This window comes from Streptomyces eurocidicus, assembly GCF_002891295.1.
GTDB classification, from domain to species: Bacteria; Actinomycetota; Actinomycetes; order Streptomycetales; family Streptomycetaceae; genus Streptomyces; species Streptomyces eurocidicus.
In genome coordinates this window covers 226,721-339,367 of record NZ_LGUI01000011.1, presented here as the reverse complement: position 1 = coordinate 339,367, position 112,647 = coordinate 226,721, and the positions used below count along the sequence as shown (strand labels likewise).

The 112,647-nt window shown below is 73.6% G+C and carries 105 protein-coding genes, 1 tRNA gene and 1 pseudogene (2 of these 107 only partly in view); 56 read left to right on the top strand and 51 right to left on the bottom strand.

Features of this window, described 5'->3' with window-relative positions; all coding sequences use genetic code 11:
• A protein-coding gene (locus AF335_RS29375) for a helicase C-terminal domain-containing protein (RefSeq protein ID WP_102921456.1) crosses the window boundary here: on the bottom strand, window positions 1-188 show its 5' portion. It extends 2,395 nt beyond the left edge of the window; the window shows 188 of its 2,583 coding nt (coding positions 1-188); it begins with the start codon at window positions 186-188; its stop codon lies beyond the left edge, outside the window.
• 316 nt (window positions 189-504) lie between these two features.
• On the opposite strand from AF335_RS29375, the gene AF335_RS29370 reads away from it, so the two are divergent.
• Window positions 505-1,404, top strand: coding sequence for a hypothetical protein (locus AF335_RS29370; RefSeq protein WP_102921455.1), 900 nt, complete (start codon window positions 505-507; stop codon window positions 1,402-1,404).
• A 501-nt stretch (window positions 1,405-1,905) separates the two neighbouring features.
• Here the strand turns inward: AF335_RS29370 and AF335_RS29365 are convergent.
• The 3 genes from AF335_RS29365 to AF335_RS29355 are packed head-to-tail and all read right to left on the bottom strand — an operon-like array spanning window position 1,906 to window position 4,846.
• Entirely contained in the window at window positions 1,906-2,751 is an 846-nt protein-coding gene (locus AF335_RS29365; protein ID WP_102921454.1) for an ABC transporter ATP-binding protein, read from the bottom strand.
• Entirely contained in the window at window positions 2,748-3,815 is a 1,068-nt protein-coding gene (locus tag AF335_RS29360) for a FecCD family ABC transporter permease (RefSeq protein ID WP_244927200.1), read from the bottom strand. The genes AF335_RS29365 and AF335_RS29360 overlap by 4 nt, the downstream gene beginning before the upstream one ends.
• Window positions 3,812-4,846: a FecCD family ABC transporter permease gene (locus AF335_RS29355; protein WP_102921453.1), complete on the bottom strand. Its 1,035-nt coding sequence runs from the start codon at window positions 4,844-4,846 to the stop codon at window positions 3,812-3,814. Before AF335_RS29355 ends, AF335_RS29360 begins: the two co-directional genes overlap by 4 nt.
• Window positions 4,847-4,943: 97 nt before the next feature.
• Between AF335_RS29355 and AF335_RS29350 the strand changes: the two genes are divergently transcribed.
• Window positions 4,944-5,603 (top strand): HAD family hydrolase, encoded by a 660-nt coding sequence (locus tag AF335_RS29350; RefSeq protein ID WP_102921452.1) that lies wholly within the window; start codon window positions 4,944-4,946, stop codon window positions 5,601-5,603.
• Here AF335_RS29350 and AF335_RS29345 read toward each other — a convergent pair.
• The gene (locus AF335_RS29345; protein ID WP_244927199.1) at window positions 5,558-5,818 is read right to left on the bottom strand and encodes a hypothetical protein; all 261 of its coding nucleotides are present in this window, start codon (window positions 5,816-5,818) and stop codon (window positions 5,558-5,560) included. The genes AF335_RS29350 and AF335_RS29345 overlap by 46 nt on opposite strands.
• A 198-nt stretch (window positions 5,819-6,016) precedes the next feature.
• On the opposite strand from AF335_RS29345, the gene AF335_RS36325 reads away from it, so the two are divergent.
• A complete protein-coding gene (locus AF335_RS36325) occupies window positions 6,017-6,400 on the top strand; it encodes a cold-shock protein (protein WP_087926757.1) in 384 nt (127 codons plus the stop codon).
• 48 nt (window positions 6,401-6,448) lie between these two features.
• Here the strand turns inward: AF335_RS36325 and AF335_RS29335 are convergent, their stop codons facing one another.
• Genes AF335_RS29335 through AF335_RS29320 form a run of 4 tightly spaced genes read right to left on the bottom strand, consistent with a single transcriptional unit; the run spans window position 6,449 to window position 10,071 of the window.
• Entirely contained in the window at window positions 6,449-7,300 is an 852-nt protein-coding gene (locus AF335_RS29335) for a 1,4-dihydroxy-6-naphtoate synthase (RefSeq protein WP_102921450.1), read from the bottom strand.
• Window positions 7,297-8,082 (bottom strand): futalosine hydrolase, encoded by a 786-nt coding sequence (locus AF335_RS29330; protein WP_102921449.1) that lies wholly within the window; start codon window positions 8,080-8,082, stop codon window positions 7,297-7,299. Before AF335_RS29330 ends, AF335_RS29335 begins: the two co-directional genes overlap by 4 nt.
• 31 nt (window positions 8,083-8,113) lie before the next feature.
• Window positions 8,114-8,593 carry a DUF2771 domain-containing protein gene (locus AF335_RS29325; RefSeq protein WP_146045633.1) on the bottom strand — a complete coding sequence of 160 codons (480 nt, stop codon included), beginning with the start codon at window positions 8,591-8,593 and terminating at the stop codon, window positions 8,114-8,116.
• Between the two features lie 26 nt (window positions 8,594-8,619).
• Complete coding sequence (locus AF335_RS29320) at window positions 8,620-10,071, bottom strand: MFS transporter (RefSeq protein ID WP_102921489.1); 1,452 nt, start codon at window positions 10,069-10,071, stop codon at window positions 8,620-8,622.
• A 408-nt stretch (window positions 10,072-10,479) separates the two neighbouring features.
• On the opposite strand from AF335_RS29320, the gene AF335_RS29315 reads away from it, so the two are divergent.
• The 3 genes from AF335_RS29315 (at window position 10,480) to AF335_RS29305 (ending at window position 15,818) form a co-directional block, all read left to right on the top strand.
• A complete protein-coding gene (locus AF335_RS29315; protein WP_102921447.1) occupies window positions 10,480-11,397 on the top strand; it encodes a DUF3027 domain-containing protein in 918 nt (305 codons plus the stop codon).
• Between the two features lie 342 nt (window positions 11,398-11,739).
• Entirely contained in the window at window positions 11,740-15,279 is a 3,540-nt protein-coding gene (locus tag AF335_RS29310; protein WP_102921446.1) for a sacsin N-terminal ATP-binding-like domain-containing protein, read from the top strand.
• A 347-nt stretch (window positions 15,280-15,626) separates the two neighbouring features.
• Entirely contained in the window at window positions 15,627-15,818 is a 192-nt protein-coding gene (locus AF335_RS29305; protein ID WP_102921445.1) for a DUF1059 domain-containing protein, read from the top strand.
• 80 nt (window positions 15,819-15,898) lie between these two features.
• On the opposite strand, the gene AF335_RS29300 is transcribed toward AF335_RS29305, so the two are convergent.
• Both AF335_RS29300 and AF335_RS29295 read right to left on the bottom strand, forming a co-directional pair.
• Window positions 15,899-18,292: an HAD-IC family P-type ATPase gene (locus AF335_RS29300; RefSeq protein ID WP_102921444.1), complete on the bottom strand. Its 2,394-nt coding sequence runs from the start codon at window positions 18,290-18,292 to the stop codon at window positions 15,899-15,901.
• A gap of 320 nt (window positions 18,293-18,612) precedes the next feature.
• Entirely contained in the window at window positions 18,613-18,885 is a 273-nt protein-coding gene (locus AF335_RS29295; RefSeq protein WP_102921443.1) for a DUF2530 domain-containing protein, read from the bottom strand.
• 228 nt (window positions 18,886-19,113) lie between these two features.
• Between AF335_RS29295 and AF335_RS29290 the strand changes: the two genes are divergently transcribed.
• From AF335_RS29290 to thpR, 4 genes are all read left to right on the top strand, one after another.
• A complete protein-coding gene (locus AF335_RS29290; RefSeq protein WP_102921442.1) occupies window positions 19,114-20,583 on the top strand; it encodes an NCS2 family permease in 1,470 nt (489 codons plus the stop codon).
• Between the two features lie 245 nt (window positions 20,584-20,828).
• A complete protein-coding gene (locus tag AF335_RS29285; RefSeq protein ID WP_095580694.1) occupies window positions 20,829-21,266 on the top strand; it encodes a MarR family winged helix-turn-helix transcriptional regulator in 438 nt (145 codons plus the stop codon).
• A gap of 29 nt (window positions 21,267-21,295) precedes the next feature.
• Complete coding sequence (locus tag AF335_RS29280; protein WP_102921441.1) at window positions 21,296-22,684, top strand: MFS transporter; 1,389 nt, start codon at window positions 21,296-21,298, stop codon at window positions 22,682-22,684.
• Between the two features lie 232 nt (window positions 22,685-22,916).
• The gene (gene thpR, locus AF335_RS29275; RefSeq protein WP_102921440.1) at window positions 22,917-23,480 is read left to right on the top strand and encodes an RNA 2',3'-cyclic phosphodiesterase; all 564 of its coding nucleotides are present in this window, start codon (window positions 22,917-22,919) and stop codon (window positions 23,478-23,480) included.
• A 486-nt stretch (window positions 23,481-23,966) separates the two neighbouring features.
• On the opposite strand, the gene AF335_RS29270 is transcribed toward thpR, so the two are convergent.
• From AF335_RS29270 to AF335_RS29260, 3 genes are all read right to left on the bottom strand, one after another.
• Window positions 23,967-24,962, bottom strand: coding sequence for an aldo/keto reductase (locus AF335_RS29270; protein ID WP_102921439.1), 996 nt, complete (start codon window positions 24,960-24,962; stop codon window positions 23,967-23,969).
• 256 nt (window positions 24,963-25,218) lie between these two features.
• The gene (locus tag AF335_RS29265) at window positions 25,219-25,908 is read right to left on the bottom strand and encodes a GDSL-type esterase/lipase family protein (RefSeq protein ID WP_102921438.1); all 690 of its coding nucleotides are present in this window, start codon (window positions 25,906-25,908) and stop codon (window positions 25,219-25,221) included.
• An 18-nt stretch (window positions 25,909-25,926) separates the two neighbouring features.
• A complete protein-coding gene (locus AF335_RS29260; RefSeq protein WP_102921437.1) occupies window positions 25,927-26,316 on the bottom strand; it encodes a VOC family protein in 390 nt (129 codons plus the stop codon).
• 390 nt (window positions 26,317-26,706) lie between these two features.
• Here AF335_RS29260 and AF335_RS29255 point away from each other — a divergent pair, with 390 nt between their 5' ends.
• A complete protein-coding gene (locus AF335_RS29255; protein ID WP_102921436.1) occupies window positions 26,707-27,315 on the top strand; it encodes a hypothetical protein in 609 nt (202 codons plus the stop codon).
• A 91-nt stretch (window positions 27,316-27,406) separates the two neighbouring features.
• On the opposite strand, the gene AF335_RS29250 is transcribed toward AF335_RS29255, so the two are convergent.
• The 4 genes from AF335_RS29250 to AF335_RS29240 form a co-directional block, all read right to left on the bottom strand.
• Window positions 27,407-27,838: a lasso peptide biosynthesis B2 protein gene (locus AF335_RS29250; RefSeq protein WP_102921435.1), complete on the bottom strand. Its 432-nt coding sequence runs from the start codon at window positions 27,836-27,838 to the stop codon at window positions 27,407-27,409.
• Entirely contained in the window at window positions 27,835-28,101 is a 267-nt protein-coding gene (locus AF335_RS29245; protein WP_102921434.1) for a lasso peptide biosynthesis PqqD family chaperone, read from the bottom strand. The genes AF335_RS29250 and AF335_RS29245 overlap by 4 nt, the downstream gene beginning before the upstream one ends.
• A 22-nt stretch (window positions 28,102-28,123) precedes the next feature.
• The gene (locus AF335_RS33865; RefSeq protein WP_107503500.1) at window positions 28,124-28,300 is read right to left on the bottom strand and encodes a lasso RiPP family leader peptide-containing protein; all 177 of its coding nucleotides are present in this window, start codon (window positions 28,298-28,300) and stop codon (window positions 28,124-28,126) included.
• 271 nt (window positions 28,301-28,571) lie between these two features.
• Window positions 28,572-29,714 (bottom strand): serine hydrolase domain-containing protein, encoded by a 1,143-nt coding sequence (locus tag AF335_RS29240; RefSeq protein ID WP_102921433.1) that lies wholly within the window; start codon window positions 29,712-29,714, stop codon window positions 28,572-28,574.
• 149 nt (window positions 29,715-29,863) lie between these two features.
• Between AF335_RS29240 and AF335_RS29235 the strand changes: the two genes are divergently transcribed.
• The 4 genes from AF335_RS29235 (at window position 29,864) to AF335_RS29220 (ending at window position 34,151) form a co-directional block, all read left to right on the top strand.
• Window positions 29,864-30,955: a TolB-like translocation protein gene (locus AF335_RS29235; protein ID WP_228773350.1), complete on the top strand. Its 1,092-nt coding sequence runs from the start codon at window positions 29,864-29,866 to the stop codon at window positions 30,953-30,955.
• Between the two features lie 117 nt (window positions 30,956-31,072).
• On the top strand, window positions 31,073-31,633 hold the full coding sequence (locus AF335_RS29230; RefSeq protein ID WP_102921432.1) for an RNA polymerase sigma factor: 561 nt from the start codon (window positions 31,073-31,075) through the stop codon (window positions 31,631-31,633).
• Entirely contained in the window at window positions 31,630-32,622 is a 993-nt protein-coding gene (locus AF335_RS29225; RefSeq protein WP_102921431.1) for a hypothetical protein, read from the top strand. Before AF335_RS29230 ends, AF335_RS29225 begins: the two co-directional genes overlap by 4 nt.
• 305 nt (window positions 32,623-32,927) lie before the next feature.
• Window positions 32,928-34,151 carry a beta-ketoacyl-[acyl-carrier-protein] synthase family protein gene (locus AF335_RS29220; protein WP_102921430.1) on the top strand — a complete coding sequence of 408 codons (1,224 nt, stop codon included), beginning with the start codon at window positions 32,928-32,930 and terminating at the stop codon, window positions 34,149-34,151.
• Window positions 34,152-34,200: 49 nt separating this feature from the next.
• Here the strand turns inward: AF335_RS29220 and AF335_RS29215 are convergent, their stop codons facing one another.
• The 3 genes from AF335_RS29215 to AF335_RS29205 are packed head-to-tail and all read right to left on the bottom strand — an operon-like array spanning window position 34,201 to window position 36,901.
• Window positions 34,201-34,653 carry an NUDIX hydrolase gene (locus AF335_RS29215; protein WP_102921429.1) on the bottom strand — a complete coding sequence of 151 codons (453 nt, stop codon included), beginning with the start codon at window positions 34,651-34,653 and terminating at the stop codon, window positions 34,201-34,203.
• The gene (locus AF335_RS29210; protein ID WP_102921428.1) at window positions 34,650-35,903 is read right to left on the bottom strand and encodes a DegT/DnrJ/EryC1/StrS family aminotransferase; all 1,254 of its coding nucleotides are present in this window, start codon (window positions 35,901-35,903) and stop codon (window positions 34,650-34,652) included. Before AF335_RS29210 ends, AF335_RS29215 begins: the two co-directional genes overlap by 4 nt.
• Window positions 35,900-36,901: a Gfo/Idh/MocA family protein gene (locus AF335_RS29205; RefSeq protein ID WP_102921427.1), complete on the bottom strand. Its 1,002-nt coding sequence runs from the start codon at window positions 36,899-36,901 to the stop codon at window positions 35,900-35,902. The genes AF335_RS29210 and AF335_RS29205 overlap by 4 nt, the downstream gene beginning before the upstream one ends.
• Window positions 36,902-37,108: 207 nt before the next feature.
• Here AF335_RS29205 and AF335_RS29200 point away from each other — a divergent pair, with 207 nt between their 5' ends.
• Entirely contained in the window at window positions 37,109-38,476 is a 1,368-nt protein-coding gene (locus AF335_RS29200; protein ID WP_102921426.1) for a helix-turn-helix domain-containing protein, read from the top strand.
• Window positions 38,477-38,493: 17 nt separating this feature from the next.
• Here AF335_RS29200 and AF335_RS29195 read toward each other — a convergent pair whose 3' ends face one another.
• Window positions 38,494-39,237 carry a TetR/AcrR family transcriptional regulator gene (locus tag AF335_RS29195; protein ID WP_102921425.1) on the bottom strand — a complete coding sequence of 248 codons (744 nt, stop codon included), beginning with the start codon at window positions 39,235-39,237 and terminating at the stop codon, window positions 38,494-38,496.
• Window positions 39,238-39,336: 99 nt separating this feature from the next.
• A complete protein-coding gene (locus AF335_RS29190; RefSeq protein ID WP_376697809.1) occupies window positions 39,337-39,618 on the bottom strand; it encodes a GntR family transcriptional regulator in 282 nt (93 codons plus the stop codon).
• Between the two features lie 149 nt (window positions 39,619-39,767).
• Between AF335_RS29190 and AF335_RS29185 the strand changes: the two genes are divergently transcribed.
• The 5 genes from AF335_RS29185 (at window position 39,768) to AF335_RS29165 (ending at window position 44,998) form a co-directional block, all read left to right on the top strand.
• Window positions 39,768-40,160 carry a hypothetical protein gene (locus tag AF335_RS29185; protein WP_102921423.1) on the top strand — a complete coding sequence of 131 codons (393 nt, stop codon included), beginning with the start codon at window positions 39,768-39,770 and terminating at the stop codon, window positions 40,158-40,160.
• A gap of 336 nt (window positions 40,161-40,496) precedes the next feature.
• Window positions 40,497-41,525 carry an FkbO/Hyg5 family chorismatase gene (locus tag AF335_RS29180; RefSeq protein ID WP_102921422.1) on the top strand — a complete coding sequence of 343 codons (1,029 nt, stop codon included), beginning with the start codon at window positions 40,497-40,499 and terminating at the stop codon, window positions 41,523-41,525.
• On the top strand, window positions 41,522-42,709 hold the full coding sequence (locus AF335_RS29175) for a 3-deoxy-7-phosphoheptulonate synthase (protein WP_244927198.1): 1,188 nt from the start codon (window positions 41,522-41,524) through the stop codon (window positions 42,707-42,709). Before AF335_RS29180 ends, AF335_RS29175 begins: the two co-directional genes overlap by 4 nt.
• Window positions 42,710-42,812: 103 nt before the next feature.
• Window positions 42,813-43,799 (top strand): LLM class flavin-dependent oxidoreductase, encoded by a 987-nt coding sequence (locus tag AF335_RS29170; RefSeq protein WP_170127830.1) that lies wholly within the window; start codon window positions 42,813-42,815, stop codon window positions 43,797-43,799.
• On the top strand, window positions 43,796-44,998 hold the full coding sequence (locus AF335_RS29165) for an MFS transporter (protein ID WP_102921420.1): 1,203 nt from the start codon (window positions 43,796-43,798) through the stop codon (window positions 44,996-44,998). The genes AF335_RS29170 and AF335_RS29165 overlap by 4 nt, the downstream gene beginning before the upstream one ends.
• Before the next feature lie 171 nt (window positions 44,999-45,169).
• Here the strand turns inward: AF335_RS29165 and serC are convergent, their stop codons facing one another.
• A complete protein-coding gene (gene serC / locus AF335_RS29160; RefSeq protein ID WP_102921419.1) occupies window positions 45,170-46,288 on the bottom strand; it encodes a phosphoserine transaminase in 1,119 nt (372 codons plus the stop codon).
• A 299-nt stretch (window positions 46,289-46,587) separates the two neighbouring features.
• On the opposite strand from serC, the gene AF335_RS29155 reads away from it, so the two are divergent.
• From AF335_RS29155 to AF335_RS29115, 9 genes are all read left to right on the top strand, one after another.
• Window positions 46,588-49,629, top strand: a complete 3,042-nt coding sequence (locus AF335_RS29155; RefSeq protein ID WP_102921418.1) for an FAD-binding and (Fe-S)-binding domain-containing protein — start codon at window positions 46,588-46,590, stop codon at window positions 49,627-49,629.
• Window positions 49,630-49,787: 158 nt separating this feature from the next.
• On the top strand, window positions 49,788-50,702 hold the full coding sequence (locus AF335_RS29150) for a TIGR03084 family metal-binding protein (RefSeq protein ID WP_102921417.1): 915 nt from the start codon (window positions 49,788-49,790) through the stop codon (window positions 50,700-50,702).
• An 87-nt stretch (window positions 50,703-50,789) separates the two neighbouring features.
• Window positions 50,790-52,523 carry an acyclic terpene utilization AtuA family protein gene (locus AF335_RS29145; protein WP_102921416.1) on the top strand — a complete coding sequence of 578 codons (1,734 nt, stop codon included), beginning with the start codon at window positions 50,790-50,792 and terminating at the stop codon, window positions 52,521-52,523.
• A complete protein-coding gene (locus AF335_RS29140; protein WP_102921415.1) occupies window positions 52,520-54,118 on the top strand; it encodes an acyl-CoA carboxylase subunit beta in 1,599 nt (532 codons plus the stop codon). Before AF335_RS29145 ends, AF335_RS29140 begins: the two co-directional genes overlap by 4 nt.
• 27 nt (window positions 54,119-54,145) lie before the next feature.
• Window positions 54,146-56,239 (top strand): ATP-binding protein, encoded by a 2,094-nt coding sequence (locus AF335_RS29135; protein ID WP_102921414.1) that lies wholly within the window; start codon window positions 54,146-54,148, stop codon window positions 56,237-56,239.
• Complete coding sequence (locus AF335_RS29130; protein ID WP_102921413.1) at window positions 56,236-57,399, top strand: acyl-CoA dehydrogenase family protein; 1,164 nt, start codon at window positions 56,236-56,238, stop codon at window positions 57,397-57,399. The genes AF335_RS29135 and AF335_RS29130 overlap by 4 nt, the downstream gene beginning before the upstream one ends.
• A 14-nt stretch (window positions 57,400-57,413) precedes the next feature.
• The gene (locus AF335_RS29125) at window positions 57,414-58,154 is read left to right on the top strand and encodes an enoyl-CoA hydratase family protein (protein ID WP_102921412.1); all 741 of its coding nucleotides are present in this window, start codon (window positions 57,414-57,416) and stop codon (window positions 58,152-58,154) included.
• Entirely contained in the window at window positions 58,142-58,750 is a 609-nt protein-coding gene (locus AF335_RS29120) for a TetR/AcrR family transcriptional regulator (RefSeq protein ID WP_102921411.1), read from the top strand. The genes AF335_RS29125 and AF335_RS29120 overlap by 13 nt, the downstream gene beginning before the upstream one ends.
• Window positions 58,751-58,865: 115 nt before the next feature.
• Window positions 58,866-60,683 (top strand): phosphocholine-specific phospholipase C, encoded by a 1,818-nt coding sequence (locus AF335_RS29115; protein WP_102921410.1) that lies wholly within the window; start codon window positions 58,866-58,868, stop codon window positions 60,681-60,683.
• A 68-nt stretch (window positions 60,684-60,751) separates the two neighbouring features.
• On the opposite strand, the gene AF335_RS29110 is transcribed toward AF335_RS29115, so the two are convergent.
• Window positions 60,752-61,855, bottom strand: coding sequence for a citrate synthase 2 (locus tag AF335_RS29110; RefSeq protein ID WP_102921409.1), 1,104 nt, complete (start codon window positions 61,853-61,855; stop codon window positions 60,752-60,754).
• A gap of 468 nt (window positions 61,856-62,323) precedes the next feature.
• On the opposite strand from AF335_RS29110, the gene pdxH reads away from it, so the two are divergent.
• Both pdxH and AF335_RS29100 read left to right on the top strand, forming a co-directional pair.
• Entirely contained in the window at window positions 62,324-62,947 is a 624-nt protein-coding gene (pdxH, locus tag AF335_RS29105; RefSeq protein WP_102921486.1) for a pyridoxamine 5'-phosphate oxidase, read from the top strand.
• Between the two features lie 517 nt (window positions 62,948-63,464).
• On the top strand, window positions 63,465-64,859 hold the full coding sequence (locus tag AF335_RS29100; protein WP_244927197.1) for a PAS domain-containing protein: 1,395 nt from the start codon (window positions 63,465-63,467) through the stop codon (window positions 64,857-64,859).
• A gap of 213 nt (window positions 64,860-65,072) precedes the next feature.
• Here AF335_RS29100 and AF335_RS29095 read toward each other — a convergent pair whose 3' ends face one another.
• On the bottom strand, window positions 65,073-65,828 hold the full coding sequence (locus tag AF335_RS29095; protein WP_102921407.1) for an SIS domain-containing protein: 756 nt from the start codon (window positions 65,826-65,828) through the stop codon (window positions 65,073-65,075).
• A 197-nt stretch (window positions 65,829-66,025) separates the two neighbouring features.
• Between AF335_RS29095 and AF335_RS29090 the strand changes: the two genes are divergently transcribed.
• The 3 genes from AF335_RS29090 (at window position 66,026) to AF335_RS29075 (ending at window position 69,934) form a co-directional block, all read left to right on the top strand.
• On the top strand, window positions 66,026-66,718 hold the full coding sequence (locus AF335_RS29090; protein ID WP_087926717.1) for an iron-dependent transcriptional repressor DtxR: 693 nt from the start codon (window positions 66,026-66,028) through the stop codon (window positions 66,716-66,718).
• 756 nt (window positions 66,719-67,474) lie between these two features.
• Complete coding sequence (locus AF335_RS29080) at window positions 67,475-68,380, top strand: alpha/beta fold hydrolase (protein WP_102921406.1); 906 nt, start codon at window positions 67,475-67,477, stop codon at window positions 68,378-68,380.
• Between the two features lie 129 nt (window positions 68,381-68,509).
• Complete coding sequence (locus tag AF335_RS29075) at window positions 68,510-69,934, top strand: FAD-dependent monooxygenase (RefSeq protein WP_102921405.1); 1,425 nt, start codon at window positions 68,510-68,512, stop codon at window positions 69,932-69,934.
• A 72-nt stretch (window positions 69,935-70,006) separates the two neighbouring features.
• On the opposite strand, the gene AF335_RS29070 is transcribed toward AF335_RS29075, so the two are convergent.
• Entirely contained in the window at window positions 70,007-70,684 is a 678-nt protein-coding gene (locus tag AF335_RS29070) for a bifunctional DNA primase/polymerase (RefSeq protein WP_102921404.1), read from the bottom strand.
• A 320-nt stretch (window positions 70,685-71,004) separates the two neighbouring features.
• Between AF335_RS29070 and AF335_RS29065 the strand changes: the two genes are divergently transcribed.
• The 4 genes from AF335_RS29065 (at window position 71,005) to purU (ending at window position 76,836) form a co-directional block, all read left to right on the top strand.
• Window positions 71,005-72,393: an NsdA family TPR-like regulatory protein gene (locus AF335_RS29065; protein WP_102921403.1), complete on the top strand. Its 1,389-nt coding sequence runs from the start codon at window positions 71,005-71,007 to the stop codon at window positions 72,391-72,393.
• A gap of 1,124 nt (window positions 72,394-73,517) precedes the next feature.
• The gene (locus tag AF335_RS29060; protein ID WP_102921402.1) at window positions 73,518-75,341 is read left to right on the top strand and encodes a hypothetical protein; all 1,824 of its coding nucleotides are present in this window, start codon (window positions 73,518-73,520) and stop codon (window positions 75,339-75,341) included.
• 124 nt (window positions 75,342-75,465) lie between these two features.
• The gene (locus AF335_RS29055) at window positions 75,466-75,912 is read left to right on the top strand and encodes an SCO4402 family protein (RefSeq protein ID WP_221505319.1); all 447 of its coding nucleotides are present in this window, start codon (window positions 75,466-75,468) and stop codon (window positions 75,910-75,912) included.
• A 57-nt stretch (window positions 75,913-75,969) separates the two neighbouring features.
• Window positions 75,970-76,836 carry a formyltetrahydrofolate deformylase gene (gene purU / locus AF335_RS29050; protein WP_102921400.1) on the top strand — a complete coding sequence of 289 codons (867 nt, stop codon included), beginning with the start codon at window positions 75,970-75,972 and terminating at the stop codon, window positions 76,834-76,836.
• Between the two features lie 54 nt (window positions 76,837-76,890).
• Here purU and AF335_RS29045 read toward each other — a convergent pair whose 3' ends face one another.
• Window positions 76,891-78,108 carry a maleylpyruvate isomerase N-terminal domain-containing protein gene (locus tag AF335_RS29045; RefSeq protein WP_102921399.1) on the bottom strand — a complete coding sequence of 406 codons (1,218 nt, stop codon included), beginning with the start codon at window positions 78,106-78,108 and terminating at the stop codon, window positions 76,891-76,893.
• Complete coding sequence (locus AF335_RS29040; protein ID WP_102921398.1) at window positions 78,105-78,668, bottom strand: sigma-70 family RNA polymerase sigma factor; 564 nt, start codon at window positions 78,666-78,668, stop codon at window positions 78,105-78,107. Before AF335_RS29040 ends, AF335_RS29045 begins: the two co-directional genes overlap by 4 nt.
• 440 nt (window positions 78,669-79,108) lie before the next feature.
• Between AF335_RS29040 and AF335_RS29035 the strand changes: the two genes are divergently transcribed.
• A complete protein-coding gene (locus AF335_RS29035; RefSeq protein ID WP_102921397.1) occupies window positions 79,109-79,492 on the top strand; it encodes an STAS domain-containing protein in 384 nt (127 codons plus the stop codon).
• 147 nt (window positions 79,493-79,639) lie between these two features.
• Here AF335_RS29035 and AF335_RS29030 read toward each other — a convergent pair whose 3' ends face one another.
• A complete protein-coding gene (locus tag AF335_RS29030; RefSeq protein ID WP_102921396.1) occupies window positions 79,640-80,764 on the bottom strand; it encodes a sensor histidine kinase in 1,125 nt (374 codons plus the stop codon).
• The gene (locus AF335_RS29025; protein WP_102921395.1) at window positions 80,761-81,426 is read right to left on the bottom strand and encodes a response regulator; all 666 of its coding nucleotides are present in this window, start codon (window positions 81,424-81,426) and stop codon (window positions 80,761-80,763) included. The genes AF335_RS29030 and AF335_RS29025 overlap by 4 nt, the downstream gene beginning before the upstream one ends.
• A gap of 212 nt (window positions 81,427-81,638) precedes the next feature.
• Here AF335_RS29025 and AF335_RS29020 point away from each other — a divergent pair, with 212 nt between their 5' ends.
• Complete coding sequence (locus AF335_RS29020; protein WP_102921394.1) at window positions 81,639-82,490, top strand: DUF4344 domain-containing metallopeptidase; 852 nt, start codon at window positions 81,639-81,641, stop codon at window positions 82,488-82,490.
• A 261-nt stretch (window positions 82,491-82,751) separates the two neighbouring features.
• On the opposite strand, the gene AF335_RS29015 is transcribed toward AF335_RS29020, so the two are convergent.
• A complete protein-coding gene (locus tag AF335_RS29015) occupies window positions 82,752-83,945 on the bottom strand; it encodes a tetratricopeptide repeat protein (RefSeq protein ID WP_244927196.1) in 1,194 nt (397 codons plus the stop codon).
• A gap of 86 nt (window positions 83,946-84,031) precedes the next feature.
• On the opposite strand from AF335_RS29015, the pseudogene AF335_RS29010 reads away from it, so the two are divergent.
• Together AF335_RS29010 and AF335_RS29005 are read left to right on the top strand one after the other, a co-directional pair.
• Window positions 84,032-85,366 (top strand): annotated as a pseudogene (locus AF335_RS29010) (alpha/beta fold hydrolase); the annotation flags it as partial.
• Entirely contained in the window at window positions 85,349-86,980 is a 1,632-nt protein-coding gene (locus AF335_RS29005; protein WP_342353978.1) for a M64 family metallopeptidase, read from the top strand. The pseudogene AF335_RS29010 and the gene AF335_RS29005, both read left to right, overlap by 18 nt.
• 169 nt (window positions 86,981-87,149) lie before the next feature.
• Here AF335_RS29005 and AF335_RS29000 read toward each other — a convergent pair whose 3' ends face one another.
• The gene (locus tag AF335_RS29000; RefSeq protein ID WP_102921393.1) at window positions 87,150-87,965 is read right to left on the bottom strand and encodes a TetR/AcrR family transcriptional regulator; all 816 of its coding nucleotides are present in this window, start codon (window positions 87,963-87,965) and stop codon (window positions 87,150-87,152) included.
• 128 nt (window positions 87,966-88,093) lie between these two features.
• On the opposite strand from AF335_RS29000, the gene AF335_RS28995 reads away from it, so the two are divergent.
• Together AF335_RS28995 and AF335_RS28990 are read left to right on the top strand one after the other, a co-directional pair.
• Complete coding sequence (locus tag AF335_RS28995) at window positions 88,094-89,596, top strand: MFS transporter (RefSeq protein WP_102921392.1); 1,503 nt, start codon at window positions 88,094-88,096, stop codon at window positions 89,594-89,596.
• Between the two features lie 50 nt (window positions 89,597-89,646).
• Entirely contained in the window at window positions 89,647-90,084 is a 438-nt protein-coding gene (locus tag AF335_RS28990; RefSeq protein WP_102921391.1) for a VOC family protein, read from the top strand.
• A 266-nt stretch (window positions 90,085-90,350) separates the two neighbouring features.
• Here the strand turns inward: AF335_RS28990 and AF335_RS28985 are convergent, their stop codons facing one another.
• The gene (locus AF335_RS28985; RefSeq protein WP_102921390.1) at window positions 90,351-91,526 is read right to left on the bottom strand and encodes a winged helix DNA-binding domain-containing protein; all 1,176 of its coding nucleotides are present in this window, start codon (window positions 91,524-91,526) and stop codon (window positions 90,351-90,353) included.
• A gap of 126 nt (window positions 91,527-91,652) precedes the next feature.
• Here AF335_RS28985 and AF335_RS28980 point away from each other — a divergent pair, with 126 nt between their 5' ends.
• Window positions 91,653-92,153 (top strand): GNAT family N-acetyltransferase, encoded by a 501-nt coding sequence (locus tag AF335_RS28980; protein ID WP_102921484.1) that lies wholly within the window; start codon window positions 91,653-91,655, stop codon window positions 92,151-92,153.
• A 61-nt stretch (window positions 92,154-92,214) separates the two neighbouring features.
• Here AF335_RS28980 and AF335_RS28975 read toward each other — a convergent pair.
• Window positions 92,215-92,287 (bottom strand) — tRNA-Arg (locus AF335_RS28975).
• 161 nt (window positions 92,288-92,448) lie between these two features.
• A complete protein-coding gene (locus AF335_RS28970) occupies window positions 92,449-92,856 on the bottom strand; it encodes a PPOX class F420-dependent oxidoreductase (protein WP_102921389.1) in 408 nt (135 codons plus the stop codon).
• A 297-nt stretch (window positions 92,857-93,153) separates the two neighbouring features.
• Between AF335_RS28970 and AF335_RS28965 the strand changes: the two genes are divergently transcribed.
• Window positions 93,154-94,089: a DUF4328 domain-containing protein gene (locus AF335_RS28965; RefSeq protein ID WP_102921388.1), complete on the top strand. Its 936-nt coding sequence runs from the start codon at window positions 93,154-93,156 to the stop codon at window positions 94,087-94,089.
• A 63-nt stretch (window positions 94,090-94,152) separates the two neighbouring features.
• On the opposite strand, the gene AF335_RS28960 is transcribed toward AF335_RS28965, so the two are convergent.
• Entirely contained in the window at window positions 94,153-94,551 is a 399-nt protein-coding gene (locus AF335_RS28960; protein ID WP_102921483.1) for a thiol-disulfide oxidoreductase DCC family protein, read from the bottom strand.
• Between the two features lie 315 nt (window positions 94,552-94,866).
• Here AF335_RS28960 and AF335_RS28955 point away from each other — a divergent pair, with 315 nt between their 5' ends.
• Together AF335_RS28955 and AF335_RS28950 are read left to right on the top strand one after the other, a co-directional pair.
• Window positions 94,867-95,199, top strand: coding sequence for a hypothetical protein (locus AF335_RS28955; protein ID WP_102921387.1), 333 nt, complete (start codon window positions 94,867-94,869; stop codon window positions 95,197-95,199).
• Window positions 95,200-95,369: 170 nt separating this feature from the next.
• Window positions 95,370-96,050, top strand: a complete 681-nt coding sequence (locus AF335_RS28950) for a lipoprotein (RefSeq protein ID WP_146045632.1) — start codon at window positions 95,370-95,372, stop codon at window positions 96,048-96,050.
• 61 nt (window positions 96,051-96,111) lie between these two features.
• On the opposite strand, the gene thrS is transcribed toward AF335_RS28950, so the two are convergent.
• The 7 genes from thrS to AF335_RS28915 form a co-directional block, all read right to left on the bottom strand.
• Window positions 96,112-97,401 (bottom strand): threonine--tRNA ligase, encoded by a 1,290-nt coding sequence (thrS, locus tag AF335_RS28945; RefSeq protein ID WP_376697810.1) that lies wholly within the window; start codon window positions 97,399-97,401, stop codon window positions 96,112-96,114.
• A gap of 288 nt (window positions 97,402-97,689) precedes the next feature.
• Complete coding sequence (locus AF335_RS28940) at window positions 97,690-98,604, bottom strand: DUF6734 family protein (RefSeq protein ID WP_102921384.1); 915 nt, start codon at window positions 98,602-98,604, stop codon at window positions 97,690-97,692.
• Between the two features lie 54 nt (window positions 98,605-98,658).
• Complete coding sequence (locus AF335_RS28935; RefSeq protein ID WP_102921383.1) at window positions 98,659-99,561, bottom strand: DUF6734 family protein; 903 nt, start codon at window positions 99,559-99,561, stop codon at window positions 98,659-98,661.
• A gap of 12 nt (window positions 99,562-99,573) precedes the next feature.
• Window positions 99,574-100,080 carry a hypothetical protein gene (locus AF335_RS28930; RefSeq protein ID WP_184743366.1) on the bottom strand — a complete coding sequence of 169 codons (507 nt, stop codon included), beginning with the start codon at window positions 100,078-100,080 and terminating at the stop codon, window positions 99,574-99,576.
• Between the two features lie 98 nt (window positions 100,081-100,178).
• Window positions 100,179-102,074, bottom strand: coding sequence for a twitch domain-containing radical SAM protein (locus AF335_RS28925; RefSeq protein WP_102921381.1), 1,896 nt, complete (start codon window positions 102,072-102,074; stop codon window positions 100,179-100,181).
• Window positions 102,075-102,162: 88 nt separating this feature from the next.
• Complete coding sequence (locus tag AF335_RS28920) at window positions 102,163-102,372, bottom strand: DUF397 domain-containing protein (RefSeq protein WP_102921380.1); 210 nt, start codon at window positions 102,370-102,372, stop codon at window positions 102,163-102,165.
• Window positions 102,369-103,220, bottom strand: a complete 852-nt coding sequence (locus AF335_RS28915) for a helix-turn-helix domain-containing protein (protein WP_102921379.1) — start codon at window positions 103,218-103,220, stop codon at window positions 102,369-102,371. The genes AF335_RS28920 and AF335_RS28915 overlap by 4 nt, the downstream gene beginning before the upstream one ends.
• 163 nt (window positions 103,221-103,383) lie before the next feature.
• On the opposite strand from AF335_RS28915, the gene AF335_RS28910 reads away from it, so the two are divergent.
• The 3 genes from AF335_RS28910 to AF335_RS34905 all read left to right on the top strand — a co-directional run bounded on the left by AF335_RS28910 (window position 103,384) and on the right by AF335_RS34905 (window position 104,576).
• Entirely contained in the window at window positions 103,384-103,728 is a 345-nt protein-coding gene (locus AF335_RS28910; RefSeq protein WP_102921378.1) for a hypothetical protein, read from the top strand.
• Window positions 103,725-103,967 carry a DUF6255 family natural product biosynthesis protein gene (locus tag AF335_RS36755; RefSeq protein ID WP_221505299.1) on the top strand — a complete coding sequence of 81 codons (243 nt, stop codon included), beginning with the start codon at window positions 103,725-103,727 and terminating at the stop codon, window positions 103,965-103,967. Before AF335_RS28910 ends, AF335_RS36755 begins: the two co-directional genes overlap by 4 nt.
• Window positions 103,968-104,438: 471 nt before the next feature.
• The gene (locus AF335_RS34905) at window positions 104,439-104,576 is read left to right on the top strand and encodes a hypothetical protein (RefSeq protein ID WP_170127829.1); all 138 of its coding nucleotides are present in this window, start codon (window positions 104,439-104,441) and stop codon (window positions 104,574-104,576) included.
• Window positions 104,577-104,845: 269 nt separating this feature from the next.
• Here AF335_RS34905 and AF335_RS28905 read toward each other — a convergent pair whose 3' ends face one another.
• The 4 genes from AF335_RS28905 to AF335_RS28890 form a co-directional block, all read right to left on the bottom strand.
• Complete coding sequence (locus AF335_RS28905) at window positions 104,846-105,439, bottom strand: hypothetical protein (RefSeq protein WP_102921377.1); 594 nt, start codon at window positions 105,437-105,439, stop codon at window positions 104,846-104,848.
• A complete protein-coding gene (locus AF335_RS28900) occupies window positions 105,436-105,705 on the bottom strand; it encodes a hypothetical protein (RefSeq protein ID WP_102921376.1) in 270 nt (89 codons plus the stop codon). Before AF335_RS28900 ends, AF335_RS28905 begins: the two co-directional genes overlap by 4 nt.
• Window positions 105,706-105,804: 99 nt before the next feature.
• The gene (gene lepB / locus AF335_RS28895) at window positions 105,805-106,569 is read right to left on the bottom strand and encodes a signal peptidase I (protein ID WP_102921375.1); all 765 of its coding nucleotides are present in this window, start codon (window positions 106,567-106,569) and stop codon (window positions 105,805-105,807) included.
• 123 nt (window positions 106,570-106,692) lie between these two features.
• A complete protein-coding gene (locus tag AF335_RS28890; RefSeq protein WP_102921374.1) occupies window positions 106,693-107,082 on the bottom strand; it encodes a cupin domain-containing protein in 390 nt (129 codons plus the stop codon).
• Between the two features lie 53 nt (window positions 107,083-107,135).
• On the opposite strand from AF335_RS28890, the gene AF335_RS28885 reads away from it, so the two are divergent.
• Together AF335_RS28885 and AF335_RS28880 are read left to right on the top strand one after the other, a co-directional pair.
• On the top strand, window positions 107,136-108,128 hold the full coding sequence (locus tag AF335_RS28885; protein ID WP_102921373.1) for a helix-turn-helix domain-containing protein: 993 nt from the start codon (window positions 107,136-107,138) through the stop codon (window positions 108,126-108,128).
• 175 nt (window positions 108,129-108,303) lie between these two features.
• Window positions 108,304-108,807, top strand: coding sequence for a DinB family protein (locus AF335_RS28880; RefSeq protein ID WP_102921372.1), 504 nt, complete (start codon window positions 108,304-108,306; stop codon window positions 108,805-108,807).
• Between the two features lie 5 nt (window positions 108,808-108,812).
• On the opposite strand, the gene AF335_RS28875 is transcribed toward AF335_RS28880, so the two are convergent.
• Complete coding sequence (locus tag AF335_RS28875; RefSeq protein ID WP_102921371.1) at window positions 108,813-109,211, bottom strand: VOC family protein; 399 nt, start codon at window positions 109,209-109,211, stop codon at window positions 108,813-108,815.
• 170 nt (window positions 109,212-109,381) lie between these two features.
• Between AF335_RS28875 and AF335_RS28870 the strand changes: the two genes are divergently transcribed.
• Complete coding sequence (locus AF335_RS28870) at window positions 109,382-109,678, top strand: cupin domain-containing protein (RefSeq protein ID WP_102921370.1); 297 nt, start codon at window positions 109,382-109,384, stop codon at window positions 109,676-109,678.
• Between the two features lie 55 nt (window positions 109,679-109,733).
• Here AF335_RS28870 and AF335_RS28865 read toward each other — a convergent pair whose 3' ends face one another.
• Together AF335_RS28865 and AF335_RS28860 are read right to left on the bottom strand one after the other, a co-directional pair.
• A complete protein-coding gene (locus AF335_RS28865) occupies window positions 109,734-109,964 on the bottom strand; it encodes a hypothetical protein (RefSeq protein WP_102921369.1) in 231 nt (76 codons plus the stop codon).
• Window positions 109,965-110,233: 269 nt separating this feature from the next.
• Complete coding sequence (locus AF335_RS28860; protein WP_102921368.1) at window positions 110,234-111,001, bottom strand: MerR family transcriptional regulator; 768 nt, start codon at window positions 110,999-111,001, stop codon at window positions 110,234-110,236.
• Window positions 111,002-111,165: 164 nt separating this feature from the next.
• Between AF335_RS28860 and AF335_RS28855 the strand changes: the two genes are divergently transcribed.
• Window positions 111,166-112,647, top strand: the 5' portion of a protein-coding gene (locus AF335_RS28855) for a serine/threonine-protein kinase (protein WP_102921367.1). 75 nt of this gene lie beyond the right edge of the window; only the first 1,482 of its 1,557 coding nucleotides appear in the window; its start codon is at window positions 111,166-111,168; its stop codon lies beyond the right edge, outside the window.

The window sequence follows — 112,647 nt, the reverse complement described above, 5'->3', positions numbered from 1 at the left end:
TGGGTGAGGTCGCCCGGGACGGGATTGAGCAGGTCGGGGCGGGCGCGCAGGAGGGCGGCGAGCGAGTCGTCGGGGCGGCCGCGGAGCTCCTCGGCGAGGGTGCGGGCGGGTGCGGCGGAAGGGGCTCCGGCGGGCGCTCTCTCCGTGCGGGGTCCGCTCGTGTGCTTCTCCGGCCGCGACGTGGTCATTCTGCTTACGGTACCGGGTCGCTGCGCTGTGCTCGGCTGTTGTCCGTGCGGCGCCGTCGTGGTGCTGTTCCTTCGTGCATGCCGCTGCGCGGGGCGTTTTCCCCAGCCCCGCCCCTTCCCGGTAACCGGGGGCTTCGCCCCCGGGCCCCCCTTTTCCGCGCTGACGCGCGGTGTCCTCAATCGCCGGACGGGCTGAATTCAGCCCGTCCGGCGGGGTACCCGCCTCGCGGTGAAGGTCTCCTGATTCCCTCCGTAGGCCCTGCGGCGAAGCGGTACCTTCGGGGCAGGAACGCGGCTGGTGGTCTGAGGGGTTTCGGTGGGGATCGAGAGCGATCAGCTTGTTTACGACTATCTGAGCCGGGTCGGCGACATCGCCCAGCGGCAGTCGCTCACCTCCGGCGACCGGATGCGGCTCGTCTCGCGGCTGCGTACGGAGATCGAACGGCGGCGCTCCTCCGAGGGCGCCGACACGCCGAACGCCGTACAGCGGATTCTCGCCGACCTCGGCAGCCCCGACGAGGCCGTGGCCGGGGCCGGGGCCGCCGGGAACGACAGCGGCAGGGTGCCCGAGCCGCGCCGCGAGGGCGAGGGCGCCCGCGCCGCCGCCCCCGCGCCGCAATACTTTCCCGCGGCGGACGGGACGGGGCCCGCCGCCGAGGCGCCGGACTGGTGGCGGGTCGAGCCCGGACCGTTCCCGGGCGGCGCCTCCGCGCCGATGCACGGGTTCACCGGAGGCATCGAGGTCCCCGAGATACTGAAGCCGCCACCGCACGACGCCCCGCCGGGCGCCCAGGGCGGGCGGGGTGAGGAGGACGAGGTGGCCGAGGAAGCCGAGGAGGACGGGCCGCGCCGGATCAGTCTGCTGCGCCGGCCCGACGGCGCGCCCGTCCCGCCGCTGCTCCTGGTCGTCGCCCTGCTGCTGCTCGTCGGCGCCTTCCTGGGCAACTGGATCGTGCTCGCCGTCGGCTGGGGCCTGGCCTATCTCACCCGCAAGCTCTCCCACACCGAGTCGCAGTGGGCCGTCGTGGTCCTGCCGGGCCTGACCGTCGCGGCCGGGGTGGTCTGGCTGTGGGGCCGCACGGAAGGGCGCTGGGGCGACCCCGTGCCGTCCGGCGGCCTCGGGTCCGCGCTGGCCGACACCTGGCCCTGGGTCATCCGCGTCGCCGCCGTGGCCTCGGCCCTCTATGTGACGTGGCGGGCCCGGCGCCCCGGCTGACCGGGTTCTTCGTACGCGTGCCCGGCTGACCGGGTTCTTTGCGCGCCTGCCCACCCGGCCGGGTTCTTCGTGCGCCTGCCCGCCCGGCCGCCCGCGGCCCTCCCACGACGCCCTCCCACGACGTGGCGGGTGCGACCGTCTCACGGGGCCCGAAGATCACGGCGGCTCGGTCCGTGACGGTCCGCGGCCCGGCGGCACTCGTGGCGGGTGCGATCCCTCATGGGGCCTGAAGGCTGCGGCGGCTCGGCCCCTGACGGTCCGCAGCCCGGCGGCACTCGTGGCGAGTGCGGCCCCTCATGGGGCCTGAAGGCTGCGGTGGCCCGGCCCGCCCCGGTCCGCAGGCCCGGCGGCACCCGTGGCGGGTGCGATCCCTCACCGGGCCCGAAGGTCGCGGCGGCTCGGCCCGCCCCGGTCCGCAGGCCCCCACGACGTGGCGGGTGCGACCTCTCACGGGACCCGAAGGTTTGCGGCGGCCCGGCCCGCAGGCCCGGGGCGGCCCCCTCAGCCCGTGACGCTCTCCGCCACCGGCCCGCTCTCCTCCACCTGCACCGTCCACGGCATCCCCGGCACCACCAGCGGACTCCCCGTCACCGGGTCCGGCACGACCACCGACTCCAGGCCGAAGACCTCCCGCACCAGCTCCGCCGTCACCACCTCCGACGGCGCGCCCTGCGCCACGATGCGGCCTGCCTTCATCGCCACCAGGTGGTCCGCGTAGCGCGCCGCCTGGTTGAGGTCGTGCAGGACCGCCACGACCGTGCGGCCGCGTTCGCGGTTCAGACGGCGGCACAGGTCCAGGACCTCGACCTGGTGGGAGATGTCCAGATACGTCGTCGGCTCGTCCAGGAGCAGCAGGTCCGTCTCCTGCGCCAGGGCCATCGCGATCCACACGCGCTGCCGCTGGCCGCCCGACAGCTCGTCCACGGACCGCTCCGCGAGCGCCGCCGTGTCCGTGCGCTCCATCGCGTCCGTGACCGCGCGCTCGTCCTCGTCCGACCACTGCTGCCACCAGCGCTGGTGGGGCTGCCGGCCACGGGCGACCAGGTCCGCGACCGTGATGGCCTCGGGCGCGACGGGCGTCTGCGGCAGCAGGCCCAGCGACCGGGCGATGTCGCGGGTCGGGATGCGGGACAGCTCGGTGCCGTCCAGGAGGACCGCGCCGCGCCGGGGCTTCAGGAGCCGGCCGAGGGCCCGCAGCAGGGTGGACTTGCCGCACGCGTTGGGGCCGACGACGACGGTGACCTTCCCGTCCGGGATGTCCACGTCGAGGCCGTCCACGACCACGCGCTCCTCGTAGGCGAGCGTCAGGTCGCGGGCGGTGAGCCGGGGGGTCGTCCGCTCGGTCACGCTCTTCCTCCGGTGCGGCCCCTGATGATGAGCCAGATGAGATACGGGGCGCCGACGGCGGCGGTGAGCACGCCGACGGGGAGCTCGGTGGGTTCGAACAGCTTGCGGCCCAGCAGGTCCGCGAGGACGACGATGAGCGCGCCCGTCAGGGCCGAGCTCAGCAGCGGGATCTGCGCGGTGCGCGTCACCCGGCGGGCCAGCTGGGGGGCGAGCAGGGCCACGAAGTCGACCGGGCCGGCGGCGCCCGTGGCGACGGAGGCCAGCAGCACCCCGAGCAGGGCGAGCCCGAGCCGCGACCGGTTCAGCCGTACGCCCAGGGCCGTCGCCGTGTCGTCGTCCATGGACACCGTGCGCTGGGCCCGCGCCGCCCAGCAGACGAAGGGCGCGAGCGCGAGCAGCGTCCAGGCCAGGGGCGTCGCCTCGGCCCAGCCGCGGCCGTTGAGCGAGCCGGTCATCCACACCTGGGCCTGCTGGGCGACCAGGTAGTCGCCCTTGGTCATAAACAGGTGGGACACGGAGCGCAGCGCGACCGCGAAGCCGATGCCGATGAGGACGAAGCGGGTCGCGTGCAGGCCGCCGCGCCACGCGAAGGCGTAGACGAGGACGGCCGCGAGGAGCCCGCCGAGGACGGAGAGGTAGGGGAGGACGGCGTACGAGGTGACGCCGTACGTCAGCGCGCCGACCGTCACGGCGCTCGCGCCCTGGCTCACCCCGATGACGTCGGGGCTGGCCAGCGGGTTGCGGGCGACGGTCTGGATGAGCGCGCCGGCCACCCCGAACGCGGCGCCGGCCAGCAGCCCCACCGTCATCCGGGGCAGCCGCAGGGTGCCGACGACGAACCCGGCGTCCGAGGGCTGCCCGAACAAGGCCTTCAGGGCCTCGTCGGGCGCGACGAACGCCTTGCCCACGCACAGGTACGCCAGGCAGGAGGCCGCGAGCAGCACGGTCAGCACCAACGCGGTGGCCGTGGCCCGCCGGTGCACGAGGAAGGAGCCGCGCCCGGCCCGGACGAGGGCGTAACCGGCGGGGCGGAGGCCCGGCCGGCCGGTCAGGGTGGTGCTCACGCGGCCACCGCCTTGCGGCGGCGGACCAGCGCGATCAGGAAGGGGACGCCGATCAGGGCCGTCATCACGCCGGACGGCACCTCGCCCGGCGGGAAGATCACCCGGCCCGCGGTGTCGGCGAGCAGCAGGACGACCGGGCCGAGCAGCGCCGCCATGGGCAGCAGCCAGCGGTGGTCGCCGCCGACCAGGGCGCGGGCGATGTGCGGCACGGCGAGGCCGAGGAAGGCGATCGGGCCCGCGGCGGCGACGCCGATGCCGGTGAGGACGGTCGCCCCGAGGCCGCCGACGATCCGTACGGCCGCGACGTTCTGCCCGAGGCCCTTGGCGACGTCCTCGCCGAGCGCCAGGGCGTCCAGACCGCGTGCCACGGACGCCACCATCACCGCGCCCACCAGCAGGAAGGGCCACATCTGGGAGACGAGTACGGGCTCGCCGCCGGCCAGCGAGCCGACCTGCCAGAAGCGGAACCGGTCCAGGACCGCGGCGTGGGTGGCGAGCACGGCGTGCACCACGGCGACGATCAGCGCGTTGATCGCCGCACCGGCCAGCGCCAGCTTCACCGGCGAGGCGCCGCCCCGGCCGCGCGAGGCGACCGCGTAGACGGCGACGGACGCCAGCGCCGCGCCCGCGAACGCCCACCACACGAAGCCCGTCAGGCTCTCCACCCCGGCCAGCATGATCGCCGAGACGACGCCCAGCGAGGCGCCCTGGCTGATGCCGAGGATGCCGGGGTCGCCGATGGGGTTGCGGGTGAGGCCCTGGAGGACCGTGCCGGCCAGGGCGAGGGCGGCGCCGACCATCAGGCCGACGAGGGTGCGCGGCAGCCGCATCTCGCGGACGACCAGGGCGTCCTTGCTCCGGCCGTCGTGCAGGAGGGCGTCGAGGACCTGGCCGGGGGCGACCGGCCGGGCCCCGATCGCGAGGCTGAGGACCACCGCGGCCAGCAGGGCGACGGCCGCGGCCACCGTCCAGCCGATGCGGCGCCGGACCAGGGCTGATCCGGGGGTGCTGATCGGGACGGCGGCTGACATCGCTTCCACTTCGGGGCTGGGCAGGGCTGGTCAGGGGGGGGGGCTTGGGTTAGGTGAGGCTAAGTGTACGGGCGGGTCAGCACGGCAGAATGGCGGCATGACCTCGTACGCGCGCGCACCCGGGTTCACGGTCGGCTTCGATCTCGATCTGACCCTGATCGATTCCGTTCCCGGCATCAGGGCCGCGTACGAGTCGCTGGTCGCCGCCACCGGTACGTACATCGACGTCGACCTGGTGTGCGCCCGGCTGGGCCCGCCGCTGGAGCAGGAGCTGGCCAACTGGTTCCCCGAGGACGGCGTCGCCGGGGCCCTGGAGCTCTACCGCTCGGTCTACCCCACGCTCGGCATCCACACCTCGCCCGCCATGCCCGGCGCCCGGGAGGCCCTCGCGGCGGTGCGGGAGCTCGGCGGCCGGTCGGTCGTCGTCACCGCGAAGTACGAGCGCAACGCCCGGCTGCACCTCGACCACCTGGAGCTCGGCGCCGACGCGCTCGTGGGAGACCTGTGGGCGGAGGGCAAGGCGGTGGCGCTGCGCGAGCACGGGGCGGCCGTCTACGTCGGCGACCACACGGGGGACGTGCGCGGTGCGCGTACGGCGGGTGCGCTGTCGGTGGCGGTGGCGACCGGGCCGTGCGACGCGGACGAACTGCGCGCGGCCGGCGCGGACGTGGTCCTCGACGACCTCACGGCCTTCCCCGGCTGGCTGCGCGGCTACCGCGCGGAGGCCGTCGGCGCGGTCACCGACTCGCGCGCCTGACGGCGCTGCGCGGCGATCGACCGCAGCACCCCGGCGCCCGCGATCAGGAAACCCGCCCCCATGAGCATGCAGACGAAGTACGCTGCGGACGGCAGCGGATCGGCGCCCAGGAACAGCGGGGCGACCGTCGCCAGGGTGGCCACCGCGCCGACGAGGAAGACGATGGCGCCGATGCGTACCAGGAGATCCCCGTCGTGGGGAGTTTCGCTACTCACCTGACCAGGGTAGATCCCAAGGCGTCGGCGTGAAGGCCCCATCGCCGCACGGACGAGGACGTCTTGTCAGCGGGCCCGGGACCATTAGCCTTGGGGGGAGCGGGTCTTGCGACCCGCTGTAGTGCTATCAAGAGCTGTTTTTCCGTTGATTGCAGACGTTTTCCGTATTTCCGACGAGACACGAGGACGAGGACAGACGTGCCTACCGGCAAGGTCAAGTGGTTCAACAGTGAGAAGGGCTTCGGCTTTCTCTCCCGCGACGACGGCGGAGACGTCTTCGTGCACTCCTCGGTGCTCCCGGACGGGGTCGACGCCCTCAAGCCCGGCCAGCGGGTCGAGTTCGGGGTCGTGGCCGGCCAGCGCGGTGACCAGGCGCTGACGGTGACGCTGCTCGAACCCGCCCCCTCGGTCGCCGCCGCCCAGCGCCGCAAGCCCGACGAACTGGCGTCGATCGTCCAGGACCTCACCACGCTCCTGGAGAACGTCACCCAGCAACTGGAGCGCGGCCGCTACCCCGACAAGGCCCACGGCTCCAAGATCGCCGGCATGCTGCGCGCGGTCGCCGACCAGCTCGACGTCTGACCGCTCCGCCCGCCGTCCGCCTCTTTCCGGACCGGTCCGGAAAGAGGGTCAGGGAAAGGCGAGCGCGTCCGGGCCGAGGGGCGGTACGAGCCCTTCGGCCGCGGCGCGGGTGAGCAGCCCGCGCACCGCCGCGTAACCGGCCTCGCCCAGACCGGCCGTGAATTCGTTGACGTACAGCCCGATGTGCTGGTCCGCCACCGCCGGATCCATCTCCTGCGCGTGCTCCAGCACATACGGCCGTGACGCCTGGGGGTCGTCCCAGGCCATCCGCACGGAAGTGCGGGCCGCCGCCGCCAGTTCCCGCAGCCGCTCCGCGCCCAGCGAGCGCTTGGCGATGATCGCGCCCAGCGGGATCGGCAGCCCGGTGGTGGACTCCCAGTGCTGCCCCATGTCGGCCAGGCAGTGCAGCCCGTAATTCTGATACGTGAAGCGGGCCTCGTGGATCACCAGGCCGGCGTCCACCTTGCCGTCCCGGACCGCGGGCATGATCTCGTGGAAGGGCAGCACGACCACCTCGCCGACGCCGCCCGGCACCTCCGCCGCCGCCCACAGCCGGAAGAGGAGGTACGCCGTCGAGCGCTCGCTCGGCACGGCCACGGTCCGCCCCGTCAGATCCGCCGCCGCACCGGCCTCCCGGGTGAGCACCAGCGGGCCGCAGCCCCGGCCCAGCGCGCCGCCGCAGGGCAGCAGCGCGTACTCCTCCAGCACCCAGGGCAGCACCGCGTAGGACACCTTGAGCACATCGAGCTCGCCGCGCTCGGCCATCCCGTTGGTGATGTCGATATCGGCGAAGGTGACGTCGAGCGCGGGTGCGCCGGGGACCCGGCCGTGCGCCCACGCGTCGAAGACGAAGGTGTCGTTCGGGCACGGCGAATACGCGATGCGCAGCGGCTCGCTCATGATCCGGCCTCGGCTTTCTCCGCGGCGTACGCGGCGAGTGCGGGGGAGACGGCGCGGAAGGCGCCGGTGAGCGCGGTGAGCGCGTCGCCGATCCGCCAGGCGGCACGGTCGCGGGGGCCGACGGGGTTGGAGACGGCGCGCAGCTCCAGGGCGGGCACCCCGTGCGCCGCGGCGGCCTCGGCCACCCCGAAGCCCTCCATGGCCTCGGCCAGCGCGGCCGGGTGCCGGGCCGCGAGCTCCGCCGCGCGCGTGGCGGAACCGGTCACGGTCGACACGGTCAGCACGGTGCCCCGGCGCGCGCCGGTGGCCTCGGCCACGGCCCGCACCAGCGGCTCCGGCGGGTGGTGCGCCACCGTCCCGAAGCCCAGGTCGGTGACCGGGAGGAAGCCCTCGGGCGTCTCGGCGCCCAGATCCGCCGCGACGATCGCGTCGGACACGACCAGCGAGCCCACCGGGGCGCCCTCGACGCCACGGCCGGCGCCCACGAAGCCGCCGCCGATGCCCGCCGAGACCACCAGGCCGTACGGGCTGCCGGCGAGCTCGGCCGCCACCAGCGCGGTCGCCGCGCCCGCGGCCGCCGCGGCCGGGCCGACACCGGCCGCCAGCACGTCCACGACCGGCGGGAACGCGCCCGGGGCGACCGGGACGGGGCGGAGCAGCGCGAAGCCCGGCAGGGGGATCTCCAGCGGCTCCGCGGCGGTGTCCCCGTAGGCGTCGCCGGCCGCGCCGCGCACGACGGCGTCGCGCTCGGCGGCCACGGCGGTCACGACGAGTACGCGCATCAGCGGGGCATCCTTACGGCCGGACCCGCGGTCAGCCCTTGTCCAGCTCGAGCTTGAAGTTCCACACGCCGTCCTTGGTGAGGATGGTGAGGATGGTGGAGTCCTCGACGCGGCGCATCTGCTGGTTGACGAAGAGCTCGTCGCCGTCGAGCGTGGTGTAGGTCTGCTTGAGCTGGTTGGTGCGCTGGACCGGGCCCATGGCACCGCTGGTCACCGCGACCCAGCCCTTGTCGGCGATGTCGGGCTCGACGCCCACGCGGACCTTGTCGCCGTGCTTGACCTTGACGGTCTTCGGCGTCTTGTCCTTGACGCACTCATTGAGTGCCTTGTCGCCGAGCTCCTTGCCCTTCTCGTAGCAGGCGGCCTCGGTCGTCACCGTGGTGGAGCCCACGGTGACCGTCGCCAGGGGCGTCGGCTTGTCGCAGGCGGAGAGAGCCAGGAGCCCGAAGGTCACGGCCCCGGCGGCGGCAGCGGCACGGCGGCGCTTGCCCCGAAAAAACGCAGCGGTCATGCGGGCAGGCTATCGGGCCCCTCCGCTCAGGCCACGCGCGGGTGCGGCGAGCCGCGCCGGGCCGCCGTCAGCAGCCCCCGTACGGCAGTGGCCACGCCCAGGGCGAGCACCCCGGAGGCGACCGCCATTCCCAGCACTCCGTGGAGCGGCAGCAGGATCCCGATGGCCCCGCCGACCACCCAGGACATCTGGAGCAGTGTCTCCGAGCGGGCGAACGCGGACGTCCGGACCTCCTCCGGGACGTCCCGCTGGATCAGCGAGTCCAGCGACTGCTTGCTCAGGGCCTGCGCGATGCCGGCCGTGGCCGCGACGACGGCCAGCATGAACGCGCTGAACAGCGCCGCGCTGAGCACCGCGACCCCCAGCGTCACCGACAGCACCAGTGCGATCGTCTTCTCCGGGCCGCGCGAGCGCAGCAGCGCCCCGATCGCCGTGCCCAGGGCGTTCCCGCCGCCCGCCGCCACCGCGACCACGCCCAGTGAGGCCGCCGGGCCCAGGCCGCCGAGCGGGTGGACACGCAGCAGGAACGCCAGGAAGAAGGTGAGGAAGCCCGACAGGACGCGGATCGCGCTGTTCGCCTGGAGGGCGTGCAGCACCGAGCTGCCCACGGTGCGCAGGCCGGGCCGGGGCTGCCGCTCCTTGCGGTCCTTACGGCACATGAGGCCCTTACGGCCCTTACGGTCGGCCTTGCCGCGGCGGGCCCGCCGGCCGCTCTCCGGGTCCCGGAGGTGCTGCCGGGGCTCGCCCGAGACCAGCCGGGCCCGCGCCTCGCCCTTCGCCGAGTCCACCTTGTGCGGCAGCGAGAAGGAGAGGAACGTTCCACAGGCGAACACCACAAATGCCCCGTACAGCGGATATTCCGGGCCGAAATGGTGCAGTGCCGCGCCCAGCGGGGCCGCCAGCCCCGTGGCCGCCAGGCCGCCGAGCGTCACCCGGCTGTTCGCCTTCACCAGGGAGATCCGGGGCGGCAGCAGCCGGGGCACCACCGCCGACCGCACCACGCCGTACGCCTTCGACGCGACCAGCACGCCCAGCGCCGCCGGATACAGCTCCAGGCCGCCCGTCGCCACCGCGCCCGACATGGTCAGCGCCAGCAGCGCCCGGGTCAGCATCGAGCCCGCCATCGCCGCCCGCCGGCCGTGCGGGAGCCGGTCCAGCAGCGGCCCGATCACCGGTGCCAGCAGCGCGAAGGGCGCCATCGTCACCGCCAGGTACAGCGCCACCCGGCCGCGCGCCTGGTCCGTCGGCACGGAGAAGAACACGGTGGACGCCAGCGCGATCGTGATCATCATGTCGCCCGCGGAATTCACCGCGTGCAGCTCGATGAGCTTGCCCAGCCCGGACTCGCCCGCGCCGTGCGCGTGCGTGGCCTTGCGGACGCTCCGCGCCACCCACGTGAAAGGGCTGCGCAGGACGCGGCCGGCGCCCCGGGCCGTACGGCGGAGCGGACCGCCTTCGGCTGACCGGATGGCTCCCACCACGCCATATTGCCCCAACTGACACCGCCGGGGGCACCTTCGGCGCAGCAGCGGGGCGCGCGGGTCACCCGCCGGGGCGCCCTGTCATGCTCCTGTCGCGGGCCTGCCGCGCGCCCGTCACGCCCTCGACATGCCCCCGCCACGTCATATGACCGGGGGGCTCGCCGAAGCCCGGGTATCCCCCGGGTGTCCTCGCGGGGTAGCGTGCGTAGCGCGCCACCGGTGGTCGTTCTTGGCCGCGCTCCGAGTCTCGATCCCGCAGAATGGGAGTGACTAGGTGCGCCCGAGGCCGTTCGGGCGCGGACGTCGACGCGGTCCTCCGGTCCGCTCCGTCCGCCGACCCGGCCGTTCGGCTGGCGCACTCGTGAGACGGCGTGGAAGAGAGAATCGATTCTTGTGAGTGCTGCGATGCGAAGCCGTACCCCGGACCGCCTGTGCGCCGAGGCGGTCGAACTCGCCCGGGCGGCGGCCGAGGAGGCCGCGCTGCCGGGCATGGTCGGCGACCACGTGGAGGCCGCCGCCGACGGGGACCGTGTCGTCACCCACTATTTCGCCTGCCTCGACCCCGGCTACCGCGGCTGGCGCTGGGCCGTCACCGTCGCCCGCGCCTCCCGCGCCAAGAACGTCACCCTCGACGAGACGGTCCTGCTGCCCGGCACCGACGCCCTCCTCGCCCCCGAGTGGGTGCCCTGGAGCGAGCGGCTGCGCCCCGGCGACATGGGCCCCGGCGACCTGCTGCCCACCGAGGCCGACGACCTGCGCCTGGAGCCCGGCTGGACGGGTGAGGACGCCCCGCCGCCGAACTCCGCCCTCGCCGAGGAGATGGACCGGCTGGCCGACGCCGAGGACGCCGACGTCACCGTCGGCTCCCCGGCCACCCAGGCCGCCCCGCCCGCCCGCGGCTCGATCGCGGCCGTCGCGGAAGAGCTCGGCATGCGCCGCGCCCGGGTCCTCTCGCGCTACGGCCTCTACACCGCGGCCGACCGCTGGGACGAGTCGTACGGCGCGAAGACCCCGATGGCCCAGGCCGCCCCCGCGTCCTGCGTCAGCTGCGGCTTCCTCGTCCGCATCGGCGGCTCCCTGGGCCAGGCGTTCGGCGTCTGCGCCAACGAATTCGGCCCGGCGGACGGGCACGTGGTCTCCCTGGCGTACGGCTGCGGGGGCCACTCCGAGGCGGCGGTCATGCCGAAGCCGCCGCGGCCGTCCGAGCCGGTGATCGACGAGACGCGGGTGGATCCGATGCCGTTGCGGCCGTCTTCGGGGTCTGTGCCGGCGGATGCGGACGCGGGCGCGGATGCGGTCGGGGCGGAGCTGGGGCATTCCTGAGGGGTGCGGGCGTGGGCGTGGCGGGTGGCCGCTGCGCGGGGCTTTTTCCCCTACCCGCCCCTTCCCGTAACCGGGGCCGGCGCCCCGGGCCCCCCTTTCCGCGCTTCGCGCGGTGTCCTCAAGCGCCGGACGGGCTGAAAATCAGCCCGTCCGGGGGCACCTCCTGGGGGCACCCCCAGCGGTAGCTGGGGGAGGTAGCTGGGGGAGCTTGAGGACAATTCGGGAAGGGGCGGGGTGGGGAAAGGCCCGCCGCAGGCGCACCCCGCCCGCACCCGACCCGCACCCCCACCCCCCGCCGTGGACAATCGACCCGTGATCCCACGGGCGACAGGAGACAACCACGTGAGCGCCGCCGACCCCTTCCGCACGGAACCCCTGCGGCACGCCGTACTCCAGGCATGGGCGGCCAGCCCCACCCGCTTCCGGGAGGACGCCAACGCCGAGGAGGACCTCGCCCTCGGCGGCTACCGCGACCGCCTCGTCGTCGAGCTCGCCCAGAACGCCGCGGACGCGGCGTCCCGCGCGGGCGTCCCCGGCCGGCTCCGGCTGACGCTCCACCACGCCACACCGGACGGCCCGCCCGTCCTGGCCGCCGCCAACACCGGCGCCCCCCTCGACGCCGTGGGCGTCGAGTCGCTGGCCACGCTGCGCGCCTCCGCGAAGCGGGACGACGAGGGCGCGGGCGCCGGGGCCGGGAGCGTCGGCCGCTTCGGCGTCGGCTTCTCCGCCGTCCTCGCCGTCAGCGACGAACCCGCCGTCCTCAGCCGCGCGGGCGGCGTCCGCTGGTCCCTGACCGAGGCCCGGGAGCTCACGGTGGCCGCGGCCGCCGCCTCGCCCGGCCTCGGCGAGGAGCTCCGCCGCCGCGCCGGGCACGTCCCCGTGCTGCGCCTCCCGCTGCCCGCCGAGGGCAGCGCCCCGGAGGGCTACGACACCGTCGTCGTCCTCCCGCTGCGGGACGGCGCCGCCGAGGACCTGACCGCCCGTCTGCTCGCCGGGATCGACGACGCGCTGCTGCTGGCCCTGCCGGGCCTCGCCGAGGTCGTCGTCGAGACCCCGGACGGCACCGTACGCACCCTGACGCGCCGCCAGGAGGGCCCGTACGTCCTCGTCGACGACTCGGCGCGCGCGGTGGGTGCCGTGGGCACCGACGGCGCGGCGCGGGGGGCGACCACCGCTCGCTGGCGCGTCGCCCGCGCGGGCGGCCCGCTGGACGCCGCGCTGCTCGCCGACCGCCCGGTCGAGGAGCGGCTGCGCCCGGCCTGGTCGCTGACCTGGGCCGTACCGGTCGGCGACGACGGCGCGCCCGTACGCCCGGCCACCGCGCCGGTGCTGCACGCGCCGACGCCCACGGACGAGCCCCTCGGCCTTCCCGCCCTCCTCATCGCCACCTTCCCGCTCGAACCCACCCGCCGTCACACCGCCCCCGGCCCGCTCACGGACTTCCTCACCGAACGCGCCGCCGAGTCGTACGCCACGCTGCTGCGCGACTGGCACCCGGTCTCGACCGGCGTCCTCGACCTGGTGCCGCAGCCGCTGGCGCGCGGCGCCGTGGACGCCGAACTGCGCCGCCAGGTCCTGGACCGGCTGCCGCGCGTCGCGTTCCTGCCGAGCGCGGCCCGGGCGGCGGGGGAGGGGGACGGCACGGCGCAGGCCGGTGGGGAGGGCCTCGGGCCCGGTGCCGCCGCGTACCCCCGTTCCGGGGGAGCCGACGCCGGAAGGGGTGAACCCTTCGCCGTCGGCGGTGAGCCTTACGCCGTAGGTTCCCAGGAGTCCGCCGCTCTCGGCGGGCCTTTCGCTCCTGCCGGTTCTCACGTCGTACGTTCCCCCGATGCGGTCTTGGGCGAGCCTTTCGACTCTGCCGGCCTCGCCGGCGGGCCTTCCGCCGTGCGTTCTCCGGAGTCCGCCGCCCTCGACGGGCCTTTCGCTCCTGCCGGTTCTCACGCCGTGCGTTCCCCCGAGCCCGGTGCCCCCGACGTCGCCTGGGACGAGCCCTTCGCCCCCGCCGGCCCCGCCGGTGTCCCCTACGTCCTGCGTCCGCTGGAGGCCGAGGTCGTCGAGGGCGCCGGTGCCGACACCGTCGCCGTACTCGCCGAGCTGTTCCCCAGCCTCCTGCCCGCCGGGCTCGAACGCCGGCCCGAGCTGCGCGCCCTCGGCGTCGCCCGTGTGCCGCTCGGCGAGGTCGTCGACCGCCTCGCCGGAGTCACCCGCGAAGCGGCCTGGTGGCGGCGGCTCTACGACAGCCTCGCCGGTGTCGACCCCGACCGGCTCACCGGGCTGCCCGTCCCGCTCGCCGACGGCCGCACCGCCGTCGGCCCCCGGCAGGTCCTGCTCCCGCTGCCCGGCGCCGTCGACGCCGAACGCCTCACCCGCCTCGGGCTGAAGGTCGCGCACCCCGACGCCGCCCACCCGCTCCTGGAGAAGCTCGGCGCCACCCCGGCCGCGCCCCGCGCCATCCTGACGACGCCTCAGGTGCGGGCCGCCGTCGCCGGATCCCTCGACGCGGACGAGATCTGGGACGAGGACGCGCTCGACGCCGACGAGCTCGCCGACGTCGTCCTCACCCTCGTCCGCGACGCGAACCTCGCCCCCGGCGACGAACCCTGGCTCGGCGCCCTCGCCCTCCCCGACGAGGACGGCGAACCGGCCCCGGCCGGTGAACTCATCCTGCCCGGCAGCCCGTTCGCCCGCGTCGTCCGGCCCGGCGAGCTCGCCGCCTGCGACGCCGGGCTCGCCGAGCGCTGGGGCGAGCAGCCGCTGACCGCCGTCGGCGTGCTGGCCACCTTCGCCCTGGTCCGCGCCACGGACGTCGTCCTCGACCCGGACGAGCTGGAGCCCCGCGACGGCGACTTCGCCGAACCCGACGACGCCGGCCTCCTCGACGCCGTCGACGTGTGGTGCGAGGACGTACTCGACGGGCTGCCCGAGACCCCCGTGCCGCCCGTCGCCACCGAGATCGTGGCCGTACGCGACCTCGACCTGGTCGACGACGACGCCTGGCCCGAGGCCCTCGCGCTGCTGGCCCTGCCGCCGCTGCGGGACGCGCTGACCGCGCCCGTCCGGGTGCTGCTCCCGGACGGCACCACCGAGTCCGTACGCCCGTACACCGCGTGGTGGCTGCGCGGCCACCCCGTCCTCGACGGCCGCCGCCCCGCCGGGCTGCGGGTCGCGGGCGGCGACCCGCTGCTGGCCGGGCTGTACGAGGCGGCCGACGCGGCCGGGCTCGCCGACGACCAGGTGCTGCGGGCGCTGGGCGTCCGCACCTCCGCCGCGGCCCTGCTCGACGAGTCGGGCGGCGCCGCGGAGCTCCTCTCCCGGCTGGCCGACCCGCACCGCCCGGTGGGCGAGGCCCAGCTGCACGCCCTGTACGGGGCGCTGGCCGCCCTCGACCCGGACGAGGTGACCCTCCCCGACGAGCTGCGCGCCGTCGTCGACGGCGAGGTGCGCGTCGTGGACGCGGCCGACGCGCTGGTCGCGGACGCCCCCGACCTGCTGCCGCTGGCCGCCGGGCACCCCCTGCTCCCGGTGGCCCCGGCCCGCGCCGCCGACCTCGCGGAACTGCTCCAGGTGCGCCGGGTCAGCGAGGTCTTCGCGGTACGGGTGCCCGAGGGCGACGGCGAGGTCCGCGAGGTCCCGGAGGCGGTACGGGCCCTGCTGCCGGGCGCCCCCGCGACGTACGTCGAGCACGAGGAACTGATCGTCGGCGGCGTCGAGCTCGACTGGCGCCACGGCTCCGACGGCGTCCTCCACGCGACGACCCTGGAGGGCGTGGCGGCGGGGCTGGCGTGGGCGGCGGGGGCGTGGTCGCGGCGGTTCGAGGCGGGGGTGCTGCTGGAGGATCCGGGGCGGGCGGGGGAGCTGGCTCGGGGGCGGTGGTTCGACTAGGGGCGGGGCGGGTGCGGGTGTGGGTGCGGGTGGCTGGGGGTGCCGCTGCGCGGGGCTTTTTCCCCACCCCGCCCCTTCCCGAACCGGGGCTCCGCCCCGGACCCCGGTCCTCAAGCGCCGGACGGGCTGAGTCGTTGCCCGGAACCGGGCGGAAACTTCAGCTCCGGACAGGGAGCGAAATTCAGCCCGTCCGGCGCTTGAGGACACCGCGCGTCAGCGCGGAAAGGGGGCCTGGGGGCGGAAGCCCCCAGTTCCGGGAAGGGGCGGGTAGGGGAAAAAGCCCCGCGCAGCGGCACCCACCCACCCCGCCCGGACCTACCCTGGAAACACACCCCCAGGAGCCCGTCATGACCAGAAAAGTCGCCGACTGCCGCAGATTCCCCAGCGAAACCAACTGCACCCTCACCATCACCGGTGAAGAAGACGAAGTCCTCCAGGCCGCCACCGAACACGCCGTCTCCGTCCACAGGCACCAGGACAGCCCCGAGCTCCGCGAACAGATCCGCGAGTTCCTGGAGGACGAGAAGGCCCTGGCCTGACAAAGACGAGGGCGAAGGCAAAGACGAGGGCGAGGGCAAAGGCAGCCAAGCCAAAGGCCCCGGCCACGCCGGCCCCCCGGCTACGCCGGAAACCTCCGCCCCACCCACCGCCAGACCCCCTCCAGCACCACCCCCGCCCCCACCGCGATCCCCACCGCCGCCCACGGCAGCGTCGTCCCCACCAGCTTCAGCGCGAAGAACCGCTGGAGCCATGGCGTGCCCAGCACCACCAGGAAGCCCAGCCCCATCGCCGCGACGAGGACGACGCGCCACCATGTGTACGGGCGGGCGATGATCGCGAGGACCCACATCGAGATCAGGAACAGGGTCAGCGTGGCCGCGCTGGTCTCCGCGTCCAGGGCGCCGGGCCCCGTGTAGTGGTGCCGGGCCAGCAGGTACGCCGCGAAGGTGGCCAGGCCCGCGATCACCCCCGCGGGCATGGAGTAGCGCATCACCCGCCGTACGAAGTGCGGCTTGGCGCGCTCCTTGTTCGGGGCCAGGGCGAGGAAGAACGCCGGTACGCCGATCGTGAGCGTCGACAGCAGCGTCAGGTGGCGGGGCAGGAACGGGTACGGCACCCGGGTGCAGACGACGAGGACCGCCAGCAGCACGGAGTAGACCGTCTTGGTGAGGAAGAGCGTGGCGACACGCGTGATGTTGCCGATGACCCGGCGTCCCTCGGCGACCACCGAGGGCAGTGTGGCGAAGCTGTTGTTCAGCAGGACGATCTGGGCGACGGCCCGGGTCGCCTCGGAGCCGGAGCCCATGGAGACGCCGATGTCGGCGTCCTTGAGGGCGAGGACGTCGTTGACGCCGTCGCCGGTCATCGCGACGGTGTGGCCGCGCGACTGGAGGGCCGCGACCATGTCCCGCTTCTGCTGCGGGGTGACGCGCCCGAACACCGCGCCCCGGTCCAGCACGTCGGCCATGCCCTCCCGCTCGGCGGGCAGTTTGCGCGCGTCCACGGGGGCGTCCGCGCCGGGCAGGCCCAGCTTCGCGGCGACGGCGCCGACGGAGACGGCGTTGTCACCGGAGATCACCTTGGCCGAGACGTTCTGCTCCGCGAAGTAGCGCAGCGTGTCCGCGGCGTCGGAGCGCAGCCGCTGCTCCAGGACGACCAGCGCGGTGGGCCGTACGGCCTCGGTGACGCGCGGGTCGTCGAGCTCGTGTTCGGCGCGGGCGAGGAGCAGTACGCGCATCCCCCGGGCGTTGAGCTCCTCGACGGCGGCCAGGGCGCCGTCGCCGGCCGGCAGCAGCACGTCGGGGGCGCCGAGCAGCCAGTTGCTGCTCTCCGCGTCGGGGCCGTTGAGTGCGGCGCCGCTGTACTTGCGGGCGGACGAGAAGGGCAGGGCCTCGGTGCAGCGCCAGCCGGAGCCGTCGGGGTAGGCGTCGATGATGGCCTGGAGGCTGGCGTTGGGGCGGGGGTCGGAGTCGCCGAGGGCGCCGAGCACCTGGCGTACGTACGCCTCGTCGGCCCCGGTGCCCGGCAGTATCCGCAGCTCGGTGACGTCCATGCCGCCCTCGGTGAGGGTGCCGGTCTTGTCGAGGCAGACGGTGTCGACGCGGGCCAGGCCCTCGATCGCGGGCAGCTCCTGCACCAGGCACTGCTTGCGGCCGAGGCGGACGACGCCGATGGCGAAGGCGACGGAGGTCAGCAGCACCAGGCCCTCGGGGACCATGGGCACGATCCCGGCGACCATCCGCCGGACCGCCTCCTTCCAGTCGTGCTCCTGGACGACCAGCTGGCTGATGATCAGGCCGATGGCGGTGGGGACCATCATCCACGTCACGTACTTGAGGATCTGGCTGATGCCGGTGCGCAGCTCGGAGTGGACGAGGGTGAAGCGGGACGCCTCCTCGGCGAGCTGGGCGGCGTACGCCTCGCGGCCGACCTTGGTGGCGGTGAAGGCGCCGCCACCGGCGACGACGAAGGAACCGGACATCACCTTGTCGCCGGGGCGCTTGAGCACGGGGTCGGCCTCACCGGTGAGCAGCGACTCGTCGATCTCCAGGCCGTCCGCCTCCGCGACCTCGCCGTCGACCACGCACTTGTCGCCGGGGCCGAGCTCGATCAGGTCGCCGAGGACGATCTCGCCGGTGGGGACGGCGACGGGGGTGCCGTCCCGGCGGACGGTGGGCCTGGCCTCGCCGATGACGGCGAGGGAGTCGAGGGTCTTCTTGGCCCGCAGCTCCTGGACGATGCCGATCGCCGTGTTGGCGACGATCACAAAGCCGAAGAGGCCGTCCTGGATCGGCCCGACGACCAGGATGATCAGGAAGAGGACGCCGATGATGGCGTTGAAGCGGGTGAAGACGTTCGCCCGGACGATCTCCGAGGTGGAGCGTGAGGAGCGGACGGGGACGTCGTTGACCTCGCCCCGCGCGACCCGCTCGGCGACCTCGGCGGCGGTCAGGCCGCCGTGCGGGGCCGGCGGTACGGATTCGTCGGTCGCGGTCTGCGCCGGATCGCTCATGAGTCCGACGGTAAGGGCGGTTCGGCAGATCTACCCGCCGAACCGTGCCTTTCGGGCCGGGGCCCGCCGGTGGGGATTCCTCGCCCGCCGCCTCCCGGGCCTAGCCCGGCGCCTCCCGGGTCCCGGGCCTCGCCCGGCGTCCGCGCCGCCGTGGGCGTCCTCCGCGTCCGGGTGGCGGGCGGACCCGCTTCGGGGCGCCCGGACGATCGATCGGCGGCGGTGGGCGGGTGCCCACGCCATGTCCGTACGGATCGTCTCCGTACGTACGGACCGTCTCCGCCGGACGCCGGACCGCCTCCGCCTGACGGGGCGGGCTCCGGTCAGTGCGCGGAGGTCTCCGGCACCTGCCGCGCCGCGTGCCGGCGGATCGCCGCGTCGCGCTTGCGGACGTACCAGATGCCGATCAGGCCGAGACCGGCCCCGGCCAGACAGGTCCACAGCCACCACAGGCGGTCGTGGTCCTCGAACCAGCCGTAGAAGGGCAGCTGCGCCAGGAAGAGGACGAACCAGAGGACGGTGCCGCCGGTGATGGTGGCGACGACATTGCCCTCCAGGGGCTCGGGCGCCTCGTGCCTGGGTGTCCACTTCGTCATGCACGCAAGCGTAGTCCGTGGCTTCCGCGAAGCCCCGGCGGGTCGGGGCCGGATCCCTTGCGCCATAGGGGTCTACGCGCGGAGATAGCAATTCACGCCTTGTTTATTCATACTGAATCGAACCGGATCTGACTGGTTGCTTTTGTTTGATCATCCAATCAAGATCCTTTTTATTTCGCCTCGCGATTCCCACCCGCCTTCCCCAGGCCCGTACGACTGAGGTCTCGTATGCCCTCCTCGGCCACCTCTCCGGTCGACGCCCAGCAGCCGGCCCCCGTGCCGCCGCCCGGCAACCCCCTCGACCGGTACTTCCGGATCACCGAGCGGGGCTCCAGCGTCGCCCGCGAGCTGCGCGGTGGCCTGGCCACGTTCTTTGCGATGGCGTACATCATCGTGCTGAATCCGATCATCCTCGGCGCCGGTCAGGACAAGTTCGGGCACCAGCTCGACAACGCCCAGCTGGTGACGGCCACGGCCCTGATGGCCGGTCTCAGCACCGTCCTGATGGGCGCGATCGGCAATGTGCCGATCGCCTGCGCCGCCGGCCTCGGCATCAACGCCGTCGTCTCGCTCCAGCTCGCGCCCAAGATGAGCTGGCCGGACGCGATGGGCATGGTGGTGCTGGCCGGCCTGGTGCTGATGCTGCTGGTCGCCTCCGGTCTGCGGCAGCGCGTGATGGACGCCATCCCGGGCGGTCTGCGGCGCGCGATCGCGATCGGCATCGGCCTGTTCATCTCGCTGATCGGCCTGGTGGACTCCGGTTTCGTCACCCGTAACCCCGACGCCGCGCACACCACCGTGCCGCTCGGCCTCGGCCAGGGCGGGCAGCTGCACGGCTGGCCGGTGCTGATCTTCGCGATCGGCCTCGCGCTCACCTTCATCCTGGTGGTGCGGAAGACCTCCGGCGCCATCCTCATCGGCATCGTCGTGATGACCTTCGTCGCGATCGTCATCAACACCCTGGCCGAGATCCCCGACGCCGGCTGGGGCCTGAGCGTCCCGCGGATGCCGGACAACATCGTCGGCGCGCCCGACTTCGGCCTCGTCGGCGACATCAGCCTCTTCGGCGGCTTCCACGAGGTCGGCCTGCTGACCGGCTGCCTGTTCGTCTTCACCGTGCTGCTGTCCGGCTTCTTCGACGCGATGGGCACGATCATCGGCGTCGGCGAGGAGGCCGGGCTGACCGACGAGAACGGCCAGCTGCCCAACATGGGCAAGATCCTGATGATCGACGGTGTCGCCGTCGCGGCCGGCGGCCTCGGCTCAGCCTCCGCGAACACCTGCTTCGTCGAGTCCACGGCCGGTGTCGGCGAGGGCGCCCGTACGGGCCTGGCCAACCTGATGACCGGCGGCCTCTTCCTGCTGGCCCTGATCTTCACCCCGCTGGCCACCGTCGTCCCCTCGCAGGCGGCCACCCCCGCACTGCTGGTCGTCGGCTTCCTGATCATGGCGGCCAACGTCAAGGAGATCGACTGGAGCGACTTCACGATCGCGGTGCCCGCGTTCCTGACGATCGTCTCCATGCCGTTCACCTACTCGATCACCAACGGCATCGGCCTCGGCGTCCTCGCCTTCATCCTGCTGCGGATCGCGGACAAGCGGGCGCGGGAGATCCCCTGGCTGCTCAACGTGGTCGGGCTCTGCTTCCTCGTCTACTTCCTGCTGAACCCGATCGAGCAGCTGCTCGGCGTGAAGTAGCACGGTGCCGAAGCACGGCACCGTAGCGCGGTACTGAAGTACGGAAGTAGTGGCGTGGAGGCCGTGGAGACGGTGGGGGAGTACGGCCGGTAGTGGCGGTGGCGTGACGCAGCGATGCGGAAGCCACGAGTCCGCGTACAGTGGATGATCTTCTGGACGCCTCGGAAGGCGGTCGGGCACGGGGGCCCGGCCGCCTTCTTTTGTCTCACTTTATTTAGATCAGGTAATGAGTTAACCTAATGAACATGTCGGACCCGGACACCCAAGACAACACCGCCGCAGTGGACTCCCTCCGCTCCGGTGTCATGCGTCTGTCGCGTCGGCTCAAGCACCAGAGGGTCGACGAGTCGCTCAGCCCGACGGAGATGTCGGTGCTGGGCACCCTCGCCCGCTGCGGCACCGCCACCCCCGGCGAGCTCGCCCGCAAGGAGCACGTGCAGCCCCCGTCGATGACCCGCATCGTCGCCCTGCTCGAGGCCAAGGGCCTGGTCCGGCTGGAGCCGCACCCGGAGGACCGCCGCCAGAAGGTGGTCACCCAGACCGAGCGGGCCGAAGCCATGCTCGAGGAGAGCCGGCGCAAGCGAAACGTCTGGCTCACCGAACTGGTCGGGCAGCTCGACGAGGACGAGTGGGCGACGCTCCGCGCCGCCGCGCCCGTGCTCGAGAAGCTCGCGCACCTGTAACACCCACACAAGGAGGAGGCGAACCCACTTTGAGTACGGGACCCGGAGCAGACTCCGCACCCGCACCGAACACCCACGGCGACGACACCCGCACCACCGCCCTCACCGAAAGCCCCACCAAGAACAAGGGCGGCACCTTCAGCTCGCTCCGGATCCGTAACTACCGGCTCTTCGCCACCGGCCAGGTGGTCTCCAACACCGGTACGTGGATGCAGCGCATCGCCCAGGACTGGCTGGTCCTCGGCCTCACCGGCTCCTCCGCGGCCGTGGGCATCACCACGGCCCTGCAGTTCCTGCCCATGCTGCTGCTCGGGCTCTACGGCGGCGTCATCGCCGACCGCTACCCCAAGCGCCTGCTGCTGCTCATCACCCAGGTCGCCATGGGGCTCACCGGCCTGGCGCTCGCGGTGCTCACCCTCTCCGGGCACGTCGAGGTCTGGCACGTCTACCTCACCGCCCTCGTCCTCGGCCTCGTCACGGTCGTCGACAACCCCGCCCGCCAGGCGTTCGTGGTCGAGATGGTCGGCCCGGACGACCTGCGGAACGCCGTCAGCCTCAACTCCGCCAACTTTCAGTCCGCCCGGCTCGTCGGCCCCGCCGTCGCCGGCGTCCTCATCACCGCCGTGGGCAGCGGCTGGGCCTTCCTGCTCAACGGCCTGTCCTTCGTCGCGCCCGTCGTCGGGCTGCTGCTCATGCGGTCCTCCGAACTCCACAAGGTGGACCGGGCGCCCCGGGGCAAGGGACAGCTGCGCGAGGGCCTCCGCTATGTCGCGGGGCGCCCTGACCTGGTCTGGCCCATCGTCCTCGTCGGCTTCATCGGCACCTTCGGCTTCAACTTCCCGATCTGGCTCACGGCCTACGTCAATGACGTCTTCCACGCCGGCGCCGGGACGTACGGCCTGCTCAACACCCTGATGGCGGGCGGCTCGCTGGTCGGCGCCCTGCTCGCCGCCCGGCGCGGCAACTCCCGGCTGCGGCTGCTGGTCGGGGCCGCGGTGCTGTTCGGCGCCCTGGAGATCACCGCCGCGCTGGCGCCCAGCTTCTGGGTCTTCGCGGTGCTGCTGGTGCCGATCGGGATGTTCGGCCTGACGATCAACGTGACCGCCAACTCCAGCCTTCAGATGGCCACGGATCCCGCGATGCGGGGACGGGTGATGAGCCTGTTCATGATGGTGTTCATGGGCGGCACGCCCATCGGGGCCCCGCTCGTCGGCTATGTCACCGACGTCTACGGCGCGCGCGTCGGCTTCCTCGCCGGCGGCGTGGTCTCCCTGCTGGCCGCGGCGGGCGTGGGCATGGCCCTGGCACGGGTGGGCGGCCTGCGCCTGAAGATAGACCTGCGGCGCGGCCATACACACGTGGCGTTCGTTCCCCGCCAGCCTCTGCGGGAGCCGGCGGTGGCGACGACGGTGGCGTGACGCCGGGGCCGGGGCCGGGGCCTCGCCCCGGACCTCGGCCCTCAAGCGCCGGACGGGCTGGAAATCCAGCCCGTCCGGCGTTTGAGGACACCGCGCGGAGCGCGGAAAGGGGGCCTGGGGGCGAAGCCCCCGCCACGCGGCGGAGCCGCACATCGGATGCGGCGGGAAGGGCGGGGAGGGGAAAAAGCCCCGCACCCCCACCCGCACCCACCGGCCCCGCCACACTGACCCCATGCGACTCTTCGCAGCAGTCATCCCGCCCCAGCCCGCCGTCACCGAGCTGGCAGCCGCACTCGCCCCCCTCCACACCCTCCCCGGCGCCGACCGCCTCCGCTGGACCGAGCCCACGACCTGGCACTTCACCCTCGCCTTCCTCGGCGAGGTCGACGAGGCCCTGCTCCCCGGACTCACCGAGCGCCTGGCGCGGGCCGCGCACCGGCACCCGCCGCACACACTGCGCTTCGCCCGGGCCGGCCGGTTCGGCGACAAGATCCTGTGGGTCGGCGCCGAGGGCGAGCTGACCACCCTGCGCGACCTGGCCCGCTCCACCGCCGCGGGCGCCCGCCGGGCCGGTGTCGAGGCGGACGGGAAGCACCCCTTCCGCGCCCACCTCACGCTCGCCCGCGCGGCGGGCCCGGTGCACCTGGGCGCGTACACGGAGCACCTGGCGGACTTCACCGGCGCACCGTGGACCGCCGACCGGCTCGCACTCGTCCGCAGCACCCTCCCGGCCTCGGGCGTACCCGGCGAACGCCCCCGCTATACGACGGTGGCTTCCTGGGGGCTGGGTGGCTGAGCCCGCGGACCCGGCGGTTACGCTCAAGGGGTGGACCCCAAGACCAGGAACCGGATCATGACCGGTGTGCTCGCCGTGATGCTCGTCGTCGTCGCCGTGGTGTCGGCTGTGAAGTGATGTGGTGACGCGGGGGTGGGCGCCTGCGGCGGGCTTTGTCCCCGCCCCGCCCCTTCCCGTAACCGGGGCTGGCGCCCCGGGCCCCCGTTCCGCGCTGACGCGCGGTGGCCTCAAGCTCCCCCAGCTACCTCCCCCAGCTACCGCTGGGGGTGCCCCCAGGAGGTGCCCCCAGCCGGGCTGGATTTTCGCCCGGTCCGAGCTCGGCTTTTCGCCCGGTTCCGGGCAACAACTCAGCCCGTCCGGCGCTTGAGGACCGGGGTCCGGGGCAGAGCCCCGTTCGGGAAGGGGCGGGGTGGGGAAAAGGCCCCGCGCAGCGGCACCCCCCCCAGCCACCCGCACCCGCACCCACCCACCCCCGGCAGGTCACCGCTACCAGGCGAACGCCTCCGGCGAAGGCCCCGGGCCCGGGAAGATCCCGTCCAGCTCGGTCAGCAGCTCCTCCGACAGCTTCAGCTCGACGGCGCGCAGCGCCGAGGACAGCTGGTCGCCGGTACGCGGCCCGACGATCGGCCCGGTGACGCCGGGCCGGGTCAGCAGCCACGCGAGCGCCACCTCGCCGGGCTCCAGACCGTGCTTGTCGAGCAGGTCCTCGTACGCCTGGACCTGCTCACGGACCTTGGTGTTCGCGAGCGCGTCGGCCGACCGGCCGGACGCGGCGCGGCCGCTGCCGCCCTCCCGCTCCTTGCGGATGACGCCGCCGAGCAGCCCGCCGTGCAGGGGCGACCAGGGGATGACCCCGAGCCCGTACGCCTCGGCGGCCGGGACGACCTCCATCTCGGCCCGCCGCTCGGCGAGGTTGTACAGGCACTGCTCGCTGACCAGCCCGTACGAGCCGCGCCGCCGCGCCGCCTCGTTGGCCTGGGCGATGTGCCAGCCGGCGTGGTTGGAGGAGCCCGCGTAGAGGATCTTGCCCTGCTGGACGAGGACGTCGATCGCCTGCCAGATCTCGTCCCACGGCGTGGTCCGGTCGACGTGGTGGAACTGGTAGAGGTCGATGTGGTCGGTCTGCAGCCGCTTGAGGCTCGCGTCGACGGCGCGCCGGATGTTCACGGCGGACAGCCGGTCGTGGTTCGGCCAGTCGGCGCCGTCCGGGCCCATGTTCCCGAACACCTTGGTGCCGAGGACGACCTTCTCGCGCCGCCCGCCACCGCGCGCGAGCCAGCTGCCGATGATCTCCTCGGTGCGGCCCTTGTTCTCGCCCCAGCCGTAGACGTTGGCGGTGTCGAAGAAGTTGACGCCCGCGTCGAGTGCGGCGTCCATGATGGCGTGGCTGTCGGCCTCGTCCGTCTGAGGTCCGAAGTTCATCGTGCCGAGGACGATGCGGCTGACCTTGAGACCTGTGCGTCCGAGCTGCGTGTACTCCATAGTGGCCTAGCCAACGCCTTGGAGTGCGCTTGAGGCAAGGGTGCTTGTGGGTGACGGCGTGGCGGGGTGCGTGCGCCTGCGGCGGGCTTTTTCCCCACCCCGCCCCTTCCCGTAACCGGGTGCTTCGCCCCCGGGCCCCCTTTTCCGCGCTCCGCGCGGTGTCCTCAAACGCCGGACGGGCTGAAATTCAGCCCGTCCGGCGTTTGAGGACATTCGGGAAGGGGCGGGTAGGGGAAAACCCCCGCCGACCGCCAGGTCAGTCCCGCACAGGCTCGTACGGCCCCGCCACCCCCCACGCCTGATGCATCGCCCCCGCGAACGCCCCCGCCAGCCGATGCTCCCCCTCCGCGTTGGGATGCGTCCCGTCATACGTATCGCGGTCGATGTCCCACCCCTCCGGCGCGGACGCCAGCAGCAGCGGCGACGCCGGCGAGTCCAGCTCGGCGACCGCCTTGCCCAGCAGCTCGTTGAAGCGCTCGCACTGGGCGGCGAAGGGCGGGTCGTTGAGCGCCCGCACGTTGTGGATCACGGGCAGCAGTACCGCCCGGACGCGCGGATTGGCCTCGCGGGCGGCGGCGAGGAAGCGGTGGACGTTCTCGGCGGTCTGTTCGGCGTCGGTGTAGAAGCCGAGGTCGATCAGGCCGAGGGAGACCAGCAGGGTGTCGGCCTTGCCCGCCCGGACGGCGTCCCCGATCAGCGGGGCCATGTGCAGCCAGCCCTCGCCCCAGCCGGCCAGGTGCGCCTGGGCGCGGGCCGGGAAGGCGGGGTCGCCGTAGGCGAGCGAACCGGGCGCGTCGACGGAGGGGTCGTACAGCTCGGCGCGCGGCCCGACGATCTTGTAGGGGCCGCCGTAGGAGGCGTTGAGGTGCTGCCACATGCGGTACCGCCATGTGTAGTCACCGACGCTACCGATGGTCATCGAGTCGCCGACGAACATGATCCGCATACGGTCAGGCTATCGGCCTCACGGGGCGGGGTGCGGCCCGGCCGCCTGGAGCACGGACAGGACGTTCCCGGCGGGGTCCGTGAACCAGGCGATGGGCGGTCCTTCCTGCCGGAAGATCCCCTTCTCGTCCTGTTCGAACTGCTCGTACCGCTCGAAGCGGATCCCGCGCGAGGTCAGCTCTTCGACGGCCCGGTCGATGTCGTCGACGGGGAAGTTGAGGATGGTGAAGGTCGCGGGCGTGTGGCCGGGCTTGGGATAGACGAGGACCTCCGTGCCGCCGGTGATGTGCAGCGTCAGGAGCCCGTACTCCTCGGTGACCCGGAGGCCGAGCGTCCGGTGGTAGAAGTCCTTGGCGCGCTCGATGTCGTCCACGGCGAAGCCGCTGAACGCCTTGGTGTTCGTGAACATGGTGTCCGCTTCCTTCCTCGCGTGTGGCGGTGGTACGAGAGTGACCCGGGCGACAGCGAGGGGCAGTGTGAGTCCGGTGTGCCCGGTGGGGCGAAAGTGGCTGGTCCGGGCCGGGTTCCGTCGAGGGAATCGGGTTTGGGCCTTCCGGATGCGTTCACCCGTAAGAGTGACCCCGTATGGGTTTCGATGGGGATGCGGCGGGAGCACGCTCCTGGGCGAGCGATGTGCCCCGTACCCCGCGGGGAGCGGAGGGGGCGTACGCGCCCGTTCCTCTCCCGGAGCGAGCGGTGCGTGTGTGCCCCGGGCGCCCGGATCCCGTCCCATCCGGGCCTCGTCCCATCCGGACCCCGGCGCGACGCGTCGGGAGCCCTCCGATGAGAAGGATTCGCCATGATCTCGAAGTTGTCGGTTCCGAAGGCCCCGAAGGCCCCGAAGGCCCTGAAGGCCCCGCCCACCCCGCGCCGCGCCACCGCCCGCCGGCTGCTGGCCGGGGCGGTCGCGGCCGGTGCGCTCACGCTCACGCTCGCCCCGGCGGGTCCGGGCGCGGCCGCCGCCGACGGGCGGGTGGAGGGCGCCGGGGACGGTAAGGCCGCCGTCGCCCTGCGCTGCCACGGCTCCCTCCGCATGGACGTCAGGCCCGACGGCGCCGCCACCGGCGTCGGCCGGCTGACCTGCGACGCCCCCAGCCGCTCGCGGATCGGGTCCGCGACCCTGACGATGACGGGCCGGGCCACGGGCGGCAGCGGACCGGACGTGCTGACCACGACGGACGATCACCTCGTCTACAACACGGACGAGGTCTCCGACCTCACGTCGGACAGGACGTTCACCCGCGTCGACCCCGGCCGTACCCGGGCGAGGGAGACGGACACGGGCAAGGCCGTCCGCAATCTCTTCTCCCCGGCCCGGCAGGAGGGGAGCGGCAGCGGACGGGTCTTCGTCGGGATCGCGGCCACGTCGTGGTTCATCGACGACGTCTCGTTCACGCTGAACCGGTGACGGTTCCCGGCCGACTCCCGGCCGACTCCCGGCCGACTCCCGGCCGACTCCCGGCCGGCCCCCGGCCCCCGACCTCCGCCCCCGGGCGCCGTCACGGCCGCTCCCGGACCGCTCCGCTCGGCACGACCATGAGCCGGTGGAAGTAGCCCGGCGAGTGCGTCTCCCCGATGGGCAGGCCCGCCACCTCCACCCACGCGTGGGCGCGGAACGGACCCGTACGCACACCCGTGCACCAGTCCGGCCACACCCCGCGCATCCGGCACAGGAGCGCCGTGGCTATGGAGCGCTGGAGACAGCCCTCGCCCGCGCACCGCGTGCTCAGCCCGACGACGGCGCGCCTGGCCGCCAGGGCCTCCTCCGCCGTGGCGGGGGCCGCGCCGCGCCGGGCCAGCGTCAGGGCGCGGCGGATGCGGCGGGGCGGGAACAGGGTGAGCAGCCGGGCGGCGCCGACCGCCAGCAGGGCCGCCGGGCGGCGGCGGAGCGGCACGGGCTCCCGGGGCTCCGGGACCACCGGCCGACTCACGCGGTCACCACCAGGCGGGCTTCGGAGAGGGAGTTGATGAGCGCGGCCACGTCGCTGTTCGTCCGCTCGGTGGTCAGGCCCGGATAGCGCTCGGCGAGCGAGTGCGCCACCTCCCGTGGGGTGGCGCCGTCGAGCAGGGCGCGAAGCACGGTCGCTCCGGTGCCGTTGAGCTGCCAGTAGCGACCGGCGACTTCGTCGAGCAGCACCATTCCGTCCTCGGTGTCGGCGGCGGACACGTCGGGGTGCAGGGTGAGCACACTCATGGGGCTCCTCTCAGGTCGGTCCTCAGGGGGTCCCCGGCGTGGGTGCGGGGCTGCGGTTCGCGGCCGGGGGTCCGGCCAGGGCCCCGGTCCGGGGGACGCGGGCCGTGCCTCCGGCTTCCTCCGGTCCGCCCCGGGTGAGTTCGGCGAAGCGGCCGAGCTCTTCGAGTACGGGTGGCTCGTAGGTCTCGTGCGGCTTCATGGGCGGGGTCCCTTCGTTCGCGGGGGGGCTGGGGGAGGCTGTCCGCGGGGGGTGGGGATTACTCCGCGTGAGGTAGGTGGCCACCCGAAGGAGTGGCGGGTTTTCTTTCCCCAGCCCGCCCCTTCCCGAACTGGGGGCTGCGCCCCCAGCCCCCCTTCCGCGCTGACGCGCGGTGTCCTCAAGCGCCGGACGGGCTGATTTCCAGCCCGTCCGGCGCTTGAGGACATTCGGGAAGGGGCGGGCTGGGGAAAGGCCCGCCGCACCCTCACCCTCACCCCGCCACACACCCCCGCACAGCCGAAACCAGCAACGGCCCCCGAGGATCCTCCCCACCCACCATCCGGTTCGTCACATACGCGAAGCCGACCCCCGCCTCGTCGTCCCCCAGGGCGAAGTGCCCGCCCGCCCCCTCGTTGCTGAAGCTGCGTGGCCCCAGCAGCGGCACGCTCTCCGTCGCGACGTTGAAACCGCTGCCCCAGTGCACGCCCATGTCCGGGAAGCCCGACCACGAGGGCCCGTCGGTCCGTACGCGCAGGGCGTCGGTGAGGGTCTCCCGGCCGAGCAGCCGCGGCGAGCCGTCGACGCCGGTCGCGACCGCCGCGTAGAGCGTGGCCAGGCCGCGGGCGGACGACACCGCGCCCGTGGCGGGGATCTCGGCGGCGAGTACGGCGGGGGAGTTCCGGCCGCGCGGGTGGTCGATGCCGGGGAAGACGAGCGTCCCCTCCATCGTGAGGATCCGCGCGAAGAGGGAGTCGGCCGGGAGCTCCGGGTACGGTTCGGGCCCCTCGGCCAGGCGGGCCAGGCCCGGGAGTTCGGCTTCCGGGACGCCGATCCAGGTGGTCAGCCCCAGTCCGTCGGCGACGGCCGCGCGGAAGTGGGCGCCGGGGGTGCGGCCCGTGATCCGGCGGATCACCTCGCCGATCAGCCAGCCCATGGTGTGCCCGTGGTACTCGTGCGCGGTGCCGGGCTCCCAGTACGGGGCCTGCTCCTCCAGGGCGCGCACCACCGGCGTCCAGGCGAGGACCTCCTCGAAGGTCAGCGGCCGGTCGATGACGGGCAGCCCGGCGCGGTGGGCGAGGACCATGCGCGGGGTGATCCGCTCCTTGCCGTGCCGCGCGAACTCCGGCCAGTGGTCGGCGATCGGCGCGTCGAGGTCCAGTCGGCCCTCCTGCGCGAGGAGGTGGGCGCAGACGGCGACGATGCCCTTGGCGGCGGACAGGACGGGGACCGCGGTGTCCCGCTCCCAGGGCCGGCCGGTGCGCTCGTCGGCCGTGCCGCCCCACAGGTCGACGACCTTGCGGCCGGCCACGAACACGGTGACGGCCGCGCCGAGGTCGCCGTGGTCGGTGAAGTTCCGCCCGAACGCGTCCGCGACGGCGCCGAACCCCTCGTCGGCCCACCCGTTGTACTCCACCGTTCCCAGCCTTTCGTTCCGTTCGGCGCGCCGTGTCCCGTGTGGCGCGCGCGGTCACGATACGTGCGCGAGACAGCTTGTTCGAGCGATATTTCCCGGAGTTCCGGGGCGGGCCGACCGAGGGCCCGGGGGATGGCAGGCTTGGGGCCATGCGCCAGCCCTTCCCCGCCGCCGGAAACGGAACCGGTCGCCGCCCCGCCCGCCGGGCCGCCCTCGGACTCGTCGCGCTGGGCGCCGTCGGCACCCTCGCCGTCCTGCCGGGCCTCTCCGTCCTCTCCACGCCCGCCCGGGCGGCGGACGGGAACGGCGCTCCCAAGGCGTTCACCATCGAGGACCCCCGGATAAAGGAGTCCAGCGGTCTGGCCGCCAGCCGTGTGCACCCGGGCGTGTACTGGACGCACAACGACAGCGACGACGGTCCGTACGTCTACGCCGTGGACAGCCGCACGGGCCGTACGGTCGCGACCGTCACCCTCGACGGCATCGAGCCCCGGGATGTGGAGGCCATCTCCATCGGCCCGGACGGGGACATCTACGTCGGCGACATAGGGGACAACTTCGGCGGCCGGTGGCCGGAGGTGTGGATCTACCGCTTCCCCGAGCCGAAGACGCTGGCCGACGTGACCGTCACCCCCGTCCGCCACACCGTGCGTTACGACGACGGCCCGCGCGACGCCGAGTCGCTGATGGTGCACCCCAGGACGGGCCGGGTGTACCTGGTCAGCAAGAAGCGGTCCGGGAAGGGCGCCCTCTACGCCGGACCGGAGAAGCTCTCCGCGTCCGGGGTGAACACCTTCCGGCGCGTCGCGGACATCGACGTATGGGCCACGGACGGCGCGTTCTCGCCGGACGGCACACGGCTCGTCGTGCGGAGCTACTTCGACGCGCGCGAGTACCGCTGGCGCGACGGCCGCCCCGAGGAGATCGGCCGCCCCGGCGTACCGCTCCAGCGGCAGGGCGAGTCGGTCACCTTCTCCCTCGACGGGCGCACCCTGATGTACGGGTCGGAGGGGAAGCGGAGTTCGGTGCAGCCGATCGGACTGGACGGCGACCTGCTGCCGGACTCGGCCGCCGGGGCGGCGGACGGCGCGAAGAACGGCGGCGGGGCGTCGCCGGACGGGAAGTCCGGGGGCGGTACGGACGAGGGGGACCGCAACCGCAATCTCGCGGTGGGGGCGGGGACGTTCGCGGTGGCGACGTTGCTGGTGGTGTCGCTGCGGAGGCTGTTCCGGAGGAAGTGAGGACCGCGGGCCGCCGCGTCGTACGCGCCCGAATGCCCGGGTGCGAACGCTTTTGCGAGGTGGAGACAAGAAGGGGGTGGGGGCCGCGGAAGGCGTGGCCCGTGGAAGGGGAGGTCCGTGGCGACGGACGAGGAACTGCTGGCGCGCTCGGGAACCGACGCGTCGGCCTTCGAACCGCTCGTGGAGCGTCATTCGAAGGCACTGCACGGCTACTTCGCGCGCCGGGCGCCCGGCGCGGCGGACGATCTGCTGGCCGAGGCGTGGCTGCGGGCCTACGCGGGGCGCGGCAGCTACGACGCGGCCCGCGGGCCGGTCCGGGCGTGGCTGTTCGGTGTGGCCCGCAATGTGCTGGCCGCGCACTGGCGCGGGCAGGAACGGCCCGCGGCCGCCGCCGCGCTCGCCGGCGAGGCGAGCAGCGACCCGTGGCACGCCGTCGACCGGAGGCTGGACGCGGCGGCGGTCGCGCCGCTGATGCGCCGGACCCTGGCCGAGCTGCCGGACGTGGAGCGGGAGCTGCTGCTCCTGATCGCGTGGGAGCAGCTCAGCCCCACCGAGGCCGCGGCCGTCGTCGGCGTTCCCGCGGGCACGGCCAGGTCCCGGCTGCACCGGGCGCGCACCCGGCTGCGCGCGGCGCTCGTCCCCTCCGCCCCGCTTCCCCTGACAGGAGACCTCGCATGACCGGGCAGCAGGACATGAACGACAGGGATCTCCTCGACTTCCCCGGTGCCCGGCGGCTGAAGGCCGCGGGCAAGGTCGCGCCGCCCTCGGCGGACGCCGTCGCGGCTGCCTTGGCCGCGGTGCGTGCGGCGGCGGCCGGACAAACGGAGGAGGCCGGGCCGGCCGTTGAGTGGGAGCTCGAACGGGAGCCGGTGGCCGCGGTCGTCCCGGTACGGACGTGGCGGCGGCGCCTTCCCGTGCTCGTCTCGGCGGCGGCGGTCGCGGCGATCGCGCTGGGCGTCGCGTTCCAGCCCTGGTCGGGCTCCGGGGACGCGCAGGTCTCCCCGGCGGCGGGGCCCGCGGCGGCGTCGGAGCGGACGGGGGCGGCGCCGTACTGGAAGGTACGGATCCACCACTGGGGCCGGAGCACCGAGGGGCGGGACGAGTCGTACGAGACCGTCTGGCTGGGCCGGAGCGGCACCCGCGGGCAGTTCGGCGACGGTCCGGTCCGGGAGTACACCCCGGTGGAGATGGCGGGGACGGCTTACGTCATCAACCGCAATCCGATCATGTGGGACGAGCTCAAGAAGCTGCCCACCGACCCGGCGGCGCTGCGGGCCCGGCTCGTCGGGAAGGCCACCGGGGAGGAGGCCGAGGAGGGGCTCTTCGACGGCGTCGAGGAGCTGCTCGCCCGGTCTCCCGCCGAACCGGAGCTGCGGGCCGCGCTGTTCGAGGTCCTCACCGGGATTCCCGGGGTGCGGGTGACGGAGCGGGTCAAGGACAGCACCGGGCGCGCCGGCACGGCTGTCGACATGGACGCCGGCACCTGGCACCGGCGGCTGATCATCGACACCGGGGCGTTCCACACGCTGGAGTCCGTGGACACCGCGCGGAACGACGGCCTGAAGTGGGGAACGCAGGAGCTCCGGGCCGGGGACCTCCTCCACCGCACCACCTATCTCTCCGTGGGGCCGGTCAGGGAGGCGCCGGGGCTGTCCCCGAAGGGGTAGCGGACCCCTCGCGGACCCCTCGCGGGGACGGGCGGGGGAAACGGGCAGGGGAAACGGGCAAGGGCAAAGGGCAAAGGGCAGAGGGCAGAGGAAAGGGCAGGGGAAACGGGCAAGGGAAAGGCCCCTGCCCACCCCCGCGTCACCCGCCCGGTCCATAGCGGAACCCAACAATCTCCCCACCCCCGACTCCGTTGATCGTCCATCCCCGATCCCCGCCCTCCCCTTGGCACAGTGGACCCGAAGGCAGAAACCCGCACCACCCGCCACCACGGGTGAACTGTGCCGTCACCACAAGGGGGACCCCCATGACCGTCACCAGCGAACCCGTCGTCGTCACCGGCCTCGGCGCCACCACCCCCCTCGGCGGCGACACCGCCACCACCTGGCAGGCGATGCTGCGCGGCGAGAGCGGGATCCGGGTCATCGAGGAGGACTGGGCGGCGGAACTGCCCGTACGCATCGCGGGCCGCCTGCGCCAGGAACCGGGCGAGCTGCTGGACCGGGTGCGGGCCCGGCGGATGGACCGGTGCGAGCAGATCGCGCTGATCGCCGCCCGCGAGGCGTGGGCCGACGCCGGGCGGCCCGAAGTGGAGCCGGAGCGGCTGGCCGTGGTCATCGGCACCGGCACCGGCGGCGTCCTGACGCTGCTCGGCCAGGACGACGTCCTGGAGGCGTCGGGCGTACGGAAGGTCTCCCCGCACACCGTGCCGATGCTGATGGCCAACGGCCCGGCCGCCCACGTCAGCATCGAACTCGGGGCCCGCGGTGGCGCCCACACCCCGGTGAGCGCCTGCGCCTCCGGCGCCGAGGCGCTCGCCATGGGCCTCGACCTCATACGGCTCGGCCGGGCCGACGTCGTGGTCGCGGGCGGCACGGAGGCATGCGTCCACCCGCTGCCCATCGCCGGATTCGCCCAGGCCAAGGCCCACTCCACCCGCAACGACGACCCCGCGGGCGCCTCCCGCCCCTTCGACACCGGCCGCGACGGGCTCGTCATCGGCGAGGGCGCGGGCGTGGTCGTACTGGAACGCGCCGGGTTCGCGGCCGCCCGAGGCGCCCGCCCCCACGCGGTCCTCGCCGGCGCGGGCGTGACCTCGGACGCCCACCACATCACGGCCGCGCACCAGGACGGTCAAGTGCGGGCGATGCGCCTGGCCCTGTCGGCGGCCGGGCTGGCCCCGGCGGACATCGCGCACGTCCACGCCCACGCCACGTCCACGCAGCTGGGCGACCTCGTCGAGGCCCGCTCGGTGGCCGGGGCGATCGGCACCCACCCGTCCGTGACGGCCACCAAGTCGATGACCGGCCACCTCTTCGGCGCGGCGGGCGCGGTCGGCGCGATCGCGGCGGTCCTCGCCGTACGGGACGGGGTGGTCCCGGCGGTCCGCAACCTCGTCGAACTCGACCCGGAGGTCGGGCTGGACGTGGTCGCGGGGACACCGCGCCACGGCCGGGTCCCGGCCGCCCTGGCCAACGCGTTCGGCTTCGGCGGGCACAACGCGTCGCTGGTGTTCACGGCGGCGGGCTGAGCGGCTGGACTCCGGTTCCGCCGGGGCCCGCTTCGGGCTCGGGGGTCGGTCAGGATGCCTGGTCGCGCCAGGTGTCGAGGATGGCCTGAACGGCGGTGGAGACCTTGTTCTGCCGGGTGTGGTCGGCCCACTGGTGCGCGTCGTGCTCGGTGAGTTTGACCGTCTCCCCCGCGACGGTGGCGGTGAAGTTGAACTGGCGGGTGGCGCGGCCGCTGCCGGAGCGGTAGTCGAAGTGGCCGAGGTAGCCGCCGACGGCCGTGACCGTCAGCCCGGTCTCCTCGGCGACCTCCCGGTGCAGGGCCTCGACGAGGGTCTCTCCGTCGTCGACGCCGCCGGAGGGCAGCTCCCATAGTCCGCCGAGGTAGTCGTCGGCCGGCCGGTGCAGCAGCAGAACCTTGCCGTCGTCGTCCGCGATGACGGCACCGACGACGGTCTTGGTGATGCCGTCGCGCTCGGCGGCGCGGGCGAGGACGTCGAGCAGAGCGGTGTCGGGGGAACTCACAGCAGGTCCTTCGCGTGGGAGGCGACTTTGGCGAGGGCCGCGGTGTAGGCGTCGGCGAGGCGGACATCCTCCTCGCAGTGCCAGACCGGCAGCTTGAAGGTGGTGGCGTGTACGTACTCTGCCGACGGGAAGCCGCCGACGGCGGGGTCCTGGCCGTCAGCGTAGCCAGGCAGCAGGGCCCCGGGGGTCTGGAACAGCGGATGAGTGCCCAAAGGGCAGGTAGAGCCCGGCTGGTCCGCCTCGGTGGCGCCTTCGGCGTGGACGGCGTCGAGGAACTTCTGAAGCGGCAGCCCGCCGAGCTCGGTCGGCTCGTAGCGCAGCGGCAGTGCGTACCAGGACGGCCGGGCGGAGACCGGCACGTGCGGCACCCGGATGCCCGGCACGCCGTCGAGGGCCGCGCACATGCGGGCCGCGATGGCCTGTCGCCCGGCCAGGTAACCGTCCAGGCGGGGAAGCTGGGCGTGGGCGAGGGAGGCGGCGAGGGGGTGGATGCGCAGTTTCAGGCCCATGCCGGTGACGGCGAAGCGTGCGAGGGGGTGGCCGGCGGGGATCTCGCGGCGGCACCGCTTGTTGTACTGGCCGTGCAGCAGCACCCGGTAGTACAGCTCGTTGTCGTCGGTGGCCACGAAGCCGCCTTCACCGGCGGATAGCGGCTTGGGCCCGTTGAGGCTGAACGCTGAAGCGGCGCCGAAGGTGCCGGTGCGCCGGCCGCTCCAGGTGGCGCCGTGCGCGTGGGAGCCGTCCTCCAGCAGGATCAACCCGTGCCCGTCGGCGAAGGACACCAGCGCGTCCATGTCCTCGGGCAGCCCCCACAGATGCACGGCGACCACGGCCCTCGTCCGGGCGGTGATGCGGTGGGCGGCGTCGCCGAGGTCGAGCTGCCCGCGGTCGTCGACGTCCGCGAGGACCGGGTGGGCGCCGAGGTGGAAGAGAGGGGTGGCGGTGGCGTGGAAGGTGAGCGCCGGGACGATCACCTCGTCCCCCGGGCCGATCCCGGCTGCCGCGTACATCGAGTGCAGCGCGGCCGTCCCCGTGCAGGTGGTCGCCACGTGCCGCACGCCGAGGTACGAGGCGAGCGCGTCCTCGAAGTCGGCGACGACGCCGGAGCGGTCCGGGATCGAGACGGCCGCCTCCAGTTGGGCGGCCACGGCCTCGCGGTCGGGCTCGGCGATGACCGGCCAGGTGAAGTGCGGGCCCGGGACAGTGATGGCGGGTTCGCCGCCGAGCAGAGCGAGCGGGGAGCCGTTCACGGCAGGAACTCCTTCGGGTCGGCGGGGCGGGCGGTGACCTTGGAGGCGTAGGCGGCGGCGAGGAACGCGGCGTGCGGCAGGTGCGCGGCCGGACCGGATGGGTTGGGGCGGGTGCCGTCCAGGACTCGGCAGAAGTGGTCGATCTGCGTGGCGGCCGCGCACGGCCGGCTCGGCTCGCGCACCAGTGACTCGGCCACCTGCCCGCCCGAATCGAGGCGGCGTACGGTCCCGCGCTCGACGACCACGGCCCCATGGGGGCCGGTGACGGCCAGGCGCTCGGTCCTCGGCCCGGCCGAGCACGAGATCAGCAGCGAACCGTAGAGACCACGGTCGTAGGCGAGGTGGACCAGGGCGGTGTCCTCGGCGTCGTAGTCCGCGCCCGGCGCTGCGGCCGCCGAGGTGTCGGCCAGGACGCGGTCGGGAAGCCCGAGGTACCAGATGAGCAGGTCGATGAGGTGATAGCCCATGTCCGCCAGGCACCCGCCCCCGGCGAGCTTCGCGCTGCCACGCCATCCGGCGGCCGGGTCCGGGCAGTGGAAGGTGTAGCGGCCTTCCACCAGGTAGGGGGCGCCGATCCGCTCCAGCAGTTGGCGGGCGGCGGCGTAGACGGGGTGGAAGCGGCGCTGGACGGTGACCATCAGCTCGATGTCCGTCTTGTCGCACAGCGCGGCCAGTTCGGCGGCCTCATGCGGGGTGGTGGCGAACGGCTTCTCCTTCATCACGTGCACCCCCGCCCCGGCACACGCTTCGACGACCTCCCGGCCGGCGTGGTGCGGCACCGCGGCGATGACGAAGTCCGGCCGCACCGCGTCCAGCATCGCGGGCAGGTCCGTGTAGCCGGGTACCTGCCAGGTTTCGGCCGTGGCGGCGGCTTGGCAGGCATCGACGTCGCAGACCGCGACGAGGTCGGCGAGCCGGCATTCGGCCAGCCCCGGAAGGTGGTCCTTGCGGGCCTGGCCGCCGAGTCCCACTACGGCGGCCTTCTTGATCGCGCTCATCACTTCGCACCTCTTCGAAGGCGAGGCGGTGGCCCGCCTTCTGCGAACCACCTGCCTTTCGAGGACACCGCGGTCATCAGACCGGTGGGAGGGTTGCTCTCGCGGCCTGCAAAGCGGATTGCACGTGGTGCAAAGTCTCTGTCCGGTCCGGACGGGCGAGGCTACGGTGAGGGGCGGCGTGGCTCGTGGCTACGAGCGGGGACGGGTATGGACGCGGGCAGCAGGGCGCAGACGGATCCCGGCGAGCTGGTCCGCCGCACACGCAAGGAACAGCGCCTGACGCTGGCCCAGCTCGGGAAGCTGACCGGTTACTCGCCGGCCCAGGTCTCCCGGTACGAGCGCGGCATCTCACCGCTGACGGACGTGACGGTGCTGCGGGTCTTCGCGAACGCGCTCGGGATCGCGCCTCAGGCGCTTGGCCTGACCCCTCAGCCGGATATCCGGCATGGGCGCGTGATCGGGCCAACCACCGCATACCCACGCCTTCCCGCCTCTAAGGTGGCGGGGACGGCCCGTTGGGAGGACGGTGAGGATCCGGTGCGGCGACGGCAGTTGCTGGCGAACCTGGCGGTCACGGTCGCAGCCACCGCAGGTGCCCCGGTCCTGCACAGTGGCAGGCCGCCAGTGAATGAAGCCGCGCTCGGCAAGATCCTCGTTGCCCGGCTGCGGGACGCGATGCTCGGCCTGCACCACGACATCACCGTCCCCTCGGGCGCCGCACCGAACACCGACCTCTCCCGCGCGCTCACCGACTTCCACACCTGCCGGTACGGCAGCCTTGCCGTTCGCCTGCCCCGGCTCATCCACGCCGGCCACGCGCACAGTGCGAGCGGCGGCGACTGCGCGCTGCTGGCGCAGAGCTATCTGCTGGCCACCCGCATGCTGATCAAGCTCGACGAGCAGCAACTCGGCTGGATGGCTGCCGACCGCGCCCGTCAGACCGCCGAAGCCGCGGGTGACGTCCTGCTGGTCGCGGAGGCTGCCCGCCAGCTCGCGGTCCTGGCTCGGAAGGCGGACTGGCACGAGCAGGCGATGTCCATCGCCCTGACGGCTGCCGACCACCCCGGCCTGCGGGGAGGCGGGCCGGACCACGCGGCCGAGCGGGGCCTGCTGATCCAGTCAGCCGCCTACACCGCCGCCCGGGCCGGTGACGCGGCCGGGATGCGGGAGCTGACCGGCGAAGCCGCCGCCATCGCCGGGGAACTCGGTGGCACCGTCTTGCTGCGGGACCACGGCGGCGGCTTCAGCCCGACCACCGTCCAGCTCCACCTCATCTCCGCCGAGAACTCCGCCGGAGATCCGTCCACCGCACTCGCAGCCGCCCGGGCCGTCGCGCCGCAGAGCCTGCCCAGCACCGAGCGCCGGGCCCGCTACTACACCGACATCGCCGCCGCGTACGGACGGTGGGGCCGCCGCGACGACTGCGTCCGCGCCCTCCTGGCCGCCGAACACCACGCCCCCGAGGAGACCCACGCCCGCCCGGCGGTCAAATCCCTCGTCTCGGGCCTGCTCGTCTCCGGACGCGTCACCACCGAACTCCGCGGACTCGCCGCTCGCACCGGCGTCCTGGTCTGAGACCGCTCCGCGCCCGGTCACCCCGCTGAGGCGCCGCCCCCCAGTCGCGTCCCCAGCCCGTCCAGGATCCGCTCCAGGCCGTACGCGAAGTTCTCGTCGCGGACCCGCTGCGGGTCCCTTCCCCGCTGGGCCGCGAGGCCCTCGCGCAGTTCCGGGTGGTCCTGGACGGCCTCCTCGGTGGACGGGTGCAGGCTCTCCAGGAACTCCCGTTCGCCGCGGCCGCTGCGGGCGAGCATCGAGAGGTACGCGGCCTCGCTGGTCGCCGCCCCGATGACGTACGCGATGACCGCCTTCATGGCCTGGTCGGCCTCGTCCGACGGGAAGCCCGCCGCCTTGAACAGGGCGAGCAGGCGGTCCGACATCCGCATCAGGTTGGGCCCGAGGTAGGACAGGCCGGCCTGGCCCAGCACGGACGTCACCCACGGGTGCCGCAGTGCCATCGCCCGCAGGCCGTGCGCGCTGCCGGCGACCGCCGCCCGCCAGTCCGCCGGGTCACCGGCCTCCGGCACCTCCAGCTCCCCGTAGACCTCGTCCACGACCAGCTCGATCAGCTCGTCCTTGTTGCCCACGTGCCGGTAGAGCGACGTGGCCCCGGCGTCGAGCCGGGTGCCGAGCTTGCGCATGCTCAGGGCCTCGACGCCCTCCGCGTCCAGCAGCCGGACGGCCTCGGCCACGATCTGTTCCCGGCTCAGGGCCGGCTGCTCCCGCGTCCGGCGCGGACGCGTCCACACGGAGGGGATGGGCTGCTCGGCGGCGGGCATGCGGGGTCCTCTCTACGGCCTTATGGGCTTCGAGCCCACAGTAGCGCACGGTGTACGCGCCAGCGTACGGCGTTCTCGCCTGCGTGGAGAAGGTGCGCCTCAGTCGGTGGAGGACTTGACGATTTCGGCGGCCCGTTCGGTGACGAATGAACCCATGCCGTGAGTGGTGACGATCAGCCCCTCTTCGCGCAGCGCCCGGGTGGCCTTGCGGACCGTGACGCGCGCGACCTCGAACTCCTGCTCCAACTGGGTCTCGGAGATCAGGTGGTTCGGCAGGTACTTGCCCGCGGCGATGCGCTGCCGGATGACCTGCGCGATCTGCGTCCACTTCGGGAGCGTGGGGTCGAATTCCATCACGGCGGCGACTGTAGGTATAGACACCTAGTCGAACATAGCAGCTAACGTCGGCATAGGACTGTAGACATCTGCATCACACCCTCTCTATTGTGGCTCGCCAAAAGGCCCCCGCGACCGTCCTAGCGGTCCGGGGGCAACGGTCACCCACCCTGCTGCAATCAGGAGCTGATGACATGCGAAACCCTATCCCCGCCCTCATCGCCCGGGCGAGAGCGCGTTTCACCCGCCGCACCCCCGCAGTACACCCCCACACCACCCCCGCCCCCCTCTACGTCGCCGCCGGTGCCCACGGGTTCAACCTCATCTCCCACGCTCCCTCCCTCCCCGCCCCCTGCAACTGCCCTGAGGCCACCCAGCTGTCCGTGCCCCGCGCCCTGATCGGCGACCTTGTCGTCGACACCGTCGCGGGCGGCTCCGGCAGGGTCGTCGAGGTGGAGCCCAGCGGGCTGGCGCTCGTTCAGCACCCCAACGGGCTCACGTGGCGCAGCTGCACCCTGCGGCCGGCCGGGGCGGTCGAGAGGCTGAACCTCCTGGCAGCGGACGCCGTCCACGCGGGTCGCGAGTAAGCCGCGGAAAAACTGAGCGAAAAACTAAGGGGAGTCCGGCTCCTCTTGTGGTTCAACTCACCCCGCCCGACGGCGAATAAAAGTTGACCGTACACACACGTCCGCGGGTACCGTCGTACCGGCAAACGATCACGGGGGGAGTGAGCCGGGCCGGCAGATTTTCGCTGCGCCGCGCCCAACTGTGCCTTCAACACGCCTTGTCGACGCGCCGGACCGATCCCGCGCGACCGAGGCCGGACCTTAAGCACAGCCCGCCGCAGGGCTCACTCGTCTCACCCCCTGCGGTGTCACTGACGTTCTCGCCGCCCTGGCGACGGCCCATCGAAGGGTTCGCACATGTCCCGACACGCCGCATTACAGGCCCATTTCACGTCGCTCGACGCTATACCGCGGCCCGCTCCCGGGCGCCACGTCCTCGGTACGGTCGCGTTCGGCGAGCGCACCGCCCTCTCCCTCACCGGGCAGGGCCACCCGGAACTCGCCATTCCTATGGCCTCCCCGGGCTTCGACTCCTTCCGCGAGGTGTGGACCACCGGCACCGAGCCCCTCACCGGAGCCCGCGGCAACCTGGCCTTCGCCCACGACGGCGAATACCTCTTCATCTCCGGCGCCATCCCACCGCTCCCGGTGTACCGGAAGACGGTGCGCGAGGTGTACGAGGCGGCCTTCGCCCTCGTGGGCGAGCTCGGCTACCCCCACATCTTCCGGATGTGGAACTTCGTCGGCGACATCATCGGCCCCAACGCCGAAGGCCTGGAGATCTACCAGGACTTCGTCGCCGGCCGCGCCGAGGCATTCGCGTCGTACGGCGACGGCACCGGCCACATGCCCGCCGCCACCGGCATCGGCACCCGCGGCGAGGGCATCTCCTTCACCCTGCTCGCCTGCCGCGAGGGCCGCCCCCGGCACGTCGAGAACCAGCGGCAGACCCCCGCGTACCACTATCCCGAGCAGTACGGCCCGAAGCCGCCGAGCTTCGCCCGCGCCACCCGGCTGCACCCGGCCGGCGCCGACGGGGGCGACGGCGCGCTGTTCGTCTCCGGCACCGCCAGCATCCTCGGCCACGAGACCGTCCACCGCGGCGACGTCGGCGCGCAGACCGACGTCGTGCTGGAGAACATCGCCGAGCTGATCAGCGGCCCCAACCTGGCCGCCGCGGGCCTCGACGGCGGCCACGAGCTCAAGGACCTCCGCCTGGTCAAGGTCTACGTGCGCCACGAGGCGGACCTGCCGGTCGTGCGCGAGCGCTGCCGGTCGGCCTTCGGCCCCGACACCGAGGTCATGTACATGAACGTGGCCGTGTGCCGCGACGACCTGCTGGTGGAGATCGAAGGACTCGTCCCCGGCCCGGAGTGGACCCGGTGAACGAGTCGCTCACCGTCCAGGGGGCCCCGGCCCCCGAGGTGTGGGACCTGCTCCCGGCCGAGCAGCAGCCGCAGTGGGGCGCGCACCCGGACCTCCCCGGGGTCCGCCGCGCCCTCCGTACGGCCCCGGCGCTCACCACCGCCGAGGACGTACGGACCCTGCGGAGGCAGCTCGCCGAAGTCGCGCTCGGCCGGGCCCGGGTGCTCCAGACCGGCGACTGCGCCGAGGACATCCACGAGTGCGGCGCCACCCACACCGCCGCCAAGGCGCGGCTGCTGGCCGAACTCGCCGACCGGGTGGCCCTGCGCACGGGCCACCCCGTCGTCCGCATCGGCCGGATGGGCGGCCAGTTCGCCAAGCCGCGCAGCCGCCCCACCGAGACCGCCGGCGGCGTGGACCTGCCCGTCTTCCGCGGCCACCTCGTCAACTCGCCCGAACCCAACGCCCCGGCGCGCCGTCACGACCCCAACCGGATGCTCCAGGCGTACGAGGCGAGCGCGGCCGTCCTGCGCGCGCTCGACGGCGCGCGCACCGACGCGTACGGGCCCTGGGCCTCCCACGAGGCCCTGGTGATGGACTACGAGAGCCCCCAGATGCGCCGCGACCCGGAGACCGGGGACCCCTACCTGGCCTCGACCCACTTCCCGTGGATCGGGGAGCGCACCCGCCAGCCCGGCCTGGCGCACGTGGAGTTCCTCGCCGCCCTGGCCAACCCGGTCGGCTGCAAGATCGGCTCGTCCGCCACCCCCGAGCAGGTCGTACGCCTCTGCCGGGTCCTCGACCCCGGCCGGCTTCCCGGCCGGCTCACGCTGATCCTGCGGATGGGCGCGGGCACGCCCGCGTCGGCCGTCGCCCCGGTCGTTGAGGCCGTACAGGGCGCGGGCCACCCCGTCGTCTGGCTCAGCGACCCCCTGCACGGCAACACCGTGCAGACCGCGACCGGCGTCAAGACCCGCCGCCTCTCCGACGCCGTCGCCGAGGCCCTGACCTTCCGGAAGGTCCTTGAGGAGCAGGGGCTGCACCCCGGCGGCCTCCACCTGGAGACCGCGGCGGCCGACGTGACCGAGTGCCTCGGCGGTCCCGTCACCGGCGAGCACGCGCTGTCCGAGCGCTACGAGTCGCTCTGCGACCCCCGGCTCAACCCGGCGCAGGCCCGTGAACTGATCGACGCCGTCTTCTCCTGACCCCCCGGCTTTCTCCTGATCCCGGCCTTCTCCTGATCCCCGGCCGGAACCAAGGCCGGAACCCCTGCCGGAACCCCTGCCGGACCTCTCAGATAGGAACACCGTGCCCCAGACGCCGACCGACCTCCGTATCGGTGTCGTCCTCCCCGGACGCGAATCCGTCGTCGAACGCAACGACTATCCCCGTCACCTCGGCGAACTGAGCCGGAAGATCGAACAGCTGGGGTACGACTCGATATGGGCCGGCGAGTCCCCGCTGGCCCGCTCCCGGATGAACCCGGTGCTCGCCCTGACGGCGGCGGCCACCACCACGGAGCGGGTCCGGCTGGGCACGGCGGTGCTGCTGCCGCTGCGCCCGCCGGTCCACCTCGCCCATGAACTCGCCTGCCTGGACCGGATCTCCGGCGGCCGCCTGATCGCGGGCCTCGGCTCCGGCTTCACCTCGCCCGCCACCCAGGCCGAGTTCGCGGCGTACGGGATCCCGTTCGACGAGCGGGTGGGCCGTATGCGCGAGACCCTGGAGATCTGCCGCGCCCTGTGGGGCGCCGAGGGCGAGCCCGTCTCCTTCGACGGGAAGTACTACCGGCTGGACGACGTGGCGCTGCTGCCCGTCACCGAGCGGCCCGCCGGGCCCCCGCTGTGGATGGCGCACTCCGGCCCGAAGATGCTGGAGCGCACCGGGCGGATCTACGACGGCTGGATGCCCACCAGCACCACCGCCGCCCACTACGAGAAGGGCTGGCTCCGGGTGCAGGAGGCCCGTGCGGCCGCCGGGCGCCCCGAGTCCGACGTCACCGGCGCCGTCTACCTCTCGGTCGCCGTCGACCGGAGCGTCGAGAAGGCCGAGGAGACGCTGAGGGCCTACTTCGGCGCCTACTACCGCCTCGACCTGCCCACCATGCGCACCACCCAGGGCATCTTCGGCGGCACCCCCGAGCAGGTCGCCGAGTGGGTCGGCGGCTACGTCGCGGCGGGCGCCCGCCACATCGTGCTGCGCCTGCCCACCCCCGACCTCCACGAGCCGAGCTACAGAGCCGCCCTCGAACACACCGCGGAGGAGCTGCTGCCGCTGCTGCGCGGCCTCGCATGAGCGCCGTCCAGGAGACCGGGACGGCCCGGCACCGGGGCACCGGGCGGCGCAGCGTCTGGCTCGCCGCCTGGCCCCTGACCGCCGTCTTCATGCTCTCGAACGCGCCCACCCCGATGTTCGTGCTGTGGCAGCAGCGGATCGGCTTCGGGACCGGCACCCTGACCGTCGTCTTCGCCTCGTACATCGGCGGGCTGCTGGTGGCCCTGCCGGTCGCCGGAGTGCTCTCGGACCGCTACGGGCGACGGACCGTCCTCGTCCCGGCCGTGCTGTCCGCCCTCCTCGCCTGCCTGCTGTACGCGACGGCCGGGAGCGTGGCCGCCCTGATCGCCGCGCGCCTGCTGACCGGCCTCGCGGTCGGCGGCGCGGTCGCCGCGGGCATGGCGGCGGTGTCGGACGTCGGCGGCCCCGACCGGCGCCGGCAGGCGTCGCTCGCCGGATCGGTGGCCATGGGCACCGGCCTGGCGACGGGCCCGCTGCTGGCCGGCTGCGCGGCCCAGCTGCTGCCCGCCCCGACCGTGACGGTGTTCGTCGCCGAGGCCGTCCTGCTGCTGTCGGCCCTGCTCGTCATCCGGACCCTGCCGCAGGTGCGCCGCGACGGCGGCGGCTCGTGGCTGCGGTTGCCGTCCGTGCCCCGCCCCAACAGGCGGGACCTGCTGGCCGGCCTGGCCGCGTACATGCCCGGCATGACCGGGACCTCGTTCCTGCTGGCCCTCGGCCCGTCCATGCTCGCGGACCTCCTCGGCACGACCAACCGGATCGTGGCGGGCGGCTCGGCGTTCGTCATGTTCGGCGCGTCGACCGCCGTGCAGTTCTTCGTGAGCCGGTGGCGGCCCCACCGCCTCCTCGCCACGGCGACGGGCGCGACCGCCGCGGGCATGCTGCTGGTGATCCTGGCCGTGCGCGCGTCGTCCATATGGCTGCTGCTCGCCGCGGCGGTACTGGCCGGGATCGGCCAGGGAATGGGCCAGCTGGGCGGCTTCTCGCTGCTGAACGGGCGGGTGCCGGGGCCTCGGCTGGCGGAGGCGAACGCGGCGCTGAGCGCGTGGGGTTATCTGTTCGCGGGGATCCTGCCGGTCGGTACGGGGTATCTCAGCGATGCGAAGGGGATCGCTTTCAGTTCATCCCTGCTCGGGGTGGTGGTGGCGGGGGCGGCGTTGGTGGGGATGGGGTTTGTGGTGCGGTTGGGTCGGCGGGGGTAGGGGGGCTTTCCCCTACCCGCCCCTTCCCGAATGTCCTCAAACGCCGGACGGGCTGAAATTCAGCCCGTCCGGCGCTTGAGGACCGGGGTCCGGGGCGGAGCCCCGGTTCGGGAAGGGGCGGGGTGGGGAAAAGGCCCCGCGCAGCGGCACCCCCACCCGCACCCCGACCCACTACAGCCGCTCGATCACGTAATCCACACACGCCGTCAGCGCCTCGACATCCGCAGGATCGATCGCCGGGAACATCGCCACCCGCAACTGATTCCGCCCCAGCTTGCGATAAGGCTCCGTGTCCACGATCCCGTTCGCCCGCAGCACCGCCGCGACCGCCGCCGCGTCCACGTCCTCGGAGAAGTCGATCGTGCCGATGACCGCCGACCGCTTCGCCGGGTCGGCGACGAACGGGGTCGCGTGCTTCGACGCCTCGGCCCAGCCGTACAGCGCCCGCGCGGACGTCGCCGTGCGGCGGACCGCCCAGTCCAGGCCGCCCTGGCCGTTGATCCACTCCAGCTGCTCATTGAGCAGGAAGAGGGTGGAGAGGGCGGGGGTGTTGTAGGTCTGGTTCTTCAGGGAGTTGTCGATCGCCGTCGGCAGCGAGAAGAACTCGGGGACGTGCCGGCCGGAGGCGTGCACACGGGCCGCGCGCTCCAGGGCCGCCGGGGAGAACGCCGCCAGCCACAGACCGCCGTCGGCGGCGAAGGACTTCTGCGGGGCGAAGTAGTAGACGTCGGACTCGGTGATGTCCACCGGCAGCCCGCCCGCGCCCGACGTGGCGTCGACCAGGACCAGCGCCCCGGCGTCCGCGCCCGCGACGCGCCGGACCGGCGCCGCGACACCGGTCGACGTCTCGTTGTGCGTGAGGGCGTAGACGTCCACGCCCGCCTCGGCGACCGGCTCCGGGTGGGTGCCCGGCGCCGAGGAGACGACGCTCGGCTCGGCGAGCCACGGGGCGAGCTTCGCGGCCTTGGCGAACTTGGAGGAGAACTCGCCGAACGACAGGTGCTGCGACTTGTTCTCGATCAGACCGTGGGTCGCGATGTCCCAGAACGCGGTGGAACCACCGTTTCCGAGGATCACCTCATAGCCCTCGGGCAGCGAGAAGAGCTCCCGGATACCGTCGCGCACCTTGCCGACCAGGTTCTTCACCGGGGCCTGGCGGTGTGACGTGCCGAGCAGAGAGGTTCCGGTGGCAGCCAGGGCGCCGAGCGCCTCCGTACGCACCTTGGACGGGCCCGCGCCGAAGCGACCGTCGGCGGGCTTGATGTCAGCGGGGATCTGGATATCAGCCACGGGGGGCAGCCTAATGCGTGGGAGCGCCCTGCGGATCTGCGTCCATCGGGTGAGATGCGGCGCCCGAGTCCGTACGCTCGACTTGCCCGCCGTGTGCCGCTCACGCCCGCCTCCGGCGAGCGCACGGGCCCACCGCGGGGAGGACGACTAGGCCACGTCGCGCGCGAGCTCCTCCCCGAGCCACCAGGAGGTGCCCCCGGTCCCCGAGCCACCAGGAGATGCCCCCGGATGGGCTGATTCCAGCCCATCCGGCGCCTGCGGACATCCGGAAAGGGGTGGGGAAGGGGAAAGGTTGCCCCATGCCCCTCGACGAAGGACCGGCCCCCTCCCTGGCCCCCGCCCTGCGGAAAGCCGTACGCGGCGACGTCGACTTCGGCGCCGCCGCCCGCGCCCTCGTCACCATGGACGCCTCCAACTACCGCCGCGTCCCCCTCGGCGTCGTCGCCCCGCGCGACGCCGACGACGTCGCGGCCGCCCTCGCCGTCTGCCGGGAGCACGGTGTCCCGGTCGTGGCCCGGGGCGGCGGGACGTCGATCGCCGGGCAGGCGACGGGCACCGGCGTCGTGCTGGACTTCACCCGGCACATGGACGCGATCAAGGCCGTCGACCCGGAGGCCCGTACCGCCGTCGTCCAGCCCGGTGTCGTCCTCGACACGCTGCGGGCCGCGGCGGGCGCGTACGGGCTGACGTTCGGGCCCGATCCCTCGACGCACGGGCGGTGCACCCTCGGCGGGATGATCGGGAACAACGCCTGCGGGTCGCACTCCGTGGCCTGGGGGACCACCGCCGACAACGTGCACGGGCTGGACGTCCTCACGTACGGAGGCGAGCGCGCCCGCCTCGGACGGGGCCTCGACGGGCTGCCCGCGCGCCTCGCCGACGGCCTGCGCGCCTTCGTCCAGGGGGACTTGGCGCTGCTGCGCACCGGGTTCCCGGAGCTGCCCCGGCGCATCTCCGGCTACGCCCTGGACGCGCTGCTCCCCGAGCGGCGCACCGACGTGGCGCGGGCCTTCACCGGCAGCGAGGGCACGCTCGGCGTGGTCACGGAGGCCACGGTCCGGCTCGTCGAGGCGCCGCGCGCGCGGGCCCTGGCCGTGCTGGGCTACGCGGACGAGAGCGCGGCGGCCGACGCGGCGCCCCTCCTGCTGCCCTTCGGCCCGCTGACCGTCGAGGGCATGGCCGCCGATCTGGTGGGCGACGCGGCCTGGCTGCCGAGGGGCGCGGCCGGGCTGCCGAGGGGCGCGGCCTGGCTGTTCGTCGAGACCGGCGGCACCGGCCCGGCGGAGGCCCGGGCCCGCGCGGAGGAGATCGTCCGCGCGGCGGCGCCGGGGACGACGGGCCACGAGGTGGTGACCGACCCGGCCGGGCAGCGCGCCCTGTGGCGGGTACGGGACGACGCCGCCGGTACCGCGACCCGGCTCCCCGACGGCGGTGAGGCGTGGCCCGGCTGGGAGGACTGCGCGGTGCCGCCGCGCCGTCTCGGCGCGTATCTGCGGGAGTTCAGGGCGCTGCTCGGCCGGTACGGGCTGCGCGGCGCGCCCTACGGGCACTTCGGCGACGGCTGCGTCCACGTACGGATCGACTTCGACCTGACGGGCCCGGCGGGCGTACGCCGCTTCCGGGACTTCTCGGCCGAGGCCGCCGGGCTCGTCGTCGCCCACGGGGGCTCGCTCTCCGGTGAGCACGGCGACGGGCAGGCGCGCGCCGAACTGCTGCCGGTGATGTACGGGCCGGAGGTCGTCGCGCTCTTCACGCGCTTCAAGGACCTCTGGGACCCGGCGGGCGGCCTCAACCCCGGAATCCTCGCCCGCCCGCACCGCCTCGACGAGAACCTCCGCTTCGAGGTCCTGCCGAAGCGGCCGGTCCCGGTCGGGTTCGCCTATCCGGGTGATGGCGGGGACTTCGCCGGAGCGGTGCGCCGCTGCGTGGGCGTCGCCAAGTGCCGTGAGACGACGGCCGGGGGCGCGGGCGTGATGTGCCCCTCGTACCGGGTGACGCGCGAGGAACGGCACTCCACGCGCGGCCGGGCCCGGCTGCTGCACGAGATGCTGGCGGGCGGCCGCGGCGGGGTGATCACGGACGGGTGGCGTTCGGAGGAGGTCCGGGAGGCGCTCGACCTGTGCCTGTCGTGCAAGGGGTGCCGGAGCGACTGCCCGGTGGGCGTGGACATGGCCACGTACAAGGCGGAGTTCCTCCACCACCACTACGCGGGGCGGGTGCGGCCCGCCGCGCACTACTCGATGGGGTGGCTGCCGGTGTGGCTCCGGGCGGCGGCGCCCGCGGCCCGGGTCCTCGGCCCGCTGGCGCGCGTACGGCCGGTCGCGGCGCTCGTGAAGCGGCTCGGGGGCATCGCTCCCGAACGGGAACTCCCGGAGTTGGCGGGGGAGACGTTCACGCGGTGGTGGGCGCGGCGAGGTGCCGTGCGGCGGCGCAGCGGGTGGGCGGAGCTTTCCGAAACAGGGGGTTCCGGTCATCGAGCGCCGGACGGGCTGAAATCAGCCCGTCCGGCGCTTGAGGACATTCGGGAAGGGGCGGGGAGGGGAGAAGGCCCCGCGCAGCGGCACCCCACTCCGCCGCACCCCGACCCCGCACCCCGCCCCGGCGACCGCCCCACCCTCCTCCTCTGGCCCGACACCTTCACCACCTACCTCTCGCCCGAGGCCGGCCGGGCCGCCGTCGCCGTGCTGGAGGACGCCGGACTGCGCGTCGTCGTGCCGCCGCGGCGGCCCTGCTGCGGCCTCACCTGGATCTCCACCGGGCAGCTCGGCCGCGCCCGTACCGTCCTGCGCCGCACCCTCGACACCCTGGCGCCCGCCCTGGCCGCGGGGCTGCCCGTCGTCGTCCTGGAGCCCAGCTGCGCCGCCGCCCTCCGTACCGACCTGCCGGAGCTGCTCCCCGGCGACCCGCGGGCCCGGGAACTCGCCGCGTCCGTACGGACCTTCGCCCAGGCGGTCGAGGAGTTCGCGCCGGACTGGGAGCCGCCCTGGATCGGCCGCCCGGCGGTCGGCCAGACGCACTGCCACCAGCACGCCGTTCTGGGCGACGCCGCCGAGCGGCGGCTCCGTGAGCGCGCCGGGCTCGACGGCGAGCTGAGCGGCGGCTGCTGCGGTCTGGCGGGCGACTTCGGCTTCGCGCGCGGGCATTACGAGGTGTCCGTGGCGTGCGCGGAGGAGCGGCTGCTGCCGGCCCTGCGGGCGGCGCCGGCCGGGGCGGAGGTGCTGGCCGACGGGTTCTCCTGCCGGACGCAGGTCGCGCAGCTCGGCGGGGGTGGCGGGCCGCGCGCCCGTCACCTGGCCGAGGTGCTCGCGGAAGGGCTAGGCCGGGCAACCACACTCCCGTAGACCCTTGTTGGCCGGGAAACCGGGCCGGAAAAATAGATGCAAGCACGCTTGATTGTTTTTCGCCCGGGTGCCACGCTCTCCCTGCGGCGGGGCCGGGTGACGGCCTTCGCCCATTCCTGACTGTTCGTCAAGGCACGGTTCCCGAGGGGGAGTGCGGCGTGGTCGACCCGGTGGAAGTGTTCGCTGACCTGCGCGCGGAGGGTGAGGACCTGGACCGCGTCGTGTCCGGTCCGGCCGCCGGAGCGCCGGACGTGGCGCGGGGTGCCACGTCCCCCCGTGGCTGGGCCGCACCCACCCCCGCCCCCGGCTGGACCGTCGCCCACCAGATCGCCCATCTGGCCTGGACCGACGAACGCGCCGTGCAGTCCGCGACCGATCCCGGCGGCTTCGCCGAGGAGGTCCGCCGGGCCGTCGTCTCGCCCGGCACCTTCGTGGACGACGGCGCGGCCCGCCTGGCCGCGCTCGCCCCCGCCGACCTGCTGGCCCGCTGGCGGGCGGGCCGCGCCGAGGTGCTGCGGGTGCTCGCGGCCGTACCGCGCGGGGCGAGGCTGCCCTGGTACGGGACGTCGATGAGCGGCGCCTCGATGGCCACCGGACGGCTCATGGAGACCTGGGCGCACGGCCAGGACATCGCGGACGCCCTCGGGGTGCGCCGCCGGCCCACCGCCCGGCTGCGGCACGTGGCCCGCATCGGCGTACGGGCCCGCGACCACGCGTACACGGCCCGTGGGCTCACCCCGCCCGCCGAGGAGTTCCGCGTCGAGCTCCTGGCCCCCGACGGGCGGACGCGGTGGACGTACGGGCCCGAGGGCGCCGCCCAGCGCGTCACCGGCCCGGCGCTCGACTTCTGCCTCCTCGCCACCCGGCGCGCCCACCGCCACGACCTGGCCCTGCGCGCCCACGGCCCGGACGCGGACCGGTGGCTGGACATCGCCCAGGCATTCGCGGGCCCGCCGGGCACGGGCCGGGAGCCGAGCGGGGCCACGCGGCCGGACGGCCCGCCGGACGGCCCACCCGGGTCCCGGGACCGCACCCCGGACCGACCGGAAACCGGACGAGGCCCGGATGCGTAGCGGCCGAACGCCGGGCGCGCCGGCCTCCGACCCGGGCCGGACCGGTGGTGGGCCCCCCGCCGCCCACCCCGCCCCCGGAGCCCCCCGATGACCGAACCCCTTCGTATAGGCAACGCCTCCGGTTTCTACGGCGACCGCTTCGGCGCCCTCCGCGAGATGCTCACCGGCGGGCCCCTCGACGTGCTCACCGGTGACTACCTCGCCGAGCTCACCATGCTCGTCCTCGGCCGCGACCGGCTCGCCGACCCCCGGCGCGGCTACGCCAAGACCTACCTCGCCCAGCTTGAGGAGGGCCTCGGCCTCGCCGTCGAGCGCGGCGTCAAGCTCGTCACCAACGCGGGCGGCCTCAACCCCGCCGGTCTCGCGGGCGGGATCCGGGACCTCGCCCGGCGGCTCGGGCTCGATGTGCGGGTCGCTCATGTCGAGGGCGACGACCTGCTCGCCGCGCGCGACTGGGGCGAGGGCGTGCTCACCGCCAACGCCTACCTGGGCGGCGCCGGGATCACCGCCTGTCTGCGGGCCGGCGCCGATGTCGTCGTGACCGGGCGGGTCACCGACGCCGCCCTCGTCACCGGGCCCGCCGCCGCGCACTTCGGCTGGCTCGCCGAGGACCTGGACCCGCTCGCCGGGGCCGTCGTCGCCGGGCACGTCCTGGAGTGCGGCACCCAGGCCACCGGCGGCAACTACTCCTTCTTCCAGGACCTGCCGGCCGCCGACGGCCTCCCCGGCTTCCCGCTGGCCGAGATCCACGCCGACGGCTCCGCCGTCGTCACCAAGCACCCCGGCACCGGCGGCGCCGTCACCACCGGCACCGTCACCGCCCAGCTCCTGTACGAGACGGCCGGCGCCCGCTACCCGGGGCCGGACGTCACCGCCCGCCTGGACACCGTCGAGCTCACCGACGCGGGCCCCGACCGGGTGCGGATCAGCGGGGTGCGCGGCGAGGCGCCGCCCGCCACGCTCAAGACCGGCCTGACCCGCGTGGGCGGCTGGCGCAACGAGGTCGTCTTCGTCCTCACCGGCCTCGACATCGAGGCCAAGGCCCGCATGGTGCGCGAGCAGCTCGACGCCGCCCTCGCCCGCCGCCGCCCCGCCGAGGTCCGGTGGACCCTGGCCCGTACGGACCGGGCCGACGCGCCCGTACAGGAGGAGGCGAGCGCCCTGCTGCGCCTCGTCGTGCGCGACCCCGACCCGGAGGCCGTCGGCCGCGCCGTCAGCGGCGCCGCGGTCGAGCTGGCCCTCGCGAGCTACCCCGGCTTCCACGTCACCGCCCCGCCCGGCAAGGGCGCCCCCTACGGCGTCTTCGAGGCCGCCTACGTGGACGCGTACAGCGTGCGGCAGGTCGCCGTGCTGCCCGACGGCACCCGGCTGCGCGTACCGCCCGGCCCCGTCGCGGACCCGGGGGAGCCGGACCCGGGGGAGCCGGGCCGCCCCGGAGAACCGGCGCCGGACGAGGCGCCCCCGCTGCCCCCGCCGCTGCCGCCCGGCCCCACCCGCCGCGCCCCCCTCGGCCTCGTCGCCGGGGCCCGCAGCGGCGACAAGGGCGGCTGCGCGAACATCGGCGTCTGGGCGCGCCACGACGACGCCTGGCGCTGGCTCGCCCACGAGCTCACCGCCGACCGGCTGCGCGAACTCCTCCCGGAGACCGCCCGGTTCCCCGTCCGGCGGCACGTCCTCCCCAACCTGCGGGCGCTCAACTTCACCGTCGACGGGCTGCTCGGCGAGGGCGTGGCCTCCCGGGCCCGCTTCGACCCGCAGGCGAAGGCCGTCGGCGAATGGCTGCGCTCGCGCCACCTGGAGATACCGGAGGTGCTGCTGTGACGGTGCTGTCGTCCGCGCTCGACCCCTCGGGCCCGGAGTACGCCGCCGCCCGCGAGACGATGCTCGCCAGGCTCGACGAGGTCGGCGCGGAACACGCCAAGGCGGTCGTCGGCGGCGGCGAGAAGTACGTTGCCCGGCACCGCGCCCGCGGCAAGCTCCTCGCCCGCGAGCGCGTCGAGCTCCTCCTCGACCCCGACACGCCCTTCCTGGAGCTGTCCCCGCTCGCGGGATGGGGCGGCGACCACACCGTCGGCGCGTCCCTCGTCACCGGCATCGGCGTCGTCGAGGGCGTCGAGTGCCTCGTCACCGCCAACGACCCGACGGTCCGCGGCGGCGCCAGCAACCCCTGGACGCTGAAGAAGGCCCTCCGCGCCAACGAGATCGCCCGCGCCAACCGGCTCCCCGTGATCTCCCTCGTCGAGTCCGGCGGCGCGGACCTCCCCAGCCAGAAGGAGATCTTCATCCCCGGCGGCGCGCTCTTCCGCGACCTCACCCGCCTCTCCGCCGCCGGCATCCCCACGGTCGCCGTCGTCTTCGGCAACTCCACCGCGGGCGGCGCGTACGTACCCGGCATGTCCGACCACGTGATCATGGTCAAGGAGCGGGCCAAGGTCTTCCTCGGCGGACCGCCGCTGGTCAAGATGGCCACCGGCGAGGACGCGGACGACGAGTCGCTCGGCGGCGCCGCGATGCACGCGCGCGTCTCGGGCCTCGCCGACCACTTCGCCGCGGACGAGCCCGACGCGATCCGGCAGGCCCGCCGGGTCGTCTCCCGGCTCAACCGACCGGCGTCGTACGGCACTCCGGGACCCGTCGAGCCGCCGCTCTTCGACGAGGACGAGCTCCTCGGCGTCGTCCCCGGCGACCTCAAGGTCCCCTTCGACCCCCGCGAGGTCCTCGCCCGGCTCGTCGACGGCTCCGACTTCGACGAGTTCAAGCCCCTCTACGGGCCCAGCCTCGTCACCGGCTGGGCCCGGATCCACGGCTACCCCGTCGGCGTCCTGGCCAACGCCCAGGGCGTCCTCTTCAGCGCCGAGTCCCAGAAGGCCGCCCAGTTCATCCAGCTGGCCAACCAGCGCGACATCCCACTCCTCTTCCTCCACAACACCACCGGCTACATGGTCGGCCGCGAGTACGAGCAGGGCGGGATCATCAAACACGGCGCCATGATGATCAACGCCGTGTCGAACTCGCGGGTGCCCCACCTGTCCGTCCTCATGGGCGCTTCCTACGGCGCCGGCCACTACGGCATGTGCGGCCGGGCCTACGACCCCCGGTTCCTCTTCTCCTGGCCCAGCGCCAAATCCGCCGTCATGGGCCCCCAGCAGCTCGCCGGGGTCCTCTCCCTCGTCGCCCGCGCCTCCGCCGCCGCCAAGGGGCAGCCCTACGACGAGGAGGCCGACGCCGCGCTGCGCACCATGGTGGAGCGGCAGATCGAGGCCGAGTCGCTGCCGATGTTCCTCTCCGGGCGGCTCTACGACGACGGGGTCATCGACCCGCGCGACACCCGCACCGTGCTCGGTATGTGTCTGTCCGCCGTCCACCGCGCGCCCGTCGAGGGCGTACGGGGCGGCTTCGGTGTCTTCCGCATGTGAGCTGCCGGACTACGTAGTGAGGCTTCCGTGATCCGTTCCGTCCTCGTCGCCAACCGCGGCGAGATCGCCTGCCGCGTCTTCCGCACCTGCCGCGAACTCGGCATCGCCACCGTCGCCGTGCACTCCGACCCCGACGCCTCCGCCCGCCATGTGCGCGAGGCCGACGCGGCGGTCCGGCTGCCGGGCGCCGCGCCCGCCGACACGTATCTGCGCGGCGACCTCGTCGTCGCGGCCGCGCTCGCCGCCGGGGCCGACGCCGTCCATCCCGGCTACGGCTTCCTGTCCGAGAACGCGGACTTCGCTACGGCCGTCCTCGCCGCCGGGCTGGTGTGGATCGGGCCGCCGCCGTCCGTGATCGAGGCGATGGCGTCCAAGACGCGGGCCAAGTCGCTGATGGCCGCCGCTGGTGTGCCGGTCCTGGACGCCCTGGACCCCGGTGCCGTCGGTGCCGGTGAGCTGCCGGTGCTCGTCAAGGCGTCCGCCGGTGGGGGCGGGCGGGGGATGCGTGTCGTGCGGTCGCTCGACGTGCTGTCCGCCGCTGTCGTTTCCGCCCGTGCTGAGGCCGCTGCCGCGTTCGGCGACGGATCCGTGTTCGTCGAGCCGTACGTCGAGGGTGGGCGCCACGTCGAGGTGCAGGTTTTGGCGGACGGGGCCGGTGCGGTGTGGGCGCTCGGGACCCGGGACTGTTCCCTTCAGCGGCGGCACCAGAAGGTGATCGAGGAGGCGCCGGCTCCCGGGCTGTCCGGCGAGGTGCTCTCCGCGCTCAAGGGGTTCGCCGTGGCCGGTGCGCGGGCCGTGGGGTACGTCGGGGCCGGGACCGTCGAGTTCCTGGTCGGGAAGGACGGACGGGCCTTCTTCCTGGAGATGAACACCCGGCTCCAGGTGGAGCATCCGGTGACGGAGCTGGTGTACGGCGTGGACCTGGTGGCGCTCCAGATCCGGGTGGCCGAGGGGGCGGCGCTGGGGTCGGCGCCTTCGCCTTCGGGGCACGCGGTGTCGGCTCGGCTGTACGCGGAGGATCCTTCGCGGGGGTGGCTTCCCTCCTCTGGGCGGGTGTTCGAGCTGTCCGTGGGTGCGGAGCCGGGCGGGGTGCGGCGCCGGGGCCTCCGGGGCAGGGGCCCGGGGCCGTATATTTACGGGCCCGGAACCCCGGAACGCGAGCGAACCCCCTCCTTGGGCCCGCAAATACACGTAAGCGCCCCGGACCCCTGCCCCTCCGACCCCGTCGCCTCCCGCAGTTCCTCGGCCGCCGGTCCGTCCCCCTCGCTGCGTGTCGACTCCGGCTTCGACGCCGGTGATCTGGTCGGGACGCATTACGACTCGCTGCTCGCCAAGGTCATCGCCTGGGCGCCGACGCGGGACGAGGCCGTCCGCCGCCTCTCCCGTGAGCTGGAGCTCGCCCTTGTCCATGGGCCCGTCACCAACCGGGAGTTGCTCGTCCGGTCCCTCCGGCATCCCGATTTCCTCGAAGTGCGCTTCGACACCGGGTTCTACGAGCGGCATCTGGACTCCCTCGTCGCCGCTCCCGATCCCTGTGCCCTGCGGCTCGCCGCTCTTGCCGCGGCCCTCGAATCCGCCGCCCGTTCCCCCTCGCCCTTCGGCGGCTGGCGCAACGTTCCCTCCCAGCCGCAGGTCAAGCGCTTCCGCGCCGAGCCGGGGGGCGAGGAGGTCGAGATCCGGTATCTGCCGGGGCGGGGCGGGCTCTCGGTCGAGGGGTTTCCCGGGGTGCGGCTCGTCCGTCTGGGAGTGGGGGAAGTCGTTCTGGAGGTTCAGGGGGTCCGGCATTCTTTTGGCGTTCATGTGTACGGGGATTCCGTCGTCCATGTCGGGCCTTTCTCCCTGGTCTCCCTGCCCCGCTTTTCCGAGCCCCGGGCCCAGGTCGTCCCCGGCTCCCTGCTCGCCCCCATGCCCGGCACCGTCGTCCGGGTCGCCGACGGGGTCGCCGTGGGCGCGTCCGTGAAGGCGGGGGAGCCGCTGTTGTGGCTGGAGGCCATGAAGATGGAGCACCGCGTCGTCGCCCCCGCCTCCGGCACCCTCACCGCCCTGCACGCCGTCCCCGGCCGCCAGGTCGAGGTCGGCACCCTGCTCGCCGTCGTCGAATCCGAGGAGCACACGCCATGAGCAACGCCCTCATCGAGAGCCAGGAACTCCGTGACCTGCGCGCCGCCGTCGCCGCCTTGGGCAAGCGCTACGGCCGCGAGTACACCACCGCCGTCGTCCGCGACGGCAAGCAGCCCGACGAACTCTGGGCCGAGGCCGGCAAGCTCGGCTATCTGGGCGTGAATCTCCCCGTCGAGTACGGCGGTGGAGGTGGTGGGATCACCGAGCTCGCCCTCGTTCTGGAGGAGCTCGGGGCCGCCGGGTGCCCGCTGCTCATGATGGTCGTCTCGCCCGCCATCTGCGGCACCGTGATCTCCCGCTTCGGCACCGCCGCCCAGAAGGAGCGATGGCTCCCCGGGCTCGCCTCCGGCACCCTCCGGATGGCCTTCGGCATCACCGAGCCCGACGCCGGGTCCAACTCCCACCGCATCACCACGACCGGCCGGAGGGACGGTGACCACTGGGTTCTCAGTGGCCGGAAGGTGTTCGTCTCCGGCGTCGACATCGCCGACGCCACCCTGATCGTGGGGCGTACCGAGGACGCCCGGACGGGCGCCCTGAAGCCCTGTCTGTTCATCGTGGAGCGTGAGGCTCCCGGGTTTCAGTGGAATCGGATATCCATGGAACTCGCCGCTCCTGAGAAGCAGTTCGAGCTGGTCATGGACGAGGTGAGGTTGCCGGGTGAGGCTCTTGTCGGGTCCGAGGACGCCGGGCTGCTTCAGTTGTTCGCCGGGCTCAACCCCGAGCGGATCATGACCGCCGCCTTCGCGACCGGCATGGGCCGTTACGCACTCGGCCGGGCCGTCGACTACGCCCGCACCCGCCAGGTGTGGTCCGAGCCCATCGGCGCCCACCAGGCCCTCGCCCACCCGCTCGCCCGATGCCACATCGAGCTCGAACTGGCCCGGCTGATGACCACCAAGGCCGCCGCGCTCTACGACGCGGGCGACGACGCGGGCGCGGGCGAGGCCGCCAACATGGCCAAGTACGCCGCCGCCGAGGCCGCCGTGCGCGCCGTCGACCAGGCCGTCCACACCCTGGGCGGCAACGGCCTCACCACCGAGTACGGGCTCGCCTCGCTGGTGACCGCGGCGAGGGTGGCGCGGATCGCCCCGGTCAGCCGCGAGATGATCCTCAATTATGTGTCGCACCGGACGCTGGGTCTTCCCAAGTCCTACTGATCGGAGGGTTGTCGATGGTGGTCCGCCGCGTGCGCGAGCACGGCATCACCCGCTTGACGCTCGATTCGCCGCACAACCGCAACGCCCTCTCGGCCCGGCTCGTCCAGGAGCTGTACGAGGCGCTCGCCGCGGCGGCGGACGACCCGGGCACCCGGGCCGTGCTGCTCACCCACACCGGCAACACCTTCTGTGCCGGGGCCGATCTGAGCGAGGCCGGGGCGGGCGGGGCGGCGCCCCTCGGGCTCGTACGGCTGATGCGCGCCGTCGTCGAGCTGCCCAAGCCCGTCGTCGCCGCCGTCACCGGGCACGTCCGGGCCGGTGGCCTGGGGCTGCTCGGGGCCTGTGACATCTCCGTGGCGGGCGAGGGTTCCTCGTTCGCCTTCACCGAGGCGCGGCTGGGGCTGGCCCCCGCCGTGATCTCCATACCGCTGCTGCCCCGGCTCCAGCCGGGCGCCGCCGCCCGCTACTACCTGACCGGGGAGCGCTTCGACGCCGCCGAGGCCGCCCGGATCGGGCTGATCACCGTGGCCGGCGAGCCCGGTGAGGTGCTGCCCGCGGTGCTGGACGGGCTGCGGGCCGCCTCCCCGCAGGGGCTCGCCGAGTCCAAGCGGCTGGTGACCGCCGGAACGCTGCGAGCCTTCGACCGGGACACGGACGCCCTGGCCGCCCTGTCGGCCCGGCTGTTCGCCTCGGACGAGGCGCGCGAGGGCGTGACGGCCTTCCTGGAGCGGCGGGACCCCGTATGGGCGCGGTGACCAAGGGCCCCCAGCAGGACCGCAGCCGCGTCACACGGCTGCGGCTGCTGGAGGCGGCCGTCGCCTGTCTGGCCGAGCACGGGTGGTCGGGGTCCACGGTGTCCCTGGTCGCCACCCGGGCGGGGGTGTCGCGGGGCGCCGCCCAGCACCACTTCCCCACCCGGGAGGACCTCTTCACGGCGGCCGTGGCCTATGTCGCCGAGCAGCGGTCCGCCGCGCTGCGCGAGGCCCTCGGACCCGCGCGCGGCCTCATGGGCCCGGCGCGTACGCGCCTCGTGGTCCGGGAACTGGTCGGGCTCTACACCGGGCCGCTGTTCCGGGCCGCCCTGCACCTGTGGGTGGCCGCCGCCGACGAGGAGCCGCTGCGGGCGGGGGTGACGGACCTGGAGGCGCGCGTCGGCCGGGAGACGCACCGGATGGCCGTGCGGCTGCTCGGCGCGGACGAGCGGCGGCCGGGCGTCCGCGAGACCGTGCAGGGCCTGCTCGACATGGCGCGCGGGCTCGGGCTCGCGAATCTGCTGACGGACGACACCGCCCGGCGGGAGCGGGTGGTCGAGCACTGGGCCGGGCTCCTCGACGAGGTGCTGCGCGGCTGATCCGGCCGTTCGTCCCGCGTGCGCCACCTCGTCATCCTCCGTCCATTCCGTCGCACGCGCTACGCGGCTACCGTGCGGGGCGCCCGTCCAGCCCCCGCACCCGAGGAGCCGTACAGTGCCAGCTTTGACGCGTCGTCAGTTCGTGGGGACCACGGCCGCCGTGGCGGCCGCCGGAGTGCTCGGGGCGGAGGCGGCCGGCCCGGCCGCCGCGGCCGCCCAGGGCCTCGACCAGGTACGGCACATCGTCGTGCTGATGCAGGAGAACCGCAGCTTCGACCACTACCTCGGCACCCTGAGCGGCGTACGGGGCTTCGACGACCGGCAGGGGCTCGTCTTCCCCGACGGCACCGGCGTCCTGCGCCAGCCCGCGCCGGGCCGCAAGGACGGCGGCCGGCTGCTGCCCTACCGGATGGACACCACCCGCTACAACGCCCAGAACGCCGACGGCCTCCCGCACGACTGGCGGACGGGGCACGACGCGATCAACCGCGGTGCCATGAACAAGTGGATATCCGCCAAGGGCGAGCGCTGCATGGGCTACTTCACCCGCGAGGACATCCCGTACCAGTACGCCCTCGCCGACGCCTTCACCGTCGCCGACCACTACTTCTGCTCCATGGCCGGGCCCACCGACCCCAACCGGCTCTACCTCTGGTCGGGCACCGCCGGACCGGGCACCGACGGCACCACCGGCCCCTTCACGGACAACAGCGTCGTCACCGACAACCCCGTCGCCGACTGGACCACCTACGCGGAGCGGCTGGAACGGGCCGGGGTGAGCTGGCGGGTCTACCACAACCCGGGCAAGGACGACCGGTACGGCGACTACGACGACAACGGGCTCTCGTACTTCCGCCAGTTCCACGCCTTCCCGCACGACGACCCCCGCTACGTCAACGCCATGACCAAGTTCGACCTCACCGCCTTCGACCGGCACTGCAAGGACGGCACCCTGCCGGCCGTGTCCTGGCTGGTGGCCCCCTATCTGTTCTCCGAGCACCCGACGGCCGGCCCGGACTACGGCGCCGACTACGTCGACACCGCGCTCCGGTCGCTGTTCGCCAACCCCGAGGTGTGGAAGCACACCGTGTTCCTGGTGATGTACGACGAGAACGACGGCTACTTCGACCACGTCGTCCCGCCCTTCCCGCCGGCCGGCACCCCCGGCGAGTTCGTCGGCGGACTGCCCATCGGGATGGGCAACCGGGTGCCGCTGTGGGTGATCTCTCCCTGGTCGCGCGGCGGATGGGTGAACTCCCAGGTCTTCGACCACACCTCCGTGCTGCGCTTCATGGAGCGGGTGACCGGTGTCCGCGAGCCGAACATCAGCGACTGGCGGCGGGCCGTCAGCGGCGACCTGACGAGCTGCTTCGACTTCGCCCGCCCCGACTACTCGGTGCCCGCCCTGCCCGACACCAAGGAGCTCGTCCGCAAGGCCGACGCCGGAGCCAAGCTGCCGCCCGTCAAGGTCCCCGCCCAGGGCCAGCAGACCGTCCCCGTGCAGGAGCCGGGCGCCCGCCCGTACCGGATGCTGCCCTACGCGCCCGACGCCGCCGTCACCGTGGACCGGGCGGGCGGCCGCGTGGTGTGCACGATGACCAACGCCGGTGACGTGGCCTTCCACTTCACCGTCTTCCCCCACATCCGGCTGCCGTTCGCCGGGACGCCGTTCACCGTCGCGCCGGGCTCCCGCGCGCAGTACGTGTGGGAGACGGCCGGCACCGACGGCGCGTACGACTTCACGGTCTACGGCGCCGACGGCTTCCTCCGCCGCTTCAAGGGCACCGTAAAGGGCGCCGCCGTCGCCGAGCGGACCGCCCGCGAGCTGGCCGGCACGGCGACGGCCGGGCGCTACGACTTGACCGTCACCGGGGCGGACGGCTTCCTGCGGCGGGTGGCCGGCACCTGGTACGGCCCGGCCGCGGCGGTCTGACGGACCGGCCTGACGGACCGTTTCTCCGCGCCCCGCCCGTGTCCGGAGCGGGGCACCACCGGGGGGGCTCAGTCCCGCGCGAGCGCGTCGAACCCCGTGACCTCGCGCGGGTCGCGCGGGCCGGGGCCCACGTACCGCGCCGAGGGGCGCACCAGCCGGCCGGTGCGCTTCTGCTCCAGGATGTGCGCGCTCCAGCCCGCCGTACGGGCGCACGTGAACATCGACGTGAACATGTGCGCCGGGACCTCGGCGAAGTCCAGCACGATCGCCGCCCAGAACTCGACGTTGGTGGCCAGCACCCGGTCCGGGCGGCGGTTGTGGAGCTCCTCCAGGGCCGCCTTCTCCAGCGCCTCGGCGACCTCGAAGCGCGGCGCCGCCAGCTCCTTGGCCGTCCGGCGCAGCACCCGGGCGCGCGGGTCCTCGGCGCGGTACACCCGGTGGCCGAAGCCCATCAGGCGCTCGCCGCGGTCCAGGGCGCCCTTGACGTAGGCGACCGCGTCACCCGTGCGCTCGATCTCCTCGATCATGCCGAGGACGCGGGACGGCGCGCCGCCGTGCAGCGGGCCGGACATCGCGCCCACCGCGCCGGAGAGCGCGGCGGCCACGTCGGCGCCCGTGGAGGCGATGACGCGGGCGGTGAACGTGGAGGCGTTCATGCCGTGCTCGGCGGCCGAGGTCCAGTAGGCGTCGACGGCCCGGACGTGTTTGGGGTCGGGCTCGCCGCGCCAGCGCTTCATAAAGCGCTCGACGACGGTCTCCGCCTTGTCGATCTCCCGCTGCGGGACCATCGGCAGGCCCTGGCCGCGCGCCGACTGGGCGACGTAGGACAGCGCCATGACGGCGGCGCGGGCGAGGTTGTCGCGGGCCGTCGCCTCGTCGATGTCGAGGAGCGGCTTCAGGCCCCACACGGGGGCGAGCATCGCGAGCGCGGACTGCACGTCGACCCGGATGTCGCCCGAGTGCACGGGGATCGGGAACGGCTCGGCGGGCGGCAGGCCCGGGTTGAACGAGCCGTCGACCAGCAGACCCCAGACGTTCCCGAAGGACACCTGGCCCACCAGATCCTCGATGTCCACACCGCGGTAGCGGAGGGAGCCGCCTTCCTTGTCGGGTTCGGCGATCTCCGTCTCGAACGCGACGACTCCTTCGAGTCCGGGTACGAAGTCGGACATCAGGCGGCTCCTCGTGAGGTGTACGACAAGGTGGGCGCCGATCCGGTTCCGCGGCGGCGGTGGCGGCTCGCGGTCCGTTTTCGGTCAATCCGGTAATGCCCCGTGCGGCTGTCCTTCACCCGGTTCCGGGCCCGGTCCTTCGCGGGCTCCGGCTGCCGGACGGTGCCGGACGGTGAGGGCGGACACGATAGTCGGTGAGACGCGGGCGCCATAGCCACCCGCCCTGCGATTTTGGGGGGTCCACCACATGCGGGGAAGGGTGATGTCCGGCACACCGGGGGTTTCGCCCCCCGGAGGGTTACGGACGGCCGGTACCGGGCAAGCTGATCGGCCGCGTCCGTCCGGGGCACGGTGAAGATCCCGTGTCGTTCTGTCCGGACCTGACAGGATGGCCGGGTGACCCAAGCCGACGCGTTCGACGAGTTCTCCGCCGCCGGGTCCCCCGGCGATGTCCTCGACCCCGCCGTCATGCGCGAGCAGTACCGCAGCGGGGCCCTCCAGGAGGAGGACCTCGCCCCGGGCCCGTACGAGCAGTTCGCCCGCTGGTTCGCACAGGCGTGCAGGAGCGGTCTGCCCGAGCCCAACGCGATGATCGTCTCGACGGCCGACGCCACCGGCCGGCCCAGCTCGCGGACGGTCCTGCTCAAGGGCTACGACGAGCGCGGCTTCGTCTTCTACACCAACTACTCCTCGCGCAAGGGCACCGAGCTCACCGCGAACCCGCAGGTCTCGCTGCTCTTCCCGTGGTATCCGCTGGCCCGTCAGGTCATCGCCTGCGGCACGGCCGAGCGGGTCGACCCGGCCGAGACGGCCGCCTACTTCCGGTCCCGGCCCCGGGGCTCGCAGCTCGGGGCCTGGGCCAGCGCCCAGTCGACGGTGGTCTCCTCGCGCGCCGACATCGACGCGGCGTACGACGCGGTGACCGCCCGCTTCCCGGAGGGCACGCCGGTGCCCGTGCCCGAGGACTGGGGAGGCTTCCGGGTGACGGCCGAGACCGTGGAGTTCTGGCAGGGCCGGGAGAACCGGCTGCACGACCGGCTGCGCTACGCCCGGTCCGGCACCGGCTGGCGGGTGGCGCGGCTCTGCCCCTGACCGGGGCGTTGGTGCCCGAGCGCCGTGAGTCGCGGGCGCTGCCGGAACCACGGGAAAGCGGCTGAATTCGCCGTTGCGGCACTTCCGGTGTTTTCCGGCGCTTTCTCATGATTCCGCCGGCACCCGTGGTGCCGGTGAATTCCGGCGGCGCGGAATGCCGGAGAACGCAGACGATCCGTGGGCCGGCTACCGCCGTGCCGCGGAAGCGGCGCGGCGGTGCCGAGCGGACGACTCGGCGGCCCACGGATCGGGTGACTGCTTGGGATTGGCCGGCGGAGCCGGCGCTGCGCTTGGCGCGACGACGGGCGCTAGCCCGCAGTCACCTCACGCGTCCGGAAAGAAATCATGTCCCGAACCACCTCCCTTCTCGTGTGCGCACCACGGTAGGCACGCGCCCCGGCGACGACAACCGAATTTCCTGTGGCATCGATTTCCGCGAAGACCGTGTGGTGCCCAGCACGGTCGAGTTGAATGCGGTCGTGCAGGACATGCAGACGCGGCCGGCAGGGGGTTCCTCGTGACCGCACCACACCAGCCCGGCCCGGCCCGTCCCGACGCGGCGGCCGGGCGGGGGCCCGGAGCGGAGGCCGCTGTCGACAGCGACGACTCGGGCCTCCTCGCGGCCCTCCTGGACGGCATGGACGCCGCGCTGTGCGCCTTCGACGCCGAGGGCACCGTCACCCACTGGAACCGCGAGGCCGAGCGGATACTCGGCTGGACGGCGGCCGAGGCCGTCGGCCGGCCGGGCCTGGCCGGCTGGGCGGTGCGCGCGGCGGACGCCGAGGAGGTCACCGCGCGACTCACCGCCGCGGTGCGCGCCCACGGCCGCCAGGTGCACGAGTTCCCGCTGCTCACCAAGGGCGGCGGCCGGGTCCTGGTGCGCACCCAGCTGTCGGCGGTGCCGGGCGCGGGCGGCCGGGCCGCCGGCGTCTACTGCGCCTTCAGCGAGGTGCACACCCAGATCGACCTGGAGCGCTCGATCGCCCTGAGCGAGGCCCTGTTCGGCGACGCCTCGTGGGGCGTCGTCCTCGTCGACGCGGACCTGCGCCCCGCCCTGGCCAACGCCCACGCGGCGCGCGCGCTCCGCACGGGCCGTACGGCGCTGCTGGGCCGCCCCCTGGGCGAACTCCTGGAGCACGGCGTCGAGGAGGTCGAGGGCGCGCTCCAGTACGTCCTGGCCTCCGGTGCGCCCCCCGCCCCCAGCGACCTGTGGGTGACGCTGCGGGACCAGGGCGGCGCCCCGCCGGAGCGCCGCTGCTGGCGCAGCGGCTTCGTCAAGCTGGCCTCGCCCCTCGCCGAGGAGCCCGTGCCGCTCGGGGTGGCCTGGCTGTTCGTGGACGTCACGGCGGCCCGGCTGGTCGAACAGGAGAGCGCGCGGCTGCGCTTCCGGGGCAGCCAGCTGCACCGGGCGGGCCGGGCGGTCGCCGAGTGCGAGGACCCCGTGGAGGCCGCGTCCCTGTACCTGGACTTCGCCCTGGCCGGCTTCGCCGACCACGCCCTCGTCGACCTGCTGCCCGAGCCCGAGGCGGCCCCGGAGCCGCCGGTCCGGCTGGTCCGCGCGGTGGCCACGCCCACCGGCACCCCGGGCCCGTCCCCGACGACGGCCCCCGGCGGCCTCCCCGTCCCCTACCCCGAGAGCCACCCGGCGCCGCAGGCGGTGGAGCGCTGCGGCTCGGTCCGGGCCGCCTCGGACTGCACGGAGAACTGGGCGACGTCCCGCAAATGGCCCGAGGGCACGATCCACGCCCTCGCCACGCCCCTCCGCAGCAGGGGCCGCACCCTGGGGGCGGTCACCTTCCTGCGGGGCCCGTCGCGCCGCCCGTTCGACAGAGGTGACGCGGCGTACGCGGAGGACGTGGCGACGAGGGTGGCGGCGGCGCTGGACCTGGCGGCGGCGGTGGGAAAAAAATAGCCCGGCCGGCGTTTGAGGCCACCGCGCGGTAGCGCGGAAAAGGGGGGTCTGGGGGCGAAGCCCCCGCCGCGCGGCGGAGCCGCATATCGGATGCGGCGGGAAGGGGGGGGGGGGGGAAAGCCCCGCCGGCAGGCGCCCGATGCCGGAACCTTCGGCAGGCGCCGGATGCCGTACCCGCCGGATGCCGTACCCGCCGACAGGCGGCGCACGCGGCTACTGCCGGAAGAAGATCCGGTCCCCGTAGTCGCTCATCACCCGCCCGTTCCACTCATGCCCACCGTCCACATTCCCCGACCGCAACATCGGCGGCTCGATCCCCCGCTCCGCCAGCGCCCCCACCGCCGACACCACCACCGCCTGCATCAGCGCGCTCGTCACCACCGTCGACGCCGGCCCGAACGGCGCCCCGACGCCCTCCGCCCTGATCTCCGCGTCCCCGATGTCGATCTTGCTGTCGATGACGAGGTCGCAGTGGTCCTTGAGGAAGGTCCCCGACACGTGCCGGGACTTCGTGTGCTCGGCGTAGGCGAGCGAGGTGACGCCGATGACCGTGAGGCCCAGTGCGCGGGCGTTCATCGCCATCTCCACCGGCAGCGAGTTCCGCCCGGACAGCGAGATGACGATCAGCAGGTCGCCCGGCTGCGCCGGACTCGTGTCCAGGACCGCGCCGGCCAGCCCGTTCACCCGCTCCAGCGCGCTGCCGAGGGTGGCGGGCACGATGTCGAGGCCCATCACGCCGGGCACCGCGAGGAGGTTGATCAGGGCGAGCCCGCCCGCGCGGTAGACGACGTCCTGCGCGGGGAGCGAGGAGTGCCCGGCGCCGAAGACGAAGAGCCGTCCGCCGTCCGCCACGGTGTCGGCGATCAGCGAACCGGCCTCGGCGATCCGCCCGGCCTCCTCGTCGCGGACCCGCTGGAGCAGCCCGATCGCGGCGTCGAAGAACTGCCCGGCCAGCTTGTTCTCGCTCATCGCCGAGGGGCTCCTAACCTCAAGATCCGGTGGCGCGTACGGCCTGGCGTACGCTCGTGGCGCGGATCACGTTGCGGTCTGGACCTGGGCGCTGTCAATACGGCGGCGGCCGACAGGGGCGTACGCGGCACCCTTGTCGGTGCTATGCGTCAGAATTGGGTCCAGGGGCCACGCGCACGACATATCAAGGGGCACGCATGTCCGGACTGATCGACACCACGGAGATGTATCTCCGCACCATTCTCGAGCTCGAGGAAGAAGGTGTGGTCCCCATGCGCGCCCGCATCGCCGAGCGGCTCGACCAGAGCGGCCCGACGGTGAGCCAGACCGTGGCGCGCATGGAGCGCGACGGCCTGGTCTCGGTCGCCGGGGACCGTCACCTGGAGCTCACCGAGGAGGGCCGCCGCCTGGCGACCCGGGTGATGCGCAAGCACCGCCTCGCCGAGTGCCTGCTCGTCGACGTGATCGGCCTGGAGTGGGAGCAGGTGCACGCCGAGGCGTGCCGCTGGGAGCACGTGATGAGCGAGGCCGTGGAGCGGCGGGTGCTGGAGCTGCTGCGCCACCCCACCGAGTCGCCTTACGGCAACCCCATCCCGGGCCTGGAGGAGCTGGGCGAGAAGCCCGAGCCCGATCCGTTCCTCAACGACGGCATGGTCAGCCTGATGGACCTGGAGCCGGGCGCGGACGGCAAGACCGTCGTCGTCCGCCGTATCGGGGAGCCCATCCAGACGGACCCTCAGCTGATGTACACGCTGCGCCGGGCCGGTGTGCAGCCGGGCGCGGTCGTGAGCGTCACGGAGTCCGCCGGCGGGGTGCTGGTGGGCAGCAGCGGCGAGGCCGCGGAGCTGGAGGCGGACATCGCGATGCACGTCTTCGTCGCCAAGCGCTGAACGCACCGCCGCCGTAGCGCGGAGCTCGTCACGGGGGTCGCCGGTGGGCGGCCCCCGTTTCGTGTTCCCGGGGCCCGGCCGGGCGGGGGCCGGCAGCCCGCCCGGTGCCCGCCCGGCGCCGAACCGAACCGGAACCGGACCGGATGCGCCCAACTCCCTTGAATCCGGCCGGAGTCGGCGTATTCGGCACGGCGTGTCCCCGGGCGTGTCACCCTGGCGCTGACGCGGACGCGCGGCGTGCCGCCGCGGTTCGGGGAGGGGGCTGGTCGGTGTGGCGGGTGGGGCCGGTGCGGGCGCTCCCTTACGCCGCGGTCGGCCACGTGGGCGGCGGCCCCGGCGGGGCCGGCGACCGTGGCGGGGGTGGTGGGCGCGCGCGGTGGGGAGCAGTGCCCCGGGCGGGGTCGGCGGTCGTGGCGGGGGTGGTGGGCGCGCGCGGTGGGGAGCAGTGCCCCGGGGCGGGGCCGGCGGTCGTGGCGAGGGCCCCGGCGGCTCTCGCGAACCGCCGGGGCCCCGCCTCCCCATATACCCCCGCGGCGACCCGGAGCCCCGAGCTCCCAGGGTGCGCCCCGCGGACCTTTCTTCCCCGAGCGGTCCGCGCCCAGGTCGATTACTCCCCTGGGTGCCGCCGGTCAACCCTTCAGCAAGGTCACTCGAAAGAGGGGTGTTGTGGGGGGTGTTGCGTGCGACAGATGTGTATTCGAATCTATGTTCTACGTGATGTAGCGGCCCGGGGGAGAAGAGGGGGTGCCAGGACTCATGGTGCGGCGTATCGACGTGAGCGGGAGCGGCGGAGTGCGGCTCGCGGCCTGGGAGTTCGCCGATCCGCCGAAGAGCCGCCGCGAGGCCGGCGCGGCCGGCGCGGACAGCGGGGCCGGTCCGGGCGGCGCCGAGGGGCAGGGCTCGGTGCTGCTGCTGCACGGCCTGCTGGGCCGGGCGGCGCACTGGGCGGACACCGCCCGCTGGCTCTCCACGCGCCACCGGGCCATCGCCCTGGACCAGCGGGGCCACGGCCGCAGCGAGCGCCCCGCCGAGGGCCCGTACACCCGCGAGGCGTATGTGGCGGACGCCCTGGCCGCCGTGGAGCTGCTCGGGCTCGCGCCCGTCACGCTGATCGGCCACGCCATGGGCGCGCTCACCGCCTGGCAGCTCGCGGCCCGCCGCCCGGACCTGGTCCGGGCCCTGGTCGTCTGCGAGATGCGGGCCTCCGCGCTGGGCGCGGCGAGCCAGCGCGAGTGGAGCGACTGGTTCAAGTCCTGGCCGGTGCCCTTCGCGACCCTCGCGGACGTCCGCCGCTGGTTCGGCGAGGACGATCCGGCCCTGGAGCGCCCCCGCCCGGCCCGCGGCGACTTCTACGCCGAGGTGATGGCCGAGCGCGCGGACGGCTGGCGCCCGGTCTTCTCCCGCCGCCAGATGCTGCACGCCCGGGGGACGTACGCCCACGACGCCCACTGGGAGGACCTCGCCCTGGTCGAGTGCCCGACCCTCGTCGTCCGCGGCCTCGACGGCGAGCTGGGCCGGGCGGAGGCGCAGGAGATGGTCCGGGTCCTCCCGCGCGGCGCCTATGCGGAGGTCCCCGACGCGGGGCACCTCGTGCACTACGACGAGCCGACGGGGTGGCGGCGGGTGGTGGAGCCGTTCCTGGAGTCGACGGGGAGGCTCTGAGGGGCGGGGGCCGCGGACCCCGCCCCGGGGGCGGCTCCACATTAATTCAACAGTCGTTGACATAACCCCTCTCCCGGGTGTGCACTGGCAGTACGGCCGCACCACACCGTCCGCCCCCGAGGAGACGCCATGTCCTCCGCAAGCAGCACGGAACGCGCGAACACCCCCGAAGTCCTCGTCGTGGGCGCGGGCCCCACCGGCCTCCTCCTCGCGGGGGACCTCGCCGCCGCCGGCATCCGCGTGGCCCTGCTGGAACGGCGGGCCCAGGAGTCCAACCTCACCCGGGCGTTCGCCGTGCACGCCCGCACCCTGGAGGTCCTCGACGCCCGGGGCCGGGCCGAGGAGCTGCTCGGCACCGGCACGTTCGCGGACACCCTGCGCTTCTTCGGCCGGGCCCGCATCGACCTCTCCCGGCTGCCCACCCGCTTCCCCGGCGTCCTGCTGACCCCGCAGTACGAGATCGAGCGGATCCTGGAGAAGCGCGCCGCCGACGCGGGCGCCCGGATCCTGCGCGGCACCGAGGTGACCGGCCTGCGCCAGGACGCCGCCGGCGTCGACGTGGACGTCCGCACCGAGGCGGGGGAGGAGCGGCTGCGCGCCGCGTACGCCGTCGGCGCGGACGGGGTGCGCAGCGCCGTCCGCGAAGCGCTGGGCATGCCGTTCCCGGGCAGGTCCGTCCTGCGCTCCGTGATGCTCGCCGACGTCCTCCTGGACGACCCGCCGACCACGCTGCCGGCCTTCGACGCGGGCCCCGCGGGCTTCGCGTTCGTCGTGCCCTTCGGCGACGGCTGGTACCGCGTCATCGCCTGGCGGCGCGGCTGCGAACTGCCGTCCGACGCCCCGGTGGACCTGGCCGACCTGCGGGACCTCCTCCGCGCGGTCCTCGGTACCGATCACGGGATGCGGGACCCCCGCTGGACCTCGCGCTTCCACAGCGACGAGCGGCAGGTGCCGCACTACCGCGACGGCCGGGTCTTCCTCGCCGGCGACGCCGCGCACGTCCACTCGCCCGCGGGCGGCATGGGCATGAACGCCGGGATCCAGGACGCGGCCAACCTCGGCTGGAAGCTCGCCGCCGTCCTCCGGGACCGGGCGGACGAGACCCTCCTCGACAGCTACCACGACGAGCGGCACCCCGTCGGCAAGCTGGTGCTGCGCCTCAGCGGCGCCATCGTCCGGGCCGCCCTGCTGGGCTCGCCCGCCACCCGCGGCCTGCGGGAGGCGGCCCTCGTGGCCGCCGGGGCCGTGCCCTTCCTCACCCACCGGGGCGGCCTCCTGGTGTCGGGCATCGGCATCGACTACCCGGCGCCGAAGGGCGCCCACCCGTGGACCGGTCGGCGCGTCCCCGACCTGCCGCTGCGGGAGACCCCGGGCGGGCCCTCGCGGCTGTACGAGGCGCTGCGGGCCGGTTCGTACGTGCGGGTCCTCCCGCGCGGTGCGAGCGCGCGGGAGGAGGCGGGTGTGGTCACGGTGACCCGCGCCGACGCCCGCCGGACGACCCTGCTCGTACGGCCCGACGGGCATGTGGGGGAAGCGTCGGACGGGGCGGCCTGAGGGTCTCGGTCAGGGCGGGGGGCGGCAGGGGGCTGGGGCAGGGGGCTGGAGAGGCTCCCTGCCCCGGGTGCGTCACCTGCGCCGGGCGTCCTGGGCGTCGCAGGCGCAGGCGTACGCCAGGGAGCTGACGAGCTCCTCCGCGTCGGGCAGCCAGCGGTTGGCGGCGGTGGGCTGGCGGGCCCACTGCACCGAGCCGCGCGAGCCCATCCGCGTCGGGGGCGCGACCACGTAGTCGCCCTCGCCGCGCGCGACCAGGTCGAGCAGGGAGGGCCGCCAGCCCAGCTTCCGGGCGAGGTCCGGGGCCTTCAGGGCGCCACCGGGCAGTACGAAGAACAGCATCCGGCCGTACGGTGTGGAGGTGACCGGGCCGAGCGCCGTCCCCATGCGCTCCATGCGGGCCAGTGCCAGGCACCCGGCGCTCTCCGGCACCTCCAGCGCGTCGAAGGTCCGGCCGGTCGGCAGCAGGACCGAGGCGGCGGGCCGCTTGTCCCACATCCGGCGGGCGGCGACCGCGCTGCCCGTGGCCTGGGTCGCCCAGTCGGGCCGGGACGGGTGCGCGCCGGGGGCCGGGCAGTCGAGCTCGCCGCACGAGCAGCGCTCCCCGCCCTCCGCGGTCACCAGCCAGGTGCCGGCGAATACGTCCCAGTGCCGCTCCTCCGCATACCGAACAGCGGCGTCGAGCAGCTGCTCGCCGCGTTGTTGGGGGATGTGCGGTGCTCCTACTACTCCGATGGTCTCTTCCACGTCCATCACAACTCCCCTTGTCACGAGGGGTTACGGCTCAGGCTCACGCTTGTGGGCGGCGGTCGGATATGCACATGGGGCGCACGGATGCATGTGCGGGGGCGCAGACGCGGGTTCGCCGCCGAGGGTGGGTAGCCACCTGCGAAGCGGCGAGGGCGATGCAGTCAATGTCTGGCCATTGCCGCCTTTACGTCATTACCGTCAAGTCCGCATTCTCCGGACATCCAGGGGGCAAAGATCACAGGGGAAGGCGCTCTCCGCTGTCTCAGCTTCTCCGCTTGGCGCGGCAACGGCCGCGAACGCTTAGCAGTATCAGGGGGTACAGCATGGCCGCACGGCCACTCGTGGCGCGGCAGCCCAACGAACGGTTGCAAGCGCTCATTCAGGAAGCCGCCTGTTCCAACGCCGGTCTGGCACGGCGCGTCAATATGTGCGGTGCCGAGCACGGCCTCGACCTGCGGTACGACAAAACGTCGGTAGCCCGCTGGCTGCGCGGCCAGCAGCCGCGCGGGCGGGCGCCCGCGATCATCGCCGAGGCGCTCGGCCGCAAGCTGGGCCGCACCGTCACCATCGACGAGATCGGCATGGCCAACGGCAAGAACCTCGCCTCCGGCGTCGGGCTGCAGTTCTCCCCGACCGTGCTCGGCGCGATCGAGCAGGTCTGCGAGCTGTGGCGCAGCGACGTCGGCCGCCGGGACTTCCTCAGCGGCACGTCCGTGGCGTCCTCCGCGCTCGTCGAGCCCAGCCGCGACTGGCTGATCACGGGAGCGGACGCGCAGGTCGCGCGGAACGCGGGCGCGCGGGTCGGCGCCTCCGACGTGGACGCGGTCAAGGCCACGACCGACGCGCTGGTCGAGCTCGACCACCGCTACGGCAGCGGGCACGTGCGCCCCGTCGTGGTCCATTACCTCAACAGCGTCGTCTCCGGACTGCTCGCCGGCTCCTACCGGGAATCCGTCGGGCGCGAACTCTTCGCAGCCGTCGCCCGTTTGACGGAGCTCGCGGGCTACATGGCCGTCGACACGGGCCAGCCCGGACTCGCCCAGCGCTACTACATCCAGGCGCTGCGGCTCGCCCAGGCCGCGGGCGACCGGGGCTACGGGGGGTACGTCCTCGCCGCGAGCATGAGCCACCTCGCGGCCTCCCTGGGCAACCCCCGGGAGATCGCGCAGCTCGCGAAGGCCGCGCAGGAAGGGGCGAGGGGGCAGGTCACGCCGCGCGCCGAGGCGATGTTCTGCGCCGCCGAGGCGCGCGGGCACGCGCTGCTCGGTGACGCCCGGTCCTTCCAGACCGTCGCGGGCCGGGCCCTGACCAAGCTCGAACAGGCCGAGAACGCGAAGGAGTCCGGCGACGACCCCACGTGGATCCGCCACTTCGACCACGCCTACCTCGCGGACGAACTGGCGCACTGCCACCGCGACCTGGGCCAGCCGGAGCAGGCGCGCCGCCACGCGGAGGACGCCATCGCGGGCCACCCCGAAGGCCGCGTCCGCCGCCGCGCGATCGGCCTGCTCCTGCTGGCCACGGCGCAGGTCCAGCAGCGCGACGTCGACGAGGCGTGCTCGACGGGGACGCGGGCGCTGGAACTGCTGGGGACGCTGCGGTCGAACAGGGGGGCGGAGTACCTGGACGACTTCCAGCAGAGGCTGGCGCCTTACCGGGAGGAGCCGGTGGTACGGGAGTTCGGGGCTCGGTTGGAGGTGCAGGCGGCTTAGCAGGCCGCTTAGCAGGCTGCTGCCCCTGCACTTGTCTGTGGGCCCGGTGTGGGCCGGGTGTGGGCCGGTGTGGGCCGGGGCGTGGGCGTCTGCGGGTCGGCGTGGGCCGGGGCGTGGTTTGTCTGCGGGCCGGTACGGGCCGGGGCGTGGTTCGGCTGCGGGTTGTCGGTTGGCCGGGGGCGGGCAGGGGCCCGGGGTGACGTTTCGGGGCGCCGGGCGGGCGGGGTGGGGAAGTCCCCGCCGAAGGCGGCAACGGCGGGTGGGTCGCCGACGGCGGGGAGCTGGGCGGGAGGCCCGGGGTGGCGTTTCGGGGTGCCGGGCGGGCGGGGTGGGGAAGTCCCCGCCGAAGGCGGCAACGGCGGGTGGGCCGCCGACGGCGGGGAGCCGGGCAGGGGCCCGGGGTGGCGTTTCGGGGTGCCGGGCGGGCGGGGTGGGGTAGAACCCGCCGAAGGCGGCAACGGCGGGTCGGCCGCCGACGGCGGGAAGCTGCCAGGGGTGGTGGCAACGGTGGGTGGGCCGGGAACGGCGGCGCCCGCCAGGGGCGGCGGCAACGGCGGGTCGGCCGCCGACGGCGGGAAGCTGCCGGGGGTGGTGGCAACGGCGGGTCGGCCGCCGACGGCGGGAAGCTGCCGGGGGTGGTGGCAACGGCGGGTCGGCCGCCGACGGCGGGAAGCTGCCAGGGGTGGTGGCAACGGTGGGTGGGCCGGGAACGGCGGGCGCCCGCCAGGGGCGGCGGCAACGGCGGGTCGGCCGCCGACGGCGGGAAGCTGCCGGGGGTGGTGGCAACGGCGGGTCGGCCGCCGACGGCGGGAAGCTGCCGGGGGTGGTGGCAACGGCGGGTCGGCCGCCGACGGCGGGAAGCTGCCAGGGGTGGTGGCAACGGTGGGTGGGCCGGGAACGGCGGGCGCCCGCCAGGGGCGGCGGCAACGGCGGGCACCCGGCAGGGGCGGCGGGAACGGTGGGTTGGCCGGAAACGGTCGGCGCTTATCAGAGGCCGCGGGAAACGGCCCGCACCGGTACCGAACTGGTACGGAACCAGGACAGGAGCGCATGGCTCAGCGCCAAAGCGACCCGGTAGCGTGAGCCGACGCTTCCGTAAGTCCCGTACAGCATGAGGAGTCCCGGTGACGCAGCGCGGACAGGGAAACATTCCGCAGCCCCCTGCGGCCCCGGCGCCCGGCCCCGGAACCGGCCCCGGTACCGGCCAGTCGTGGGGCGGGCCGTGGGGTCCCGACGCGCCGCGCGCGCCCCTGCCGCCCGAGACGCCGCCGCGTCCGGCGGACTCCGGTGACACCTCCGATGCCACGCGGTACCTGCCGCCGGTCGGCGCGGGCCCGGTGCCGGGCGCGCCGCCCGCGCAGAGCCCGTACGTGCGGGCCGCGGCGCCGGACGCCGGTGCGGCCACGCAGTACCTCCCGCCCGTGCCCACGGCACCGCCCGCGCCGTACGCCCCGGCCGACGACCCCGCCACGCAGTACCTGCCCCCGGTGAGCGCGGGGCCGGGTGACGAGGGCGGCTCGGAGGGCCCGCAGTACCTGCCGGCACCGGGGGAGAGCTCCGTGCCGGACGGGGGCGCGGCGACCCAGTACTTGCCGCCGGTGGGTAACGGCGGCGGCCCTGTGCCCGACGCGGGCGCGGCCACTCAGTACTTGCCGCCGGTAGGGGACGGTCCCGTTCCTGCGTCGGCAGGTGCGGCGACTCAGTACCTGCCGCCCGTGGGTAACGGCGGTGGTCCCGTGCCGGACGCGGGCGCCGCGACCCAGTACCTGCCGCCCGTGAGCGGCGGCCCTGTGCCCGACGCGGGCGCGGCGACCCAGTACCTCCCGCCGGTGGGCACCGGCAGCGGCCCAGTCCCGGACGCGGGTGCGGCCACCCAGTACCTCCCGCCCGTGAGCAACGGCAACGGCCCCGTGCCGGACGCGGGTGCGGCGACTCAGTACTTGCCGCCGGTAGGCAACGGCAGCGGCCCCGCCCCGGACGCCGGCGCGGCCACCCAGTACCTCCCGCCCGTGAGCAACGGCAACAGCAACGGCAACCCCACCCCACCCCCCATACCCCCGGCCGGCGTCCACGCCGCCGCTCCCTCCGGGGAGCGGACGCCGCCGGCCGAGTTCGACGGGCTGTTCCGGGCCTCCGCCGACGCCGGGCCCCGTACGCAGCAGATGCCGCCTGTCCGGGAGCCGGTCCGGGAGCCCCGTAGAGCGCCCGTGCCTCCGCCGCCCCGGGGGCCCGGTCAGCACGGAGGCGGCCGTTCCGACGGGCCCGCGCCGCGCCGCAAGAAGCTGCCCACCGCCGCGATCGTCGGCATGGTCGTGGCCGGCTGCGCCGTCTGCGGGCTCGCCGCCGGTGCCCTGCTCAGCGGCGGCGACGGCAAGGAGGACAAGGGCGGCAAGCAGAACACCGCCGTGGAGTCCGCCACCCCCGTCGCCCCGGAGGAGGCGCCGAAGGACGGCAAGCAGAAGAAGCCGGAGTCGAGCCCGTCGGCCGCCGATCCGGCCGCCGCCCAGGCGAAGGCGCTGGACGCGCTGCTCAAGGACAGCAACAACAGCCGGGACGCCGTCATCAAGGCCGTCGACTCGATAAAGAGCTGCAAGGACCTCGGCAAGTCCGCCGCCGACCTCCGGGACGCGGCGAAGCAGCGCGACGGCCTGGTCACCCGCCTCCAGCAGACGCCCATCGACAAGCTCCCCGACAGCTCCGAGCTGTCCGCGCAGCTGACGAAGGCGTGGCAGTCGTCGTCCGCGGCGGACACCTCGTACGCGAAGTGGGCCGACCAGACGGGCGACAAGCACGGCTGTTCGAAGGGGCACGCCCGCCCCACCGACGACAGCGCCGCGGGCGACCGGGCGAGCGGTGACGCGACGGCCGCCAAGAAGAAGGCGGCGGACCTCTGGAACCCGACCGCGAAGAAGTACAAGCTGTCGCAGCGCAAGTGGACCCAGTTGTAGTCGTAGGCCGGTCACGGTCGGTGATCTCGAAGGGGGGTCATGACCCCCGCCGGGCGGGAACGTACGATCGATTGCTGTGCAGGGTTCAGAGAAGTCTTCCCGTCGCGGCCGCCGCTCGACCACCATGGACGGTATGCCGCTCAATGACATGCCGTGGTGGCGCTGGCGTGCGAACGTACGCTCCGCGCTGCACATGCTCTCGGACCCGGTCTTCCAGCAGGAGTGCTGGCTCGCGGGCCGTGAGGGCTTCGGGGACGTGACCGACGCCGTGTACCGGCTGGTCGAGGACACCTGGCTGGACAACTGGTCGGCCGAGAAGTACGTCGGCACGATCTTCCGGGACTCGGGCGAGGCCGCGCTGGTCGACGTCGCCGTGCTCCGGGTGCTGCGGATCATGCACCAGGTCGGGGCCGACGCCCCGGTCTCGGCGTATCTGGAGCACCACGGCTGGCCGGAGGCGGTGCGCGCCGCTCGCGAGGCACACGTTCGGCTGGCGGCGGGCGACGGCGACGACCCGGACGTGCCCCCGCGCTCGCTGGGCATACTGGCCGGGCTGACGGCCGTGCGCTGACCCGGCCGGGGCCGCGCGGTCCCGAGGGGCCTTGCGGGTGTGCGACGCTATTGGGCTATGAGCGCCTCGCAAGCCCCCGAACAGTACGTCCTCACCCTCTCCTGCCCGGACAAGCAGGGCATCGTGCACGCGGTGTCCAGCTACCTCTTCATGACCGGGTGCAACATCGAGGACAGCCAGCAGTTCGGCGATCACGACACCGGGCTCTTCTTCATGCGCGTGCACTTCGGCGCGGACGCGCCGGTCACGCTGGAGAAGCTGCGGGCCAGCTTCGCGGCGATCGGCGACTCCTTCCAGATGGACTGGCAGATCCACCGCGCCGACGAGAAGATGCGCGTCATCCTGATGGTGTCCAAGTTCGGGCACTGCCTCAACGACCTGCTGTTCCGCTCGCGGATCGGCGCGCTGCCGGTCGAGATCGCGGCGGTCGTCTCCAACCACACCGACTTCGCCGAGCTCGTCGGCTCGTACGGGGTGCCCTTCCACCACATCCCGGTGACGAAGGAGACCAAGGCGGAGTCGGAGGCGAAGCTCCTGGAGCTGGTCCAGGCCGAGAACGTCGAGCTGGTCGTCCTCGCCCGCTATATGCAGGTGCTCTCCGACGACCTGTGCAAGGTCCTCTCCGGGCGGATCATCAACATCCACCACTCCTTCCTGCCGAGCTTCAAGGGCGCACGCCCCTACCACCAGGCGCACGCGCGCGGTGTGAAGCTGATCGGTGCCACCGCGCACTATGTGACCGCCGACCTCGACGAGGGCCCGATCATCGAGCAGGAGGTCGAGCGCGTCGGCCATGAGGTCACGCCCGACCAGCTGGTCGCCGTGGGCCGGGACGTGGAGTGCCAGGCGCTCGCCCGCGCCGTGAAGTGGCACAGCGAGCACCGGGTGCTCCTCAACGGCCGCCGGACGGTCGTCTTCGCCTGACGGGCGTACGGGGGCGTACGGGGCGCACCGACCGAGGTCCGTGCGCCCCGCCCCTCAGAGCCTCGACAGGGACGCCGTCGCGTACAGCGCGTCGCGGATCGCCTGGCGGTCGCCCGTCTGGCCCGCGGCCGCTTCCTCCGGCGGTATGTGCCCGGCCGCCAGCCGGCAGAACTCGACGGCGTCGAGCGCGACGTGGGCAACCGTTTCCGCCGCGGACGTGGTGGCTCCGGGGGAGTCCAGCGGGATGTACCAGTGGCCGCCTCCGCTGCCCTCCACCTCCAGATGGAGCGTGCGGCCCGGGACGCCCACCGGCAGCAGGGCGTACGGCGGCGGGGCGAGGCCGGCCCGGCGGCGGTCCGCGATCGCGGCCGGCAGCAGCCGGGCCCCGAGGTCGACCATCCGGTGCAGATGGCCCGCGGACGGCGGGGCGTACGGATAGTCGATGGCGTCGGCGATGTCCACGGCGTGCACCCAGCACTCGAAGGCGCGGTCGACGAAGGAATCGGCGAGCGGCAGGCTGACCGGGCCGTACGGAACGGACCGGTCCGCCGCCTCGGCGCCGGCGAAGGACGCGGTCCTCGTCAGCGCGTGGCTCTGCTCGCGCCAGCCGCCGTGCACCGCGCCCGGCGGCTGCCCGGCGGGGCCGTCGGCGGCCATGGCCCAGAACGCCTCGGTGCGCTCGGTGGGCGTGGCCCCCTCCGTCGCGAGCGGGCCCAGCGGGTCCGGCAGGCCGAGCACGGCCGCGAGCAGGCCGTCCACCGCCAGGAGATGGCCGATCACGGCGGCCGCGGTGGTGTCCCGGGCCACCGGGCGCTCGCCGTCGAACCACTTCAGCCGCACCGGCGCCCGCCACTCCGCCTCGCCGATGTCATGGAGCAGGGCGTCGAGCCGGGCGGTCTCGGCGTCGTAGGGCGCGACCCAGTCGGGCACCGGGACCCGGGCCGGGCGGCGGCCGAGACAGGCGGAGAGCACCCGGGAGCGCAGCCGGGGGTCGAGGTCCAGATTGTCCTCCGGGTGCAGCAGGGCGACCGCGTCCCGCAGCCGGACGGCCTCGTCGGCGCAGGTGGCGCAGTCGGTGAGGTGCTCCTCGACGGCGGTCGTCTCCTCGGCGGAGCAGGCGGCCAGCGCCCAGGCGCCGAGCAGGGACTTCAGCACCTTGTGGGTCGGTGCGGGCAGGGCGGGGGGAACCGGGTGGTCCCCGGTGGGCGGTGCGGCCGCGTCGTCCGGGGGCTCCGGGACGCGGGCGGCTTCCGGGCCGGCCGGGCCGCTCATCGGACACCTCCGTGGGCGGGCGGCGAGGGCACGCGGGGCGCGTGGTGCGCGGTGGACAGGAGCTGCAGCCCGAGGCGCAGCCGGCGGCGGGCCTCGTCCTCGGTGACGCCCAGGTCCACCGCGGCCTGGCGGTAGTCGAGGCGGCGTAAGTAGGCCAGGTCCAGGGCGGCGCGCAGCGGGGCGGGCATGGACGTGACGATGTAGTCGGCGCGGGCGGCGGCGGACGCCTCGCGGACCCGCTCCTCGATCTCCTCGGGGGTGTTCTCGCCGTCGCTCTGCGACTGCCGCAGCCGCTCGACCGCCTGACGGTGGGTGAGGGCGGCGATCCAGGAGCGCAGGGAGCCCTGCTTCGGGTCGTAGGCGCCGGGGTTCTCCCAGACGTAGCCGAACACCTCGCGGGTCACGCGGTCGGCGGCCGTCTCGTCGCTGAGCACACGGTGGGCGAGGGTGTGCACCAGGGAGGCGAAGCGGTCGTAGAGCTCGCCGAGCGCCGCGGCCTCACCGTGCGCCAGCCGCTGCTGCATCTTGCGGTCCCAGCGCGGTGGTGCCTCGGTCGCCATGGATGGTGCCCCCTCCTGCGTGCTCGTCCCGCGTGCTCGCGCCGCGTACTTCGTCCTGCGTACCACTTCTGGCACCGGGGCGGCACATCCAGCCATGGAACGTGCTTGTGCCCAGCGTCACATACTCCCCGAATGTAGTCGCCGGGTCCGGCGGCGCAGACATCTTTACGGCAAAGCCGACTCCGTGACCGGCTGCGGATGGTATTGCCGTCGTCACTTACCGCACCACTGAGCGATCGTTATAGATCGTACGTGCGCGAATGTGCCGATGTGTTATGCGTGTGTGACCGTATCCAGGAGGATTCAGGGTTGGAGCTGGGCATAGGCTCGATGAGGGCCGGCTGACGCCGCGGCGTTTCACGGCAGAGCGGTCGGGCAGCCGCAACCCCAGGAAGGGTCCGTTCCGGGGAACGAGAACCGAGCGAAGGGGCTTCGAGCGCGTGACGTTGAAGGTGAAGGACGCCGCACACGGGGACTGGGCTGTTCTCCGTGTCTCCGGCGAGATGGACCTGGTGACGTCGCCGGTCGTCCGGCAACGCGTGCACGACGCGGTCGCCGAGGGCCGCCGCAGTCTGGTGCTCGACCTCGCCGAGGTGCAGTTCTGCGACTCCAGCGGCGTGGGCGTGCTGATCGCCGCCCGCCGGCTGATGCGCTCCTGTCAGGGGCGGCTGAGGCTGATCCTGCCCGCACAGGGCGCGGTGGACGGCTCCCACGTCAACAGGGTGCTCGGGGCGCTCGGGGTGCGCCGGCTCTTCGAGATCTACCCCGACCTGGCCACGGCGACCCATGAGACGGACGAGGGCACCAAGCCGCTGTCGGCCTGAGCGCTCCGCCGGAACTCCGGCGAGTCGGCCGCGGCCCTGTCGTGACCGGTCGCGCGGTTCCCCGCGCCTCTTCGGGACGCTGCCGCACCGGACCTCGCCGAGCCGGCCTGGCCGCCCCCTTCCGCCCTTCTTGTCGCCGCCCCTCCCTCACCCCGCGCGAGGGAACCCGGCCCGTACGACGAAGCCGCCGTCCCGCGTCCCGTGCGCCTCCAGCGTTCCGCCCAGGCTCTGGGCCCGCTCGCGCAGCCCCACCAGGCCGTGGCCGCCGCCCGGCAGCCCCGGAGCGTCCGCCGCCGCGTCCGCCGGACCGTTGCGGATCTCCACCAGCAGGGCGCCCGCGGCCGCACCGTCCGCGCCCGTCCCGCCGCCGTCGGCCACCGTGACCCGCACCCGGGCGCCCGGAGCGTGCTTGCGCGCGTTGGTCAGCGCCTCCTGCACCGTGCGGAACGCCGCCCGCTGCACGGCCTCCGGCCGCTCCACCGCCGGATCGCAGGTGTTCTCGTACGTCACGTCGAGCGCGCTCAGCTCGATCATCTTCGGCAGGTCCGCCAGGCGCGGCTGGGGCGAGAGCTCCTCGGTGTCGGCACCGGCCTTGCGCAGGATGCCGACCATGTGGCGCAGCTCCTCCAAGGTGCGCACCGACAGCTCCCGGATCTTCCCGGCGCCCTCGCGCGCCTGTGCGTCCGGCGTGGCGATCTGGAGGGCGCCGGCCTGCAGGCTGATCAGGCTCACCTGGTGGGCGACGACGTCGTGCATCTCGCGCGCGAGCCGGGCCCGCTCGGTGGCCAGCACCTGCTCGGAGAGCAGCCGGTCCTCCCGGGCCCGGCTGCGCGTCAGCTCGTCCAGCCGGGCGGCCAGTTCGCGGCGGGTACGGGTCAGCAGGCCGATGGCGACGGGCGTGGCGGCCGTGACACAGGCGTCGAGCAGCTGGAGGGCGACTTCCCGGCGGTCCGACAGGACGAGGTCGGAGAGCGGATAGGGCACGAAGTGCGCGGCCGCGAGCAGCACGGCCAGGACGATCGGCAGCCGCCGGCCGGGGCGCCGGCTGGCCACGGTGTAGAGGGCGATCATCGGCGCGAACCAGACGTAGCCGATGTAGATGCCGGGCAGCGTCACCAGGAAGACGGCGACGGGGAACCGGCGGCGCAGCAGCAGGGCCGCCGCGGCGAGCAGCGACACCCCCAGGTCCACCCCGATGCCCGGCCCGTTGACCAGCAGCGCGTCGGCGACCGCGAGCAGGACGGGCACCAGCAGCGGCAGCGCGGCGGTCACGGGGTGCCCGTCCCGGGCGGGTCCGTGACCAGCCCGGCCCGGTCGGCGACGATCGCGGCCTGCACCCGGTTCAGACCGCCCAGCTTGCCGAGGACGGCCCGTACGTGATCCTTGACCGTGCTGGGCGCGAGCCCCATCCGCTCGGCGATCTGCGGATTGGCCAGCCCCGCCCCGAGGTGGGTGAGCACCTCGCGCTCGCGCGGGGTCAGCCCGGCCACCGCCGCGGCCGCCGTGGACTCGGCCTCGGCGGCCAGATAGCCGCCGATGACGGCCCGAGTCACCCCCGGGTCCAGGACGCTGCCGCCGACCGCGAGGGTCCGTACGGCCTGGACGAGCTGCTCCGGATCGGTGTCCTTCAGCAGGAAGCCGGTGGCGCCGGAGCGCAGCGCCGCGGCGAGGTACTCATTGGCGTCGAAGGTCGTCAGCATGGCCACGGCCGGGGGGTGCGGCAGCTCCCGCAGCGCGCGCAGCACGGTCAGGCCGTCGACGTCCGGCATCCGGATGTCCAGCAGGACCACGTCCGGCGCGCCGTCCCGCACGGTGGCCACGGCCTCGCCCCCGCCGCAGTCCGCGACGACCTCGATGTCCGGGGCCGTGCCCAGGATCATCCGCAGCCCGGACCGGACGAGCTGCTCGTCGTCCACCACCGCAACACGGATCACCGACCGCTCCCTCTTCCTGTACCGCCGGGGCCGTCCACCGCCGCCCCGGCGATCTTCCAGCTTGCCGTACCGACCGATGAAAGCAGCAGAACGGAGCCGGACGCTCCACCCGGTGACCTGTCCATGGCCGGGCGACCCCCGCCGACCGGCGGGGGTGACCTTGGACCCGCGACGGATTCCGCTCCGGCGCGTCACCCGGCAGAGTGTTGTCCATGCTGCATCATGCCGGGGCTCGCCCCCGCACGCCCGGCCTCGGGCGGCGCGCCCGCGTCGCCCTGGCGGCCGGGGCGTGTGTCGCCCTGGCGACGGCATGCGGCGGCACGCGGTCGCAGGCCGCCGCGTCCCCCACAAGCGGCGGCCTGTCCGTGATCTACGAGGCACCGGCCCGGGGCGGCGCCGCCGAGCGCGACTTCCTGCGCGACCGCCGGCCCGCCGAGAAGGTCGCCGAGGACGTCGGCGGGGCGTTCCGCCTGCCGAAGCCGATCACGATCGCCGGCCGCTCCTGCGAGAAGGGCGACGTCCCCGAGTACGACCCGGAGACCCGGCGCATCGCCCTCTGCTATTCCTACGTCGCCGAGGTCCGCGCCATGTTCGAGAGCGCGCACGACCCCGACCCGGCCGGCCGCACGGCCGGAGTGATCACCGAGACGCTCTACCACGAGGTCGCCCACGCGCTCGTGGACACGCTGAAGCTCGCGCCCACGGGGCGCGAGGAGGACGTCGCCGACCAGTTCGCCGCCTACCGGCTGATACCCCGAGGCCCGGAGGGCCGCAAGGCGGTGCTGGCCGCCGCCGACAACTACGCGCAGTACGCCCGGGAGTCCCGCCCCGAGGACGTCGAGCTGGGCGCGGAACACCCACCGGACGCGACCCGGGCGGCGAACTACCGCTGCTATCTGTACGGGGCGGCACGGGCGGAGTTCTCGGACGGCGACGCGGCCTCGGACGACGACCTCATCGACGGCGAGGTGCTGACGAAGGAGCGGGCGTCGGTGTGCGAGGAGGAGTACGGGGGGTTGCGGCGGGGGTGGGACGGGTTGCTGGCGCCGTATCGGCGGGGGTAAGGGGCGGGTTGTCGCCGGGGCGGTGCGGGTGCCGCTGCGCGGGGCGTTTTCCCCTACCCGCCCCTTCCCGAATGTCCTCAAACGCCGGACGGGCTGATTCGTTGCCCGGAACGGGCGGAAAACTCAGCCCGTCCGGCGCTTGAGGACCGGGGTCCGGGGCGGAGCCCCGTTCGGGAAGGGGCGGGTAGGGGAAAAGGCCCGCCGCAGGCGCACCACCCACCGGCAGGCGCACCCTCCGCCACCCCCACCCCCCTCAAGCAATCAATACGGAGGCGAAGGCGGCGCAGGCCCCAACGTGGTCGTCCCCGGCGCCGCCCGATGCCCCAGCCCCGTCCGGTACGCGTCCAGAGCCGCCTCCACCCGCCCCGCACGCCGCAGCAGGTCACCCAGCAGGCGGCACAGATCCGCGAGGTCTCCCGCCGCGCCCGTGCGCTCCAGGAGCGACAGGGCCGAGCAGTAGTGCTCCTCCGCCGACTCGTGCTCGCCGCGCTCCTCCGCGATGAGGCCCAGCAGGCGGTGCGCGCCGCCCGCGTGGACGGCGCCGCGCTCGGCGCCCAGCGCCGAGGGGGCCAGCAGCGGACTCAGCAGCTCCGCCGCCTCCGCGGCCTTGCCGCGCCGCCGCAGCACGTCCGCCAGCTCCACCTCCACCTGCGTGGTGAACAGCACCGCCCGCTTCGCCGCCAGCATGTCGCGGGCCGTGCGCAGCTCGCTCTCGGCGCCCTCCAGGTCACCGGCCTGGGAGCGGACGTAGCCGCGCATCCAGTGGCAGTGGGCCAGGTCGGTGCGGACGCCCAGCCGCCGGTACAGCTCCTGGGCGCGGGCGAGGGAGGCGTCGGCCTCCGCGATACGGCCCTCGGCGATGAACGTCCGGGCGACGCCGCGGTGCATGCCGGCGACCAGCGCCGGGTCCCGTACCTGTGGCGCGAGCGACAGCGCGAGCTGCGCGGCGTGCACGGCGCGGGCGTGCGCCCCCATGTCCATATAGGGGGCGATGGAGGCGGTGTGGAGGTGCATCAGGGCCTCGGCGTCGTGCGTACCCGACGCGGTCAGCGCCTCGACGGTGGTCTCCAGGAGATAGCAGGAGTAGCGCAGTTCGCCCGCCAGCAGATGGGCGGTGGCCCGGCCGCGCAGCGCCGGGACGCGCCGGGGCAGCGGTTCGCCCGCGAAGAGCCCCTCGGCGGCGGCGAAGTGGTCGCGGGCCTCGGCGAGCTCGCCCGTCTCCAGGCCGCACTCGCCGAGCCCGAGGAGCGCCGTGAACTGCTCCTCCACCAGGCCCAGCCGGGCCGCGTCCGCCCGGGCCGCGCGGAACATCCCGGCCGCGTCCTCCGCCGCGCCCGTGGACAGCGTGCGCCGGGCGGCGGCCAGCCGTTTCCGTACACCGGTCGCCGAGTGCGGGGGCCTGCCGGTGCCGGCGGGCCCGTCCGCCCGTATGCCGTGGGTGCTGTTCTCCGCCACTGCCGCCCCTCGGTAGGTTGCGCCGTGCGCATCAAGCGATCGGTGTCCCGCAGGTGAAGAAACTGTTCGTACGTGAGGATGGAACCATGCCCCAGTCCGTCGGCGAAGCGGCCGTCGTAGCACCGCCGGTCGTCCCGGCCACCGTCCGTCAGCCGGGGCTCGTCCTCACTGATCACCACTTCGACGTACCGCTCGACCACGGGAACCCCGACGGTGAGCGCATCCGCCTCTACGCACGCGAGGTCGTCGCGACCCGGCGGGCGCGGGACGAACTCCCCTGGCTCGTCTACCTCCAGGGCGGCCCCGGCTTCCCCGCGGGCCGCCCGCTGGGCCGGGAGAACTGGCTCGACCGGGCCCTGGACGACTACCGCGTCCTCCTCCTCGACCAGCGGGGCACCGGCCGCTCGACGCCCGCCAACCGCCAGACGCTGCCGCTCCGCGGCACCCCCGAGCGGCAGGCCGACTACCTCGCCCACTTCCGGGCCGACTCCATCGTCCGCGACTGCGAGCACATCCGGGCGAGGCTGACCGGCGGCCGGCCCTGGACCGTGCTCGGGCAGAGCTTCGGCGGCTTCTGCGCCGTCACCTATCTGTCGCTGGCCCCGGAGGGCCTGGCCGAAGTGCTGATCACGGGCGGGCTGCCGTCCCTGGACGCCGGCCCGGACACCGTCTACCGTGCCGCCTACCCGCGCATGGAGCGGAAATCCCTCGCGCACTACGCCCGCTATCCGGGGGACGAGGACGCCGCCCGGCGCATAGCCACCCATCTCGCGGACCACGAGGAGACCCTGCCGGACGGCACCCTGCTGACCGTCGGAGCCTTCCAGCAGCTCGGCATCCTGCTCGGGGCGGGGGACGGCTCGCACCGCCTCCACTACCTCCTGGAGGACGCCTTCGTGCCCACGGCCGCCGGGCCGCGGCTCTCCGACACATTCACCGAGCAGGCCGCCGCGGTGCTCTCCCGCGCACAGTGCCCGCTCTACGCAATCCTCCATGAGGCCATTTATGCCCAGGACGGGCGCGCGACGCACTGGTCGGCGGACCGCGTCCGCGCCGAATTCCCGCAGTTCGACGGGCATACGGACGAGGGGGCGCGTTTTCTCTTCACGGGCGAGACCGTGCACCCCTGGATGCTCCACACGCACCCTTCCCTGCGCCCCCTGCGCCCTGTCGCGGAACTCCTGGCGGAACGGGAGGGCTGGGGGCCGCTGTACGACGCGGCGCGGCTGGCCCGGAACGAGGTGCCGGTGGCGGCGGCGGTCTACCACGACGACCTGTTCGTGGACACGGGGCATTCGCTGCGGACGGCTTCGGGGGTCGGGGGTTTGCGGGTGTGGGTGACGGATGAGTTCGAGCATGACGGTGTGCGGGTGGGTGGGCGGGTTTTGGATCGGTTGTTGGGGATGGTGAGGGGGAGGTCTGAGGGGGCTGGGGTGGGGCGGTGGGGTTGCCGCTGCGCGGGGCTTTGTCCCCACCCGCCCCTTCCCGTAACCGGGGGCTCCGCCCCCGGGCCCCTTTTCCGCGCTGCCGCGCGGTGTCCTCAAACGCCGGACGGGCTGATTTCAGCCCGTCCGGCGTTTGAGGACCGGGGTCCGGGGCGGAGCCCCGGTATCGGGAAGGGGCGGGGCTGGGGAAAGCCCGCCGCAGGCGCACCACCGGCCCTCACACCCGCACCGGCCCCCCACCCACATTGCCCCCCACCCCCCAACTCCCTACCTTGGGCCGCACCCATCACCGCCCCGGGAGCCCCCATGCGCAGACGAATACCCCTCGCCCTGGCCCTCACGGCCATCCTGGCCACAACAGCCACCGCGACCGCAACCGCCACACCTCAACACCCCCAACCACCCCAATCCGTCGAATACTTCACCGGCCCCGACGGACACCCCAGACACACCACGGTCCCCGCATCCCCCACCCCGCCCCACCCGCTCCGCCCCTCCGCCCCCGGCGACGGCGACGTGACGCCGATCGTCGAGAACGGCCCGGTCGCCACCAAGCTCGACGTCGTCTTCGTCGGGGACGGGTACACCGGCGCCGAGCAGGACGACTTCCGCGCGGACGTCCGCGTCAAGTGGGAGAAGATCTCGGCCGTCGAGCCGTACGCCTCGTACCGGAAACTCTTCAACGTATGGGCGGTCAGCGCTGTTTCGCGGCAGTCCGGTGTCTCCGGCGACCCGGTGCAGGGCGTCGAGAAGGACACCGCGCTGAAGTCCGCCTTCTTCTGCGACGGGATCGAGCGGCTGCTGTGCGTCGACACCGGGCGCGTCGAGTCGTACGCGGCGAAGGCGCCCGCCGCCGACCTCGTCGTGGTGCTGTCCAACTCCGCCAAGTACGGCGGCGCGGGCTACAACGACGTCGTCTCGCAGGTGGGTTACGACGGCATCGCCACCGCCTCCTCCGGCCATCCCAAGTCGGACCAGGTCGCCGTCCACGAGACCGGGCACTCGCTCGGCAAGCTCGCCGACGAGTACCAGTACGACGAGTACGGGACGTACACGGGCGCCGAGCCCTGGGAGGTCAACATCAGCAAGCTGCCCGCCGACGAGCAGGCCGCGCAGCGGAAGAAGTGGTACCGCTGGCTGGGGGAGACCTCGCCGGACGGTGGCGCGGTCGGCGCGTACGAGGGCGGCGGGTATTACCCCAAGGGTCTCTACCGTCCCACCGAGAACTCGGTGATGCGGACGCTCGGCCGCGAGTTCAACCTGCCGGGCCGCGAGGCGATGATCGCGGGCTTCCACCGGCACGCGAGCGTGCTGACCGGTACGGTCGCGCCGGGCGCGGAGGTCGGACGCGAGGACCGCGTCGAGGTCCGGACGTCCGCCGCCACGGCGGTCGTACGGTGGTACGCCGACGGCCGCGAGGTCTTCCGCGCCCGTGGCCGGAAGGCGGTCACCCCGGCCTCGCTCGGCATTCGCGCGGACGGTCGCGGGCACGTGGTGACGGCGACGGCCGTGGACGCGACGGACGCGGTCCGCGACCCGGAACTGCGGCGGCGGCTGACGGGCTCGCTGAGCTGGCACGTGACGCGCTGACCGCACGCCCGGGCTCCCACGGGGCCGGGCCGGAGCGCCCGGGCTCTCACGGGGCTGGGGCAGAGCGCCTGGGCTCCCACGGGGCGGGGCTCGCATGCTCCGGGCTCCCACGCGGCGGGGCTCGCATGCTCCGGGCTCCCACGCGGCCGAGCCCGAGCGCCCCGTGCCCCTACCCCGCGTCCAACACCCCCGCGTCCAACACCCCGGCGTCCAACACCCCCGCCCCCCCGTAAGCCCGCACAACCCTCCCGTACCCCCTGGCCAGCGCCGCCCCCGCCGCCTCCCGTACCCGGTCCGCCGGCTCGCCCGCCGCCAGCGACGCGTGCAGGGCTTCGAAGCCCAGCTCCCGCGCCGTGTTGGCCAGGGCCGCGAACGCCTCCAGTTCGGCCCGTACGGCGGGGTCGGCGCCCCGCGCGCCGGACCGCTCCAGGAGGAGCCGCTCCAGGAGCAGCCGGCGGCGGTGGGCGACGGGGTGGTAGCTGCGGCGCAGGGCCGCGCTGTCGAGCAGGACCCGGGAGAAGACCCGGGCCTGGTCCAGGGCGTCCTCGTCCAGGGCGATGTCGAAGGCCGCGGCGTAGGCCTGGCCCAGCCGTTCGAGGAGTTCGGCGCCGGTGGCGGCGCCGGTCACGGCCTCGGTCACCTTCGGCTCGAATTCGTCGCGGCGGCCGAAGAAGATGTCCTCCTTCGACGCGTAGTGCGTGAAGACCGTGGCCGGGGCCACCTCGGCCGCCGCCGCGATCCGGGTGAGCGTCACGGCGTCGAAGCCGTCCTCCGCGAAGAGCCGGAAGGCCGCCTGGGCGATCGAGCGGCGGGTGCGCTCCCGCTTGCGTTCGCGCAGACCGGCCGTCGAGGGCGGCGTGGTAGCGGGAGGCGCGCTCGTGGGCGGCGGCGTCGCGGGTGGCGTGGTCGCACGGGGCGTGGTCGCGCGGGGTGAGGTCCGCGCGCGGGGCGCCGGCGCGGTGTCGGTACGGGCGGCGGGGGTCATGGCTCCAGGATAGCCGCCCGGCCAGCAGAATTAGAGGTGCTACATTTTTGGAGTGCCTCTAATTTCGGGGGGTGCCGCCGCACCGCGGCGCCCCCCGTCGTGCCCTCAGCCGTGAGGACGTGCCCGCCATGCGCAGAGCCGACCCGTCGCAGACGCCGGCCGGGAACCACCACCACAACCCCACAGCCACGCCCGGTACCACGCTCGGAACCGGCCCCGCCGCGAACCGGCCCCGGTCCGCCACCGCGATCCTCGTCCTCGCCTGCGCCGCTCAGTTCATGGTCATCCTCGATGTGACGATCGTGAACGTGGCGCTCCCCGCCATGCGCGCCGGATTACGCCTCGACGCACCGGGCCAGCAGTGGATCGTCAACGCCTACACCCTCGGCTTCGCCGGGCTGTTGCTCCTCGGCGGCCGGACGGCCGACCTCGCCGGCACCCGCCGCGCCTTCCTGGCCGGCGTCATCGCCTTCACCGTCGCCTCCCTGGTGGGCGGCTTCGCCACCACCGGCGGTCCGCTCGTCGCGGCCCGCGCCGTCCAGGGCGTCGGCGCCGCGTTCCTCGCGCCCGCCACCCTCGCGCTGATCATGAGGACCTTCACCGAACCCGTCTCCCGGGCCCGCGCGATGGGCGCCTGGAGCGTCGTCACGGCGGCCGGCGGCGCGGTCGGCGCGGTCGTCGGTGGGGTGCTCACCGAGTACGCCGGATGGCGCTGGGTGCTGTTCGTCAACGTCCCCATAGGCGCCGCGCTGCTGACCGCGGCGCTCCTGTACGTACCGGCGGCGGGCGGCGAACGGGGCGGGGCGCGCCGGCTCGACCTGCCCGGGGCCCTCACGGCCACGGCCGGCCTGACCGCCCTCGTCCACGGGGCGATCAGCAGCGAGACGCACGGCTGGGGTTCCCCGCGCGCCTGGGTGCCGGTCGGTGCCGGGGTGCTGCTGCTGGCCGGGTTCGTCGTCATCGAGTCCCGGGTCGCCCATCCGCTCGTACCCCTGGCGATCCTGCGCCACCGTGGCCTCGCCGTCGCCAATCCGCTGGTGATGGCGATGAGCGGGGCCGGGTTCTCGATGTGGTTCCTGCTCTCCCTGCACCTCCAGCAGAACCTCGCGTTCAGCGCCCTTCAGGCGGGTCTGTGCTTCGTGCCCGGGTCGCTCGCCATCATCGTGGGCGCGCGGATCGCGACCCGCCTCGTCGCCCGCACCGGGCCACGCCCGCTGATCGTCGCCGGGATGACGCTGAGCACCGCCGGTTTCGTGGGGCTCTCCCGGATCGGCGCGGGCGGCGGTTACGCGGGCCAGGTGGCCGGGCCGTTCGTCCTCGCGTCACTCGGCTTCGGCCTGTCCCTCATGCCCGCCATGGTCGCCGCCACCAGCGGCACGGAACCGTCCGAGGCCGGGCTGGCCTCCGGCCTCGTCAACACCTCCCGCCAGGTCGGCGGCGCGCTGGGCCTCGCCGTGCTCGCCACCGTCGCCTCGCACACCACGGCCGCCCGGCTGGTCCGGCGGCCCCATGAACTCCAGCAGGCGCTGACCGCCGGATACGGCCGGGCCCTGCTGACCGCCGCCGCGTTCACCGCGTGTGCGGCCCTGGGCGCCTTAGCCCTGCCCGGCGGGCGGGGTAGGAACCCCTGACACCACTCGCGCCCGACGGAGCGAGTCGAAGAGTCGAAGAAAGGACCACCGTGTCCCACGAGTTGAACCACATCATCATCCACGTCAAGGACCGCCGGGAGACGGGCGCCTTCCTGGCCTGGCTGTCGGGATCGTCCGAGGCGCCCCTGGACTGGGGCCCTTTCACGCAGGTCACCACGTCCAACTCGGTCGGCGTCGACTTCGCCGACTCCATGATCCCGGCCGAGGACATCAACCTGAGCCACCTCGCCTTCCTCGTCACGGACGAGGAGTTCGAGGCGGTCCGCGCCCGTATCGCGGAGCGCGGGCTGCCGTTCTGGGCCGACCCGATGCTGACGGAGGAGGGGAAGATCAACCACGACTACGACGGGCGCGGCGTCTACGTCCGCGACCCGGGCGGCACCTGTGTCATCGAGTTCATCACGAAGCCGTACGGGGAGCAGCCGTCGGAGCGGGGGATGCGGGCGTCGGAGGTGATGGGGGAGTGAGGGGGCGCGGGGGCGCTGAGCTGAAGGGGTGACGGAGCGAGGCGGGCGACGGGGAACCGGCGGCCGGGACCGGTGGACGGAACCGGCGGCAGGGGCAGACGGACGGGACCGGCGGCCGGGATCGACGGATGTGACCGGCGGCCGGGATCGACGGACGGGGGGCGGCGGAACGACGGGCCGACAGGCCGACGGCGTCACCCCCGTCACCCCCGCCACCCGAACACCCCCGCTCACCGCACCGGCCTCCGCTCACCCCACCACCCCCCTCACCGCACCAACTCCCGCTCCAGCGGCGTCCGGAAGCGCGGCGTGACCCGTACGTCGCCCACCCACTCCGCCAGCCTGGCGGCCTCCGCGGCGATCGCGGAGGCCGCCTCGCGCCCCACGTCCGCGAGCGGCCGCCAGACGATGCGCCCGTTCGCGCGCTGGGCCCAGCCGCCGACGACGCGGCCGTCCCACCACACCGTCGGCCCGACGTTCCCGGCCCGGTCGAAGAGCGCGGGCACGAGGTCCGGCGACAGGTACCAGTCCCGGCCGCGCCAGCCCATCGGGGTGGGGTCGAGGCCGGGCAGCAGGGCGGCCCACGGCCCGGCGGGCGGGACGTCGTCCAGGTCGTCCGGCAGGGCGTGGCCGGTGGCGCCGCCGGCCAACTCGACCTCGACGGCGCCCGCGTCGGCCAGCGCCCTGCGGGTGTCGCCGAGCGTCCAGCCCGTCCACCACTTCAGATCGGCCTCCGTCGCGGGCCCGAAGGAGCCGAGCCAGCGCCCGGCGAGCTCCGCCTTCGCCTCCCGTACGTCGATCTCCGGGATCCGCGGTGCGGGCGCCCACGGATAGAGGCTGCTGGTCCACGAGCCGCGCGGGCGGCCACGGCGTACGTGCCCGTCGGAGGCCAGCAGCCGCAGCAGCCTGCTGCCGACGCTCTGCCGCGACTCGTACGGCTTGCCCACCGAGACCGCGATCGTCTCGCGCAGGGCGGGGACGTCCTTGGCGAGCTCGGCCGTGGTCGCCTCGCCGCGCGCGGCGAGCGCGTCCAGCACCTCCCGCTCGGTCCGCGCGAGCCGCCGCTCGTCCCAGCCGCCCTCGGTGCCCTGCTGGAGGAAGCGTACGAACTGGGCGCGCTCGCGCACCGCGATCGCGTGGGCGGTGGAGGAGCTGACGTACGGGGCGAGGCCGGAGCTCACGGCGAAGATCGTGCGCCGCATGGACAGCAGCTTCACCAGCGTCACGTCCTCGTAGAGCGCCCGCTCCACCTCGGTGTGCGAGGGCTCGGCCAGCCGCGCGCACGCCGACAGGTACACGGTCGCGGCGTCGGTGGCGTGCAGTCCCACGAGCGCGTCGGCGACGTCCTCGACGGACGCGGCGCGGTGGCCGGGGGAGAGGAGGTGCCGCCGTGCGAGGCGGGCGCGGCGCTGGTCGTCGGAGACGCGGGGGCGGGCGGTCATGGGGCGAGCGTAGAAGGGATGTAGGGCGGAATCCGTCCTCCAGGAGGCGGCGTCCGGGCGATCTCCCGGCCGGCGGGCGGGGAAAGGAGGTGCGCGGGGGAGGCGGGTCCTGAGACGGTGCGGGGCATGGACACCGACACCGCGAACCCGCACGACGGGCCCCCGCTCCCGGCCGTGACCGTCCGCCGCGCCGGCGCCCCGGACGCCCGGGGTGCGGCGGAGGTCTGGCTCCGGTCGTACGACGCGGCCCTGCCGACGGTCCGCCGGGCCCACTCGGACGACGAGGTGCGCGCCTACTTCCGCCAGGTGGTGATCCCCGAGCGGGAGACCTGGGTCGCGGAGGCGGGCGCCGGGGAGATCGTCGGCGTGCTGGTCCTGGCCGGGGACGGCACGGGCCGTGTCGACCAGCTCTACCTGGCCCCGGCCTGGCGCGGCCGGGGCCTGGGCGACCGCTTCCTGTCCCTGGCCAAGGAACGCTTCCCGGCCGGGCTGGACCTGTGGACCTTCCAGATCAACACCCCGGCCCACCGCTTCTACGAACGCCACGGCTTCGTACGGGCCGAGCACACGGACGGCTCCACGAACGAGGAACGGGAACCGGACGTCCGCTACGTCTGGCGCCCGTAGACCGCGGCCCGGGCATACGGCAGAGGCCCTCAGGATTTCTCCTGAGGGCCTCTGGTCGCTGTGCACTCGGCAGGATTCGAACCTGCAACCTCTTGATCCGTAGTCAAGTGCTCTATCCGTTGAGCTACGAGTGCTCGGCTTTCCTGTGGGCAATTCCACGGGTCGGCGTCGCGGAAACAATATTACCCGACGCGTGGGGGTGCATTTCCCCGCCGAGCGGCGCGCCGGGCCGCCGGAGGGGGCGTTCCCTCCGGCGGTGTCCGGGCGGCGCGCCGGAATTCCCCGGGGCCCGGCCTCAGAGGCGGCCGGTGACCTTGACCGGTGTGATGCGCACCACGACGCGCTCGCCGTCGTTCTTCGCGGCCGGGTTGAACGCGGCGTACTCCTGGCCCGTGTATTTCACCGAGAGTTCGTTCAGCAGCTCGTGGGTGCCGTCCGGGGTGACGGTGGCGGTGCCGCGGATCTCCGCGTACGTGTACGGGTTCTCGGGCGGGTTGATCAGGACGGTGACGCGCGGGTCGCGGGCGAGGTTCCTGCCCTGCTGGCGGTCGACCGTGGTGGAGAACAGAAGGTCCTCGCCGTCGCGCTTGACCCAGACCACCGTGAGGTGCGGCCGTCCGTCGGGCAGGAGCGTCGCCACGGTCGCGAAGGCCCGCGAGTCGTCGAGGTACGTCTTCAGGTCGTCCGAGAGGCCGGTTGCCACGGTCGTCGTCCTTACGGGTGGTGTGGAGGGTCCTGTGCCGCCCCGGCAGGGCGTACGGGTTCCAACACCCGCCCCAACGTCGGCATTCCGGTCGCCCGGCGGCCGCCCGGACGAATCGCACGGGTCGGGAAAATGGCGTGATCCCGGCGGTCGGAATGTGGTGGATCGCCGGGGAGGTCCGTAAGACGTCGTACAACCTTGACGGCCGTACAGCGGTCAGGGTTCCGGAAATCGAACGGAGATTCTGGGGGAGGGGTTCGTCTCGTGTGGTGCTCGGACTGTCGGGCGGTACCGGCGATGCAGGGATCGGCGCGTTGCGAAGGGTGCGAGGGGGAGCGGCTGGGGCTGGGCGCCTGGCAGGCCGGGGAGCGGCCGGGGGCGGGGGAGCGGCCGGGGGTGGGGGTGCCGCCGCCCGAGAACGCGTACGCACCGGGCTCGGCGTACGCACCGGGCCCGCCGCCTGAGAATGCGTATGCCCAGAGCCCTGCGTACGCACAGAGCCCCGCGTACGCCCAGGGCCCCGTGCCGCTGTACGCCCCGGCCCCGGCCCCCGGCGCCTACCTCTCCTCGCCCCGCGGGCTCGCCTTCGCGACCGTCGCCCTGCTGGCCGTCTGCGCGGTCGTCGACGTCGTCTCGCTCTACTCCGGCTTCACCATGCTCGGGCTGATCAACCAGGTCCTGGCCGGGGGCATCGAGTCCGTGTCCATGAGCGACCTGGACCGGGCCGACGCCCTCCAGTCGGCCGTCACCGTCGCCCAGCTCGCCGCCAACCTGGCCGCCGCCGTCCTCTTCGTGCTGTGGTTCCGCCGGGTGCGCGTGAACGCGGAGGTGTTCTCCCCGGGCGGTCACCGGATGTCCCGGGGCTGGTCGATCGGCGGCTGGTTTGTACCGGTCGTCAACCTCTGGTTCCCGAAGAAGATCGCCAACGACATCTGGGACGCCAGCCTCCCGTACACGCCGGACGGCGTGCCCCGGGAGGTCTCCCGCGCGGGTCTGAACGCGTGGTGGGGGCTGTGGATCGCGACGACGTTCCTGGGCTGGATCGGCGAGCGGCTGTACGGCGTGGCCCAGAAGTTCGAGTCGATCAGGGCGGCGACGGGGGTGCTGATCGTCGCCGACATCGCCGACATCGCCGCCGCCGTGCTCGCCGGCCTCTTCGTGCTCAAGCTCACCGCGTTGCAGGGTGAGCGGGCGGCGCAGGGCCCGGTGCCGCCGGCGGCCGTGGCGGTGTGACGGGCCTGCCACCGGCCCGTGGCGGCGTGACCGGCCGCCCGCCGGTCCGGCCCGGGAACGTCGTCAGGACCCCGTCGCTCCCGGCCGCCGCGCGGCCGGCAGCGCGCAGGCCGCCGTGCCGCCCGGCATCTTCTGCCGGTTGTCCGCCACCAGCCGGTAGACGCCGTGGGCGATCCAGCGCACCGGCGGCAGCCTGAGCACGGCCCCGAGCACGGCCCAGCCGCCGCCCGCGCTGAGCAGCAGCTTGGCGACGGCCTGGGCGCCGCCGTACACCGTCCCGGTCGGAGTGATCCACAGCAGCTCGTACTCGGCGCGCTCCTGGGTGACACCCAGGGCGTCCAGCTCGGCGAACTGCCAGGCGGTGACGGAGCAGCGGGGGTGCACATGCTTCTCGGCGAGGTTCACCGAGGTCGTGCAGAAGCCGCAGTCGCCGTCGTAGACGAGCACAGGTCGGGTGCGCATGGTGCTCATGATGCCGGGCCGTACGGACGCGGGGGCACCCGGGGGATCCGGCGGCATCCGGGTGCCCCCGGGGCTCACCGTCGTCCCGCGGGCGTTCGCGGGCATTCCTCGGCCGGTTGTGGCGAATGAATGTTCATCGTGTCGCTGGTGCGGGTGGATTGCTCGTATGGATCCTCTGTAAAGCGGTTTATCTGCCTTACCTCGTGCCAGATCTATGGCGAACCATCCGCGCGGGGCGGCGGCGCCCCCTGCGGCCGGGGTGCGGTCGGCGCGGTCGAAGCGGGAGCGGGCACCGGCCCGCCGGGGAGGACGTTCATGCACACGCTCACACGCCTGGGCCGGTTCGCGGTGACGGCCGGAGCCGCGCTCGTGCTGGCCACCGGCCTGACCACCAGCGCCCAGGCCGCCTCCGGGACCTTCAGCTACACCTCGACCAACGGTGAGGAGTACGTCTTCGACAACCCGCAGAACGGCGAGTGCCGCCTTCTGGTCGAGGGCGCCCGGGTGGCGGACAACGGCACGGGCGCGAAGGCCACGTTCTACACGGAGCCGGGCGACTGCGAGTCGGCGGTCGTCGCGACGCTCCCACCGGGGATGGCGAAGAGCTTCGAAGGGGGCGCGATCCCGCGCAGCGTGCAGTTCGGCTGAGGCGCGCGGCGGCGGCCCGGGCGCCCCGAGCGAGGGCGCCCGGGCCGGCGGCGACGCGCGCGGCCGCCGCCGGGGCAACCACGGGCGAACAACCGGAAATAACGATTTGTACCGCCTTGGCCTGCCGGGCTACTTTCCTTTCTCTTTAAGTAATCGGCAGGGAAAGGTTTATGCGCAGAATCACAGGGGGTCTGGTGTCCGCCGCGCTCATGGCCGGTGTGCTCACCGGCTGCGCCTCCGGCGACGACAAGGCCGGAAAGACCGACAAGGCCGAAGCCGCCGGGAAGGCCGAGCCGTCGAAGTCCGCGGCGCCGTCCTCGGCGCCGAGCGCCGAGTCCGGGCGGGGCAGCGGCACCAGGGTCGGCGACGCCGGGTCGGTGTGCGACCTTCCCATGTCGTTCGAGACGGCCGAGGGCTGGACGGCGAAGTCGATGTCGGCGGGCGACGCCGCCTTCCTCGGGTCGGTGACCGAGCACAAGTCCCTCAAGGGCACCTGCGAGCTCGACACCAAGGAACGCGTGATCAGCAGGATGCTGGTGTGGACCGGTCCCGCGACGGACTCGTCCCCCCGGAAGGTGCTCGAAACCTTCATGGCCGAGGAGCAGTACCTCGTCGAGAGCGCGTACAAGGACATCAAGGTCGGCGGTCTCCCGGCGGTGGAGATCGTCTACAAGCTCAACAGCCCCAAGCTGCGGGAGGACCGGCAGCAGCGGGCACTCGCGCTGACGACCCCCAAGGGCGTGGCCGTCATACAGCTCCGGGGGTTCGACACGGCGGAGCATCAGAGCATGCTGCCGGTGTTCGAGCTGGCGAAGAAGACCATGTCCGCGGTCTCCGGCGCGGGCGCCTGACAGCCGGCGGATGGGTCGCCGTACGGCGGGGCCGGGCCGCCCGGCCCCGCCCCGCCGTACGCTACGAGCGGTCGTCCCCGTCCCACAGCGCGGTGCTGTGGGCCCCGACGAGCGCGCCGACCGCCGCGAGGAACTCCTCGGCGGGCCGTGGCGCGAGGCGGCGGCCGTCGCGCAGCCGTACGGCGAGAAGGCCCTCGGCGGCCTCCTTCGCGCCGATCACGGCCTGGTACGGGACCAGCCGCGCCCGGCGGACGCGCGCGCCCAGGCCGCCGTGTTCCGGACCGGCCACCTCCGCCCGTAGGCCCAGTTCCACGCACCGCCGTACGACGGCCTCCGCCTCCGGCACCTGTGCCTCGGAGACCGGCAGGACGGCCAGTTGGGTGGGGGCCAGCCAGGCGGGGAACGCGCCGCCGTGCTGTTCCACGAGGTGGGCGACGGCCCGTTCCACGCTGCCGATGACGCTGCGGTGGACCATCACCGGCCGGTGCTTCGCGCCGTCCGCGCCGACGTAGCGCAGGTCGAACCGCTCGGGCTGGTGGAAGTCGACCTGGACGGTCGACAGGGTGGACTCCCGCCCCGCCCCGTCGGCGACCTGCACGTCGATCTTGGGCCCGTAGAACGCGGCCTCCCCCTCGGCGGCCTCGTACGGCAGCCCGGAGCGGTCCAGGACATCGGTGAGCAGCGCGGTCGACCGCTCCCACAGCTCCGGTGCCGCCACGTACTTGCCGCCGGGGCCGGGGAGGGAGAGCCGGTAGCGGGCCGGGACGATCCCGAGCGCCTCGTACGCCCGCCGGATCATCTCCAGCGCGCCGGCCGCCTCCTCGGCGACCTGCTCCAGGGTGCAGAAGATGTGCGCGTCGTTCAGCTGGATGGCCCGTACGCGGGTGAGCCCGCCGAGCACGCCCGAGAGTTCGGAGCGGTACATGCCGCCCAGCTCGGCGATGCGCAGGGGCAGTTCACGGTAGCTGCGCGAACGGGAGCGGTAGATCAGCGCGTGGTGCGGGCACAGGCTCGGCCGCAGCACCACCTGTTCGCCGCCGAGGTCCATCGGCGGGAACATGTCGTCGCTGTAGTGCGACCAGTGCCCCGAGATCTCGTACAGCTCGCGCTTGCCCAGCACGGGCGAGTACACATGCCGGTAGCCCGCCTTCCGCTCGGCCGCGCGGATGTACTCCTCCAGCGCGTGCCGCACGGCCGCCCCGTCGGGCAGCCAGTAGGGAAGCCCGGCCCCGATCAGCGGGTCGGTGTCGAACAGGCCGAGCTCACGGCCGAGTCTGCGGTGGTCGTGCATGGCGTTCTCCTCGCGGTCACCGGGACGAGGCGCCCGGAGCACGCGAAAGCCCCGGGGCACTCGCCCCGGGGCTTTCGGACTAGGACATCTGTCAGCGCGCCGGGACACTCTCCGGCGTCGTCGTCATGACGAGGACGAGGGGGACGGCGATGGCCATGGCCATCCGGGCGCGCTTCATGCCGGGGACGGTAACAGGGCGCGGGGCGGGGGCGCACGGGGTTTTCCCGGCGGGCTCCCGGCGGGGCCCTGCCGTGCCGCGGGGCACCCCCGGGCCGTGCCGCAGGGCATCCCCCGGCCGTGCCGCGGGGCACCCCCGGGCCGTGGGGGGCCGGGGGCGGCCCCGACGGGCTACGCGTGCGGCAGCCCGTCCGCCGTCCGGAAGTGTTCCCGGAGGAGCTCGGACCCCGCGAGCACCTCCGCGAATTCCGGGTGGTCCCGCCGGATCCGGCGGGCGTACCTCGCGCAGAGTTCCCCGCGCTTCCCCGGGTCGTGGTGCAGAAGCGTCTTCGCGTTCCACAGGTGGGTGAACGCTGTGTTCCGCCGCCCGGACCACAGCTCGGCACCCGTGCAGTCCCGCAGGAACGAACCGATGCGTACGCCGCTCGCCTTCGCGCACATGGGCAGCAGCCGCTGCTCGGCGAAGACCGGGTGCGCGGGCAGCGCCCCGTCGGGCTCCGACCGGACCGGGTTGCCCGCCATGAACGACAGCGCCCGGTCGGCGTACGCGTCCTTGAACGCGTCCTCGGTGAAGAGGAGCAGCGCGGCGCTGCACGGGGTGGCCGACCAGTCCAGGCCGCTCCAGTCGAATCCGGGTGGTGCGACGAGGCGGTCGCGGCCGAGGTAGGCGGGGAACGCGAGTGACTCCTCGTGCAGGCTCATCACTTCCGCGTCGACGAGCCGCCGGATGTCCTCCCAGACGATGAGGTCGACGTCCATGACGCAGCACGGCGCCTCTTCCCGCCGCAGGGCCACGATCTTCCCGAAGGACCAGAAGACGTCGCAGTTGATCGTCCGGGACGCCGTGTCCAGGAGCTCGGCGTCGACCCCGCCGTCCCAGAGGCCCAGGAGCCCGAGCCGGTCGTAGAACTCCCGGCCCGGGGGATCCGTGTAGAGCCGGATCACCCCGTTGTGCCGGCGCCATTCGAGAGCCGACAGGACCGTGGTGAGGATCTCGAAGTCCTCCTGCCGGTAAGGGGAGTCCCCGGCTCGCGAGACGTAGTAGTTCGTGGCCGGCCGGGTGGAGACGACGTGGATCGCCTTCACGCCCGCCTCCCGCCACGGCCCGCGGACAGCGGCCGCCTCATGACAGGCACCGCCTCACGACAGATACCGCCGGACGCTGGGAATGTGCCGCAGCATTCCCACGAGCTCGGGGTAGTCGGTACGGATCCGGGCCACGCACCGCCTGCAGAACGATTCCCGGGCGTCCGGGTCGCTCTTGAGCGCGCTCTTGTAGGCCCAGACATGGGTGACCAGCCGGTTCCTCCCACCGCCGGTCATCGTCTCGCTGTTGCGCTCGGGCCGGGGCCAGTCGAGGAAGTACGCCGGTCGCACCCCCAGTCTCAGCGCGCACATCGGCAGCAGCCGCTGGGCGACGAACACGTCGTGGACGGGCAGGCGGGCCTCGGCCTCCCGCCGGATCGGGTTCTCCAGGATGAATTCCATCGCCTTGGCGTGGAACATCTTGGTGAGCCGGTCCTCCGCGTAGTACGTCAGCGAGGCGTTGCAGGGGAGCGCGTCCCAGTCCCACTCCTCCCAGACGTAACCGGAGGGTGTGCTCAGCTCGCCTCGGGGCTTGTACACACCGTGGTGCAGGGGCTCCGAGTGCAGTGCCATGAAATCCGAGGTGATCAGGGCGTCGACGGGCCCCCAGACGACGAGGTCCGTGTCCAGCGAGACGAAGGGCGCCGTCTCCGCCTGGAGGGCCGCGACGCGGCCGGCGGTCCAGAACACGTCGTGGCTGATGGCGGAGGGCAGCGACTCCAGCACCTCCGTGTCGATGCCGCCGTCCCACAGCTCCGTCATGCCCAGCCGCCGGTAGTACGCCTCCCCGACGTGGTCGGTGTACAGCTTGACCGGGCCGTTGAAACGGCGCCAGGCGGCCGCCGAGAGGACGGTCGTGAGGAGTTCGAAGTCCTCCACCCGATAGCCGTCGGGGCCCTTCGCCCGCCCCAGGTACGGCACGGACGGCAGGGTCGAGTTGACGTGGATGGCCTGCATCGGGCGGCGGGCCTACGAGCGGCCGGTGAGCCGGTTGACGACCGCCGCCAGCTGGGCGAGGGCCGGGCGGACGCTCGGGGGCGCCATCGAGGCCCGCAGCACGAACGGGATCGGCCCGGGATCGATCCTCATCGCCGTCTCCTCGCCCTCCGGGGGATCCTCGTCCTCCAGGGGGAACCGCAGGGTGATCCGGGCGTTCCCCGCCGTGATGGTCACCGACCCGACGAGCGAGCCCGGTACGTACCTCTCGTCCGCGTTCGGCGGGAGGTCCATCAGGTTCTCGACGTCCAGGTGCCGCCCCAGGGCCGCCAGCTCCTCGGGGCGGACCGCGGCCGAGAACCGTTCGTCGATGCCCTGCAGCTCGTCCGCATGGGACACCTCGGCCTCGCCCCGCGAGGGGATGGAGGCCCGGAACTCGACCCGCTGTCCCGGGCAGCCGCCGAACGCGTACAGCTCGATCGTCACGTCGTCGGCGGCCTCCGCCGGCCCGTCGGCCAGCCGTGCGACCGCGGTCTTCATACGCGCGATGTCGGGACGGGTGAATGACTCGATGATTACCCTCATGTCGTCCTCGTCATAAAGCGTTCGGGCCTGGATTCCGGGCCTGGATTCCGGGCCTAGATGAGGTCCAGGCCGATCGAGAAGACCTCGGGCGCGAGCGGCGCCGAGACACAGATCCGGTTGACGTGGCGCTGCACCGCCGGTCCGGCGACGACGTCCATGACCGTCCCGGTGTTGACGGGGTTACGGCTCGGGCACGAGGCGTCGACGTACTCGTCCGGATTGCCGAGCATGTGGCCGAACTCGTGCGCGATGTCGTCGCCGGAGTCGGACGTGTCCCACAGCGTCATATTGCTCCGGGCGGGTCCTCGGCGTACCCGGACGACGTGGTGCGGACTGGAGGTCACGAACTGCACGTCGAAGGTGATGATGGAACTGCCGTAGGGCCCGGTGCAGATGAAGTTCTGGTTCCACTTGTTCTCGATGCCGTTCTCCCACGTCGTTCGCAGCGTCGCGATCTCGGCAGCGGTGACGTTCGAGTCCGGGTTGAGCTGGATCCGTACCGTGACCGCCGTGCAGTTCTGCCGGTAGGCGGCGGTCCACTGGAAAATGCACTCGGATACCTGGAACGCGCGCTCACCCGTGTACGGGCAGGGGCCCGCGAGGGCGGCGGGGTCTTCGACGGGCTCGGGGGCGATGTGCGACACGACGACTCCCTTCGCCGCTCCCGCACCGGGAGCGACAAGCCGGGGAATGGGTGAGGGCGTGGCCGCCCGGGACCGGTCCGGTTCCGAGGAGCCGGGCGCGCCCGAGGCGAGGTAGCGGCTGTACTCCGGCAGTGGCTCGAACCCGTAGAAGGCATCCGTTTTCCGGGTCAGTTCCAGGAACTCGGTGAAGAGACGCGGGGAATAGGGAACCGAGTCGATCCAGCGGAGGACGTTCCGCGCGTACGCCCGCACCCTGGTCGCCTTGACGCCGAACGCGTCCGTCGGCGGAGGCCCGTCCTCGTCGCCCAGCGCGCACAGGAGGTCTTCTATGCGGTCGCGGGCCTCCCGCCTGAGCTCCGGCGGGAGAGTGGAGACGCGGTGGACGGCCGGCTGCGTGGCGATGTAGCTGGAGAGCGAGTCGGCCTCGGCGAACTGCCCCGACATGACCATGGTGTAGTACGACGGCAGGTCGAACAGGTTGAGGTTCGTGATCGTGTTGTGCAGATTGACGGTCGCGTTGGGTAGCGCCTTGACCTCGGTGAAGTGGCGGTACACCGCGTCGAAGTCGCTGTGTACGCGCACGTATTCGGTCGTCCGCCGCGTGCCGTCCAGGCTGATGTTGAAATGCACCCGCTCGAAGCGGGCCAGGTGCGGGCGGATGTCCGTCTTCCCCGAGACCATCGTGGAGCCGTTCGAGATGATCTCCACGGTCGCCTCGCTCGGCAGCGCGTTCAGCACGTCCATGAACCGGGGCTCGTTGATGGGGTTGCCGCCGTGGAACGTGATGATCTCGATCGGGTTCGCCCGGATGAAGTCGATGACCTTGTCGATGTCGTTGCGCCGGTATCCGATCGGCTCCACGCCCAGCATCCGGTGCCGGTCCGAATTCAGCCGGGTGCTGAGCTTGTCGAAACACATCCGGCAGCTGTACGTGCAGAGGTTGCTGAGGGCGATCAGCAGATACCGCGTCTCGCCGACCCTGCCCGTCATCTCGTCATAGGCCCCCGCGACGTCCTCCCAGCGGAAGCTTTCCTGGTAGTAGTTGTGAACGGTCGGCTGGTGCGCCGCCTCACCGAGACACGCCCGGCAGCCCGGCGGCACCTCGCCGCGCATGAACTGCTTGCGGGCGGAGCGCATCTTCTCGCTGTTGACCAGCTCGGAGACGTCGCCGACGTGCCCGAGGCGACCGGCCGTCGGCCCCTTGTCCTCACAGCAGATGACCGTCTCGCCGTCGGCCCAGGTCGCCAGCGAGACGAAGGGGGCGATGCAGAGGGGGGTTCTCTTCTCGCTGCTGCTCTGAGTCATCGCGGCCCCCAGCAGGTGAACGTCCGTTACGTGGGATTGTCCCGGACGCGGCTGAGACTTCGCTATACGGAGCGAGAAACTATGGAATTCAGGTCATCGGGTTATCGGGCCCCAGGGCGCCTTGTCTGAGGGCCTGGGTGAAGCGGGTGTAAGCGGCGGGGTGGATGAGGAGGGTTGGGCCGGTGGGACGTTTGGAGTCGCGTATGAATATGGGGCCGGCGGGTATGTCCTCCGGAAGGGCGATCTCCACGCACGTCTCGCCCTGGGTGGAGCTGTAGCTGCTCCTCTTGAACCTCACCGTGTCTCCTTGGCGATCCTTGCGATGAAGTCGCGGGAGGACTCGGGGTCCAGCGCCTGAGCCCTTAGGCGATCCCACGCGGCGGCGTAGCGCGCGACCTGGTCATCCTTCTCAACGTAGAGGGAAGCCGTGAGCGGTTCCACGGCCACGACGGGGTCGCCGACTTCGAACCGGAAGAGTGTGTAGGCGCCGTCGACTCCACTGTGCGTCCCTGCTTTGAACGGGATGACTTGCAGTTCGATGTTCGCCTGATGGGAGAGGGACATCAGGTGTTCTAGCTGTCCACGAAGGATCGCGGGGCCACCCACCTCCCGCCTCAGGCACGCCTCGTCCAGCACGCATCGCAGCGTGAATTGGTCGGATGTCAGGAGTTCCTGACGTTTCATGCGCAGCGAGGTGAATGCCCTTACCTCGCGACTTGTTTGCCAGGTGTTGCTGCCTCCGATGATGGCAAAGGCGTATTCAGGGGTCTGGAGTAATCCTGGAACAGCGAGCGCCGCGTAGGCGTCGGTGCCCACCGCTAACTGCTCCAGCTCGATGAAGTCGGCGAAGCGCGGCCGGATCGCGTCCTTGTACTGCGCGAAGAGACTCTGCTGGCGACTGGTTGAGGCGATCTCTGCGATCTTCCGGGTTTCTGCGATCTCTGCGGGGTCGTCGATCCCGTACGCGGAAAGGAAGCGTTCCAGGTCCGGCCGCTGCTTGCCGTTCTCGATCTTGCTCAGCGTCGGGGCCCCGTACAGGCCCAGCAATTCCGCAGCGTCGGCGAGGTTCAGGCCCGCCCTCATCTGCATCGTCCTCAGGATCTCCCCGAGCCGTCGACGCAGCAGGGTTGGCGTTGCGCCCGCCATGTGATCACCGCCTCTCGCGAACGACTCTACCGATCGCAACTCCTCGGACCTGTGCCCACCTTCACTCACTCGAATGAAGGTTGGAGTGCAAGGTTGCGCCCCACCCTGTGGGGTCCCATCGTGTAATCGGCTGAGGCGGTCGACGTGAGGGAGGCGTGGGGCAATGGCGTACAGGAACGGCGCGTTCGTGGTGGACACCCGTGAGGGACGGCTCGCGCAAGTGATCGGAGGTGCGGGCGGTCGCGTGCAACTGCGCAAGCCCGGCGGCGGGCTGGAGTGGGAGGTCCCGTTCACCTCGTTGCGGCTGGCCACGAGGGAGGAGCGGGAGGCGGCCGGGCTCTGGCCCGCCGGGCCCCGTCCGGCGTACGGCTGTGGCGAGTGCGCCGAGCTGGACGCCGCGCGGCGGGCGGCCGCCGAAGGGGATGACGAGGTCCGGGCGGGGGACGCGCTAGTCGCCCAGCGGCGCCACTGGCGGTCGGCGCACATGCTCGGGGGAGGCGCGGGGTGAGGGCGGTCCGGACGCGCGCGTGCCCGCATCTCGCGGGGTGGGCGCAGGACGGCGGTGAGGCGCGGTGCCGCGCGTGCGGGGTCGTACGGTTCACGGACTACGGGGCGTTGCGGCCTCCGGGCCTGCCCCAGGCGGTCACCCCGGCCGCGGGCCGGTCCCGCTGTACGGACCGGGCGGCCGCCTCGTGGATCTCGGAGGCGGCGCGCCGGGGACGGCGGCCACGCCCGCCGGGCTGGTGAACGCGGTCTGCCCTCCCGCGTACGGCACGACGACAGCGTGACCGAGCCGGAGCAGGGCTCCGCCACGTGAGCACTATGAGCAGCAGCGGGCCCCGGAGCGCACACCACCGCTCCGGGGCCTGCCCCGTATCCGTCTCCGCCCTCCGGCGCCTCACCGAGCGGTCACCGGGCGCTGGCCGGCTGGGTCTCGGCGCGTACGGATGCCATGTCCGGTCCAACGGCCGCGATCACCATCGGTCGCCTGCTTGCCGCGTTCCGTTATCGGGTGACGCGGATCACGGCTATGCTCCCGCGTGATGACGACGTGACGTGCCGGTCTCTCCGGGGCGCCCGCAACGGTCAGCCACCCGCCTGACGGGGGCTGTTTGGGGCGCGGCCCCCGGGAGCCTCCGGGTGGCCGCGCCCATGGTCAGCCCTCCGTGAGAGGGATGGCCGGTGGGTGATGCCCACCCCGGGAGAAAGGCGCAGCACGTGCGCCATCGCAAGAAGAAGGACCGGTCTCGCCTGCGGGCCCGGCTCTACCGGATCTACCGCTGGTCGGCTCCCCTTGTGGGCGCCGTCATCGTCGCGGTGTTCCGGTGGTGGCTGGAGGTGAGGCACAAGCTGTAGCCCCTCGCCAGACAAATTAGCGAGGGACCATCAGCGTGTGGTCCTTCCAGGAGCCCGCCACCGTGGCCTCCGGTGGTGGGTTCCGCTACGCCCGGCGGTCGCGCCCATCAGGGCGCGGCCCCCGGCTGCCCGGCCGGGTGGGCGTCGCACCACCACAGTACCGGCTCCGCCCTCCCCTGGCAGGGAAGAAGAGCGTGCCGTCCTCCGGGGAGCCGAGACCGGAGCGGGTGATCGCCACCTGTGGGGTGCGCACCGTCCCTGGCGCCTGGCTAGGAGCCGGGGTTGACGGGCCGCTTGTAGTACCGCCAGGGGAACCAGCCCGCGCCGACCGGGATCCAGCCTTCGGATTCCATCCGACGGTGGCGGGCGGCGGAGGGGAGGGTGACCCGGCAGTGTTCCCAGGGGTGGCCGGACCACTCCACCTCGTGGAAGAAGGGGCCGTAGCCGACGACGTGCCAGCCGTCGCGGCCGGCTTCCTCCAGGGCGGCCATCTCGTTGAACGCGGACAGTCCGCCGAGGGTGCGGCGCTTCGGGGCGTCCGGGCCCCCGGCGGGCGGTGCCGACGGGCCCGCGCCCGTGGCCTTGCCCGCGAAGCGCTGCTGGGCGGCCTGGCGGCTCACTCCCAGGACGCGGCCCACCGCGTCCCAGCTGTGGCCGGCGGCCCTGGCGCCCTGGACGGCCTCGCGCAGCAGCCGGCTCGACTCCTCGGCGCCGACGCGGGAGGCGTCCACCAGGCGCAGGTAGCCGTGGGGGTCGTGTTCGAGGGAGTCGGCCAGCCCCTCGGGGGCGCCGAGGACGGCCGCGGCGATGCCTTCCCGGATCCGGTCCATCTCCGCGGGGTGGAGCAGCGGTGCGTTGTTCATCGGCGCAGTCCGGCGAGGGGTTCGAGGGCGTCGAGGACGGCCTCGTCACGGCGCGCCCGCTCCGCGGACCGCGCGGCCGGACCGGCCGTGCAGGCGATGAGCGCGAGGCCCAGGACGGTCAGGACGACGGTGGCGGTGGTGCCGAACCGGTTGCCGAACATCACCGACACGGCCGGGAGGCTTATGGCGAGCGGCAGCGCGGCGGTCATGGGCGCGGTGGCGGGAAAGAGGTCCCGGTGCCGGTCCTTCGAACGCGAGGTCAACATGCGTCAAGGAAACCTTGACATGATCACCTTGTCAAGAATTCCTTGACGCCCGCGTCCCGCGCCGCCGCGTTCCCCCGGCCGGGCCACCACGCGGCACACCTAGTGCGTCGGCAGCGTGTCCCAGCGGGAGATCGGCCATGCCACCGCGACGGCTCGCCCGATCACGTTCTTCACGGGTACGAAGCCGTGGTCCGGGGCCTCCCGGTGCAGGCGGGAGTCCGCGGAGTCGTTGCGGTGGTCGCCCATCACCCACAGCTGACCCTCGGGGACCTTGACCGTGCCGGCCGGGGAGTCGTCGCAGGGAGTCGCGTCCGGGTGGAGGTACCGCTCCTTCAAGGGCTTCCCATTGACCTTCAGCGGCTCGCCCGCCTTGCAGGTGACGGTGTCGCCGCCGATCCCGATCACCCTCTTGACCAGGTGCTTCTCATCCGCGGAGGGCATCAGGCCGATGAAGGAGAGCGCCGTCTGCACGCTGCGCGGGACGGTGCCGTCCTCGTCCGGGAGCTGCTGCGCCCAGCCGTCGGGGGCGCTGAAGACGACGACCTCGCCGCGCTCCGGCTTCGCGCCGAACCACGGGGTGAGTTTGTCGACCAGGACCCGGTCGTTGATCTGGAGGGTGTTCTCCATCGAACCGGAGGGGATCGAGAACGCCTGCACCAGGAAGGTCTTGATCAGCAGGGCCAGGACCAGCGCCACACCGGCGAGTATCAGGAACTCCTGCCACCAGGGACGTTTCTTCCGGGGCTGCCTGAGCTTCCGCGGCTTCCGGCCCGGTCCGCGGGTCTTCCCCGGCCATCGCCGTGTCCCGCCCCGGCCCTCGCGGTCCGCGGCCGCGCGCTCCTCCTCAGTCCTCACGTTCACCATTCCTCTGCCGTGTCCGAGGGCTCCGATGAGCACTCACGGACATTCAACGAACGGCAGTTCCCCCCTCTCGCCGGGCTTCCGGAGCACCCCCGTCGCCCCGGAAGCCCGGCGTCACGCGGCCGCTCAGGACAGGGCGTGCCCCGTCGTCTCGTCCACGTGGTCGGGGACCTCCTCGTGGCGGTCGCCGACGGTCGACGTCCCCGAGGGCTCGAACAGCAGGATCGTCGCGCCCGTGGGGGCGGACGGCTTGTGCTCCGTGCCGCGCGGGACCGTGAACATCGAGTTCTTGGGGAGGACGACCGTGCGCTCCTCGGGGTCCCGCAGGGAGATGCGGAGTTCGCCGTCGAGGACGAGGAAGAACTCGTCGGTGTGGTCGTGCACGTGCCAGAGGTGCTCGCCCGCCACCTTGGTGAGGCGTACGTCGTAGTCGTTGACGCGGGACACGATGCGGGGGCTCCACAAGGCGTCGAAGGAGGCCAGGGCCTCGTGCAGGGCGATGGGTGCGTTACTCATGCCGCCCATCCTGGGGACTGTCCGGACGATCGTGTGAGTGCTAGAAATCGCATATGCCGCAAGAATCCTCGCACGCGGATCCCGCGCCCCGGCTCCACCGCGTCGTCGTGATCGTCGACGCGAACTCGAATCCGTTCGAGCTCAGCTGCGCCATCGAGATCTTCGGCTTGAGCAGGCCCGAACTCGGGCGGGAACTGTACGACTTCGCCCTCTGCGCCGCCGAGCCGCACACCGTCATGCGGGACGGGTTCTTCACGCTCACCGGGGTCGCCGGGATCGACGCGGCCGACACCGCGGACACCCTGATCGTGCCCAACCGGCCGGACACCCACGTACCGCGCCGCCCGGATCTGCTGGACGCCGTGCGGCGGGCGCACGCGCGGGGCGCGCGGCTGGTGGGGTTCTGCAGCGGGGCGTACACGCTGGCCGAGGCGGGTGTGCTGGAGGGGCGCCGGGCCACCACCCACTGGCAGTGGGCGGACGGGTTCCGCGCCCGCTTCCCCGGCGTGCGCCTCGAACCGGACGTCCTGTTCGTGGACGACGGCGACATCCTTACGGCGGCGGGCAGCGCGGCGGCGCTCGACCTCGGCCTGTACATCGTGCGCCGCGACCACGGTGCCGAGGTCGCCAACTCCGTCAGCCGGCGCCTGGTGTTCGCCGCGCACCGGGACGGCGGGCAGCGCCAGTTCGTCGAGCGGCCCGTACCCGAGGTGCCGGACGAGTCGCTGGCCCCGCTGCTGGCCTGGGCGCAGGAGCGGCTCGGCGAGCCCCTTACGGTGGCCGACCTCGCGGCGCGGGCCGCCGTCAGCCCCGCGACCCTGCACCGCCGCTTCCGCGCCGAGCTCGGCACGACGCCGCTGGCCTGGCTCACGGGGGAACGGGTCACCCTGGCCCGCCGCCTGATCGAGCGCGGCGAGGAGCGCCTTGAGGTGGTGGCCCGCAGCAGCGGCCTCGGCACGACGGCGAACCTGCGGGCGCGGCTGCGACGGGACACGGGGCTCAGCCCGTCGGCGTACCGGCGGAGGTTCGGCACGGCTGTGGGGTGAGCGCGGTCGGCTGGGATGCCTGGGCCGGGATCCCTGGGCCGTGACGTCTGGTCTGGACGCCTGGCCTGGTAACCCGCCGGGGGCGCCCGGCCCCGGCGGCCCGTACCGCCGTCCGCCGTCCCGCCGTCGCTTAAATCGGTCGACGCCGGGTGCCGGCGAGCTGGATCATGCGCCGGTGACCCGTACCGACACGCCCCCCACCTGGGACGAACGCGCCTCCCTGACGACCTTCCTCGACTACGCCCGGGACACCGCCCGCGCCAAGTGCGAGGGGGTGACCGCCGAGGACGCCCGTAAGGCGCCGCTGCCCGGCTCCCCGCTGATGACCCTGTGCGGGCTGCTCAACCACCTGCGGTACGTCGAGTACTACTGGTTCCAGGTCGTCTTCCTCGGGGAGGAGGACACGATTCCGTGGACCGAGGACGACCCCGACTGGGAGATGCGCACGGCCGTCGACATCCCGCTGCCGGAGATCCTCGCCGCGTACGAGGAGCAGAGCGCCCGGTACCGCGAGCTGGTGGCCGCGACGGACCTGGAGGCCCGGGCGCGGCGGGCGGTGCGGGACGGGCGGCACATGACGCTCCGGTGGGTGCTGATGCACCTGATCGAGGAGACGTCCCGGCACAACGGGCACCTGGACGTGGTGCGGGAGCTCGTGGACGGGCGGACGGGTTCGTAGGGACCTCAGTGCCCGGTGCGGCGCCGCTGGATCAGGTCCCAGCGGTTCCCGTACAGGTCCTGGAAGACGGCCACCGTGCCGTAGGGCTCCTGCCGGGGCGCGCCCTCGAAGGCGACGCCCGCCGCCAGCATCCGCGCGTGGTCGCGCGCGAAGTCGTCGGTGTCGAGGAACAGGCCGACGCGCCCGCCCGTCTGGTTCCCGATCCGCGCCTCCTGGGCGGGGTTGGCCGCCCGGGCGAGGAGGAGGCCCGCTTCCCGGGCGCCGGGCGGCGAGACGACCACCCAGCGCTTCCGCTCGTCGATACGGGTGTCCTCGACGAGCGCGAAGCCGAGGACGTTGACGTAGAAGTCGATGGCCTCGTCGTAGTCGCGTACGACGATGGCCACCAGTGCGAGGTGATTCATCCGGTGATGATGCCTCATGGGCTCTTACCGTGCGTCCGGTCGGGCGGAGCCGGGCCGGACGAGTGTCATGTCACCCTTCATGTCACCTTTCGTGCCGCCCCGGCCCGTGGCCGCCAGGCTTTACCCGACGGTCAGCCAACGCGTCGCGTCGCGCGACTAGCGTCCGGGACATGGAAAAGATCAAGGTTGTGGACGTGGCGGCCGGACTGCCCGAGGCGTGGCGGTCGGCCGTACTGGGGGAGACCGGCGGGGCCCGGGTGAAGGCGCTGCGGATGGCCGGGGAGGGCCTGCCGCCGGAGTCGCACGCGGAGGCGGAGGCGCTGTTCGTGGTGGAGGGGCGGCTGGAGCTGCTGGTCGAGGGGGAGGAAGTGGTGCTGGAGGCGGGGGAGATGTACGTGGTACCGGCCGGAGCGGTGCATTCCGTGCGGCCGGGCAGCCGGGGCGTACTGCTGCTCGTCGAGGGCTGACGGGCCTTCCCCTCGCCACGGGCCGCCCGGCGACGCGCGACTCCGGCGCCTGCGCTCATGACCGGCCCTCTCCTCGCCCCGCGGCCTCTCCGGCGCTCGGGCGGCCGGGTCCGGCGGGCAGGCGGGTGTAGCTGACGGCGGCATGCACCACGAGGGCGATCGGCAGGGCGAGGAGGAGGTTCCACGGCACCAGGCCGGAGGCGGCCAGGAGCCAGCAGACCGGGAGGGTCAGGGCCGTGGGGAACGTCGTGGCCAGGGCGGTACGGATACGGGTTCGGCGGTTCATGTTCAGGTCCTTTTCGGGAGGGGTGCTCGGGGCGGGGGGGTACGGGGCGGGTGCCTCGGCGCGGGGCTTTTTCCCCAGTCCCGCCCCTTCCCGTAACCGGGGGCTGACGCCCCGGGCCCCCTTCCGCGCTCCGCGCGGTGTCCTCAAACGCCGGACGGGCTGAATTTCCGCTCGGTCCGGGCAGAATCAGCCCGTCCGGCGTTTGAGGACCGGGGTCCGGGGCGGAGCCCCGTTCGGGAAGGGGCGGGACTGGGGAAAAAGCCGCCCGGTCAGGGCCGGGCGTCCCGGGCCGCCTCCAGATACTCCGCCAGCCCCCGCCATCCGTCGGCCGCGGCGGGCGTCTCCCCGGACATCGCCGCCGGGTCCTCGTGCCAGGCGCCCCGCACCCCGGCGGAAACGGTGGTGTCGCCGCCGGTGAACAGCGCGCTCAGCTCGTCCATGCGCGCCACCAGCCGCCGTACCTTCCGGTCGGTCGGAGGAGTGCCCGCCGCCCGGAGCCGCTCGGCCCTGCGGTACAGCTCCGGCCACTCGACCTCCAGCAGGTAGTGCGTCGCGGGCCCCAGGGCCGCCGCGCGGGTGCGCAGGACCTGGATCCCGTCGGGGTCCAGGTGACGGCGCAGGACCTCCTCGCTCGCCGTGCCGGTGCCGCCGATCGCCCGCAAGGCGTCGAGCAGCATCGTGGTCGTGGGCGCCTGGCCGGCGGACAGCTCGTCGTCGAGCCGTACCAGCCGCTGCCGGAGGGCGCCGAGGGCGGCGAGGGACGATTCCACGCCCGCCAGGTGGTCCCGGACCAGCCGCGCCGGGTCGAACCCGCCGTCGAGGCAGAGCGAGATGCTCTCCAGGCCCAGCCCCAGGCTGCGGAGGGCCAGCACCTGGTACAGGCGGACGAGGTCGTCCTCGGTGTACTCGCGGTGGCCTCCCGCACTGCGCAGGGACGGGCTGAGCAGGCCGACGGTGTCCCAGTGGTGCAGGGTGCGCACGGTCAGCCCGCTGGCCTCGGCGAGCGCGCCCACTTTCCAGGTGTCGGAAACAGTCATGCCCCAACCATGCAACCTCACGTAACGTCAGGTTCAAGTCCGATCGTCCTTACGGTCAGCCGGACACCCCGCGCGGGGCGTCCGGCAGGCGAATCCGGCCGACCCGGTCGACCCGGCCGCCCCGTACGGGGTAGCGCCGGTGGGCCCTGGGGCAAGATGTGCTCATGGGGACCTTCGCCGCGCACGATGGTCTGATAGCCGGCCGCTACCGCCTCCGTACGAGGATCGCCCGGGGCGGCATGGGCACCGTATGGCGGGCCACCGACGAGCTCCTGGCCCGTGAGGTCGCCGTCAAGGAACTGCACGTCGACGGCGGCCCGCTCGCCGGTGCCGCCACGCGTGCGCAGCTCGACCGCACCCTGCGCGAGGCCAGGGCCGCCGCCCTGATCAGCCATCCGAACGTCGTCGTCCTCCACGACGTCGTCGTGCAGGACGGGCGCCCCTGGATCGTCATGGAGCTCGTCGAGGGCCGCACCCTGTCCGACGTGCTGGTGGCCGACGGGCCGGTCGGCCTGCCCGAGGCGGCCAGGATCGGGGTCGCGCTGCTCGGGGCCGTCCGCGCGGCCCACGCGCGCGGGGTGCTGCACCGGGACATCAAGCCCGCCAACGTCCTGCTGGAGACCGGCACCGGACGCGTCGTCCTTACGGACTTCGGAGTCGCCCACGTGTCCGGTGCCACGACCCTTACGGAGAGCGGCGCGTTCGTCGGCTCCCCCGAGTTCACCGCGCCCGAGCGGATCGCGGGCGCCGAGACCGGCGCCGCCTCCGACCTCTGGTCCGTGGGCGTGCTGCTGTGCGTCGCGCTCAGCGGGGAGTCGCCCTTCCGCCGGGACTCCCTCGGCGGCATCCTCCAGGCCGTCGTCCACGACGAGATCCGGCCACCCGTCGGCGCGGGCCCCCTGCTGCCCGTCGTACGCGGCCTCCTGGAGCGCGACCCCCGCCGCCGGATGGGCGCCGACGAGGCCCAGCGGCTGCTGCGCGCGTACCTCGCCCCCGTCTGCGAGCCCGCCGGAGGGCAGCGGGGCTCGCCTCCGCCCTACGCCCCGTACGGGCCCGCGAGCCGGGCCCGCGTCGCCCTTACGGCGGCCGTCGCCGTCGTGGCCCTGGCCGGTGTGGGCGCCGGGCTGGCCGCCCTGCTGTCCGGCCGGGACGCCGTCGGCCCGCTCGCGCCGACGGGGGCCGCGAGCGGGCCCCTGCCCCGGTCCCGCCCGACCGTCTCCCCGCCGCTCTCCGGGGCGCAGCCGCCCGTCTCCGCCCCCGTCCGGGCCCCCGCCGGATACCACGCGGTCCAGGACCCGGCCGGATTCGCCCTCGCCGTCCCCGACGGCTTCACCCGCTCCTTCGAACCCCCGCGGGTCTTCTACTACTCGCCCGGCAAGGAGTTCAGCCTCGGCGTCCTCATCCAGGACCCGCAGCCGGGCGGCCCCGCCGGCACCCTGCGCACCGCCGCCGCCCGGGCGCCGTCCCGCTACCCCGGCTACCGCGGCGCCACGGTCACGGAGACCCGCCACCGCGGACTTCCCGCCGCCTCCTGGGAGTTCACCTGGGACGGCCCGGACGGGAACCGGACCCTGCGGACGTACGACATCTGCTGGGACGAGGCGGGCAAGTCGTACGACGTGTGGGTCTCGGGACCGGCGGCGCGC

Bases quoted from the DNA above. Each gene is read 5' to 3' on its own strand.
- AF335_RS29355 (WP_102921453.1), bottom strand. From the start codon at position 4,846: ATGTCAGCCGCCGTCCCGATCAGCACCCCCGGATCAGCCCTGGTCCGG.
- AF335_RS29350 (WP_102921452.1), top strand. From the start codon at position 4,944: ATGACCTCGTACGCGCGCGCACCCGGGTTCACGGTCGGCTTCGATCTC.
- AF335_RS29335 (WP_102921450.1), bottom strand. From the start codon at position 7,300: ATGAGCGAGCCGCTGCGCATCGCGTATTCGCCGTGCCCGAACGACACC.
- AF335_RS29330 (WP_102921449.1), bottom strand. From the start codon at position 8,082: ATGCGCGTACTCGTCGTGACCGCCGTGGCCGCCGAGCGCGACGCCGTC.
- AF335_RS29325 (WP_146045633.1), bottom strand. From the start codon at position 8,593: ATGACCGCTGCGTTTTTTCGGGGCAAGCGCCGCCGTGCCGCTGCCGCC.
- AF335_RS29315 (WP_102921447.1), top strand. From the start codon at position 10,480: ATGCGAAGCCGTACCCCGGACCGCCTGTGCGCCGAGGCGGTCGAACTC.
- AF335_RS29305 (WP_102921445.1), top strand. From the start codon at position 15,627: ATGACCAGAAAAGTCGCCGACTGCCGCAGATTCCCCAGCGAAACCAAC.
- AF335_RS29300 (WP_102921444.1), bottom strand. From the start codon at position 18,292: ATGAGCGATCCGGCGCAGACCGCGACCGACGAATCCGTACCGCCGGCC.
- AF335_RS29295 (WP_102921443.1), bottom strand. From the start codon at position 18,885: ATGACGAAGTGGACACCCAGGCACGAGGCGCCCGAGCCCCTGGAGGGC.
- AF335_RS29290 (WP_102921442.1), top strand. From the start codon at position 19,114: ATGCCCTCCTCGGCCACCTCTCCGGTCGACGCCCAGCAGCCGGCCCCC.
- AF335_RS29285 (WP_095580694.1), top strand. From the start codon at position 20,829: ATGTCGGACCCGGACACCCAAGACAACACCGCCGCAGTGGACTCCCTC.
- thpR (WP_102921440.1), top strand. From the start codon at position 22,917: ATGCGACTCTTCGCAGCAGTCATCCCGCCCCAGCCCGCCGTCACCGAG.
- AF335_RS29270 (WP_102921439.1), bottom strand. From the start codon at position 24,962: ATGGAGTACACGCAGCTCGGACGCACAGGTCTCAAGGTCAGCCGCATC.
- AF335_RS29265 (WP_102921438.1), bottom strand. From the start codon at position 25,908: ATGCGGATCATGTTCGTCGGCGACTCGATGACCATCGGTAGCGTCGGT.
- AF335_RS29260 (WP_102921437.1), bottom strand. From the start codon at position 26,316: ATGTTCACGAACACCAAGGCGTTCAGCGGCTTCGCCGTGGACGACATC.
- AF335_RS29255 (WP_102921436.1), top strand. From the start codon at position 26,707: ATGATCTCGAAGTTGTCGGTTCCGAAGGCCCCGAAGGCCCCGAAGGCC.
- AF335_RS29245 (WP_102921434.1), bottom strand. From the start codon at position 28,101: ATGAGTGTGCTCACCCTGCACCCCGACGTGTCCGCCGCCGACACCGAG.
- AF335_RS33865 (WP_107503500.1), bottom strand. From the start codon at position 28,300: ATGAAGCCGCACGAGACCTACGAGCCACCCGTACTCGAAGAGCTCGGC.
- AF335_RS29235 (WP_228773350.1), top strand. From the start codon at position 29,864: ATGCGCCAGCCCTTCCCCGCCGCCGGAAACGGAACCGGTCGCCGCCCC.
- AF335_RS29225 (WP_102921431.1), top strand. From the start codon at position 31,630: ATGACCGGGCAGCAGGACATGAACGACAGGGATCTCCTCGACTTCCCC.
- AF335_RS29220 (WP_102921430.1), top strand. From the start codon at position 32,928: ATGACCGTCACCAGCGAACCCGTCGTCGTCACCGGCCTCGGCGCCACC.
- AF335_RS29205 (WP_102921427.1), bottom strand. From the start codon at position 36,901: ATGAGCGCGATCAAGAAGGCCGCCGTAGTGGGACTCGGCGGCCAGGCC.
- AF335_RS29200 (WP_102921426.1), top strand. From the start codon at position 37,109: ATGGACGCGGGCAGCAGGGCGCAGACGGATCCCGGCGAGCTGGTCCGC.
- AF335_RS29195 (WP_102921425.1), bottom strand. From the start codon at position 39,237: ATGCCCGCCGCCGAGCAGCCCATCCCCTCCGTGTGGACGCGTCCGCGC.
- AF335_RS29185 (WP_102921423.1), top strand. From the start codon at position 39,768: ATGCGAAACCCTATCCCCGCCCTCATCGCCCGGGCGAGAGCGCGTTTC.
- AF335_RS29180 (WP_102921422.1), top strand. From the start codon at position 40,497: ATGTCCCGACACGCCGCATTACAGGCCCATTTCACGTCGCTCGACGCT.
- AF335_RS29165 (WP_102921420.1), top strand. From the start codon at position 43,796: ATGAGCGCCGTCCAGGAGACCGGGACGGCCCGGCACCGGGGCACCGGG.
- AF335_RS29155 (WP_102921418.1), top strand. From the start codon at position 46,588: ATGCCCCTCGACGAAGGACCGGCCCCCTCCCTGGCCCCCGCCCTGCGG.
- AF335_RS29145 (WP_102921416.1), top strand. From the start codon at position 50,790: ATGACCGAACCCCTTCGTATAGGCAACGCCTCCGGTTTCTACGGCGAC.
- AF335_RS29130 (WP_102921413.1), top strand. From the start codon at position 56,236: ATGAGCAACGCCCTCATCGAGAGCCAGGAACTCCGTGACCTGCGCGCC.
- AF335_RS29125 (WP_102921412.1), top strand. From the start codon at position 57,414: ATGGTGGTCCGCCGCGTGCGCGAGCACGGCATCACCCGCTTGACGCTC.
- AF335_RS29120 (WP_102921411.1), top strand. From the start codon at position 58,142: ATGGGCGCGGTGACCAAGGGCCCCCAGCAGGACCGCAGCCGCGTCACA.
- AF335_RS29110 (WP_102921409.1), bottom strand. From the start codon at position 61,855: ATGTCCGACTTCGTACCCGGACTCGAAGGAGTCGTCGCGTTCGAGACG.
- pdxH (WP_102921486.1), top strand. From the start codon at position 62,324: ATGCGCGAGCAGTACCGCAGCGGGGCCCTCCAGGAGGAGGACCTCGCC.
- AF335_RS29095 (WP_102921407.1), bottom strand. From the start codon at position 65,828: ATGAGCGAGAACAAGCTGGCCGGGCAGTTCTTCGACGCCGCGATCGGG.
- AF335_RS29090 (WP_087926717.1), top strand. From the start codon at position 66,026: ATGTCCGGACTGATCGACACCACGGAGATGTATCTCCGCACCATTCTC.
- AF335_RS29080 (WP_102921406.1), top strand. From the start codon at position 67,475: ATGGTGCGGCGTATCGACGTGAGCGGGAGCGGCGGAGTGCGGCTCGCG.
- AF335_RS29075 (WP_102921405.1), top strand. From the start codon at position 68,510: ATGTCCTCCGCAAGCAGCACGGAACGCGCGAACACCCCCGAAGTCCTC.
- AF335_RS29070 (WP_102921404.1), bottom strand. From the start codon at position 70,684: ATGGACGTGGAAGAGACCATCGGAGTAGTAGGAGCACCGCACATCCCC.
- AF335_RS29065 (WP_102921403.1), top strand. From the start codon at position 71,005: ATGGCCGCACGGCCACTCGTGGCGCGGCAGCCCAACGAACGGTTGCAA.
- AF335_RS29055 (WP_221505319.1), top strand. From the start codon at position 75,466: ATGGACGGTATGCCGCTCAATGACATGCCGTGGTGGCGCTGGCGTGCG.
- purU (WP_102921400.1), top strand. From the start codon at position 75,970: ATGAGCGCCTCGCAAGCCCCCGAACAGTACGTCCTCACCCTCTCCTGC.
- AF335_RS29045 (WP_102921399.1), bottom strand. From the start codon at position 78,108: ATGAGCGGCCCGGCCGGCCCGGAAGCCGCCCGCGTCCCGGAGCCCCCG.
- AF335_RS29040 (WP_102921398.1), bottom strand. From the start codon at position 78,668: ATGGCGACCGAGGCACCACCGCGCTGGGACCGCAAGATGCAGCAGCGG.
- AF335_RS29020 (WP_102921394.1), top strand. From the start codon at position 81,639: ATGCTGCATCATGCCGGGGCTCGCCCCCGCACGCCCGGCCTCGGGCGG.
- AF335_RS29005 (WP_342353978.1), top strand. From the start codon at position 85,349: ATGGTGAGGGGGAGGTCTGAGGGGGCTGGGGTGGGGCGGTGGGGTTGC.
- AF335_RS29000 (WP_102921393.1), bottom strand. From the start codon at position 87,965: ATGACCCCCGCCGCCCGTACCGACACCGCGCCGGCGCCCCGCGCGCGG.
- AF335_RS28995 (WP_102921392.1), top strand. From the start codon at position 88,094: ATGCGCAGAGCCGACCCGTCGCAGACGCCGGCCGGGAACCACCACCAC.
- AF335_RS28985 (WP_102921390.1), bottom strand. From the start codon at position 91,526: ATGACCGCCCGCCCCCGCGTCTCCGACGACCAGCGCCGCGCCCGCCTC.
- AF335_RS28980 (WP_102921484.1), top strand. From the start codon at position 91,653: ATGGACACCGACACCGCGAACCCGCACGACGGGCCCCCGCTCCCGGCC.
- AF335_RS28965 (WP_102921388.1), top strand. From the start codon at position 93,154: ATGCAGGGATCGGCGCGTTGCGAAGGGTGCGAGGGGGAGCGGCTGGGG.
- AF335_RS28960 (WP_102921483.1), bottom strand. From the start codon at position 94,551: ATGCGCACCCGACCTGTGCTCGTCTACGACGGCGACTGCGGCTTCTGC.
- AF335_RS28955 (WP_102921387.1), top strand. From the start codon at position 94,867: ATGCACACGCTCACACGCCTGGGCCGGTTCGCGGTGACGGCCGGAGCC.
- AF335_RS28950 (WP_146045632.1), top strand. From the start codon at position 95,370: ATGCGCAGAATCACAGGGGGTCTGGTGTCCGCCGCGCTCATGGCCGGT.
- AF335_RS28935 (WP_102921383.1), bottom strand. From the start codon at position 99,561: ATGCAGGCCATCCACGTCAACTCGACCCTGCCGTCCGTGCCGTACCTG.
- AF335_RS28930 (WP_184743366.1), bottom strand. From the start codon at position 100,080: ATGAAGACCGCGGTCGCACGGCTGGCCGACGGGCCGGCGGAGGCCGCC.
- AF335_RS28925 (WP_102921381.1), bottom strand. From the start codon at position 102,074: ATGACTCAGAGCAGCAGCGAGAAGAGAACCCCCCTCTGCATCGCCCCC.
- AF335_RS28915 (WP_102921379.1), bottom strand. From the start codon at position 103,220: ATGGCGGGCGCAACGCCAACCCTGCTGCGTCGACGGCTCGGGGAGATC.
- AF335_RS28910 (WP_102921378.1), top strand. From the start codon at position 103,384: ATGGCGTACAGGAACGGCGCGTTCGTGGTGGACACCCGTGAGGGACGG.
- AF335_RS28905 (WP_102921377.1), bottom strand. From the start codon at position 105,439: ATGAACAACGCACCGCTGCTCCACCCCGCGGAGATGGACCGGATCCGG.
- AF335_RS28900 (WP_102921376.1), bottom strand. From the start codon at position 105,705: ATGTTGACCTCGCGTTCGAAGGACCGGCACCGGGACCTCTTTCCCGCC.
- lepB (WP_102921375.1), bottom strand. From the start codon at position 106,569: ATGGTGAACGTGAGGACTGAGGAGGAGCGCGCGGCCGCGGACCGCGAG.
- AF335_RS28890 (WP_102921374.1), bottom strand. From the start codon at position 107,082: ATGAGTAACGCACCCATCGCCCTGCACGAGGCCCTGGCCTCCTTCGAC.
- AF335_RS28885 (WP_102921373.1), top strand. From the start codon at position 107,136: ATGCCGCAAGAATCCTCGCACGCGGATCCCGCGCCCCGGCTCCACCGC.
- AF335_RS28875 (WP_102921371.1), bottom strand. From the start codon at position 109,211: ATGAATCACCTCGCACTGGTGGCCATCGTCGTACGCGACTACGACGAG.
- AF335_RS28870 (WP_102921370.1), top strand. From the start codon at position 109,382: ATGGAAAAGATCAAGGTTGTGGACGTGGCGGCCGGACTGCCCGAGGCG.
- AF335_RS28865 (WP_102921369.1), bottom strand. From the start codon at position 109,964: ATGAACCGCCGAACCCGTATCCGTACCGCCCTGGCCACGACGTTCCCC.
- AF335_RS28860 (WP_102921368.1), bottom strand. From the start codon at position 111,001: ATGACTGTTTCCGACACCTGGAAAGTGGGCGCGCTCGCCGAGGCCAGC.